Source organism: Pseudomonas sp. St290 (genome assembly GCF_018325805.1).
GTDB classification, from domain to species: domain Bacteria; phylum Pseudomonadota; class Gammaproteobacteria; order Pseudomonadales; family Pseudomonadaceae; genus Aquipseudomonas; species Aquipseudomonas bijieensis.
Genome location: NZ_AP014703.1, coordinates 171,948 through 287,290 on the forward strand (window position 1 = coordinate 171,948; position 115,343 = coordinate 287,290).

Consider the following 115,343-nt stretch of genomic DNA (forward strand, 5'->3'; position numbering starts at 1 on the left):
GGCCTTGGTGTTCCGCCACACTTATAAAGTCACCTACCCGGACGGCAAGAAAACCATCTCGCCCGCCGTCGAATACCCTTATGGCGAGACGCCGATCACGTTGAACGAACAGGGCGCGGCCCTGGAACATGTCAGCCTCAACGCCACCGATTCGACCCTGCTGCTGGCCGGTTCCAGCGGTGCCCAACTGCACGTGCTGTCGCTCACCAGCGAAGAGAACATGATGACCGGTGAGGTCACCAGCGAGCAGACGCGCATCGACCTGCCGCAGATGACCGAGCCGGTGAAAAACATCTTCGTCGACCCACGCCAGCAATGGTTGTATGTGGTCAACGGGCGTGCCCAGGCCGATGTGTTCAGCCTGCGGGACAAGAGCCTCAACGGCCGCTACAAACTGCTGGAGAACGCCGACGCCCAAGTCACCGCCGTCACTCAGTTGGTGGGCGGGATCTCGCTGATCATCGGCGACTCCAAGGGTGGCCTGGCCCAGTGGTTCATGGCGCGCGATCCGGATGGCGAGTTGCGCTTCAAACAGATTCGTACCTTCCAGATGGGTAGCGCGCCGATCGTCGAGATCAGCGCCGAAGAACGCCGCAAAGGTTTCGTTGCCCTCGACGCCGCCGGCAAGCTCGGCGTGTTCCACAGCACCGCCCACCGCACCCTGCTGGTGGACCAGGTGGTCGACGGCCAGGGGCTGTTCGGCATGTCGCCCCGGGCGAACCGCCTGATCGTGGAACAAGGCGGCAAGCTGCAACCGCTGACGCTGGACAACCCGCATCCGGAAGTTTCGTGGAGCGCGTTGTGGAGCAAGGTCTGGTACGAAAACTACGACGAACCCAAGTACGTCTGGCAATCAACCGCCGCCAACACCGACTTCGAACCCAAGCTGAGCCTCTCGCCACTGACCTTCGGTACCTTGAAAGCGGCGTTCTACGCGATGCTGCTGGCCGCGCCGCTGGCGGTTGCCGCGGCGATCTACACCGCTTATTTCATGGCCCCGGGCATGCGCCGCAAGGTCAAGCCGGTGATCGAGCTGATGGAAGCGATGCCGACAGTGATCCTCGGTTTCTTCGCCGGCCTGTTCCTGGCGCCGTACGTCGAAGGGCACTTGCCGGGCATCTTCAGCCTGCTGATGTTGCTGCCAATCGGCATCCTGGTCGCCGGTTTCGCCTTCAGCCGCCTGCCGGAATCCATTCGCCTGAGGGTTCCGGACGGCTGGGAAAGCGCCCTGCTGATCCCGGTAATCCTGTTCGTGGGCTGGCTCTCTCTGTACATGAGCCCCTACATGGAAGCCTGGTTCTTCGGCGGCGACATGCGCATGTGGATCTCCCATGACCTGGGCATCACCTACGACCAGCGCAACGCCTTGGTGGTCGGCCTGGCGATGGGCTTTGCGGTGATCCCGAACATTTATTCCATCGCCGAAGACGCGGTGTTCAGCGTGCCCCGCGGCCTGACCCTGGGCTCCCTGGCCCTCGGTGCCACGCCGTGGCAGACCATGACCCGCGTGGTGATCCTCACCGCCAGCCCCGGCATCTTCTCGGCGCTGATGATCGGCATGGGCCGTGCGGTGGGCGAGACCATGATCGTGCTGATGGCCACCGGTAACACGCCGGTCATGGAAATGAACCTGTTCGAAGGCCTGCGCACCCTGGCGGCCAACGTGGCGGTGGAAATGCCTGAGTCGGAAGTCGGCGGCAGCCATTACCGCGTGCTGTTCCTGTCGGCACTGGTGCTGCTGTTGTTCACCTTCGTCATGAACACCCTCGCCGAGCTGATCCGTCAGCGTCTGCGCAAGAAATATTCGGCGCTTTAAGGAAGGTAGAAGTCTGTGAAACAGAACTCCCTGAAAGGATGGTTCAAGAGCGGCGCCCCCGGCGTCTGGATCAGCGGTGGCGCGGTGTCCATCGCGGTCATCATGACCATTGGCCTGCTGGCGGTGATCGCTGTGCGCGGCCTGGGCCACTTCTGGCCGGCGGACCTGATCCACGCCAACTACAACGTGCCGGGCATGCCTGCGCACCTGGTGGTCGGCGAAGTCGTGCAGAAAGAAGAAGTGCCTCGCGAGCGCCTGAAAAGCGCCGGCTTGCCGGTGCCGGACGAAGGCCCCGAGTTCATGACCCGCGAACTGATCAAGGTCGGCAACCGGGACCTGAACGGCACCGACTTCACCTGGATCGTCGGCGACTGGCTGACTAACCAGACCACGCCGCCGGAGTTGATGGCCATCGAGCGTCGTGAGTGGGGCAACTTCTACGGCTACCTGGTCAACGTCAAGGAAGACGGCAAGGTCATCGCTGAAGGCGAGGCCGCCTGGCCGCAACTGCAGGCTCGCGTACAGCGAGTCAACCAGTTGGCCGCCGAGCTCAAGACCCTGGAAAAAGTCGACATCGGTGCAATCAACGCCGGCCTTGAGCGCATCCGCCTGCACGGTCGCAAACTGGAGCTGGACGGCAAGCTCGATGCCGCCGCCCAAGCGGATCTGGAAAGCGAGCGCGCCGAACTCAATGCCCGCTACAAGGATATCGAAGCGCGCCTGTCTGACTTGCACGCCCAATTCAACCGCGACAGCCTGACTGCCCGCGATGCCAACGGCAAGGAAGTGGAGATCGGCATCGGCAAGGTGGTGCACGCCTACCAGCCGAACGGCATGGGTACGTTCACCAAGGTCGGTTTCTATTTCAGCAAAGTCTGGGAATTCCTCAGCGACGACCCCCGTGAAGCCAACACCGAAGGCGGCATCTTCCCGGCTATTTTCGGCACGGTGATGATGACCCTGATCATGGCGATGATCGTGACGCCGTTCGGCGTGCTGGCGGCTGTTTATCTGCGTGAATACGCCCGCCAAGGGCCGATGACCCGCCTGATCCGCATCGCGGTGAACAACCTGGCCGGCGTTCCGGCGATCGTCTACGGTGTGTTTGGCTTGGGCTTCTTCGTCTATGTGCTGGGTGGTTCGGTCGACCGGCTGTTCTTCCCTGAAGCCTTGCCGGCGCCGACCTTCGGTACCCCGGGCCTGCTCTGGGCGTCCCTGACCCTGGCACTGCTGGCGGTGCCGGTGGTGATCGTCGCCACCGAGGAAGGCCTGGCGCGGATCCCGCGGACCGTGCGCGAAGGCTCCCTGGCCCTCGGCGCGACCAAGGCCGAGACCCTGTGGAAAATCGTCCTGCCGATGGCGAGCCCGGCGATGATGACCGGGATGATCCTCGCCGTGGCCCGTGCCGCCGGTGAAGTGGCGCCGCTGATGCTGGTGGGCGTGGTGAAACTGGCCCCGTCGCTGCCACTGGACGGCAACTACCCGTACCTGCACTTGGACCAGAAGATCATGCACCTGGGCTTCCATATCTATGACGTGGGCTTCCAGAGCCCGAACGTCGAAGCGGCACGGCCGCTGGTGTACGCCACGGCGCTGCTGCTGGTGCTGGTGATCGCGATACTGAACCTGTCGGCGGTATGGATCCGTAATCACCTGCGCGAGAAGTACAAGGCACTGGATAGCTGATTACACATTGATTTTCTGTGGGAGCGAGCCTGCTCGCGATGGCATCACCTCGGTTCAACGCCAACCGAGTCGTCTGAATCGCGAGCAGGCGCACTCCCACAAATACACAGATTGGCATGGCCACTCAGTGGTCAACCGAACCGAATTTGTTAGCACAGGGAGCCTCCCATGCAACACGAAGCACATACACACGGCATCAACATGTCGGCCCTGGGCCGCGACAAGCAGAGCCTGGACCTGGCCCAGGAAACCGTGGCCATCGAAGTGCCCGGCCTGAATCTGTTTTACGGCGAGAAGCAGGCGCTGTATGACGTCAGCCTGAACATCCCGAAACAGCGCGTCACCGCGTTCATCGGCCCGTCGGGCTGCGGCAAGTCCACCTTGCTGCGTACCTTCAACCGCATGAACGACCTGGTTGACGGTTGCCGCGTTGAAGGCGAAATCAACCTCTATGGCAACAACATCTACCGCAAGGGCGAAGACGTGGCCGAGCTGCGTCGCCGCGTAGGCATGGTGTTCCAGAAGCCCAACCCCTTTCCGAAAACCATCTACGAGAACGTGGTCTACGGCTTGCGCATCCAGGGCATCAACAAGAAGCGCATCCTCGACGAAGCCGTGGAATGGGCCCTCAAGGGCGCTGCACTGTGGGATGAGGTCAAGGATCGCCTGCATGAATCGGCCCTCGGTCTGTCCGGCGGCCAGCAGCAACGCCTGGTGATCGCCCGCACCATCGCCGTAGAACCGGAAGTGCTGCTGCTCGACGAGCCCTGCTCGGCCCTGGACCCGATCTCGACGCTGAAAGTCGAAGAGCTGATCTACGAGCTCAAGTCCAAGTTCACCATCGTCATCGTGACCCACAACATGCAACAGGCTGCGCGGGTTTCCGACTACACCGCGTTCATGTACATGGGCAAACTGGTGGAATTCGGCGATACCGATACGCTGTTCACCAATCCGGCCAAGAAACAGACCGAGGACTACATCACCGGTCGTTACGGCTAGTCGAGGCGGCTGCATAGCCGCGCTGTGCTATCAGGATCAACATTTAACTGCTTGAAGCTTGCAGCTTGAAGCTTGCAACTTTCGCGGAGCGAACAAGATGATTTCGAAGGAAGGCCTTACTCACCACATTTCCGCACAGTTCAACGCCGAGCTGGAGGAAGTACGCAGTCACTTGCTGGCCATGGGCGGGCTGGTGGAAAAGCAGGTCAACGACGCGGTGACCGCGCTGATCGAGGCCGATTCGGGCCTGGCCCAGCAGGTGCGCGAAATCGATGACCAGATCAACCAGATGGAGCGCAACATCGACGAGGAGTGCCTGCGTATCCTGGCCCGTCGTCAGCCAGCTGCTTCTGACCTGCGCCTGATCATCAGCATCTCCAAGTCGGTGATCGATCTTGAGCGGATCGGCGACGAAGCCACCAAGATCGCCCGTCGTGCCATCCAATTGTGCGAAGAGGGCGAGGCGCCGCGCGGTTACGTCGAGGTTCGCCACATTGGCGACCAGGTGCGCAACATGGTCCGCGATGCACTGGACGCCTTCGCCCGCTTCGACGCCGACCTGGCGCTGTCGGTGGCCCAGTACGACAAGATCATCGACCGCGAATACAAGACGGCCCTGCGCGAGCTGGCGACCTACATGATGGAAGACCCGCGTTCCATCTCGCGGGTGTTGAGCATTATCTGGGTGCTGCGTTCTCTGGAGCGTATCGGCGATCATGCGCGCAACATCTCGGAACTTGTCATTTATCTGGTGCGCGGTACCGATGTGCGGCATCTGGGGCTCAAGCGCATGAAGGAAGAAGTTGAGGGCACCCCGTCCGAAAACGCTAATGTTCCGGGCGAAACTGACGATAAGTAAGATTGCCAAGAAAAGCGCCCGGCCTTCTGGTCGGGCTTTTTTTGGGTTTTTTTTAATCGACAGCAGCACCCCGCGAACGAAAAGTCCCGGCGTGACTGAAGGTTTTTTGGCAATGTGCCATCAGTAAAAGCGGTATGCTTGCCGGGATTTTTTAGAGGTGTATCTGGATGAGTAAGGTCAGTGTGTTGGTCGTGGACGATGCTTCGTTCATTCGTGACCTGGTGAAGAAGTGCCTGCGCAACTACTTCCCGGGCGTGCGCATCGAAGACGCGGTGAACGGCAAGAAAGCCCAGGCCCTGCTGGCTCGCGAGGCGTTCGACCTGGTGCTGTGCGATTGGGAAATGCCGGAAATGTCCGGCCTGGAACTGCTGACCTGGTGCCGCCAGCAGGACACCCTCAAGGGCATGCCGTTCGTGATGGTCACCAGCCGCGGCGACAAGGAAAACGTCGTCCAGGCGATCCAGGCCGGCGTTTCCGGCTATGTCAGCAAGCCATTCACCAACGAACAGTTGCTGACCAAGGTCAAGCAGGCCCTGCATAAGGTCGGCAAGCTCGACACGCTGATGAACAGTGCCCCGACCAAGATGAACTCGGCGTTCGGCAATGATTCCTTGAGCGCCCTGACGGGCGGTAAGGCTCCAGTTGCGGCGGTTGCTTCGGCGCCTGCCGCCCCTGCGCCGGCCCCAGCCGCTGCGGCTCGTGGCTTGCTCAACAGCCCGCCGGTCAAGGCACCGGCCGCCGCCGCTTCGACGACCAACCGTGGCCAAGGCCAGTTGCGCCTGTCCAGCGGCACCCAGCAATGCGTGATCAAGGCCTTGAGCCTCAAGGAAGCGCTGCTGGTGGTCAAGCGCTCCGACACCCTGCCGCAAGTACTCGAAGGCGCGGTGCTGGACATGGAGCAGGGCGACAACGCCGAAACCGCTCGTCTCAATGGCTACCTGCACGCCATCGTCGCCCATGAACAGACGCCCGACAGCGAATGGCTGCAACTGACGTTCCGCTTCGTCGACAAAGACCCGCAGAAACTCGACTACATCTCCCGCCTGATCGCCCGCGGTACGGCGCAGAAGCACTTCGTGCCTGGCGCCTGATCCCCGGCGGCGCCTGTCAGGCCGCCATCGCGAGCAGGCTCGCTCCCACATTGGATCTGCGCTGAATGCAGATCCAATGCTCACTGAGACAACTGTGGGAGCGAGCCTGCTCGCGATGGGGCCATCGGTCTCCCACCAACCCATTTTGAAACATCCGTCGACTACGCTGGTCCATCCCAGCTGCTAGGCTGCTGTGCAGGCCTTCATTTTTCGACAGAACCTTTGCCCATGCTCGCGCCCCTGCTGTTCGCCTGCGGTCTGGTCCTGGCCTCCACTTCGGCCATGGCCATGACGATCTACAAATCCACCGACGCCAATGGCGTGGTGTCCTACAGTGACCGTCCCAGCAAGGGCGCTCAGGTGTTCGTGTTCCGCGACCGCATGGTCGAGCGCCTGGAGCGACAGGTCTTTCTTGATATCAAGAAGCAGAAGGGCGGGGATGCGGTGTTCGTGCGCAACGATTTGTATGCGCCGGTGGAGATCGAGTTGAGTTTCACTGGGGTGCGCAATGTCATCGGTGCGCCGAGCCGGCCGATTCGGCGGGTGCTGCCGGCGCGCAGCAACCTGCGCCTGGCGCTGCTCACGGCCACGCAGCCTGGCAGGCCCCTGGTGTACACCCCACGGTTCGAATATTCCTTGGGCGACCCTGCCGGCACGGCGCAGGCCTATCAGTACCCGCTGCCGTGGCGTGGCGGGCCGTTCCGGCTCAGCCAGGGGGCCAACGGCCAATACAGCCATTACGGCCCGAAGAACCGCTACGCCATGGACATCGCCATGCCCGAAGGCACGCCGATCATCGCGGCGCGCGGAGGCGTGGTGATCAAGACTGAAAATCAGCAGACCGGCCGCGGGGACGACCCTTCGGGCAACTTCGTGCGAGTACTGCACGATGACGGGACGATGGGCGTCTACCTGCACCTGCAGAAAGGCTCGGTGAGCGTACGGGAAGGGCAGCGGGTCGGAGTGGGCACGCCGTTGGCGTTGTCGGGCAATACCGGCAACAGTTCGGGCCCGCACCTGCATTTCGTGGTGCAGCGCAATACCGGATTGGGGCTGGTATCGATTCCCTACCAGTTCAATCAACCGGTGGGAGAGTTGCCCAACTTTGCGTTGGGCAAGCAGTAACTCTGGAGATTCGAGGGGCTTTTTGTGGCGAGGGAGCTTGCTCCCGCTGGGTCGCGAAGCGGTCCCAAAAACGACGACTGCTTCGCAGCCGAGCGGGAGCAAGCTCCCTCGCCACAGGGGTTTATGCCCTCTTGCGGGCCGGTTGATGCTCAATCGAGCATCAAAACCTTCGCCAGGATGATCTTCGGTCCTTTCATCTTCTTGATGATGATCCGCAGGCCTTCGACTTCCAGCACTTCTTCCTCTTCCGGCACGCGCTTGAGGGTTTCATAGACCAACCCGGCCAGCGTTTCGGCTTCGATGTGGTCCAGATCGATCCCCAGCAAGCGCTCGACCTTGAACAGCGGCGTATCGCCACGTACCAACAGCTTGCCCGGCTGGTAGGCCAGGATGCCGCGTTCGGCCTTGCGGTGTTCGTCCTGGATGTCGCCCACCAGTACTTCCAGCACGTCTTCCATGGTCAGGTAGCCGATGATGTTGCCGTCGGCTTCCTCGACCAGGGCGAAGTGCGAGCCGCCCTTGCGGAACTGCTCAAGCAACTGCGACAGCGGCATGTGTCGCGATACGCGCTCCAGCGGCCTGGTCAGTTCGGCCAGGTTGAACGACTCGGGGATGTGATCCAGGGCCGCCAGTTCCAGCAGCAGGTCCTTGATGTGCAGCAGGCCGACGAACTCCTGGCGCTCACTGTCGTACACCGGATAACGGCTGAATTTGTGGCGACGGAACATCGCCAGGATTTCCTTGAGTGGCGCGTTGAACTCCAGCGTCACCAGGTCTTCCCGGGAGTTGGCCCAGTCCACCACTTCCAGCTCGCCCATCTCCACGGCCGAGGCCAGCACGCGCATGCCCTGGTCGCTGGGGTCCTGGCCACGGCTGGAGTGCAGGATCAACTTCAGTTCTTCGCGGCTGTAGTGGTGTTCGTGATGGGGGCCGGGCTCGCCTTGGCCGGCGATGCGCAGGATGGCGTTGGCGCTGGCGTTGAGCAGGTAGATCGCCGGGTACATGGCCCAGTAGAACAGGTACAGCGGCACGGCGGTCCACAGCGACAGCAGCTCGGGTTTGCGAATCGCCCAGGATTTGGGTGCCAGCTCACCGACCACGATGTGCAGGTACGAAATGATGAAGAACGCGGTGAAGAACGACACGCCCTTGATCACTTCCGGCGACTGTACGCCGACCGCGCCCAGCAACGGTTCGAGGATATGGGCGAACGCCGGCTCACCGACCCAGCCCAGGCCCAGGGAGGCCAGGGTGATGCCCAGCTGACAGGCCGACAGGTAAGCGTCGAGCTGGCTGTGGACGGTGCGCAGGATATGCCCGCGCCAGCCATTCTGCTCGGCAATGGCCTCGACCCGGGTCGAGCGTAGCTTGACCATGGCGAATTCCGCCGCAACGAAAAAGCCGTTGAGCAAAACCAGGATCAGAGCAAAAAGAATCATGCCGAATTCGGCGAAGAGTGTAACGAGGGACAAGCCAGGGGAAGGGTCCATGATGGAGTTTTGCGGGTTCCGTATAGTCGTAGAAGTTGGAAATGAGCGCCTGAAAAGGCAGGCACAAGTCAGTCAATGTAGCGGCTGGCTCGGCGATTGCCTAGGGGGCGCTCTCAATCAGCGGGGCGGGCGAGGCGTGCGCGAACCACCTGGGCCGGGGCGAAATGGCAGGTAAAGGTGCTGCCATGGCCGGGTACGCTGCTGATTTCCATGCGGGCGCGATGGCGCAGCAGGACGTGTTTGACGATGGCCAGGCCCAACCCTGTGCCCCCGGTATTGGAGTTGCGGCTGGAGTCGACGCGGTAGAAACGTTCGGTCAGGCGCGGCAGGTGCTTGCTGTCGATGCCGATGCCCGAATCGCGCACACTCAGGTGCGCGCCTTGCTCATCGCCCCACCAGCGCACATGGATCCGACCTTGCTCCGGCGTGTACTTGACCGCGTTGAACACCAGGTTGGAGAACGCACTGCGCAGTTCCGCCTCGCTGCCTTTGAGCTGCACGGCCGGATCGGCTTCCAGGGTAATGGTCTGCTGCTTGGGGCCGGACAGTTCCTGTGCATCTTCGACAATGGTTTGCAGCAGATCGTCGATGGGCACCGGCTGGTTGTCCGACGGGTAATCGGTGGCCTCCAGTTTCGCCAGCAGCAACAAGTCGTTGAGCAGGGTCTGCATGCGCCCGCTTTGCTGGTGCATCTGCTGCAAGGCCCGGGTCCAACGCGGGTTCACCTCCTCGACATTATCGAGCAGGGTTTCCAGATAACCGCAGATCACCGTCAATGGCGTGCGCAGTTCGTGGGAAACGTTGGCGATGAAGTCTTTGCGCATCTGTTCCAACTGATGGATACGCGTGACGTCGCGCACCAGCATCAGGTGCTCGTTGTTGCCGTAGCGCGTGATGTACAGCTGGATACGCAGCCGATCATTGGTCGGCGAAGGAATCTCCAGCGGCTCGGCGTAATTACCCTGCTCGAAATACTCCTTGAAGCGCGGGTGACGCACCAGGTTGGTCACCGGTTGGCCGCTGTCCTGTGGGGTCTTGAGGCCCAGCAGGGTCTCGGCGGCGCGGTTCCACCACTCCAGGTTGCCGTCGCTGTCGAGCATGATCACCGCGTCTTTCAGCGCGGCGGTGGACTCCTGGACCCGGTCGATCACCGCCTGCAGGCGCCCGCGAACGCGTTGGTCGCGCCGTTGCAGATGGTAGATGCTGTCGAACACCTCACCCCACAGGCCATAGCCGTCGGGCGGGGCTTCGTCGGGTTGGTGCAGGCGCAGCCATTCATGCAGGCGCAGCAATTGCTTGAGGGTCCAGGCCAGGTAAAGCCCCAGGCCTGCGGCCAGGCTCCAGCCGTAATAACCGCTGATCAGGCCGATCAGCAAACAGCCGGTCACCAGCAGCAACATGTGGCGAATCAGGGTGCCATGCCAGTTTTGATTCAATTGAGCGCGCGTCCTTGTCAGCTTGTCGGGCGGTAAGGGCTCGGATCAGGCCTTGGTAGAAAAACGATAACCGGTGCCGCGCACGGTTTGTACAAGATTTTCATAGGCATCGCCGAGGGCCTTGCGCAGGCGGCGGATATGCACGTCCACGGTGCGCTCCTCGACATAGACGTTGCCGCCCCAGACCTGGTCCAGCAGTTGTCCGCGGGTGTAGGCACGTTCCTGGTGAGTCATGAAAAATTGCAGCAGGCGGTATTCGGTCGGGCCCATCTCGGCGGGTTTGCCGTCGATGGTCACGCGGTGGCTGATGGGGTCGAGCAGCAGGCCGCCGACTTCGATGGGCGCTTCGCCGTCGGTCGGTCCGGCACGACGCAGCACGGCCTTCAGGCGTGCCACCAGCTCCCGTGGGGAGAACGGCTTGGTGATGTAGTCGTCGGCGCCCACTTCCAGGCCCTGGATCTTGTTGTCCTCTTCGCCCTTGGCGGTGAGCATGATGATCGGAATATCACCGGTCAGCTCATCGCGCTTGAGGCGTCGCGCCAGTTCGATGCCTGACGTGCCGGGCAGCATCCAGTCCAGCAGGATCAGGTCGGGCTTGCGGTCGACGATGATGGCATGGGCCTGTTGAGAGTTTTCTGCTTCCATGCAGTCATAGCCGGCCATCTCCAACGCAACGGCGATCATCTCGCGGATGGGCGCCTCGTCGTCGACGATCAGAATGCTCCTGCCAACCATGGGGTAATCCTCTTGTCATTTAACTGTCTTGCGCCGCATTAGATAACGGAATTATTGCAGTCGTGTGACAGTTATTTCCTCGAGCGGCAGTGAAGGGGATCCTGGACTAAGCTTTTCAGTCCGAATCCTGACAACCACAAAAGAAGGTTTCCATGAATTACTTCACCCAATCCATCCAGGCGCTGGCGGTAGCGGCTGCCCTGGCGTTGCCGGCATTGGCGTTCGCGGCTGAACCGGCGATGAAAGAAGGCGGCATGTGGACCGATCACCACGGCATGACTTTGTATACGTTTGACAAGGACAAAGGCACCGAGTCAGCGTGCTATGACCAATGCGCGAAGAACTGGCCACCGCTCAAGGTTGAAGGCGCAGCCAAGCCTACGGGCGACTGGACCGTGATCGAACGTAAAGACGATGCGAAGCAGCAGTGGGCCTACAAGGGCAAACCGCTGTATACCTACATTGAAGACAAGAAGGCGGGCGATAAGAATGGTGACGGCAAAGGAGGCGTCTGGCACGTCGCCAAGTAGAATTGACAGACTTCACCAAGGTGAACGCAGATCATTTGTGGCGAGGGGATTGATGTGGGAGCAAGGCTTGCCCGCGATGAAGGCGCTGCGGTCTTTCAGAAATCGAGGCGCCTGGTTCGCGAGCAAGCTTTGCTCCCACAGCAAGCGGGGATAAATCCCCTCGCCACAAGTTAACGGCTTGGAGACCGATGGGCCTCAGCGCAACGCGTAATCCAGCACAATTCCCACGAAAATCGCCAAGCCGGCCCAGTGGTTATGCAAAAACGCCTGGAAGCAGCGCATCCGGTCCCGGCCACGGGTGTACCAGAACTCCCAGGCGAAGCACGTGGCAGCGGCCACCAGCCCCAGGTGGAACCAGCCACCCAGCTGGAATTTCGACCCGGCCAACAGCAGGCAGCCCAAGGCCAGGCCTTGCAACGTCAGGATGATCACCCGGTCGGCGTCGCCAAACAGGATCGCCGTGGATTTCACGCCGATGCGCAGGTCATCGTCCCGGTCGGTCATCGCGTAATAGGTGTCGTAGCCCACCGTCCACAGCAGGTTGGCGATGTACAGCAACCAGGCGGCGGCCGGCAGATGACCGGTTTCGGCGGTGAACGCCATCGGCATGCCCCAGGAGAACGCCGCGCCCAGCACCACTTGTGGGTAGTAGGTATAGCGCTTCATGAACGGGTAGCTGAACGCCAGCGCCAGGCCACCGAGCGATAGCAGGATGGTCGGGGCGTTGGTGCACAGCACCAGCAGGAAGCTCACGCTCATCAACACGGCGAAGAACACCAGCGCCTCTTTCGAACTGATCTTGCCGCTCACCAGCGGGCGCTGCTCGGTGCGTTTGACGTGGCCGTCCACCTTGCGGTCGGCCCAGTCATTGATCACGCAGCCACCGGCGCGAGTCAGCACCACGCCGAGGACGAAAATCACCACGTTGGCGATGGACGGCGAACCTTCCCCGGCAATCCACAACGCCCACAACGTCGGCCACAGCAGCAGGTAAATGCCGATGGGCTTGTCCATGCGGGTCAATTGCACGAAGTCCCACGCCCGTGGATTCAGGCGATTCAAGGATTTGAGCAGTTGCACGTACATCAGAAATTCTCCGAATAGGCGCGGGCGACAGTCCACAAGCGGGGCAGGAAGATTTCCGCCACCAGCACGCTCAACGCACCGCGATCGAAACGCGAACGGCGCCCCCACAACCCGCTGGCGCGGACGTCTTCCGGCAACCCGGCCTCGGGATAATGGCAAACCTCGATGGCCCGGCGCTGGAACGCCTGGTCGCAGAACAGCAATTCCCCCAGGGAGCGGCTGCCCAGTTCGTCCATCTGCAAGCCGTCGCCCTGCAAGGCGCTGCGCGCCGCCACACTGCGGGCGAACACCCAAGGCTGGTCGCGACCGCGCAGATACACCTCGCGTACCCAGCCCTCGCTGCCCTCGGCCAGGTCCAGCGCGGCACATTCGTCGGCGCGCAATGGCTGCCAGCCTTCGAACAGCGGCGTCACGCTGAAATGGCCGTCCGACAGGCGCGTGAGGCGTCGGGTCAGGGAGCCTTCGTCGAACAGCCAGTCGAGCACGCGCGCATCGGGGCGCGGCGACAGCAGGTGCTGGGGCAGCCATTGGAGTGTAGGAAATATCGAATTTGTATGCGGCACAGAGGTCTTGAATGGCAGCAAAGGAGGGCGCGAGCTTACCATGTCGGTCGCTGGTTTTGACTGGCCCGGCCTGTAGCCTTCCGATCGTGCTTGCATCTGTCGCAAGCGATCAGTACAAAACGGCCCTGAGCCGGAAAATATCGGCCATGGCCTGACATCTTGAGGAAGTATTGGAATGAAGAAGTGGCAATGTATCGTCTGCGGCCTGATCTACAACGAAGCTGACGGCTGGCCTGACGATGGCATCGCGCCCGGCACCCGCTGGGAGGACGTACCGGCAGACTGGCTGTGCCCGGACTGCGGCGTCGGCAAGATGGATTTCGAAATGATCGAAATCAACTGATCGTTTCATCAAATGGAGAGCAACATGAGCGCACCTGTCGTCATCGTCGGTACGGGCCTGGCCGGTTATAACCTGGCCCGAGAGTTTCGCAAGCTCGACAGCGAAACCCCGTTGCTGCTGATCACCGCGGACGACGGTCGCTCGTATTCCAAGCCGATGCTCTCCACAGGCTTTGGTAAAAACAAGGATGCCGACGGCTTGAGCATGGCCGAGCCGGGGGCCATGGCCGAGCAACTCAAGGCCGAAATACGCACCCATACCCGTATCAGCGGCATCGATCCGGGCCACAAACGGCTGTGGATTGGCGAAGAGGCGGTGAACTATCGTGACCTGATCCTGGCCTGGGGTGCCGAAACCGTGCGGGTGCCGGTGCAGGGCGATGCCGCCGAGCTGATTTTCCCGATCAACGACCTGGAAGACTACGCACGCTTCAGGGCCGCGGCTGCTGGCAAGCGCCGGGTGTTGTTGCTCGGCGCCGGCCTGATTGGCTGCGAGTTCGCCAACGACCTGAGCCTGGGCGGCTACGAAGTACAACTGGTGGCGCCGTGCGAGCAAGTCATGCCGACGCTGCTGCACCCGACCGCTGCCGCAGCGGTCCAGGCCGGGCTGGAAAGCCTCGGTGCGCGCTTCCACCTGGGCCCAGTGCTCAACCGCTTGCAGAAGGTCGCCGACGGGCTGGAGGCGCACCTGTCCGACGGCCAGGTGATTGCCTGCGACCTGGTGGTCTCGGCCATCGGCCTGCGCCCGCGCATCGACCTGGCGGCGGCCGCCGGCCTGGTGGTCAACCGCGGCGTCGTGGTCGACCGCCACCTGAAAACCTCCCACGCCAACATCTACGCCCTGGGTGATTGCGCAGAGGTTGATGGCTTGAACCTGCTCTACGTCATGCCGCTGATGAGCTGCGCCCGGGCTCTGGCCCAGACCCTGGCTGGCAATCCGACCGCCGTCAGCTACGGCGCCATGCCGATTACCGTGAAAACCCCGGTGTGCCCACTGGTAGTGTCGCCACCACCGCGAGGCAGCGAGGGCGTGTGGAGCGTCGAAGGGCAAGGCTCGGACATTAAGGCGCTGTGTCGCGACGCTCAAGGCAATCTGCTGGGGTACGCCCTGACAGGCACGGCGGTGATGGAGAAACTGGCGCTGAACAAGGAACTTCCACCCCTGCTGGCGTAAATACTGGTCGTTCTGTCGCAAAAACCCTACTTTTGGTCCCACAAAGGTCGCCCGGACACTGGCGCCGTTTTCGGCACCGTGCCATCCTCACTCCCGTCTGCCGCAGAGTAGAGCCTGCGGCGCCTTAGGGGCTGTTCCAAAGAGAACAGCACGGACATAACAACAAAAAAACCGTCAAAGGGGCTTCATTCATGCGTAAACCAGAACTCGCCGCCGCCATCGCGGAAAAAGCAGACCTCACCAAAGAACAAGCCAACCGCGTCCTCAACGCCGTCCTCGAAGAAATCACCGGCGCCTTGCACCGCAAGGACAGCGTCACGCTGGTGGGCTTCGGCACTTTCCTGCAACGCCACCGCGGCGCCCGCACTGGCAAAAACCCACAGACCGGTGAGCCTGTGAAAATCAAGGCCAGTAACACCGTTGCCTTTAAGCCAGGCAAGTCCTTGAAAGAAAGCGTCAACCCATAATCGCTGCGAGTACCTCGGTCAGGGGGAGAAAACGGCAATCAAAAAGGGCATACCGATTCATCGGGATGCCCTTTTTATTGCGGGGTTGCTGGCTGTGGCCAGGCTTGGTGAGACAGCGATGGCTTAGATGGCCATTATCCGTGGCGAGGGAGCTTGCTCCCGCTGGGGCGCGAAGCGGCCCTGAAAAGCGACGACTGCTGCGCAGCCTAGCGGGAGCAAGCTCCCTCGCCACAGGATTGGAGATGCCCAATGTGGGAGCAAGCTTGCTCGCGATGACGTCCGCCTAGTCAATGGAAGTATTCGGTTCCGCCAACGCCTTCAAGGCCGCCCTGCGCTCGTCGATCGGTAATTTCCCCAGCTTTTCCACCGCCGCATAAAACGCAACCCAATCACCGCCCTCCCGCCTGAACAATGCCGCAAAGGCCGGCACCCACTGGTCATACAAACCAAACGGCAATAACCGTGCATTGTTAAGTGGCGCATAGACCCAGGCGTCATAGCGTTTGTCGCCTGCCCACTGGCTGTCGCGCAGTTGCTGATAGTCGGCGCGCAGGCGCTCGAACTCTTCTGCTTTGCGTTGACGCATCTGTTCGGCCGGCAAGGGCTGGGTATAGAGCTTTTCCAGGCGCTGACGGGTATCGAGGATCAGTTGGATGAATTGGTCGCGCTGGCGCCCCCGCTTGCCGTTATCCGGCGCCAGCCCGCGACTGGCGCGCCATTGCCGGCTGCCTTCCTGTTCGACGAAGGTGGCGAAGGACTCATTGAATTCCGTGTCGTCCTTTACATAAAACCGCTGGTGCGCCAGTTCATGAAAGATCAGTGTCGCCAGGCGTTCGTCGCCCCAATGCATCATCGAGCTCAGGATCGGATCGTTGAACCAGCCCAGCGTCGAGTAGGCCTCTACGCCACCGATCGACACGTCCATGCCCTGCAGCCGCTGCAACGCGGCCTCGCCACGGGCGGCGTCCTGGCTGTAGTAGCCGCGATAGGCCACGCAACCGGCAATCGGGAAACAGTGGTTTTGCGGTGCCAGGGAAAATTCGGGCGTGGAGAAGACATTCCAGACTACGAACGGGCGGCCAATATCGGCGTACAGGCGATAGCTTTTATTGTCCGGCAAGTGCAAGTGAGCAGTGGCGAATGCCCGCGCCTCGCGCGCTTGGGCCAGGTGCGCTTTCAGTTGGGTATCGCGAGCAGGGTCGGCGATGATCTGGTCGATAGGCTCTCGGGCCTGCAATAACCGAAGTTGCCCGCCGACGAGCTGGCTGTAGTAACTGGCGCTTGTGCAACCGTTGAGTAACAAAAGCAGGAGGCCTGGAAACAAAATCCGGAAAACACGGTCGAGTAACCGATGGTTTGAATGCGGCCTGATCAATTGGAATCACCCTGGGAAAGTCTGCCCACAAGACTATCTCGCCTGCCTGGAGCTTCGCTATGCGCGTGTTGATGCTGACGAGTGGCCTGTTGCTGCTGACCGGTTGTGCCGGTTTGCCTGACCCTGACCCATCCCAAGCGTGGATCGACCTGGGAAACCATCAGGACACCGCGCTGCAAGCGCTGAAGGTCGATGACAAGATGTCTGTGGACCGACGTTATTTCGAGGTGCAACCCGGCAGCCATGAGCTGACGGTGCGTTATCAATTTGCCGTCGAGCCCGGCAACATTGGCCCGGATGCCGAGCCGCTGTGGCGCGATTGCCGGTTGAATGTGAAGTTCAAGGACTTCAACGCCGGCCAGCGCTACCAGTTGCAGGCTGGCAACATCGGTTTCCGGCCCTGGGCCAAGCTGTATGACCAACAACGCAAGGTGGTGGGGCAAGGGACACCGGCAGGCTGCCAGCAAAGTTGATCGGCGCTATGCTCAAGACCTGATTTTTCAGGAAGCTCACCATGCGTCTTCACATGCTGTTACTGGCCTTCGTTGTCATGAGCGGTTGCACGGCGACCCCGTTGCCAGCGGTCGATTCGAACATGGCCTGGATCGATTTCGCGACGCCTACGCCTGGCGGCAAGGTACTGATGGCTGAAAAGCTGGATGGTCAGCGACTGCGAGACGGGCGTTTCTTCCAGGTTTCGCCGGGCAGTCATGAATTGGAAGTGCGCTTCGATTTCGAGGTGTTTGGTGGCGGTGGGCTGGGTTTGATGAGCGAGCCGCAAGAACGGCTGTGCTACCTGACCGTGCGATACGACCATTTCGAAGCCGGCCAGCGCTATCGTCTGGAGGCGCGTAACCTGGCGTTCACCCCAAGCGCCCGGCTTTATGACGCCAAGCGAGAAATCGTTGCCGAAGATCGACAAGCCCGTTGCATGCCATAGGGCGTCTTAGCGGTCGTTCTTCTGGTAGATGATTTTCTTCGTGCCGTTTTCGCAAGTGCCAACGACCATGTTCTGGTCATGGACTTCGTCATTGGTGACGATTTCCAGCGTATAGGACGTGACGCCCTGCGCCTGGATCTTGGTTTCGATTTCGGCCTTGAGTTCTTCGCAGGGTTTGGGGGCCGCAAGGGCCGACGAGGCCAATGCGCAACCGATGACTGCCAGGGCAAATCGTTTCATGCTCGAATTCCTCATTGCAGCGCGCACTGCCTGTGCGCTGAGACTGCGGGCATGCATTCGACCACAATTGTATCAAGGTAAACAGATCACCCGTCCCCAGAAAGGTCGCAGCCTCCACAATGCCTGCGAAAGCTGCGACCGCCTTCAGCGGGTCAGCTCACCAGTGTTGCGTCCAATGTGATCTCGGCATTCAGCACCTTGGAAACCGGGCACCCTTCCTTGGCCTTCTTGCTCAGTTCGTCGAACTGCGCCTGGCTGGCGCCGGGGATTTTCGCCTTGAGAATCAGCTTCACGGCGGTAATCGCAAATCCGCCATCGACCTGATCCAGGGTGACTTCGGCGTTCGTGTCGATACTCTCGGCCTTTAGCCCGGCGTCGCCAAGGATCATCGAAAAGGCCATGGAAAAGCAGCCGGCGTGGGCCGCGCCGATCAATTCCTCTGGGTTGGTGCCCTTGCCGCCCTCGAATCGAGCCTTGAAACCATAGGGTGCTTCGCGTAACACGCCAGTTTCCGTGGAGATGGAGCCGATACCGGTTTTCAGGTCGCCTTCCCAATGAGCCGATGCTTTCTTGATGATAGCCATGTCTGCCTCCTCAATATCCGGCGCGGGGTTCGCGCCTGGGTGTTTTCCGTTGTCAGGGTTGTGAGGATAGACCGCCCGATAAAGTTCATCCTGTCGATTAGCCGACCGATTTAGTAGGAAAATTCGTCGCAGCTATTGAAACTCGGGTATATGCCCACATTGCATGGAACACACCTTTAGAAACGGCAGGCTTTTGCCCGTAGGAAAAAGCCCGGAACGCCGTTGGAGATCCCGGCCCATGAAACAGCTGTCCGAAGTGAAATTCTCAACCCTCGACCTGGTGCCTGTTCGCGCCGACGGCAACGCCGCCCAGTCCTTGCGCAACTCGCTGGACCTGGCGCAGCACGTGGAGAAATACGGCTATACCCGTTTCTGGGTAGCCGAGCACCACAACATGGATGGCATCGCCAGCTCCGCGACCGCCGTGCTGCTGGGCTATCTGGCCGGGGGCACTTCGACCATCCGTGTCGGCTCCGGCGGGGTGATGCTGCCCAACCATGCGCCGTTGATCATTGCCGAGCAGTTCGGCACGCTGGAAAGCCTCTACCCAGGTCGAATCGACCTCGGGCTGGGGCGTGCGCCAGGTTCCGACCAGATGACCGCCCGGGCGCTGCGTCGCGAGCGCTCTGGCAGCGCTGACGATTTCCCTGAAGACGTGGCCGAACTGATGCGCTATCTCGGCCCGCGTACTCCGGATCAACGCATCATCGCCGTGCCAGGCACCGGCACCAACGTGCCGGTGTGGCTGCTGGGTTCGAGTCTGTTCAGTGCGCAATTGGCCGGTGAACGGGGCTTGCCCTATGCATTCGCCTCCCACTTTGCGCCGCGCTATATGCACGAGGCGATACGCATTTACCGCAACCATTTCAAGCCGTCGGCGGTGCTCGACAAGCCATATGTAATGCTCGGCGTGCCACTGGTGGCGGCCGATACGGACGAACAGGCCGATTACCTGGCGACCTCGGTGTATCAGCGGATCCTGGCGTTGATGCGCGGCCAAAGCCTGGTGCAACGTCCGCCAGTGGAAACCATGAACGGTCTCTGGCTGCCCCATGAGAAAGAAGCGGTTGGCGATTTCCTGGGCCTGGCCATGGTTGGCGGTCCGCAGAAGATTCGCGCCAAGCTGGAGGTGCTGATTGAGCAAACCCAGGCCGATGAGCTGATTTTTACCAGTGATCTATATGAGCACGCTGATCGCTTGCACTCCTACGAGTTGCTGGCGCAGGTCATGAAAGGCTGAATGACGCCCATGAAAAAGCCGACGCATTGCGTCGGCTTTGACGTACGCGCGGGATCAGCCGCGCTTGTAGACGATTTCTTTCGTACCGGCCTCACAGGTGCCGACGACTTTTTGTCCTTCAGCCGCTGCGCCTTTATCGACGACTTCCAGCGAATAACCTGACACACCCTTGGCGTCCAGCTTCGCTGCGATTTCGGTTTTCAGCTCTTCGCAGGACTTGCCGGCTGCAAACGCACCGCCGGCAAGGCTCAGCAAACCCAGGGCTACCATCAACTTTTTCATCGCTCGCACTCCTTGGTCGGATCGAATAGGGCAGGTATGGAAAAACATGATGCGCATACCATAGCGCATCGCCATTCCCTATGGCACTCCGCCAGCGTGCAAGTTCACCGCCCCTCAGCTGTTGGCAATCCGGAACCCGACCTTGATGGTCACCTGGAAGTGCGCGGCACGACCGTTTTCGATGTGTCCGCGGGTTTCCGTGACTTCGAACCACTCCAAGTGCTTGAGGCTTTTGCTGGCCTCGGCCAGGGCGTTATTGATGGCGTCTTCAATGCTGGTGGGAGACGAGCCGACCAGTTCGACTTTTTTGTACGTGTGATGATCACTCATGACGTTCTCCTTGGTTGGTCTTTAACAGCCTAGCAGCGAATTTTCGCCTTACGTGTGGCGCCGTTTGCGCTTTGAAGTTCAGATTTACTGCACTTTCAGAAACGACCGCAGTCCCAATTCACACACGCCACTCAACCACTGCAGGAGAGAGCCACCATGGCCAGCAATTCGTTACGTAAAGCCTCGTTGCAAAGCATGGAAGCGGAGATCGAGAGTCTGCTCAAGTCGTTGGAAAGCCTGAAGGACGATGCTTCGGACGAGTCGCGTAAGACCCTCAAATCGCTCAAGGCAAATGCTGAAAACGCGCTGAAACATTCTCGCCATCTGCTGAGCGATGCGTATGAAGAGGTCAAGGTGAAAACCCGTGAAACCGGAATCGCCACACGCGACTACGCGCAGGAACACCCCTGGACCACGGCTGGTGTCGCGGTCGGTGCGCTGGGTTTGCTGGCCGCTTACTTGCTGTGCAAACGCGGTGACTGACTCGGTTGGCTCAGCTCATGCCTGAGCCACTGGGCCAATTGCCCTGCGCGCCCGTCTGCGGCGCGCTTGGGCAGCCACAACGCCAGTCGCGCCGCCGTTTCATCGAAGCCCCACGGCGCGACCAGACGACCGGCGCGCACGTCCTCGGCCACCAGTGGCTCGGGCGCGATCGCCACGCCTAATCCCGCTACGGCGGCCTCCAGCAAATAGTACAGATGCTCGAATCCTTGCCCGAACTTCAGTGCCTGGGGTTCAAGGTGTTTTTGCCGTGCCCAGGTCGGCCAGGCCTGTGGGCGTGACGTGGTATGCAGCAATGGCTCGTCCAATAGCGCACTGGCCGGTGCGGCCTGCAAGCGGGCGAACCCGGCGTAGTGCGGGCTCATCACGGGGCCGATCCGCTCGCTCACCAGTTCGTACACCTGCATGTCCGCCGGCCAGGGCGGCTCGGCGAATACCAGCAAGGCGTCCAGCCCCGGGCGCCGGGGGTCCAGGTCGCCTTCGCCGGCGGACAAATGCAGGCGCAAATCCGGCAGGTCGGCGTTGAGCCTGCCCAGTCGGGGAATAAACCAGCGCGCCAGCAAGCTTCCCGAACAGCCCAGAACAAACGGGGCATCTGCCGTACTTTGCGTCAGTTCCGCGCAAACACCGCGCAATCGTTCGAACGCCTCGGCGCTGACATCCCGCAGGCGCAAGCCGGCATCTGTGAGTTTCAGGCCGCGCCCATCCTTGCTGAACAGGCTGACGCCCAGATGCTCTTCCAACACCTTCAATTGTCGGCTGACCGCACCGTGAGTGACGTGCAGCTGTTCAGCCGCCTGGCTTACGCTGTTCAGGCGGGCGGTGGCCTCGAAGGCGCGCAAAGCGTTGAGCGGGGGAAGGTCATGGCTCATGGGATATGTGAGTTTTCCTGACAGGTTGTGGCGATCTTATCGGTTTTCAGCGCGGCATGTCAGGGGTAGAGTGACCTCATTGTCTTTCTACGTATTCGTTTGGAGCGCCCGATGACCCAGTCTACGACCCCCTTCAACCTGCGCAGTGGCCCCGACGCCAACGGCCTGTTTGGTGCATTCGGTGGCCGCTATGTGGCCGAAACCCTTATGCCGTTGATCCTCGACCTGGCCCGCGAATACGAAGTGGCGAAGGAAGATCCGGCGTTCCTCGAAGAATTGGCCTACTTCCAGCGTGACTATGTCGGACGTCCGAGCCCGCTCTACTTCGCCGAGCGCCTGACCGAATACTGCGGCGGCGCCAAGATCTATCTCAAGCGTGAAGAGCTGAACCACACCGGCGCGCACAAGATCAACAACTGCATCGGCCAGATCCTGTTGGCGCGGCGCATGGGCAAGAAACGCATCATCGCCGAGACCGGTGCCGGCATGCACGGTGTGGCGACCGCCACTGTGGCTGCACGTTTCGGCCTGGATTGCGTGATCTACATGGGCACCACCGACATCGAGCGGCAGCAGGCCAACGTATTCCGCATGAAGCTGCTGGGCGCTGAAGTGATCCCGGTGGTCGCCGGTACCGGCACGCTGAAGGACGCAATGAACGAGGCCCTGCGTGACTGGGTCACCAACGTCGACAGCACGTTCTACCTGATCGGCACCGTGGCGGGCCCGCATCCGTACCCGGCCATGGTGCGCGACTTCCAGGCCGTGATCGGCAAGGAAACCCGCGAGCAGTTGCAAGCCCAGGAAGGTCGCCTGCCGGATAGCCTGGTGGCGTGCATCGGCGGCGGCTCCAACGCCATGGGCTTGTTCCACCCGTTCCTGGACGACAAGAGCGTCGAGATCATCGGCGTCGAGGCCGCGGGCTATGGCATCGAGACCGGTAAGCATGCGGCGAGTTTGAACGGCGGCGTGCCGGGTGTACTGCACGGCAACCGCACCTTCCTGTTGCAGGACGACGACGGTCAGATCATCGACGCCCATTCGATTTCCGCGGGTCTCGACTACCCCGGTATCGGCCCGGAACATGCCTGGTTGCATGACATTGGTCGCGTCCAATACACCTCGGTCACTGACGCCGAAGCCTTGGAAGCCTTTCACAAATGCTGTCGCCTGGAAGGGATCATTCCTGCACTGGAAAGTGCCCATGCCCTGGCGGAAGTGTTCAAACGCGCACCCAACCTGCCGAAAGATCACCTGATGGTGGTCAATCTGTCCGGCCGTGGCGACAAAGACATGCAAACCGTGATGCACCACATGGAACAGTCCCAGCAGGAGAAACACTGATGAGCCGCCTGCAAACCCGTTTTGCCGAACTCAAGGAACAGAACCGCGCCGCCCTGGTGACTTTCGTCACGGCTGGCGATCCGGACTACGATACCTCGTTGGCGATTCTCAAAGGCCTGCCGGCTGCCGGTGCCGACGTGATCGAGTTGGGCATGCCGTTCACCGACCCGATGGCCGACGGCCCGGCGATCCAGTTGGCGAACATCCGCGCCCTGGGGGCCCAGCAGAACCTGGCGAAAACCCTGCAAATGGTTCGTGAGTTCCGTAAGGACAATACCGATACACCACTGGTGCTGATGGGTTACTTCAACCCGATCCACCGCTATGGCGTGCAGCGTTTCATTGGTGAGGCGCTGGACTCTGGTGTGGATGGCCTGATCGTTGTGGACATGCCGCCCGAGCACAACAGTGAACTGTGCGAACCGGCCCAGGCTGCCGGCCTGGACTTCATCCGCCTGACCACTCCCACCACCGACGACGTGCGTTTGCCGACTGTGCTCAACGGCAGTTCGGGTTTCGTGTATTACGTCTCGGTGGCGGGCGTGACCGGTGCCGGCGCCGCGACGCTGGAGCATGTGGAAGAAGCTGTTGCGCGCTTGCGTCGCCATACCGATCTGCCGATCAGCATTGGTTTCGGTATTCGTACGCCGGAGCAGGCTGCGTCCATCGCGCGATTGGCTGATGGGGTGGTGGTGGGCTCGGCGCTGATCGACCATATCGCCAAGGCCGAAACGTCGGAACAGGCGATTGATGGCGTGTTGAGTTTGTGTGCTGCCCTGGCTGATGGGGTGCGCAAGGCGCGTGTCAGCTGATTGTCGATTCGACTCGCAGCCACGAAAAAAAAGGGGGGCGGAACTTGGTTCCGAACCCCTTTTTGTTGCTCATGAAATGCTCGAAGAACGGCTCCAGGAGCTATGGCCGCATAGGTCAGGGGACCATCAAGGCAACTCCAATCCTCCGCCGGCCTTGTGCAGCTTGCGCAAATGCTCGCCGATCTCTTTCACATTAGCCTCGCTCGCGGCAATTTCAGCAGCGCGGCTCGGCTCAAGCAAAGCCCTGACTTCCTTGTCCAGATCGCCTGTCAGTGTTTGCAGCTGTTTCTGACGCAGGCTGCTTTCCGACTCCAGTCGTTGCCACTCGCTGGGTTGTGGCAACCCATAGCCGCTGCTACCCAACAACTCGGCGGGACGGCTCAGGAAGCCGCTGTTGGCAAGGATCTGCTGTAGCGTCGCGTTAGCCCTTTCCATACCGCCATTCTGCAATTCACGGGCTCCAAGGTAACGCTGCTTGACTTCGTCCTGTGCCAACAACAGTTGCCGCCGATAACTGGCCTGTTCCAGCAGCAACAACGCCGCGCTGGTGCGCAGGTCGGCCTGTTCGAACCAGACGCGGCGTTCAGCGGCGTCCAGGGCCAGCCAGTCTTCCACCGTTTGCTGCTTGATTGGCAGATACTTCTTCAGCACCTCGAACATCGCCTGGTACCGCTCGCGGAAGGAGTCGAAGCGGTAGCCCAGGCGCAAGGCTTCCTTGGGATCATCCAGCACGCTGGTGTCCGCCAGGCCCCGGCCCTTGAGCACTTCCAGCAGGCCGTTGGGCATGATGCTGTCCAGGCCCTTGAGCTGCTCGTTATTGCTGCCGCTGCGCAGCAGTTTCAAGCTTTCCACGGCGCAGTTGTTGGACAGGAAGTAATAGTTGCCGTCGTAGCTCCAATGCATTTCGGCAGCGTGTTCGACCGTTTCTTCGATCTCGGTGCGCGACAGGTTCAGCGGCACCGATGCCAGGCTGCGCAGTTCGGTCTTGGTGTATTCATCGATCACCTGGGCCAACGGCAATACGAACAGGCGCGATGGGTATTTGCCGACCAGTCCATCCCAACTCGACAACTGCACATCGCCCACGAAAGCGCGGTATGACAGCACCAGGTGTTGGTCCAGATCCAGTCGACAGTCCGGACCCCGTGGGCGCCCCGGTGCGCAGATCACCAGCCGGAGCATGCTGTGGCCCCAGCGGCTCACCCAGTTCTGATTGGCTTCGGCCAGCAGGTAATCAATGGCATAGACTCGCTCTGGATCGACCTTGCCCAGTGGTGTCTTGGCGAAGTCGTTTCCGGCGTTGAGGAAGGCAAATGATTTGGCGCAGGTATCCTTGGCGGCGGGTGCCCAACCGAAGTGCTCCTGATAATAGCGATACAGGGCGGGGCGGCGGCAAGCATAGCTGGGGTCAAGGAGAAAGTACTCCATGTTGACCGCGACGAATTCCTTGGGGCTGCTCGTTTCGTAGAGGTCCGGGCTGCGGGCGACCTGGCGGTTGTGTTGTTCCCGTTCACCACGACGGCCAACGTATTGCGGCCAGCCGGCGAGGTCCAGCAAGCGCGGATCATCGCTGAGGGTGAAACGGCGGTCGTTCTGGCCCCGGCACTCATCCGGCAGGCCGATGAGCCCGGCACTGCTGTTACGCCGCGTACAGCGCTGGATCAGCGCGCGCTCGGCGTCTGGCCATAGGCGCGAGCGGTCATAAATGTGAGTCAGTTCGTGCAGGACCGTGGCGAGCATTTCCCGTCGCACGGTGCCGTGGGGGCGATGGGTTTTCTGCGTCGCGGCGCTGCCGTCGACAAGGCCGTCGAGCAGGTTGCTATTGAGGTCCAGCTGCGACACCAACGAGGCCTGACCGTAAGCGTTGGTGGGCATCTGGTCAGTCCAGCCGACATCGATGCGTCGGTCCAGGCGCTCGATGAAGCGCGGCGGCAACGCCTGCATGGCTTCATCGAGCAGCGCCTGGCTGGCCTGCTGTTGAGCCGGGCTCAGTCCGTTGGCGTTGAGGTGCAGTTGCAAGCCGGCCTGGGCCATGCTGCCCGTGAGCAGCAAGACCCCGGCCGCCAGCCAGGCGGCGAACCGCCTCACAATGCGAGGATGGCTTCGGCGAGAACCTGGTCACTGGCGTCGCGGGCTTCCGGCACGCGGGTGCGCAAGGTGTCGAAGGCGGCCTCGAGATGAGCACCACGAATTTCACCATTGCTGGCGACAAAACTGGCCGCATCGTCATGGGCTTCGCGGACGATTTTCGAATCACGGATGGAAGTGGTGGTATCGGAAGTGAAATCAATCGTGCGCTGGGAAGCGCGGACGATGATGTTACTGGTGGCTACCAGGGTATGTGCCTGGGCCACATCGGCCAATACCAGCAGGCCTAGGGCGGCAGCAATCAGCGGGCTACGCATGGAACGACTCCGGAAAAATAAGGATAACTATTGGACGAGAATTGCCTGTGCCAGTTCAAGGTCGCTGACGTGAAGTTTTGGCTGGGTCCGGCGCAGGTAATCCAGGGCCGATTCCAGCTGTGCACCTCGCAACTGCCCGTCGCTGGCGATGAACGCCGCAGCGTCATCGTGTGCGGCAACGATCAGTTTATGGTCGAAGGGCGCGGAGGTCACCATGCTGGTGGCATAGCCGCTGACCACCACTTGCTGGGTGGACACATCGAAAGCATGGGCCGGAACAGACCAGCAGAACACTGCGAAGAAAGACGCGATGAACAGATCTGAGTAAAAACGCATGGGACTCGACGGTTGATGGCGAGCTTGAAGGCTAGCGCAAACCTGCGGGCCAGAGCCAGCGCTGAAACATCGGAACACCATTTGGTGCCCGATGTTTCATGTTGCATCAGATCACCAGGATGGCTTGGGCCAGCTGCGCATCGGTGGCGTTGAGCTGTGGTGCCTGCTGGCGGATGTAATCCAGGGCGCTTTCCAGTTTCACGCCACGGATGGCACCTTCGCTGGCCACGAAGCTGGCGGCGTCATCGCGGGCGGCTTGAACGATCTTGTTGTCCCGCAGTGACGAAGTTGCATCGGAAGTCACATCAGACGTGGCCTTGAGTGCGCCAACGATGGAGTCAGTGGTGACGATAAAGCTGCTGGCGTTGGAGTGGGTGGCTACGGCCAACAGGGCAACTGCGCTGAGCAGGCGAAGACGAATCATGATGAAACTCCTTGGATAATGAGGTAATGCCGGTGCGTGTAGCTGGAAGAGCAGACGCATGCTCGACTCGCTTCGCCACGTTCGCATCGATATTAGGACAGAACGCAGTGGCTGACAGCCCTTTGCGACCGTCACTGGCAGCATGATGCTCGCATTAGGCGCTATGGCTCAAGAAAACTGTACTGGTATTGAGTTAGACGTTTTAAAACTGTTATGCCTCTCCAGTTTTCCCGAAAAATCGGCCTCGGAAACGACAAGACCCGTCGCGGTTTCCCGCGACGGGTCTTGTTTGTTCAATTCGGTGCTGGCGGTGGACCCGGTGGGTCAGGGCCAGCGACGCTGAGTTAGCGCCAGAACGGCTTGCTCAGCTCTTCGTAGCGTTGTGCTTCGCTGATACCGGCGTCAGCCAGCAGGCGCGAATCCAGACGAGCCAGTTGGTGACGGCTGGCAATGCGGCGCTGCCACAACATCAGGTTGGCAATAACGCGAAGAGGCAAGGAAGCCTGGTTTTTTTCAGCTTTGTCTTCGAAAAACAGCTCGGAACTGAGTGTACGTTCCATGGTTGACATCCTTCCGCTTGTGGCGGGATTAGGTAGTGGTTTACTGGTGCCCATGATCCTCTCGTTTGGCCAGTCTCTCTAGATACAGTTCACCTGTATTGTGAGGGACCAGTTAACTGTTAAAGAGCGGTGTACTGGTCGATATTGAGGCAACTGTACCTATCTGCTCAATATTGGTGCGTTTTTCATCGTTTCCGGAGGTTTTGTGGGAAAAGACTGTAAGGAAACACCGGTACAGCAGTACAGTTTTTGTAAGATTGGGCTCGGATGATGAGCTTCAGTCAAAACTGTATTTGCGATAGCGGTGTTCCAGCTGTATCAGACTGCCAACATCCGCCCGGTTTCTTCGAGGTTCAGGTGCCAACTTAGTGCATCGCGCAGGATATGCGGGGTATGCCCACCCAAGGCGCATGCAGCTTGGAAGTATTCATTCAGCGCTTGGCGGTAGGATGGATGCACGCAGTTGTCGATGATTACTCGCGCCCGCTCCCTTGGCGCCAGGCCACGCAGGTCGGCCAGGCCGATTTCGGTCACGAGGATGTCGACATCATGCTCGGTATGGTCCACATGGCTCACCATCGGCACGACACTGGAAATGGCACCGCCCTTGGCAATCGACTTGGTAACGAAAATCGCCAAGTGGGCATTGCGGGCGAAATCCCCCGAGCCGCCAATGCCATTCATCATCCGAGTGCCACAGATATGCGTGGAATTGACGTTGCCGTATATGTCGAACTCCAGCGCGGTGTTGATACCGATGATGCCGAGGCGGCGTACGACCTCGGGATGGTTGGAGATTTCCTGCGGGCGCAGGACCAATTTGTCCTTGTACCTTTCCAGGTTGCCGAACACATCGGCGTTGCGTCGACTCGACAGCGTGATAGAGCTGCCGGAGGCGAAGCTCAGCTTGCCGGCGTCGATCAAGTCAAATGTCGAGTCCTGCAGGACCTCGGAATACATGGTCAGGTCTTCGAACGGGGAATCGATCAGCCCGCACATCACGGCGTTGGCGATGTTGCCAATCCCCGCCTGCAACGGCCCGAGCTTATTGGTCATGCGTCCGGCTGAAACTTCCTGCTTGAAGAAATCGATCAGGTGATCGGCGATGGCCTGGGTGTCGCTGTCCGGTGGCGCGACGGTCGAAGGCGAGTCTCCTTGGTGGGTGATGACAATGGCAGCAATTTTTTCCGGCGGGATCGGGATAGCGGGGCTGCCAATACGATCGTCGACTTTCACCAGCGGGATCGGAGTGCGGGTTGGGCGATAGGTCGGAATATAAATGTCGTGCAGCCCTTCCAGATTCGGGTTGTGGGCCAGGTTGATCTCGATGATCACTTGCCGGGCGAAAATGGCGAAGCTGGCCGAGTTACCCACCGATGTGGTCGGTACAATATGCCCTTGCTCGGTAATGGCCACCGCTTCGATCACGGCAATATCGGGCAGCTTGAGCTGGCCATTGCGCAGTTGTTCGACGGTTTCCGAGAGGTGCTGGTCGATGAACATCACCTCGCCTGCGTTGATCGCCTTGCGCAACGTGCTGTCGACCTGAAACGGCATGCGTCGTGCCAGCACACCGGCTTCGGTGAGCTCCTTGTCGAGGTCGTTGCCCAGGCTTGCTCCGGTCATCAGGCTGATTTTCAGCGGGGTGAGCTTGGCGCGTTCAGCCAGGGCGTGGGGTACGGCTTTCGCTTCTCCGGCGCGGGTAAAGCCGCTCATGCCGACGGTCATGCCGTCCTGAATCAACAAGGCTGCTTCGGCAGCGCTCATCACTTTATTCAACAAAGAGGGCAAGCGAATGCGGTCACGGTACATGGAGGATTATCTCGGGCTGGAAGCAAGATGCGCAGTCTAGTGAATTCGCGCTGTGCCCGACCCGCTACAAAGGTCGCATTTAAGGCCTCTATTACGGGCGTTTCAGGCAAAACATTATTACCGGATCGGTAACGTTCGGCCTTGATACAAATCAAAACGCCCCGACAAGTCGGGGCGTTAGTAGTGAAGCAGCGAGCGTTATTCCACCGCTTTGACCATGTCCTCGATGACCTTCTTGGCGTCACCGAACACCATCATGGTTTTGTCCAGATAGAACAGCTCGTTGTCCAGGCCGGCATAACCACTGGCCATCGAGCGCTTGTTGACGATGATGGTCTTGGCCTTGAACGCTTCGAGGATCGGCATGCCGGCAATCGGCGACTTCGGATCGTTCTTCGCCGCCGGGTTGACCACGTCGTTGGCGCCGAGCACCAGCACCACGTCGGCCTGGCCGAACTCGGAGTTGATGTCTTCCATCTCGAACACCTGGTCGTAAGGCACTTCAGCCTCGGCCAACAGGACGTTCATATGCCCAGGCATACGACCGGCCACTGGGTGGATCGCGTATTTGACGGTCACGCCGTGGTGGGTCAGCTTCTCGGTCAGCTCTTTCAGCGCGTGCTGCGCCCGCGCTACCGCCAGGCCGTAGCCCGGCACGATAATCACTGTGTCGGCGTTGGTCAGCAGGAAGGTCGCGTCGTCAGCCGAACCGGATTTCACCGGGCGGGCTTCTTTGGAGCCTGCTGGGCCAGCCGCATCCGCCGTGTTGCCGAAACCGCCGAGCAGCACGTTGAAGAACGAACGGTTCATCGCCTTGCACATGATGTACGAGAGGATCGCACCGCTCGAACCCACCAGCGAACCGGCAATGATCAGCATCGAGTTGTTCAGCGAGAAGCCGATACCCGCTGCGGCCCAACCGGAATAACTGTTGAGCATCGAGACCACTACCGGCATGTCCGCACCGCCGATCGGGATGATGATCAGCACGCCCAATACAAAGGCCAGGGCCAGCATCAGGGCGAATGCGCCGAGATTGCCGGTGAGCATGAAGGTCAGGCCCAGGCCTAGCGTTGCCAGGCCCAGGATCAGGTTGAGCTTGTGCTGGCCGCCAAACTGTACCGGTGCGCCCTGGAACAGGCGGAACTTGTACTTGCCCGAGAGTTTGCCGAAAGCGATCACCGAACCGGAGAAGGTAATTGCACCGATGGCTGCACCGAGGAACAGCTCCAGGCGGTTACCGGCCGGAATCGAATCGCCCAATTGCTTGACGATGCCCAGCGATTGCGGCTCGACGACCGCCGCGATGGCAATGAACACCGCCGCCAGGCCGATCATGCTGTGCATGAACGCCACCAGCTCCGGCATCTTGGTCATCTCGACGCGCTTGGCCATGATCGAACCGGCGGTGCCGCCAATCAGCAGACCGACGATGACATAGCCAATGCCGGCAGTGGCCAGCTCAGCTCCCAGCTTATAAATGAGGCCCACGGTGGTAAGCACCGCCAACGCCATGCCGAGCATGCCGAACAGGTTGCCACGTCGCGAGGTGGTGGGATGCGACAGGCCTTTGAGGGCCTGGATGAAACAGATCGACGCGATCAGGTAGAGCGTCGTTACCAGGTTCATGCTCATTACTTGGGCGCCTCTTCTTTTACGGCTTTCGGGGCTTTTTTCTTGAACATCTCAAGCATGCGGCGTGTTACCAGGAAGCCACCGAATACGTTCACCGCAGCCAGGGCTACGGCGAGAGTGCCCATGGTCTTGCCCAGCGGCGTCACGGTCAGCGCGGCGGCAAGCATGGCGCCGACGATCACGATCGCCGAAATGGCATTGGTTACCGCCATCAACGGTGTGTGCAGCGCAGGCGTTACGTTCCAGACCACGTGGTAACCGACATAAATCGCCAGCACGAAGATGATCAGGTTGTAGATACCGGGGGAGATAAGCTCTTCCATTGTCTGAATCCCTGCTTAGGCGTTTTTGCGGATGACTTGGCCGTCGCGGCACATCAGGCACGCGGCGACGATGTCGTCTTCCAGGTTCACGTCGAACTGACCTTCCTTGGTGAAGACCAGCTTCAGGAAGTCCAGCAGGTTACGGGCGTACAGCGCCGAAGCATCGGCCGCGACTTCACCGGCCAGGTTGGTCGGGCCGACGATGGTGACGCCGTTCTCGACAACCACCTGATCGGCCACGGTCAACGGGCAGTTGCCGCCCTGGGCTGCCGCGAGGTCGATGACCACCGAGCCAGGTTTCATCTGCGCGACGGTTTCGGCGCTCAGCAAGGTCGGTGCCTTGCGGCCCGGAATCAAGGCGGTGGTGATGACGATGTCAGCCTGCTTGGCGCGCTCGTGCACGGCTTGGGCCTGGCGCTGCATCCAGCTGGCAGGCATGGGCCGGGCGTAACCGCCGACGCCGACGGCGCATTCACGCTCTTCGTCGGTTTCGTAAGGTACGTCGACGAACTTGGCGCCGAGGGATTCGATTTGTTCCTTGACCGCCGGACGCACATCCGAAGCCTCGATCACAGCGCCCAGGCGCTTGGCCGTGGCAATCGCCTGCAGCCCGGCCACACCGGCCCCGAGAATCAGCACGCGCGCCGCTTTCACGGTACCTGCGGCGGTCATCAGCATCGGCATGAAGCGCGGGTAGTAGTGGGCGGCCAGCAGCACGGCCTTGTAGCCGGCAATGTTCGCTTGAGACGACAGCACATCCAGGCTCTGGGCACGGGAGGTCCGTGGCGCGGCCTCGAGGGCGAAAGCGGTAATGCCGCGTTCGGCCAGCTTGGAGATGGTTTCGTTGTTGAACGGATTGAGCATGCCCACCAGAACGGTGCCGCTCTTTATCAGCGTCAGTTCGCTGTCGCTGGGGGCGACCACCTTGAGGATCAGTTCGGCCCCGAATGCATCACTGGCACTGCCAATGGTTGCGCCCGCTGCCTCATAGGCACTGTCGATAACGCTGGCCTTGATGCCGGCGCCGCTTTGAACAGTGACCTTATGGCCTTGGCCGATGAGCTTCTTGATGGTTTCCGGGGTAGCAGCAACCCGTGTTTCACCCGTTTGGGTTTCGAGGGGAACACCAATGTGCACGTCAAATCTCCTGCGTGATCTTATTGAGTAAACCCAGGCACTTCGGATGGTGCGGCTGGGGCGGCCGATCAGCACGATCCCGCCAAACCAGGCGGGGCGCGGCATTTTGCAGGCGAAAATTCAGCCCTTCAAGGGATTATGACGGGTGACGGAAAATTAACTACAAGTCACCCTGTGACCGAATGTCGCAATTATCGATCGGCATCCCTTGTAGGCCGTGCTTTCCAAGGATTCAGGTTCAAATTGACAATTTTTCCCATCGGCCAGATGAATAAGGCCTGATGCGTTGCGTGATATGGCTCAAAGCCATGTATTTAAACGCTTTGGAGACTACTTCAGGGGCTGCGTAACAGATTGACTGGATGCGACATAAACTTATATCTGTAGCGACTTATGTTAGTTGACTACCTAATCATGTTTTACTTTTTTCTTTATTAATCAATGTGATAGTTGCTTGCCTGTTTCACGAGCCAATCACGAAAAGCACGAAGAGAGGCAGATTCGGCCTTTCGTTCCGGAATCATCAGGTAGTAAGCCTTGATGCTCGACAGCGCGTTGGGGTTGGCAACGACCAATCGTTTCTCTGCCAACTCGCGCTGAATCAAAAAGGGCGGAATCAGCGCAATGCCCATGTCGTGCATGGCCGCTTGGGCAAGCATGGAGAATAGTTCATAACGCGGGCCTGTCAGGTCTCGCGCAATATTCAGGTTCTGGGCGTTGAACCACTGGCGCCACGCATACGGGCGAGTGGTCTGCTGGAGCAAGGGCAGCTCGGCGATGGCCTGCGGCGTCAGGCTCTTCTGGTCACCCAGTAGGGTGGGGCTGCATACCGGCATCGGATTTTCGCCCATCAGCTTGTGGGATTCGGTGCCGGACCAGTCCGCATCACCAAAATAGATGGCGGCATCAAACTCTGTGTCCGCAAAGAGAAAAGGACGTGTGCGGTTGGTCAGGTTGACGGTGACTTCCGGATGCTGATGCTGGAAATCCTTGAGACGGGGCAGTAGCCATTGAGTGCCGAAGGTCGGAACCACGGCCAGCTCGATCACGTTCGCACCGGTGTGCCCCATCACTGAAAGAGCATCGCGCTCGACGGCATCCAGTTGGGTGGCAACTCGACGACTGTAGGAAATGCCTGCTTCAGTCAGCTTGACGCCTCGGCGTGAGCGTCGGAAAAGCTCCACGCTGAGGAAGTCCTCCAGGCTGGCGATCTGTCGGCAGATTGCGCCCTGCGTAAGAGAAAGCTCTTGCGCCGCCTTGGTGAAGCTTTCATGGCGCGCAGCGGCCTCGAAACTGACCAGGGCGGTGGTGCTGGGAATTTTACGGCGCATGTACGCAAGCCTCACTCAATATCGGCATAAACGGGGTTTATGGCGTTTACGAAGTGAGAAATTAGCACAACATAGTGCGTAATCCTCGTTTGCCCTTGTAGGAAAGCGCGCCTAGGATCAATCCACGATTTTCATTTAATTGGCGAGGACTCTTTCATGGCCGGTAAAGCGAGCTTCAACTGGATCGATCCATTGTTGCTGGATCAGCAGCTCACCGAAGAAGAACGCATGATCCGCGACACTGCCGAGCAATTCGCTCAGCAGAAGCTTGCGCCGCGGGTGCTGGAAGCGTTCCGTCATGAGAAAACCGACCCGGCGATTTTTCGCGAGATGGGTGAAGTAGGCCTGCTGGGGGCAACCATTCCTGAGCAGTACGGCGGCAGTGGACTGAACTACGTCAGCTATGGCCTGATCGCTCGCGAGGTAGAGCGCGTCGATTCCGGTTATCGCTCGATGATGAGTGTGCAGTCCTCGCTGGTGATGGTGCCGATCAATGAATTCGGTACCGAGGCGCAAAAACAGAAGTATCTGCCGAAACTGGCGTCGGGTGAGTGGATCGGCTGCTTTGGTCTGACCGAGCCGAACCATGGTTCCGACCCGGGCGCGATGATTACTCGTGCGCGCAAGGTGGAAGGTGGCTACAGCCTGACGGGTAGCAAAATGTGGATCACCAACAGTCCGATCGCAGACGTCTTTGTTGTCTGGGGCAAGGACGACGCCGGCGATATCCGCGGCTTCGTTCTCGAAAAGGGCTGGAAGGGCCTGAGTGCGCCGGCTATTCATGGCAAGGTTGGGCTGCGCGCTTCGATCACTGGTGAAATCGTCATGGATAACGTATTCGTGCCGGAAGAGAACATTTTCCCCGATGTCCGTGGCCTGAAAGGTCCGTTTACTTGTCTGAATTCGGCGCGCTACGGCATCTCCTGGGGCGCCTTGGGGGCGGCTGAATTCTGCTGGCATACCGCTCGCCAGTACACGCTGGACCGCCAGCAGTTTGGTCGCCCGTTGGCTGCGAATCAGTTGATCCAGAAGAAGCTGGCCGACATGCAGACCGAAATCACGCTGGCCCTGCAGGGATGCCTGCGTCTGGGGCGTATGAAAGATGAAGGCACTGCGGCGGTCGAGATCACTTCGATCATGAAGCGCAACTCCTGCGGCAAGTCCTTGGATATTGCTCGTATGGCGCGGGACATGTTGGGCGGCAACGGTATCTCCGATGAGTTCGGCATCGCTCGTCATCTCGTGAACCTGGAGGTCGTAAACACCTACGAAGGCACGCACGACGTTCATGCGTTGATCCTGGGGCGTGCGCAAACCGGTATCCAGGCGTTCTATTAATAGGAGAACGCTCATGGGCGCGCTTTCGCATCTGCGGGTATTGGATTTATCGAGGGTCTTGGCTGGGCCGTGGGCCGGACAGATCCTGGCGGACCTGGGGGCGGATGTCATCAAGGTCGAGCGTCCCGGCAATGGCGACGACACACGTGCCTGGGGGCCGCCCTTCCTGAAGGATTCCCGAGGCGAGAACACGACCGAGGCTGCTTATTATCTGTCGGCCAATCGCAACAAGCAGTCGGTGACCATCGACTTCACGCGCCCGGAGGGGCAGCGGCTGGTGCGAGAGCTGGCGGCCAAGTCCGATATCCTGATCGAAAACTTCAAGGTGGGCGGGCTGGCGGCTTATGGTCTGGACTATGAGTCGCTGAAGGCGATCAATCCGCAATTGATCTATTGCTCGATAACCGGGTTTGGCCAGACCGGCCCTTACGCCAAGCGCGCCGGGTATGACTTCATGATTCAGGGGCTGGGGGGCTTGATGAGCCTGACTGGCCGCCCTGAGGGTGATGAGGGTGCGGGGCCGGTGAAGGTAGGGGTTGCGCTGACGGATATCCTCACGGGGCTGTATTCGACTGCTGCTATTTTGGCGGCGCTGGCTCATCGTGATCATGCCGGCGGCGGGCAGCACATCGATATGGCCTTGCTGGATGTTCAAGTGGCTTGCCTGGCCAATCAGGCGATGAATTACCTGACTACGGGCAACGCGCCGAAGCGACTGGGCAATGCTCATCCGAACATCGTGCCTTATCAGGATTTTCCTACGGCCGATGGCGATTTTATCCTTACGGTAGGTAATGACGGCCAGTTCCGAAAATTCGCTGAGGTGGCTGGTCAGCCGCAGTGGGCTGATGATCCGCGTTTTGTCACAAACAAGCTGCGGGTGGCGAATCGGGCGGTGTTGATTCCGTTGATTCGCCAGGCGACGGTGTTCAAGACCACTGCCGAATGGGTGGCTCAGTTGGAACAGGCGGGTGTGCCGTGCGGGCCAATCAACGACCTTGCCCAGGTATTTGCCGATCCTCAGGTGCAGGCGCGTGGATTGGCAATGGAGTTGCCTCACCTTCTAGCTGGTCGCGTGCCGCAGGTGGCTAGTCCGATTCGACTGTCCGAGACACCGGTGGAATATCGCAATGCGCCCCCTTTATTAGGGGAGCATACGCTGGAGGTACTGCAGCGAGTCTTGGGGCTGGACGAAGCGGCGGTGGCGGCGTTCAAAGAGGCGGGAGTGCTTTGAGTCTTCTCTTCTATATAGGAGGAGGTTTTAAAGGAAGAAAGCAGCGGGTTGGCCGGTGCTGCGCAACTTATTGATAGAAAAGCGAAATTAATGGTTGACGGCAAATTCTGGACGTCTATAATTCGCCCCACTTCCGGCGCAGTCGAAACGGAAAACTCCTTAAGATTCAATGAGTTAAGTAGATTTCGAAGGGGTCGGGCTTCAGTTCATCGAAGCCAGGAAGTGGCTGATAAGGCAGTGTGGGTTTGGTCTTTTCAGCGGTTCGATCTTCTCGGTCGAAAGCGGTGAAAAAGAGGTGTTGACAGCAGCGAGTAACGCTGTAGAATTCGCCTCCCGCTAACGAGAGATCGGAAGCGCAAGTGGTTGAAGTTGAAAAGGAAACTTTGAAAACTTCTGAAAATAACCGCTTGACAGATACATCGGGCGCTGTAGAATGCGCGCCTCGGTTGAGACGAAAGCTCTTAACCAACCGCTCTTTAACAACTGAATCAAGCAATTCGTGTGGGTGCTTGTGGAGTCAGACTGCTAGTCAACAGATTATCAGCATCACAAGTTACTCCGCGAGAAATCAAAGATGTAACCAACGATTGCTGAGCCAAGTTTAGGGTTTTCTCAAAACCCAAAGATGTTTGAACTGAAGAGTTTGATCATGGCTCAGATTGAACGCTGGCGGCAGGCCTAACACATGCAAGTCGAGCGGTAGAGAGGTGCTTGCACCTCTTGAGAGCGGCGGACGGGTGAGTAATGCCTAGGAATCTGCCTGGTAGTGGGGGATAACGCTCGGAAACGGACGCTAATACCGCATACGTCCTACGGGAGAAAGCAGGGGACCTTCGGGCCTTGCGCTATCAGATGAGCCTAGGTCGGATTAGCTAGTTGGTGAGGTAATGGCTCACCAAGGCGACGATCCGTAACTGGTCTGAGAGGATGATCAGTCACACTGGAACTGAGACACGGTCCAGACTCCTACGGGAGGCAGCAGTGGGGAATATTGGACAATGGGCGAAAGCCTGATCCAGCCATGCCGCGTGTGTGAAGAAGGTCTTCGGATTGTAAAGCACTTTAAGTTGGGAGGAAGGGCATTAACCTAATACGTTAGTGTTTTGACGTTACCGACAGAATAAGCACCGGCTAACTCTGTGCCAGCAGCCGCGGTAATACAGAGGGTGCAAGCGTTAATCGGAATTACTGGGCGTAAAGCGCGCGTAGGTGGTTCGTTAAGTTGGATGTGAAAGCCCCGGGCTCAACCTGGGAACTGCATTCAAAACTGTCGAGCTAGAGTATGGTAGAGGGTGGTGGAATTTCCTGTGTAGCGGTGAAATGCGTAGATATAGGAAGGAACACCAGTGGCGAAGGCGACCACCTGGACTGATACTGACACTGAGGTGCGAAAGCGTGGGGAGCAAACAGGATTAGATACCCTGGTAGTCCACGCCGTAAACGATGTCAACTAGCCGTTGGGAGCCTTGAGCTCTTAGTGGCGCAGCTAACGCATTAAGTTGACCGCCTGGGGAGTACGGCCGCAAGGTTAAAACTCAAATGAATTGACGGGGGCCCGCACAAGCGGTGGAGCATGTGGTTTAATTCGAAGCAACGCGAAGAACCTTACCAGGCCTTGACATCCAATGAACTTTCCAGAGATGGATTGGTGCCTTCGGGAACATTGAGACAGGTGCTGCATGGCTGTCGTCAGCTCGTGTCGTGAGATGTTGGGTTAAGTCCCGTAACGAGCGCAACCCTTGTCCTTAGTTACCAGCACGTTATGGTGGGCACTCTAAGGAGACTGCCGGTGACAAACCGGAGGAAGGTGGGGATGACGTCAAGTCATCATGGCCCTTACGGCCTGGGCTACACACGTGCTACAATGGTCGGTACAGAGGGTTGCCAAGCCGCGAGGTGGAGCTAATCCCACAAAACCGATCGTAGTCCGGATCGCAGTCTGCAACTCGACTGCGTGAAGTCGGAATCGCTAGTAATCGCGAATCAGAATGTCGCGGTGAATACGTTCCCGGGCCTTGTACACACCGCCCGTCACACCATGGGAGTGGGTTGCACCAGAAGTAGCTAGTCTAACCTTCGGGGGGACGGTTACCACGGTGTGATTCATGACTGGGGTGAAGTCGTAACAAGGTAGCCGTAGGGGAACCTGCGGCTGGATCACCTCCTTAATCGACGACCGCAGCTGCTCCATGAGCTCCCACACGAATTGCTTGATTCATTGAAGAAGACGAAAGAAGCAGCCCGAAATTGGGTCTGTAGCTCAGTTGGTTAGAGCGCACCCCTGATAAGGGTGAGGTCGGCAGTTCGAATCTGCCCAGACCCACCAATTTTGTGTGGGAAACGCCTGTAGAAATACGGGGCCATAGCTCAGCTGGGAGAGCGCCTGCCTTGCACGCAGGAGGTCAGCGGTTCGATCCCGCTTGGCTCCACCACTACTGCTTCGATTGTATAAAGCTTAGAAATGAGCATTCCATCGGTTCGATGGTGAATGTTGATTTCTAGTCTTTGACTAGTTCGTTCTTTAAAAATTTGGGTATGTGATAGAAAGATAGACTGAACGTTACTTTCACTGGTAACGGCTCAGGCTAAGGTAAAATTTGTGAGTTGCTCTCATGAGCAAGATCGAATTTTCGGCGAATGTCGTCTTCACAGTATAACCAGATTGCTTGGGGTTATATGGTCAAGTGAAGAAGCGCATACGGTGGATGCCTTGGCAGTCAGAGGCGATGAAAGACGTGGTAGCCTGCGAAAAGCTTCGGGGAGTCGGCAAACAGACTTTGATCCGGAGATGTCTGAATGGGGGAACCCAGCCATCATAAGATGGTTATCTTGTACTGAATACATAGGTGCAAGAAGCGAACCAGGGGAACTGAAACATCTAAGTACCCTGAGGAAAAGAAATCAACCGAGATTCCCTTAGTAGTGGCGAGCGAACGGGGACTAGCCCTTAAGCTTCTTTGATTTTAGCGGAACGCTCTGGAAAGTGCGGCCATAGTGGGTGATAGCCCTGTACGCGAAAGGATCTTAGAAGTGAAATCGAGTAGGACGGAGCACGAGAAACTTTGTCTGAATATGGGGGGACCATCCTCCAAGGCTAAATACTACTGACTGACCGATAGTGAACTAGTACCGTGAGGGAAAGGCGAAAAGAACCCCGGAGAGGGGAGTGAAATAGATCCTGAAACCGTATGCGTACAAGCAGTGGGAGCCCACTTTGTTGGGTGACTGCGTACCTTTTGTATAATGGGTCAGCGACTTATTTTCAGTGGCGAGCTTAACCGAATAGGGGAGGCGTAGCGAAAGCGAGTCTTAATAGGGCGTCTAGTCGCTGGGAATAGACCCGAAACCGGGCGATCTATCCATGGGCAGGTTGAAGGTTAGGTAACACTGACTGGAGGACCGAACCGACTACCGTTGAAAAGTTAGCGGATGACCTGTGGATCGGAGTGAAAGGCTAATCAAGCTCGGAGATAGCTGGTTCTCCTCGAAAGCTATTTAGGTAGCGCCTCATGTATCACTGTAGGGGGTAGAGCACTGTTTCGGCTAGGGGGTCATCCCGACTTACCAAACCGATGCAAACTCCGAATACCTACAAGTGCCGAGCATGGGAGACACACGGCGGGTGCTAACGTCCGTCGTGAAAAGGGAAACAACCCAGACCGTCAGCTAAGGTCCCAAAGTTATGGTTAAGTGGGAAACGATGTGGGAAGGCTTAGACAGCTAGGAGGTTGGCTTAGAAGCAGCCACCCTTTAAAGAAAGCGTAATAGCTCACTAGTCGAGTCGGCCTGCGCGGAAGATGTAACGGGGCTCAAACCATACACCGAAGCTACGGGTATCACGTAAGTGATGCGGTAGAGGAGCGTTCTGTAAGCCTGTGAAGGTGAGTTGAGAAGCTTGCTGGAGGTATCAGAAGTGCGAATGCTGACATGAGTAACGACAATGGGTGTGAAAAACACCCACGCCGAAAGACCAAGGTTTCCTGCGCAACGTTAATCGACGCAGGGTTAGTCGGTCCCTAAGGCGAGGCTGAAAAGCGTAGTCGATGGAAAACAGGTTAATATTCCTGTACTTCTGGTTATTGCGATGGAGGGACGGAGAAGGCTAGGCCAGCTTGGCGTTGGTTGTCCAAGTTTAAGGTGGTAGGCTGGAATCTTAGGTAAATCCGGGATTCTAAGGCCGAGAGCTGATGACGAGTTACCCTTTGGGTGACGAAGTGGTTGATGCCATGCTTCCAAGAAAAGCTTCTAAGCTTCAGGTAACCAGGAACCGTACCCCAAACCGACACAGGTGGTTGGGTAGAGAATACCAAGGCGCTTGAGAGAACTCGGGTGAAGGAACTAGGCAAAATGGCACCGTAACTTCGGGAGAAGGTGCGCCGGTGAGGGTGAAGCACTTGCTGCGTAAGCCCACGCCGGTCGAAGATACCAGGCCGCTGCGACTGTTTATTAAAAACACAGCACTCTGCAAACACGAAAGTGGACGTATAGGGTGTGACGCCTGCCCGGTGCCGGAAGGTTAATTGATGGGGTTAGCTAACGCGAAGCTCTTGATCGAAGCCCCGGTAAACGGCGGCCGTAACTATAACGGTCCTAAGGTAGCGAAATTCCTTGTCGGGTAAGTTCCGACCTGCACGAATGGCGTAACGATGGCGGCGCTGTCTCCACCCGAGACTCAGTGAAATTGAAATCGCTGTGAAGATGCAGTGTATCCGCGGCTAGACGGAAAGACCCCGTGAACCTTTACTATAGCTTTGCACTGGACTTTGAATTTGCTTGTGTAGGATAGGTGGGAGGCTTTGAAGCGTGGACGCCAGTTCGCGTGGAGCCATCCTTGAAATACCACCCTGGCAACTTTGAGGTTCTAACTCAGGTCCGTTATCCGGATCGAGGACAGTGTATGGTGGGTAGTTTGACTGGGGCGGTCTCCTCCTAAAGAGTAACGGAGGAGTACGAAGGTGCGCTCAGACCGGTCGGAAATCGGTCGTAGAGTATAAAGGCAAAAGCGCGCTTGACTGCGAGACAGACACGTCGAGCAGGTACGAAAGTAGGTCTTAGTGATCCGGTGGTTCTGTATGGAAGGGCCATCGCTCAACGGATAAAAGGTACTCCGGGGATAACAGGCTGATACCGCCCAAGAGTTCATATCGACGGCGGTGTTTGGCACCTCGATGTCGGCTCATCACATCCTGGGGCTGAAGCCGGTCCCAAGGGTATGGCTGTTCGCCATTTAAAGTGGTACGCGAGCTGGGTTTAGAACGTCGTGAGACAGTTCGGTCCCTATCTGCCGTGGACGTTTGAGATTTGAGAGGGGCTGCTCCTAGTACGAGAGGACCGGAGTGGACGAACCTCTGGTGTTCCGGTTGTCACGCCAGTGGCATTGCCGGGTAGCTATGTTCGGAAAAGATAACCGCTGAAAGCATCTAAGCGGGAAACTTGCCTCAAGATGAGATCTCACTGGGACCTTGAGTCCCCTGAAGGGCCGTCGAAGACTACGACGTTGATAGGCAGGGTGTGTAAGCGCTGTGAGGCGTTGAGCTAACCTGTACTAATTGCCCGTGAGGCTTGACCATATAACACCCAAGCAATTTGTATCCTCCAAGCCAAAGGCCAAGAGACCAGATTGCGGTGTGTGAAGACGAAACGAACCGAAAGTTCGCATCGCTCACGAACGCAGCACACAAATCTATCGCATACCCATTCGCTGGCACGTGACCGCAAGGCACGCACCGGCTCCCGAATTTCTTGACGACCATAGAGCATTGGAACCACCTGATCCCATCCCGAACTCAGCAGTGAAACGATGCATCGCCGATGGTAGTGTGGGGTTTCCCCATGTGAGAGTAGGTCATCGTCAAGATTAAATTCCGAAACCCCTATCTGCTGATGCAGGTAGGGGTTTTGTTTTTAGTAGAAGTCATCGATTTTACCGACACGTTGCTGTTGAACGGGTTGGTCACAGAATTTCTTGACGACCATAGAGCATTGGAACCACCTGATCCCATCCCGAACTCAGCAGTGAAACGATGCATCGCCGATGGTAGTGTGGGGTTTCCCCATGTGAGAGTAGGTCATCGTCAAGATTGAATTCCCCCAAACCCCTGTCTGCCTCAGCAGACAGGGGTTTTGTCGTTTAGGGCCGGTAATCGGATCGAGCCTCCGATTAATGGCGACGCCCCGGCAAACCCCCAGCGCCGTTGCTATGCTGTGATAGTCGGGCACTGGCGACCAAAGGGGCCCGCGACGTCACTGGTCATGGGGATTCCAATAATGAAAAACCCTTATGCTCCCGGCTTTTGGTGTGCCCTTGCGGCTTTGCTGCTGCTTTCGGCCACTTACTTCTATGGCGTCATGCTCACCCACCAAATCGACAAAGCGCTGTTGTTCCTCGATAGCGCGGCGGCCTTGATCGGCGTGATATCCATTGCAATCGTGGCCTGGGCATCGCTTCAGGGGCAACGCATCAAGAAGAAACACCTTGAGCAAGGCAAAACCCTGGTGCTGATTTGGGACACCAAGGTCGCGCTGCGACGTGTCGAAACGGTGTTCGACCGTTATTTCTGGGGTAGCTATTGGCAGCCTGGCCGCACATTCCAGGAAGTCATGGGAGAGCTCACCGGTACCCCGCTGGAAAAAAGCCTGGAAGCCCTGAAAACCCAATGCGCTGCCCTCGACAAACAAGTCACCCAGGATGGTTGGCATTGGCTCAACAACGCCCGAGAGCTGTGTGACGTGGCTAACGCCATGGCCCGTGAACGCTACCAACTGGATTTCTGCGATACACGCGCAGACTCATCGGGGGCCGCGGTGATCAATCGCGATTTCGAAGTGCTGGTGTACACCTGGACGGCCCGGCTCAAGACTTTCGACCATCAGCTCGATGAGATCGAAGTCCAATATTCGTAGACCACCTCTCAAGAAAACGTTTTTACCCCTTTAAACATTGGGCCCGCAGGTGTGCCTGATGGTAATCTCCCCTTCCTCTTTACGGCGTCGAGCCACACCCTTTGCGGGTCAGGGAAGACGACGGCTTTCTTCAACCATGGATATCGATCGGGTCACTCATGAATAAATCAGCAAGCGTACTTCTGGGAATCGTTGTAGCTGTTGGTGCTATCAGCGCGGGCGGCGCTTGGTACACCGGAACCAAACTCGAAGGCGTGTTGACGAACGCTATTGCCGATAGCAACAAACAAATGCAGACAGCCTTGGCCGGGTCCAACAGCACCGCCACCCTGGAGCTGGTTTCCATGGACCGTGGAACGTTCAGCAGCACTGCCCACTACCGCCTCAAGGGTGAAGGCGAGATATTCGGTGGTGAGCCGATCGAGCTGCTCTTCGTTGACCGGATCGAACACGGCCCACTGCCGTTCTCGCGCTTGATAACGCTCAAGTGGCTGCCGGTCATGGCCACCAGTCATACCGCCCTCGAGCGCAATCCATTGACTGACAAGTGGTTCGCCGCCACCAAGGATCAATCGCCGCTCCAAGGTGTGGTCAACCTGGGTTACGACCAATCCATCAATGGCACCTACGAGCTGCTGCCGTTGGACACCAAGCTGGACGAGCAATCCCAGCTCACCTTCTCTGGCCTGAAAATCGATCTGGCCGCCAGCGCCCAGGCACAGAAGGTCAAGGCCGACGGCTACATGGACAGCTTCAAGTTGACCTCCGTTGCCGAAGACCAGACTCCGGTGCAGGTCGAGCTGAACGGCCTGACATTGGCCAGCAACCTGAGCAAAAGCTCCTACGGTTACTACATGGGTGACAACACCCTGTTGTTGAGCAGCACCAAGGCCACCTTCGGTGAGCCGAAGTCGGTGCTGGGCCTGAAGAACTTCGAGATGAAGAACAGCAGCACCGAGAGCGGCACCAGCGCTTCGGGGCGTGCCGATTACAAGCTCGGTGAGCTGTCGTTCAACGACAAGACCATCGGTTCGGCGCAAATGGCGGTCAGCCTGAAGAACCTGGACATCCCGGCTACCATGTTGCTGATGCAGATTTACCAGACCAAGCTGCAACCCTACGAAAAAGCCGCTGCCGAGGCCGCTGCTGCCGGTGAGCCGGCGCCAGAGCTGAGCCTGACCGAAGCTGAAGAGGCGCAGGTCAAGGCTGATCTGGAGAAGCTCCTGGCCGGTGCCCCGCAAGTGGCGTTGGAAAACCTGTCGTTCAGCACCGCCAATGGTGAAAGCCGCGCCAACCTGATCGTTGATCTGGCCAAGCCACAGTCCATGGACCTGCCACCGGATGAACTGGGACGTCAATTGCTCGCCCTGTTGGATTTCAACCTCAAGGTCTCCAAGCCGATGCTGGTGGACCTGATGACGGTACAAGCGCAGATGGAAGGCCAGACCGATGCCAAGCTGATCGCTGATCAGGCCACTGCCACCAGCGATATGTTCAGCGCCATGGCCGTTGGTACGGAGTTGGCGAAACTTGAAGGCAACGATGTGGTTACCAAGCTGCACTACGCCAACAATCAGGTCGATTTCAACGGCCAGAAGATGACCGTTGAACAATTCACCGCCTTCGTCATGAGCAAGCTGGGCGGCGGCGTCGCCGTTCAGTAACTCCCTCGAGCAACACCCAAACCCGGCCCGTGCATTGCGCACGGGCCGGGTTTTTTTATGTTCAACGATCCCCCGCGCCGAAATCTGCATCGATTCTGAAGAATTGTGGCGTTCTGAAAAATCACCTGCCCGAGAGTGCAAGACTAGGCCCATTAGAGCTTGGCTGGATTCCTTTGATCCGGCTTCCTGTTTGATGGGCAAGGGGGCACTGCGACCCGGCTGGCCATGTAAGGATGCTGACGAATGCCGCGTACTGTGGGTCCTTTTGTGCAACGTGGTTTGCGCCCGTTGTTTCGCGTCGCACTGTGCAGTCAATTGTGCTGGCCGATGCTGGCGTTTGCCGATACGGCCTATGACCAGATGGTGCTCGACGCCCGTGCCGGCCATTACACGCCCGCGCTGACCGCGTTGCGCCAGGTGCCGGCTGCCCAGGCCAGCACCGCGCAGATCAGTGATCACCTGCAGATTGCCAGTTGGGCCGGCCTCGACGCTGAGGTGGTGGCGGTCTATGAGGCCCAGGGCCGCAATCGAGCGCTGCCCGTCCAGGCGTTGACCGCTACGGCTCGCGCCTACCGTAACCTCAAGCGTTGGGATTCGGCGGCCGAGCTGTACCGCCAGGCTTTGGTGATCGATCCCCAGAACCCCGACCTGCAACTCGGCCTGGCCTTGACCCAGGCCGACGCAGGCCAGCCCGACGAAGCCGTCACTCGCGCCAAGGCCATGGTCGCCGCCAAACCGGCAGATCCAATGCGTCGACTGGCACTGGGTTATGCCCTGACCCGCGCCAACGACCCCCACGAAGCGCTGTTCGAATACGACCAGGCCTTCAGCCGCGCCGGCAGCAGCCCGGAGGTTGCGCGCGAATATATTTATGCCCTGCAACGCGCGCGGCTGCCTGAGCCGGCGCTGCGCCTGGCGCGCTTGCAGCCGGGGTTGATCGAGCGTGGCGTGCAGCGGCGCCTGGAGGGTGACGTGGCGGCCGAGCGGGTGCGCCTGGCGGACATGGCCAGCCGCAGCGAACAGGAGCGCTTCGTCATTGCCGACCGCGCCCTGGCCGACTACGACAAGTTGCTCGCCACCTGGACCCCGGTGGCAGAGGCCCATGACGACGTACTCCGTTGGCGCATCGACCGCATGGGCGCCCTCAATGCCCGCGCCCGCCGGGCTGAAGTGATTGCCGAGTACCAGAAGTTGATCGCCGAGGGCGTAAGCATTCCTACCTATGCCCTGCGCTGGGTGGCCTCTTCCTATCTGGAGCAGCGTGAACCGGAGATCGCCGTCGATCTGTACCGCCGGGTCCTGAGCGCGCCGGATGCCGATCCTGCGGAGCGTTTTGAAGACAGCACCGCGCTCTACTACGCGTTGCTGGAAAGTGAAAAATCCGAAGAGGCCCGTGCACTCGCCGAAGACATGGCGAAGGCCCAGCGCCCGCGCATCGAACTCAAGGGCCTGCCGATCGGCAATCCCAACGATGAATGGATGGACGCCCAGCAACTCGCCGCCCAGGCCGGCACTTACGGCGCCGACCTGCCTTCTGCCGAGACGCGCCTGGAAACCCTGGTCAACCAAGGCCCCGGCAACACCGGCATGCGTCTGGCCCAGGCCGATCTGTACCAGGCCCGTGACTGGCCACGCCGTTCGGAAAACCTGCTCAAGGAAGTCGAGGCGACGATTCCGCGCAACCGTGACCTGGAAATCGCCCAGGCCCGCGCCGCCATGGATCTGCAGGAATGGCGGCAGATGGATGCACTGACCGACGACGTGGTCGCCCGCTACCCGGAAAACGCCCATGTCAAACGCCTGCAACGCCAGCGCGAGGTACACGACATGGCCGAGCTACGCATCGAAGCCTACACCGGCAAGAGCTATGGCGGTGGCAACGGTGACGCCGGTGCAGTCACGGGCAGCCGGGATTTTGGTATCGAAACCCTGCTCTACAGCCCGCCCATCGATGAGGATTGGCGGCTGTTCGGCGGTGCTGGCTATGCCACCGGTGATTTCGAGGAAGGCACCGGCCACCATCGTTGGCAGCGTCTGGGTTTGGAGCGTCGCACCCGCGACATGACGCTGGAGGCGGAAGTCTCCAACCATTCCTATGGTTCCGGCGACAAGCAGGGCGCGCGCGTGGCCGTGGCGCGGGATATCGACGACCACTGGCAGTACGGCGGCAGCCTGGACTATCTCTCGGCCAATACCCCGCTGCGGGCGCTCAACAGCGGCGTCCGCGCCAATGGCGGCAGTGGTTTCGTCCGTTGGCGCGCCAATGAAAGCCGCGAGTGGCGACTGGCTGTCAGCCCGTCCCATTTCAGCGATGGCAATAACCGCCTCGAAACCCTGCTGACCGGCCGCGAGGGCATCTACAGCGCTCCGCGCCTGCAAGTGGAGTTGGGTCTGGAAGTGGGCGCCAGCCGCAACAGTGGTTCCAACGAAGTGCCTTATTTCAATCCGAAAGCGGATTTCAGCGTCATGCCGACCGTGAGCGCCAACCACGTGTTGTATCGCCGCTACGAGACCACGTGGAGCCAGCAGTTCCAGGTCGGTGCCGGTACCTACAGCCAGCGCGACTACAACACCGCGGCCATGGGATTGCTCAGCTACGGCCAGCGTTTCATCTGGAACGACGTGCTAGAGGCAGGTGCCGCGCTGAGCTGGCTCAACCGCCCCTACGACGGCGATCGCGAAAGCGATGTGCGCCTGCTTGTCGACCTCACCTATCGCTTCTAGAAGAGTTTGAAGATGCCTGTCATTTCGCGATTCATCCTTCTGCTGGGGGTCTTGCTGATCAGTGCTTGTGCCCAGCAAGCCCCGGCGTTCACGCCTCCCGCGCAGCGCCCGGTGGCGGCCAATGATGCCCCGTGGCCGAAGAACCATGTGCTAGGCATCGCCTATCACGATGTCAACGACCGAGACCCCGACCAGGCGCTGGTGGCCGTGCGTACCGAACGCTTGATCGAACAACTGGCGTGGCTGCGGGAGAACAACTACCAGCCGGTCACGGTGGACCAGATCATCACGGCCCGCAATGGCGGCCCGGAACTGCCACCCCGTGCGGTGCTGCTGAGTTTCGATGACGGCTACTCAAGCTTCTACACCCGTGTCATGCCTATCCTGCGCGCCTATAACTGGCCGGCGATCCTCGCCCCGGTCGGCAGTTGGGTGGATACGCCGCTGAACCAGACGGTGGATTTCGCCGGGGTGCCGCGCAAGCGTTCCGAGTTCCTGACCTGGGAGCAGATTCGCGAGGTGTCGAAATCGGGCCTGGTGGAAATCGCCGCCCACACCGACGCCAACCACAAAGGCATCCTCGCCAATCCGCAAGGCAACCAGCAACCCGCCGCGACCACCCGGCGCTACGATCCGGTTACCGGTCGCTATGAGACCGAGGCCGATTTCCAGGCGCGTCTGCGCAAGGACGTGACGGCCATTTCCGAGAAGATTCGCAAGGTCACCGGCTACAGCCCGCGTGTCTGGGTCTGGCCTTACGGGGAAGCCGACGGCACGGCGTTGCAGGTGATTGGTAGCGAGGGCTATCAGATGGCCCTGACCCTGGAGGATGGGCTCGACAGCCTGGATAACCTGATGAGCGGCCCACGCTTTTTGGTGGCGTCCGATCCGGATGGTGCCCATTTCGCCGAAAGCATCGTGTCGGTGCAGACGATTGACCCGATGCGCGTGGTGCATGTCGACCTGGATTACGTCTACGACCCGGACCCGGTGCAGCAGGAAGCCAATGTCGGCAAGTTGGTCCAGCGCATTTCCGACCTGGGCGCCAATACGGTATTCCTGCAAGCCTTCGCCGACCCGAAAGGCGATGGTCTCGTACACTCGTTGTACTTCCCCAACCGTCACTTGCCGGTACGCGCTGACCTGTTCGACCGGGTTGCGTGGCAGTTGCGTACCCGGGCCAATGCCAAGGTCTATGCCTGGATGCCGGTGCTCAGTTTCGCCCTGGACGCGAAGCTGCCCCGGGTCCAGCGCTGGGATCCGCAAACTGGCAAGACCGGCGTCGCCCCGGACCAGTACGTGCGCCTGTCGCCATTCGACCCGAAGGTGCGCAAGGTCATCGGCGAGATCTATGAGGACCTGGCGCGGATGAGCTCGTTGGATGGCGTCTTGTACCATGATGACGCGGTGTTTTCCGACTTCGAGGATGCCAGCCCCGCGGCCCTGAAAGTCTATGCCGCCAACGGTCTGTCGACGTCCATTGCCGCTCTGCGCGACGATCCTGTGGCGATGCAACGCTGGACCCGCTTCAAGAGCCGCTACCTGATCGACTTCACCCACGAGCTCTCCGCCAAGGTGCGGGCAATTCGTGGCCCGCAGATCCTGACGGCGCGCAACATCTTTGCCGAACCGATGCTCAACCCGGAAAGCGAAGCCTGGTTCGCCCAGAACCTCGACGACTTCCTCGGCGCCTATGACTGGACGGCTCCGATGGCCATGCCGCTGATGGAAAAGCAGACCCGCGCTCAATCCGGCCCTTGGCTCGAGCGCCTGGTGGATACCGTCAAGGCTCGCCCCGGCGCGCTCAAGCGCACGGTGTTCGAACTGCAGGCGCGCGACTGGCACAGCAAACCGGTCAGCGACATCGACGGCGAACAACTGGCCGACTGGATGGGGCGCCTCAAGCGCCAAGGCGTGACCAGTTTCGGCTACTACCCGGACAACTTCATCGAAGACCAGCCTGCCGTGAAAGCCGTACGGCCGGCGCTCTCCAACAAGTGGAATCCTTGACATGCTCGACAGACTGCTCGCCCTGCTGGTGCTGGCGATCGTCCTTGGGGTGCCCCTGGGCCTGATTTTCCTGGTCACCGGGCAATTCCTGATGGACTTCGTGTTCTTTTACCCGCTGTTCATGTCTGGGCTGTGGATCGCCGGCGGCCTGTATTTCTGGCTGCACTGGGAGCGCCACTGGCCGTGGAAGGACGACACTCTGCCACCGCCCCTGGCGGGCGAGCCGTTGATCAGCATCCTGATCCCGTGCTTCAACGAAGGCGATAACGTCGCCGATACCATTCACGCGGCGCTGGGTCAGCATTATCCGAACATCGAAGTCATCGCCATCAACGATGGCTCCAAAGACAACACCGCCCAGATGCTCGACCAATTGGCGGCTGAAGACCCGCGCCTGCGCGTGCTGCACCTGGCGGAAAACCAGGGCAAGGCCGTGGCCCTGCGCATGGGTGCCATCGCGGCGCGCAGTGAATACCTGGTGTGCATCGATGGTGACGCGCTGCTGGCGCCGAATACCTGTGCTTACCTGGTGGCGCCGATGCTGGACAACGCCCGCCTCGGCGCAGTGACCGGCAACCCGCGCATCCGCACCCGTTCGACCCTGGTGGGCCGGGTCCAGGTCGGCGAGTTCTCCTCGATCATTGGCCTGATCAAGCGTACCCAGCGGGTTTTCGGGCGGATCTTCACCGTGTCCGGCGTGATCGTCGCGTTCCGTCGCACGGCCCTGCATCGGGTTGGCTACTGGAGCCCGGACATGATCACCGAAGACATCGATATCAGCTGGAAGCTGCAACTGGATCACTGGAGCATCTTCTACGAACCCCGCGCGCTGTGCTGGATCCTCATGCCCGAAACCCTGCGTGGCCTGTGGCGCCAACGCCTGCGCTGGGCCCAGGGTGGCGCCGAGGTACTGTTCAAGAACATCCGTGGCATCTGGCAATACCGTCACCGCTACCTGTGGCCGCTGTTGTTCGAGTATTGCCTGTCCACCGGTTGGGCGTTCACGTTCCTGCTGTCGGTGATTTTCTGGGGCGCCGGCAAATTCGTCGAAATGCCGGCGGCTATCGCCGTGGATCACCTGATGCCGCCGGCCTTCACCGGGCTGTTGCTGGCGGTGGTGTGCCTGCTGCAGTTCGCGGTGAGCATCCTCATCGATCGGCGCTACGAAAAAGGCCTGTGGCACATCATGTTCTGGGTGGTCTGGTACCCGCTGGTGTTCTGGCTGATCAGCCTTTTCACCACCCTGGTGAGTTTTCCAAAAGTGCTGTTCGGGCAGCATCAGAAGCGTGCGCGCTGGATCAGTCCGGATCGCGGTATCAAACCGTTCGATGATCAGGAAGAGGAAGTGATCCGATGAAAATTATCAGGACCCGGCAACGGCCTTTTCTGGTGGTCATCGATGCGTTTTTTACCGTGCTGGCGTGGGTGGGGTTGTTGTACTTGCTGGTCACTGGACTATGGCCATTGTTCGACAGCCAGGCTGGCCCGCGTCTGGGCGGGGCGTTGTTCGACACCCTGGGAACCCTGCAGATCTATGGTTGGATCGCGTTGGTCAACGCGGTGCTGTTGATTACCTGGGCGCGTTATCAGCAGCGCAAAAGCCGCAGCTTTGCCCAGCGTCGGCTGCCGGCTCCGGTGGTGGATGACCAGGGCTTGAGCGCCAGTTTCAAGTTGAGCGGCGAGCGCCTGGATACCTTGCGCCAGCCCGGCTCGAAGATTATTCACAACAACCAGGACGGCGACATCAGCCACGTCGTGGCGCATTTCCACCTGCTCAGCCCCGACTTGCAACCACCGCCCCTGGCGCCACTGGAGCGGCCCCGTGTGATTCACCTGCCGGCCGATCAGTCCGTGCATTGATGCAAGCTGAGCGCACGCCATCGCGAGCAGGCTCGCTCCCACAGGATATTTGGGGTGACGTCCAGATCTACGTGGAAAAATCCCTGATCAGCCGCCATGCCTCATCCACTGGCAACGGTTGTTTCATTCGCTGTGCCAACGCCGCCATGGCCCGGCCTTCATCGCAGGCCACTGCGGCGGCAACGAGGCCGTCCTTGCCCAGCAGGGCAATAAACGGCGGATGCTCGGGCGTGCCCTTGAATTCCACCTCGTCCCAATGTTCGGCGTGGCCGAGATAGTCGTAGCGTTTGCCGAAGTGATAGGTCCAGAAAAATGGCACGTCCAGATAGCGTTCGTCACCGCCGAGCATGTTCGCGGCGGCGATGCGGGCCTGTTGCTGGGCCAGGCGCCAGTGCTCGATGCGCTGGGGCTGGCCGTTCAGGGGGAAGGTCGCGATATCACCAGCGGCCCATAAGCCATCAGCCACGCGCATGCCCGCGTCAACGGACAGTGACTGGTCCTGTTCCCTTGGCAATTGGGCAAACGGCTCGGTGGCCGGGCGTACGCCGACGCCGATGATCACCAGGTCCGCGGCAAGGCGCTGGCCGTTGTCCAGCACCACGGCTTCGACCTTGCCCGCCCCCTCGATCCGCGCCGCTTCGCTATCGCACCTGTACACCACGCCGTTGGCCCGATGCCGGGCCAGGATGGCTTGGCCGACGCTCTCGCCCAATTGCGCGGCGAACGGCACCGGATGCCGGGCAACGACGGTGACGTTCAGCTCGCGCTTGCGCAGGGATGAGGCCACTTCCATGGCGATGAAACTGTCGCCAATGATCACCGCCCGTTGTCCTGGCCGGACAGTGTCGAGAATCTGCCGGGCGTGGGCGATCGAACGCAGCACGAAGACTTGCGGCAAATCGATGCCGGACAGCGCCGGCGTCTTCGGCACCCCGCCTGTGGCAATGAGTGCGGCGTCGTAGCCCAGGTGCCGGCCATCGGCGAGCTGGATTTGCCGGGCATCGGGGTCCAGATGGGTGACCTCGCCATGAAGCCTTTCGATGCGTTGCTGGGTGAAATATGTTTCATCGCGTAGCGACGAAGTCTCATCGACTGTCATGTCGCCCGCCAACACATACTTGCTCAACACCGTACGGTCATAGCCGGCCTCGGCTTCACGGTCGATCAACTGGATTCGTCCGCCAAAACCCTTCTCGCGCAACGCCGCCGCGCAAGCGGTGCCGGCCGCACCGGCGCCGATGATGACGAACGTGCGGGAGTCATCGGCTGGCGGAACCTTGTCGGTCGGCAGCGGTTGATCGTCGACCCAGACGTCACCGTCCCGGATCTCGACGTGATAGCGCGCCAGGCTATCGAGGGCCGGCGGTTCACACAGGGCGCCATCTTCAGTTCGGAACGCCGCTTTGTGCCACGGGCAAATCAGCCTTCCGTGGCACACTGCACCCTTGGCCAGTGGTGCGCCGGCATGCGGGCATTTGCCCTGGAAGGCGCGCACCTGATCGCCTGAGCGCAGCAGCAGGATGGACGTGTCATTGATTTTGACTTCGAGGCCGCGGTCTTCGCGAACATCGGCGAAATGGGCGACTTGATGCAGAGACATGGTCGTTCTCCGGCAGGCGTTTCCCTTTGGAGTCGCAAGGCCGGGACGAGTTTCAGCATAATTGTCACTGCAACCTTGGCGAAGCTGCGGCTATAGTTCGCAAGCCGTCCATGGCCTGACACGCACAAGGTGCCCCGGTATGACCCGATTGAACTCTCTCACCCCCTGGCTGGCGGCCGTCGCCCTGGTGCTGTGCGCACAAGGGGCTGCCCAGGCTGAGGAGCGTTTTACCCTCAGCATCCCCGGCGTGTCGGACGACCGCCTCTTCACGGCAGCTGCAGCCAGTGATGCCAACACCTGTGGTGGCAAGAACATTTCCCCGGCCCTGAGCTGGAACGCCGGTCCTCCCGGCACCCTCAGCTACGCCATCGTCATGTTGGACCCGGACGGTCAAAGGGGCCAAGGGGTTGACCACTGGATCCACTACGGCATCAAGGCCAGCACACGGCAGATTCCGGCGGGCGCCGGCACCAAATCCTCGTTGGAAGGCATGAGCGGCATCAACAGCAAGAACACTCACGGCTACATAGGCCCTTGCCCGCCTATCGGCGACAGCGCTCACCACTACCTGATCCAGCTTTTCGCCCTGGACCTGCCACCGGAAGCCCTGCCTGCCGATCTCACCCGTGCCCAACTGATGGAAAAAATCAAAGGCCACGTACTGCGCAACAGCAGTGTCGTGCGCCGTTACCACCGCTGACCCAGGACAACACAACCCCCCCTGTTTAAACCAGGGGATAGGGTTCAGAGGGGGCTTGTTCCCGCTGGGCTGCGAAGCGGCCCCCCACCATAAAATTGGCATCATGGGCCAAAAGCGAGCACTATCGAGCCCCTGTTCACTCATGCCGGAGGATGGCGATGACGCAGAAACCCGACGGCATCGCCCGCCTCCTGAACTGCCCTACCAAGGGCGATGAAATACGCCGGGCCATTGCCCAGAGCCGCAAGGATTTCCTGCCTGCCGACGAGGCCGAAGACGCCGAGCCAGGCCAGCCACCGGTGCAACCAGTGGACAATGATCGCGACGACTGAGCCGTCGCCTCTCTCAAACTTATTGTTCAAACCTGCCTATGACTGCCACCACTGTTTTACCCGGTGACCGATTCAGCCGATCCGATTACAAGACCCTGGGCCTGGCCGCCCTGGGTGGCGCGCTGGAGATCTACGATTTCATCATCTTCGTCTTCTTCGCCCTGACCCTTAGCCAATTGTTCTTCCCGCCGGAAATGCCCGATTGGCTGCGCTTGCTGCAAAGCTTCGGGATTTTCGCCACCGGCTACCTGGCCCGGCCCTTGGGCGGCATTCTCATGGCGCATTTCGCCGATCGCCTGGGCCGCAAGCGGGTATTCAGCCTGAGCATCCTGATGATGGCCTTGCCGTGCCTGCTTATCGGAGTGATGCCGACCTACGCGCAAATCGGTTATTTCGCCCCGTTGCTATTGCTGGCGCTGCGTATCCTGCAGGGCGCGGCGGTGGGCGGCGAGGTGCCAAGCGCCTGGGTGTTCGTGGCCGAACATGCACCGCTGCATCATCGCGGCTATGCCCTGGGCTTCCTCCAGGCCGGCCTGACCTTCGGCTACTTGCTGGGCGCCCTGACCGCCACAGCGCTGGCGCGGATCTATACGCCGGCGGAGATCCTCGATTACGCCTGGCGCCTGCCGTTCCTGCTCGGCGGGGTCTTCGGCGTGATCGGCGTCTGGTTGCGTCGCTGGCTGAGCGAAACGCCGATCTTCATGGCCCTGCAAGCCAATCGCGAAGGCGCTGCGGAACTGCCGTTGCGCACAGTCCTGCGCGATCACCGCCAGGCCTTGCTGCCGGCCGCGATCCTGACCTGTGTGCTGACCTCGGCCGTGGTGGTGTTCGTGGTCATCACCCCCACCGTGATGCAGAAAAGCTTCGGCATGACCCCCAGCCACACCTTCGCCCTGAGCAGCCTGGGCATCGTGTTCCTGAACATCGGCTGCGTCCTGGCCGGCCTCATCGTCGACCGCATCGGCGCCTGGCGCACTGTCATGCTCTACAGCCTGCTGTTGCCCATGGGCATCGCCGTGCTCTACGCCAGCCTGATCAGCGGCAGCACCTGGCTGGGCCTGGCCTACGCCGTGGCCGGCCTGGGTTGCGGCGTGGTCGGCGCGGTGCCTTCGGTGATGGTCAGCCTGTTCCCGCCGAAGATCCGCGTGTCCGGCATCTCGCTCACCTACAACATCGCCTATGCGTTGTGGGCGAGCATGACGCCGTTGATGCTGATCGCCCTGGTGCCGTGGAGCCCATGGGTGTGCGTAGGGTATTGCGTTGTGATGGGCGCGGTGGGTGTGGCTGCGGCGGCGTATTTCCCGGGGCGGCATGGGAAGGTTGAGCCGGTATCTTTGGCTTGCGAGTCGTAAAGATCCTGCTCAAGAGTCGCTTGTTCAAAACGTAACCACTAAGTACTCCTTAGTGGTTCGCCAGGAACGTCATGTTAGCGACCTCTGCCCTCGTCGTAGTTACAGCAACCGCCGCTGCACTGCCTCTTCCAACGTGCTACGTGTCAGCGCCTGCACCACGTCGCGAGTGTCCTGCTGGAACGGAATGCCAAAAATCAGCACCAGATGCATCCAGGTCCGCACCGACTCACTCTTCTGCACGCGCCCCAGTTCCTTGCCGTCCTTGTCCTTGAACACCGTTTCGAGGGTGAAGGTGTTTTCGGCCGTGGAGGGAATCACGAAGAAGGTCGCGCCGGTGATGATGGCCGAGGCCATGCTGAACTGTTCGTTGTTGCTCAAGGTGGCTTCGGCGTAGATGTCCGACTCGACCTTGTCGGTGCTGACCCGCGCGAAGCGCCCGGAATCGCGGAACGTCTCGGCCACGGAGGTTTCCCAAGCGCTGGCCTGGGCACCCGAAGCAGCCACGGCCGGGCCACTGTTGACCTGGTTCTGCGCTGTGGTGCGCAGGAAAGCGCTGGGTTTGGCGGCTGGCGTGGCGGCGGCTGGTGGCCAGGTCTTCACGTCAGGCAATTCGTGTTGCGAGTAGGACACGCAACCGGTCAGTAGGACGGCGGCCAGCACCAGGCTGTGTTTGATGAAACCCATCATGTGTTGCTCCTTATTGTTTGGCCAGGCGCGCGGTAGCGGTGTCCAGCAGTTGTGCGACCAACTGGTTCATTTGCTGGGCGCCCATGGTTGGCGCCCAGTATTCGCGGCCATACAGGCCAACGTTGCGCTCGAGCTTGACCTCTTCCTTGGCCGCAGCCAGTTCCTTGCCGTCGCGGTCGACGATCACCAGGTTGCCGGCAACGTCGAAACTGTCGACGTAGATAGGACCGTTAACCCAGATCCAGACCGTCAGCGTCAGCAACGCGCCGGGGAAGTAGCCCGGGTGCGGGGCGCGATGGCCTTTGAGGGAAGTCATGTTGAATTTGAGCAGCACGTCGTTCTCGCCCAGGCGCGTCGGGTATTCGGTGACTTGCTTGAAGTAGCCGCCAGTTTGCACGTATTGGTTGAGCTGGGCCGTGAGCGAGCGGCTGATGGCCGTGCGCGTGGCATCGTTGACATCGGGGGCAGTCACGGCGACATCGGCGATTTGTGCGATACGTGGGCTGCTGATGGGAGCCGGGTGCTGCGGAGCGCCCACTGGGCCGGTGACGGTATAGGACACGCAGCCGGTCATCGACAGGGTGGCGATGAGGGCGGTGGCCTTGAGAAGTGTTTTGAACACGGAATGTCCTTATAGGATTGATGGCACTTCAATGTCTCGACTTGGGGGGCGGTAACTTGAGGGAAAACCACAAAGGTATCAAGGGGCTGGAGAGGAAAATGGCGAGGCTTGTCAGCCGCCGGAAAATATTTTCGACCGGTTAACCCGAACCGTAAGTGCCTTGCGTCTGAGCTTGTGTACGAATCATTCATTCACGAGGTTCAGTCCATGTCCCGTCCACTCCCCTTTATGCGTCCTGCTGCCCAGGGCTTCGCCGTGACTTTGCTGGTGGCGTTGACCGGTTGTGGGTTGTCTTCCCGAGAGGCTGCCAGGCCGTCCGAGCCGGTGCCTGTGGCGCCCAGCGTGGTACCGCAAGGCGAGATCGCCGAAGTGCGCCAGTCGACGGTCAAGCGCATGCTCATGAAGCCGGCAGCGATGCCCGCCCCAAGCGTGGCGAACGATGCCATCGCCGCGGGTTACCGCGCCGAATCGCGTGAGCAGTACGAAAAACTGCCGGACAACCCGATCCACAGCGTGGCCGAAACGCCGGTCTCGACCTTCAGCGTGGATGTCGATACCGGCAGTTACGCCAATGTGCGCCGTTTGCTCAATCAAGGCAGTCTTCCGCCCGAAGGGGCCGTGCGACTGGAGGAAATGGTCAACTACTTCCCTTACAACTACGCCCTGCCCATCGACGGTTCGCCCTTTGGCGTGACCACCGAAGTGGCCCCGTCGCCGTGGAACCCCCACACCCGCTTGCTACGCATCGGCATCAAGGCCAGCGACCGCGCCGTGGCGGATCTGGCGCCGGCCAACCTGGTCTTCCTGGTGGACGTTTCCGGTTCCATGGACCGTCGCGAAGGCCTGCCGTTGGTCAAGAGCACGTTGAAATTGCTGGTGGATCAATTACGCGACCAGGACCGGGTGTCCCTGGTGGTCTATGCCGGTGAGTCCCGGGTGGTGCTCAAGCCCACCTCGGGGCGCGACAAGGTGACAATCCGCAACGCCATCGATCAACTCGACGCCGGTGGTTCCACCGCAGGCGCCTCGGGTATCGAATTGGCCTATCAAATGGCTCGGGAGAGCTTTATCGACAAGGGCATCAATCGCATCCTGCTGGCCACCGATGGTGATTTCAACGTCGGTATCAGTGATTTCGACAGCCTCAAGCAAATGGCGGTGGACCAGCGTAAAAGCGGCGTCTCCCTGACGACGCTGGGCTTCGGTGTGGATAACTACAATGAACACCTGATGGAGCAACTGGCTGACGCCGGTGACGGCAACTACGCCTACATCGATAACCTGCTCGAAGCGCGCAAGGTGTTGGTGGACCAGCTCAGCTCAACCCTGGCGGTGGTGGCGCGGGATGTGAAGTTGCAGGTGGAGTTCAACCCCGCCCAGGTCAGTGAGTATCGCCTGTTGGGGTATGAGAACCGCGCACTCAAGCGTGAGGACTTCAACAACGACAAGGTCGATGCGGGTGAGATCGGCGCCGGACATACGGTGACGGCGTTGTATGAAATTGTCCCGAAAGGCGAGCAGGGCTGGTTGGAGCCGTTGCGTTATGCCAACACGCCCAAGCTGGACGGCAAGTCAGCAGAGCTGGCGATGTTGCGCGTACGCTACAAGCCCGCCGAGGGTGGCAGTAGCCGGTTGATCGAGCATCCTATCGACAGCGCGCCAAACGATGCCAAGACCAGCGATGACTTGCGCTTCTCGGCCGCTGTGGCTGCGTTTGCCCAGCAGCTCAAGGGCGATGGACGCTACACTGGGACGATGACCTTGAAGGACACCGCGCAATTAGCGCGCTCGGCCCGCGGCGATGATCCGTTTGGGCTGCGTGCCGAGTTTGTGCAGTTGGTGGAACTGGCCCAGAGTCTCGAGCCTGCGGTCAAGCGCTGATCTCGAGCACAACGGATCAAATGTGGGAGCAAGCCTGCTCGCGATTGCGGTGGGCCAGTCACCATCATTGTTGACTGACCTGACGCCATCGCGAGCAGGCTCGCTCCCACAGAATCCTCTGCAATTTGCAAGATTGTTCCACATCGAAAGGAGTTCGCCACCCACATGCCCGCTGCGCTTGATCCTCCCAGCGACGAATCGCTGCTGACCCGCTACCGCAACGGCGACAAGGCTTCTTTTGAAGTCCTCTACGCCCGTCATAGGTTAGGGCTTTACCGTTTCCTCGTGTCCTTGAGCAACAAGGCCGAACTGGCCGAGGAAGTCTTCCAGGAGACCTGGCTCAGCCTGATCCGCAGCACCACCCAGCCACAAGGCCGGGCGAGTTTTCGTACCTGGCTATTCCAGATTGCCCGCAACCGCTTGATCGATCACTGGCGCAAACACGGGGTCCACAACCCGTTGCACGACAGTTACGACGAGCAGCTTCACGTCCAGCCCGACGACACCAATAGTCCTGAGCAACAGCTGAGCCTGAGTCGCGACCAGGCCCGTCTCGATGCGGCGTTGCAGGCCTTGCCCGAAGATCAGCGGGAAGTCTTCCTGCTGCGCCTGCACGGCGACCTGGAGCTGCCACAGATCGCCGCCTTGACCGGCGCCCCGCTGGAAACGGTCAAAAGCCGCTTGCGTTACGCCCAGCAGAAATTGCATCGACTGCTGGCCGAGGAGGTACCCGCATGATTGATTCCAAACATATCCCGGATCCCGACGACGAAAGGCTGATCGAGCATTTCCGTCAACACGCCAGCGGCGAGCCTCCGGCCTCCCTGGACGCCTTCATTCTGGCCACCGCCCGCCGCGAAGCCCCGACACCAAGCCTATGGCAACGCTGGCTGCAAGCCTGCCAACGGCCGCGCTGGCAAATGGCATTCGCCACAGTCGCCGGCGTGGCGTTGATGATTGGCCTGGTGCTGCGTTCGCCCGTGCCTCATGACGAGCTGTCCTCACCCGCCTCGATGGAGCTTTCCGCCGATCGGCAAGCGCCCGCCGTTGCCGCTGCACCGCCGCCGGCCATGCCCGCTCCTGCACCGATCACCCGCATGGCGCCCCAAGGCGAACTGGCCCGGGCCCCGGCAAGCCCGATGCAATCATTGGTGGAAAAACCAGCGGCGAAGATGAGCAAATCCGCGCCGGCTGCGCAGCCATCGCTGGAGCAAGGCTTGCTGGAAATCCTGCGCTTGCGCGAGGCGGGTGAGAGTAAGGCTGCTGATGAGAAGCTGCTGGCGCTGCACAAGCGTTTTCCCAAGGAAGACCTGCCGGCGCGGTTGGAGGCACTGCAAAAGCGTTGAGTAAACCTGCGTCGCTAAAAGCGTCCAGGTCCTGGCGACCTGGGCGCTTTTTTTTGCAAGGGGGTAACCTGGTTTAACGAGGGGCAGGCGTCCACTCACTCGACGATGACGTCAACTGCCCAACTGAAATAACCCGCCACTTCACACTGGCTGTTCACCAACATAAACCTCAACTCACTGCTCTCCTTGCCTTGACTGAGCGGTCGGCAACGCCAGAAGTGATCATCAGTCTGTTGGGGGATGGGTTGGGTGAGGTTTTCGACGTCGATGGCCGGTACGGTCTGATCGGCGTTTACCACCAACTCCGGCGCTGGCAGAACTTCTCCAGTCTCGACCGCAAATTCATAGAGCACCACGCTGTGCTCGGCTCGAAGGGCGATGGTGCGACTGCGTAGATGGGTGATGCGACCGAGACTTATGGGCAGCCCCCTGCTGTCGATTTTTGTATTGGACAGAAGGGCGCCTCCAAGAAGGAAAATGAAATGCTCATCAATGGGCGTTGGCGTATTCGGATCCTGGCTGGCCTGTGGATAACGCGAGAGCAGTGTCTCGGCGTCAACGATAAGCGAAACATGCGCAGTGCCTGTTTCGCTGGAAATAGCGCTGGGTTCGGTAGACATCACGGCTTCCTTTCATGATGTTGGCGGTAGTCGCGGCCGCTTTGGTAGAGCGAAACATCCTGTTTGGTCGCAGCGGCCGCGAGTTTGGTTGGCCCCTTGTCGCCAAGGGGCCGGCTACATCAGTTGTGAATGGAAATGAACGGGTCCCACGAGCAGCAGGCGACGATGCTGCAGTTGCGGTCGACGATCAGGAAGTTGAAGTGATAGGTCACTCGGCCACAAGCCAGGGTTTCCGAAGACCAGTAGTGGTTATCGACCTTTTGGCAACTGGGGACTGACGGGTTGCTGGTGTTGGGTACCGCGACGCAAGCGGTAGCCTTGCGCGGCGAGGGTGGGGAGATCAATTCGTTGCCCGCGTTGCCGATGAACTTGTAGAAGATCACCGCCGTTTCGAAACTCTGCGACAGGCTGGTTTCACGCCAGCGGATCAGATCGCCGACCTGGGCCTTCAAGTCGAGTTCGCCACCAGCCTGGCCGCTCACCACGTTGTCCTGGTTCGTCACCATGTATACGTGCTTGAAGTCGATCAGCGTTGGCGAGTTGGGGTTTTTACTAATGTTCGGGTAGTTTTTCAGGATGGTTTCAGTATCGATTGAAACCAGCACATCCGTGACTCGAGACATTATGAAGCTCCTTGATAGTAGGTCTTTGGCCTCGTGCCAAAAGACAATTACGTTTCACCGCGTCGCGGCCTGCGTGTGCACTATCGGAAGGAATTTTTTTGTCACGGATACGAGCTGGCCTGGCTCCATGCCGACTGGCTGACGATTCAGGTTCCTTCCTGCAGGTCGCGATGGTGACTATAGGTCGGATCAGGAAGCTGTCAAAAAACAAAATCATATTAACGAGGGCGCGCTCGGTGCTTCTGGATTTGCGCATCTGATGTGCTGGCTCGTGGACAACCCAAAAACAAAAAACCCGCACAGGGCGGGCTTCTTGGGGTGTTTCGTAGACTGTCCGGGACAGGTCTAGAATGGGATATGGTGCACCAGGCGGGATTCGAACCCACGACCCCTGCCTTCGGAGGGCAGTACTCTATCCAGCTGAGCTACTGGTGCGACGCGGGCGCCATGATACTCATATGCATGGCGGGCGTCCATGCTGCTGATTTGCCGGTGTTTTCATGAGTCTGGGCTGGTGTCGGCTACGCTGATCAGAAAAAGCGGGCAAATTCGTATTTTTCGTTCTTTTTTTCGAACAGCCTATTGTCCTTCACCCCCATCGGCCCTAGGATTCGTTTGAGATTTCAAACGCTCTTGTCTGGGTGCTGAACCGCACGTCTGTGCTTATGTGCGTTATTTCTGTGCTTCAGCCCGGTGAATGATTTCCCTGACGGCAGCCCCCGAGGCGCCTTTCTACAAATCTAATTCGCTCCGCGCGTGCGCGGTGCTGTTAAGGAAAGCCGACATGCAGCTTAAAGACACCCAGTTGTTCCGCCAGCAAGCCTTTATCGATGGCGCTTGGGTCGATGCGGACAATGGTCAGACGATCAATGTCACCAACCCGGCGACGGGCGAAGTCCTGGGCACCGTGCCGAAGATGGGCGCTGCCGAAACCCGTCGTGCGATTGAAGCCGCCGACAAGGCACTGCCGGCCTGGCGTGCGCTGACGGCCAAGGAGCGCGCCAACAAGCTGCGCCGCTGGTACGAGTTGCTGATCGAAAACCAGGACGACCTCGGTCGCCTGATGACCCTGGAACAAGGCAAGCCGCTGGCCGAAGCCAAGGGCGAAATCGTCTACGCCGCCTCGTTCATCGAATGGTTCGCCGAGGAAGCCAAGCGCATCTACGGCGACGTGATTCCTGGCCACCAGCCCGACAAGCGCCTGATCGTGATCAAGCAGCCGATCGGCGTGACCGCGGCCATTACCCCGTGGAACTTCCCCGCCGCGATGATCACCCGCAAGGCCGGTCCGGCCCTGGCTGCCGGTTGCACCATGGTCATCAAGCCGGCTTCGCAAACCCCGTTCTCGGCCCTGGCACTGGTGGAGCTGGCACACCGTGCCGGCATTCCACAAGGCGTGCTGAGCGTGGTCACCGGCAGTGCCGGCGACATCGGCGGTGAGCTGACCAGCAACCCGATCGTGCGCAAGCTGTCGTTCACCGGCTCGACCGAGATCGGTCGCCAATTGATGGCCGAATGCGCCAAGGACATCAAGAAGGTCTCCCTGGAGCTGGGCGGCAACGCGCCGTTCATCGTGTTCGACGACGCGGACCTGGATAAGGCCGTGGAAGGCGCGATCATTTCCAAATACCGCAACAACGGTCAGACCTGCGTCTGCGCCAACCGCCTGTACATCCAGGATTCGGTGTACGACGCCTTCGCCGAAAAACTCAAGGCGGCGGTTGCCAAGCTCAAGATCGGCAATGGTCTGGACGATGGCACCACCACCGGTCCGTTGATCGACGGCAAGGCGGTCGCCAAGGTGCAGGAACACATCGCCGATGCAGTCAGCAAAGGCGCGACCGTGCTGTCGGGTGGCAAGGCGATGGAAGGCAACTTCTTCGAGCCGACCATCCTGACCAACGTACCGAAAAACGCCGCCGTAGCGAAGGAAGAGACCTTCGGCCCGCTGGCGCCGCTGTTCCGCTTCAAAGACGAAGCTGAAGTGATCGCGATGTCCAACGACACCGAGTTCGGCCTGGCCTCGTACTTCTATGCCCGTGACCTGGGCCGTGTGTTCCGTGTGGCCGAAGCCCTGGAGTACGGCATGGTCGGCGTCAACACCGGGTTGATTTCCAACGAAGTCGCGCCGTTCGGCGGTATCAAGGCTTCGGGCCTGGGCCGTGAAGGCTCCAAGTACGGCATCGAGGACTATCTGGAAATCAAATACCTCTGCCTGGGTATCTGATCCGCTTCAAGCGCAAAGGGCACGAGAGCGCTGTCCCTTTGCGTGTTTTACCTGTTCTGTTTCTTGTGGCCGGAACCCTGTGGCAGTCGATCATCGCATGCTGTCGCAGTTGCCTCCCCGCCATGTATTCCTTGAACTACGCCGACCGATGAGCGGCGAATGAGGACTGTAATGAGCAAGACTAACGCTGACTTGATGGCCCGCCGTACCGCCGCTGTTCCCCGTGGTGTCGGCCAGATTCACCCGATCTTCGCCGAATCGGCGAAGAACGCCACGGTAACCGACGTCGAAGGCCGTGAATTCATCGACTTCGCCGGCGGCATCGCCGTGCTGAACACCGGCCACGTGCACCCGAAAATCATCGCCGCCGTGACCGAGCAACTGAACAAACTGACCCATACCTGCTTCCAGGTCCTGGCCTACGAGCCATACGTGGAACTGTGCGAAAAAATCAACGCCAAGGTCCCAGGTGATTTCGCCAAGAAAACCCTGCTGGTCACCACCGGTTCGGAAGCGGTGGAAAACGCCGTGAAAATCGCCCGCGCCGCCACTGGTCGTGCCGGTGTCATCGCCTTCACCGGTGCTTACCACGGTCGCACCATGATGACCCTGGGCTTGACCGGCAAAGTCGTGCCGTATTCGGCGGGCATGGGCCTGATGCCCGGCGGTATCTTCCGCGCGCTGTACCCGAACGAACTGCATGGCGTGAGCATCGATGATTCCATCGCCAGCATCGAGCGTATCTTCAAGAACGACGCCGAACCGCGTGACATCGCGGCAATCATCATCGAGCCAGTGCAGGGCGAGGGTGGTTTCTATGTGGCGCCGAAGGAGTTCATGAAGCGTCTGCGCGCCCTGTGCGACCAGCACGGTATCCTGCTGATCGCTGACGAAGTGCAGACTGGCGCCGGCCGTACCGGCACCTTCTTTGCCATGGAGCAGATGGGCGTTGCCGCCGACCTGACCACCTTCGCCAAATCCATCGCTGGCGGTTTCCCGTTGGCTGGTGTGTGCGGCAAGGCCGAGTACATGGATGCCATCGCACCGGGTGGCCTGGGCGGCACCTATGCCGGTAGCCCGATCGCCTGTGCGGCGGCGCTGGCGGTGATGGAAGTGTTCGAAGAAGAACACCTGCTTGATCGCTGCAAGGCCGTGGGCGAGCGTCTGGTGACTGGCCTCAAGGCTATCCAGAAGAAGTACCCGGTCATCGGTGAGGTGCGTGCACTGGGCGCGATGATTGCCGTGGAGCTGTTCGAAAACGGCGACTCCCACAAGCCGAATGCCGCCGCGGTCGCTCAGGTCGTGGCCAAGGCGCGCGACAAGGGTCTGATCCTGCTGTCCTGCGGCACCTACGGCAACGTTCTGCGGGTGCTGGTGCCGCTGACCGCGCCGGATGAGCAACTGGACAAGGGCCTGGCAATCATCGAAGAGTGCTTCTCCGAGCTCTGAGCCCGGGTTGTGCACTGATCCACAGAAACCCGCCTTTTGGCGGGTTTTTTTCATATCCGCGAACCTGCCAGTGGATTTTGGGCTGTCTGGAACGGCCACCAGCGTCTAAGGTGCAAGTATGGCAAGGGAGCATGCTGCATGACTGCTGTGGACTTACCCGCTGTACCACGAGTGTTGATCGCCGAGGCCGATCCGGCGTCCCGTGAGCTGCTCGAACAGGTGTTGTCGAGTGTGCGCTGCGATGCTCGGGTGGACACCTGTGGCGAGGGCAAACAGGCTTTGGAATTGTTGGCGAGCCATCCCTACGATCTGGTGATCGCCGATTGGGAGCTGCCGGGGGTTGATGGCCTGGCGATCCTGCGTGGCCTTCGCCAGCAGCACCGTACCCCACCGCTGCCGTTCATCCTGATGAGCCGTCGAAACGACAGCGCCAGCGTGCGCGAGGTCTTGCCGCTGGCGCCGACCGCGTATTTGACCAAGCCCTTGAACCGGGAAAACCTGACCCAGCGTTTGCAGGGGTTGTTGTTGGGCGGCGGTGAGGAAACGTCCAACGACGCGCCGATCCCGGGAGCGGGGTTGACTCTGCCTACTTTTCTGGAACGTCGGCGTGATCTGTCCGAGGGCGCGCCTTTGATGACCGATGTGCAAGTGGCGGTCAAGCGCAGCCTCAACCCCGGCGGCCTGGACCTGAAACTGCTCGAAGAAGAAATCCGCACCGACCCGCAAATCACTGCGGTGCTGATCGCCGCCGCCAATAGCGCTGCCCAGCATCAGGGTGGTGGCCCGGTGCAGACCGTGGCCCAGGCGCTGCACCAGCTCGGCACCGGGCAAAGCATGAACCTGATCCTCGGCCTTACCCTCAAGCGCTGTGCCAGGCTTAGTGTCCCGTGCCTGGCGGATTATGCCGAGCGTTACTGGGAGCTATCGCTGCACACGGCCGAATACGCCCGGACGATGGCGCGGTTGCTGGACCTGGAGCAGGAGCGCTGTTATTGCGCCGGATTATTGCATCGCCTGGGCGACCTGGCGTTGCTGCGCTGTCTGGAGGAGTGGAAACAGGCCGGTGGCGAGTTGGACGAGCCGGAGGAAGTAGGCGACTCGCTGGTCAAGTTCGGCGCCAGTTTTGGCTCGGCGTTACGGGCCCGCTGGCGTCTGCCGTTGGAGCTGCGAGAGTTGATCGCGGCGGTCTACAGCCTTGGGGGCGGGGTTTATTCCCGTGAAGCCTTGGTGATGAACATGGCGGCGCAGATGGCGCATCTGCCTGCCCATGAAGGTCTTGAAGAACTGGCCCGTGGCCGTACGGCGCGGTTGCTGAAGATTGGCTTGCCGGAGTTGATGCGGTTGCGCCGTAAATAAAGCCATCCAACCTCCGGGGGATGGCTGGATTCAATTGCACTGCGATTGCGTCAAGCGGCAATGATGCGGTTCTTGCCCTTGCGCTTGGCTTCGTACATGGCTGCGTCGGCGCGCGCGAACAGGTTGTCGAGGCTCTGGTCGTCGGCGGTGATGCTGGTCAGACCCTGACTGACGGTAATGCCAAAGGCCTGCTCGCCGCAGCGAAACATCAGGCGCTGGATTTCCCGTTGCAACCGCTCGGCGACCTGCAATGCCATGTCTGGGGCGCAGCCGGGGAACACCGCGGCGAACTCTTCACCACCGATCCGCCCGAACAGATCACCGCGCCTGAGCACGGACCGTCCGCTTTCGGCGATTTTCTGCAACACGTTGTCGCCTTCCTGATGACCGTAGGTGTCGTTGATTACCTTGAAGTCATCGATGTCCAGCAACAGGAACGCCATTGGCATCCCTTGTAGCCTGGCCTGCTCGAACTCACGGTTGGCGCATTCGAAAAAATGCCGGCGATTGCTGCTCTGGGTCAGCACATCGGTGGTCGCCAGGCGCTGCAATTCACTTTCCAGCAGCTTCTTTTCGGTGATGTCCTCGGCGATACCGACCACGATCACCGGTTGCCCGGGCTCGGCCTTGCGGTTGATGAAGCACTTGTCGCTCAGCCAGCGGACCTGGCCATCACCAGCGATGATGCGGTATTCACGGTCCTCGACGGCGCCCTTGACCAATACTTCGGCCAGGCTGCGTTCGGCGTATTCCAGGTCGTCGGGGTAGATTGCGTCGCGCCATTCATTGTAGTCAGCCAGGACCAGGCCTGCGGGGCGGCCGAAGATCCGCTCGTAGGCCGGGCTGACATACAGCACTTGCCGGGTTTCCCAGTTGAACGCCCAGAGCACGGCATTGACGCTGACCAGCAGCGAGCTGAACAACTGCTCACGCTCGCTCAGACGCGCCACTTCGCCTTGGGCATGCATCAGCGCCATGAGCGTCTGGGCCGCCTCGGGCCATTGAGGTAGGGAATAATCCTGTAGGTTCTTGTCGACCATCGGCACAAATCTCAAAGAGCGTGCACTGCTGTTGGTTCGCACGCACTTTTCTCCAAAGCCCGCCTGGATGGCGAAGTGCTCTTTGAGATAGGGGATTCTGGGCGAAGTTCCTTTTCAGGCGACGAAGGGCGGGGGATTTAGCGAGTCAAATTATGGGGTTGAACCTGTGGCGAGGGGATTTATCCCCGCTGGGCTGCGAAGCAGCCCTGAAACCTGATGGCGCGGTGTGTCTGGATCACTCGAATCGACTGTCTTGGGGCTGCTGCGCAGCCCAGCGGGGATAAATCCCCTCGCCACAGGAGCCCTTCACCACAGTGGTCTTGTCAGGCCGTGGCAGGCCTTAGCGAGTAGGTCTTGAGTTGGTCGGCAAACTCGCGCAGGGACTGGATGCCACTGGCCTCCGCCTCGTGGACCCATTCCTTGATGGCGGCGAGCATGTCGTGGCCGTTGCTGCTGGTCTTGACCCAGATCTGCTGCAAGGCCAGACGTTTCTCGTAGATCACCTTCAGCGCCTGGCTGTGTTCGAGCATGTTCTGGATGCGCACGTGGTGACGGTCGTCCAGCAGGCTGGTTTCCCGCGACAGCAGGCGTTTGGCCCGGTGGAATTGGTGCCGCACCGAGTGATCGACTTTCTCCAGTTCCTGCTTGACCAGCGGCGCGATGACCAGCCGGCGGTACTGCGCCATGATCTGGAAACGGTTGTTGAGAATCGCCATGGCCGTGTCCATGTCCAGGTGGCCCTTGCCTTCGACCCGGTGGGCGATCGGTGCAACCCGCTGGACCTTGGCCAAGCGCAGGAAACTGAACACCCGGATCCAGGCCCAGCCCAGGTCGAATTCCCATTTGCGTACCGACAGCTTGGCCGAGTTGGGATAGGTGTGGTGGTTGTTGTGCAGTTCTTCGCCGCCGATCAGGATGCCCCAGGGCACCAGGTTGGTTGCCGCGTCGCGGCATTCGAAATTGCGGTAGCCCACGGCATGGCCCAGGCCATTGACCACGCCGGCGGCCCAGACGGGAATCCACATCATCTGGATGGCCCAGATAGTGATGCCGATGGTGCCGAACAGCAGCAGATCGATGCCCGCCATGATCGCCACGCCCAGCAGAGGGAAGCGGCTATAAAGGTTGCGCTCGATCCAGTCTTCGGGGCAGTTCTTGCCGTAGATGCGCAGGGTTTCCGGGTTTTCCGCCTCGGCGCGATACAGCTCGGCGCCTTTGCGCAGCACGGTGGACAAGCCTTTGATGACCGGGCTGTGTGGGTCGTCGACGGTCTCGCATTTGGCGTGGTGCTTGCGGTGGATGGCGGTCCACTCGCGGGTGTTCTGTGCCGTGGTCAGCCACAGCCAGAAGCGGAAGAAATGTTTGAGGCCGGCATTGAGCTCCAGGGAGCGATGCGCTGAATAACGGTGCAGGTAGACCGTGACGGCAATGATCGTGACGTGGGTCATCAGCAGGGTGACTGCCACCAGTGACCAGGCCGACAGGCCAAGAAAACCTTCGTACCACATAGGCTGTAGGGCCCTCGAAAAAGATAGAAACTGCCGTTGCATTATCACCGGCCCTACAGATAAAACCAGTCGGCCTTTCAGATAAGAGTGGCTGGATGTTTCTTCCTCTATAATCCCCACCTCTTCGTAGGGACATGGAAGGCCGAATGACTGCCTATCAACGCAGTGCCATGCGCGTAGCGCTGCTTTATCTCGTGCTGTCAGTCGTCTGGCTGCAACTGATTGGTTATTTATTGAGTAGTTTCTTCGATCAATTGGCCGACAGACAGCGTTGGTTACTGATCAACGGTTATGCCTGGATCCTGCTCAGCGCTGGGTTGGTCTTCCTGGCGCGGGCACGGATCTCGCGGTTCTTTGGGAAAAGCGAGCACAGCGCCGATCGAGAGCGCCTGCGCCAGGCTGCCGCCGTCTTCGATTGCACCCGCGAAGGGGTGTTGGTCACGGACCGCAACGGCCTGATCGTGCACGTGAACCGGGCTTTCATGGCGATCACCGGTTATGTGCGCGAGGAAGTGCTGGGCCAGCGTCCCAATCTGTTCAAGTCCGGTCGCCATGGTCCGGATTTCTATCGCGACATGTTTGCCACCCTGGCCAGCCAGGGCGAGTGGAGCGGGGAAATCTGGAATCGGCGCAAAAGTGGTGAGATTTACCCGCAATGGCAGACGATCCGCGTCGTTCGCGATGATAACGACCAGATCAGCCATTATGTCGCGGTGTTTTCGGATATCAGCGCCATCAAGGATTCCGAGCACGAATTGGCTTACCTGGCCCATCACGACCCGCTGACGGGCTTGCCCAACCGCTTGCTGTTTTCTGATCGCACCGAGCAGGCCCTGACGTCGGCGCAGTTGCACAAGCGTGGCTGCGCGTTGTTGCTGCTGGACCTGGATCACTTCAAGAACATCAATGACAGCCTGGGTCATAACGTGGGCGATGAGCTGCTCAAAGGCGTGGCCGAGCGGTTTCGCGGGCTTTTCGCCCCGGGCGTGACCCTGGCCCGGCTGGGGGGCGACGAGTTTGCGGTACTGGTGGAAAACTGCTCGCAGCCAGGCCAGGCAGCGGCGCTGGCCCGGCGCATCCTTGATGCATTGAAAGAGCCACTGCGCTTCGATGACCACGCCTTGTTCATCAATGCCAGCATCGGCATCAGCCTGTTTCCCGGCGATGCCCTCAGCGCCGGGCAACTGCTGCGCAACGCCGATTCGGCCTTGTTCAAGGCCAAGAGTGCCGGGCGCGATGGCTACGCCTTGTACACCGAAGAGCTCACGGCCCACGCTCAGCAACGGGTCGAGATCGCTTTCGAACTGCGTCGCGCGCTGCAGGAACAGGAGCTGCGCGTTCACTACCAGCCGGTACACGACCTGGCGACCAGTCGCCTGATCGGTGTCGAGGCCTTGGTGCGCTGGCAGCATCCCACGCGTGGGTTGGTGTCGCCGGCCGAGTTCATTCCCATCGCTGAGCGCACCGGGCTGATCGCCCAGATCGACGCGTGGGTCATGGAGCAGGCTTGTCGGCAAATGTGCCAGTGGCAGCAAGCCGGCGTGATGCTGTCATTTGTCGCGGTCAACGTCTCCAGTCGATTGTTCGCCCATCACGAGTTGTTCGAGCAAGTCGCCCGGGTACTGCACGACACGGGTCTGGACCCCGCTTGCCTGGAGTTGGAAGTGACCGAAAGCGCGGTGATGGAAGACCCGGAAGTGGCGCTGGAGCAGATGCACCGCCTGCGGGAGTTGGGCGTGCGGCTGGCGATCGACGATTTCGGCACGGGTTATTCGTCGTTGCTGCGGCTCAAGCGCTTGCCGGTGCAGAAGCTCAAGATCGATCAGGGTTTTGTCGCCGGGTTGCCGTGGGATGAGGACGACGCGGCGATCGTCAGGGTGATCGTTGCCCTGGCCCGCAGCATGGGCATGCAGGTGCACGCCGAAGGCATCGAGCAGCGCGAGCAAGCGGTATTCCTGCTCGAACATGCCTGTGAGCTGGGCCAGGGCTACTGGTTTGGGCGGCCTGTTGCGGCGGTGCAACTGGACTGGAGCCATGCACCGGCTATCGCCTGAATATGTCGTGTGACTTGTTTGGTTTTTTGGTTATATAAAAATTCTTAAATAGTCTTTTTAAGAATATCTCGCTTTATCTAGTATTGCTCCCACGCCGTAAGCAGTGCCGCCCACTGCCAGGCATTCATTCAAAGGAGCAGCAGCATGAGCGTATCTCTACGTAGCGTTGACGGCCAGGACGAAGCAACCATCTTGCGCGAGATCCAGAGCGCATTGCGCGATCTACGCTTTGGGGCAGTGGAAATCACTGTGCACAACGCCCAGGTGGTCCAGATCGAACGCAAGGAAAAGTTCCGCCTGCAACAGCCGAGTCATAAGCCGTCTTGAAAAAACCTAGAAGATCGCAGCCTTCGGCAGCTCCTACAGGGGGGCTTGGCGTAGGAGCTGCCGAAGGCTGTGATCTTTTTACCGACCACCCGATTTCCAGAAGCCATAAGAAAACCAGAATTCCAGGAGCTTTCACTATGTCGTCAATTCGTCGTTATGCCCTGGCCGCCCTGGCCAGTGCTGTTTTTGCAGGTTCGGCCGTCGCCAAGGATTATGAGCTGCTCAACGTTTCCTATGACCCGACTCGCGAGCTTTATCAGGATTACAACGCCGAATTCGTCAGTTTCTGGAAGAAAGCGCACCCGGACGACAGCGTGAAGATTCAACAATCCCACGGTGGCTCGGGCAAGCAAGGCAGGGCGGTGATCGATGGCCTGCGGGCTGACGTAGTGACCCTGGCCCTGGCCGGCGACATCGATGAAATCGCCAAGCTGGGCAAGTCCCTGCCGGCGGACTGGCAAAAGCGCCTGCCTGAGGCCAGCACACCCTACACGTCCACCATCGTGTTCCTGGTGCGCAAGGGCAACCCCAAGGGCATCAAGGACTGGGGCGATCTGATCAAGAACGATGTGTCGGTCATTACCCCGAACCCGAAGACCTCCGGCGGTGCTCGCTGGAACTTCCTCGCCGCCTGGGCCTATGGCCTGAAGGCCAACGGCGGTGACGAAGCCAAGGCCAAGGAGTACGTGCAAGCGTTGTTCAAGCACGTGCCGATCCTCGACACCGGTGCTCGTGGTTCGACCATTACCTTCGTCAACAACGGTCAGGGCGACGTGTTGCTGGCCTGGGAAAACGAAGCCTTCCTGGCGCTGAAAGAAGATGGCGGCGCGGACAAGTTCGACATCGTCGTGCCGTCGTTGTCGATCCTCGCCGAACCGCCGGTGGCGGTGGTGGACAAGAACGCCGAGAAAAAGGGCAATCTTGAGATTGCCGAAGCCTACCTCAAGCACCTGTACAGCCCGGCCGGCCAGGAAATCGCCGCGAAGAACTTCTATCGTCCACGTGACAAGGACGTGGCCGCCAAGTATTCCCGGCAGTTCCCGAAACTGGACCTGGTGACCATCGACAAGGACTTCGGTGGCTGGAAAACCGCCCAGCCGAAATTCTTCAATGATGGCGGCGTGTTCGACCAGATCTATCAGGCGCAGTAAGCTGGACAGGCCTGAATGAGCTGATTGCAGGCTAATGCCGGACACTGAATCTGTGGCAAGGGGATGTTGTTGTGGGAGCAAGGCTTGCCCGCGATGAAGGCGATGCGGTCCTTTAGAAACCGAGTCGCCCCCCGTCGCGGGCAAGCCTTGCTCCCACCCAGTTTTGCTCCCACAGTGTGTTTTCAACCAAGGACCTTTATGTCGCGTCGCATATCCCCCGTCATACCCGGCTTCGGGCTGACGCTGGGCTACACCCTGGTGTACCTCAGTCTGATTGTGCTCATACCCCTGGCGGCGATGTTCGTGCATGCCGCCCAACTCACCTGGGAACAGTTCTGGGCGATCATCTCGGCGCCGCGGGTGCTGGCTGCCTTGAAGCTCAGTTTCGGCACGGCGCTGTACGCCGCGATCATCAACGGCGTGATCGGTACGCTGCTGGCCTGGGTGCTGGTGCGCTACACCTTCCCCGGTCGCAAGATCATAGACGCGATGATCGACCTACCGTTCGCCCTGCCCACCGCCGTGGCTGGTATTGCGCTGACGGCGCTGTATGCGCCGACCGGCCTGGTCGGCCAGTTCGCCACCGACCTGGGCTTCAAGATCGCCTACACCCCGTTGGGCATTACCCTGGCGCTGACCTTCGTAACGTTGCCGTTCGTGGTGCGCACGGTGCAGCCGGTGCTGGCCGATATTCCCCGTGAAGTCGAAGAGGCCGCCGCCTGCCTCGGTGCCAAGCCATGGCAGGTGTTCCGTCACATCCTCGTGCCGGCGTTGCTGCCGGCCTGGTTGACCGGCTTCGCCCTGGCCTTTGCCCGTGGCGTGGGCGAGTACGGCTCGGTGATTTTCATCGCCGGCAACATGCCGATGAAAACCGAGATCCTGCCGCTGCTGATCATGGTCAAGCTCGACCAGTACGACTACACCGGCGCCACCTCCATCGGCGTGTTGATGCTGGTGGTTTCCTTCGTCCTGTTGCTGCTGATCAACCTGCTGCAGCGGCGCATCGAAACCCCATAAGGAGGCGCGAACATGTCCCAATCGTCTATTTCCGCGGCCTCCACCAACGCCGCTCGCCGCGGCAGTGCGACTTCGCGGCGAATCCTGATCGGCCTCGGCTGGCTGATCTTTGCGCTGTTCCTGCTGTTGCCGCTGTTCATCGTGGTGTCCCAGGGCCTGAAACTCGGCCTGGGAGCGTTCTTCACGGCGGTTTTTGAACCTGACGCGCTGTCGGCGTTGAAGCTCACGGTGATTGCGGTGCTGATCTCGGTGCCGCTGAACCTGGTGTTCGGTGTCAGCGCTGCGTGGTGCGTGAGCAAATATTCATTCCGTGGCAAGAGCATGCTGGTGACCCTGATCGACTTGCCGTTCTCGGTATCGCCGGTGATCGCCGGCCTGGTCTATGTGCTGATGTTCGGCGCCCAGGGCCTGTTCGGGCCATGGCTGTCGGATCACGACATCCAGATCGTGTTCGCGCTGCCGGGCATCGTCCTGGCGACCATCTTCGTCACCGTGCCGTTCGTGGCCCGTGAGCTGATCCCGCTGATGCAGGAGCAGGGCACCCAGGAAGAAGAAGCCGCGCGCCTGCTGGGCGCCAATGGCTGGCAGATGTTCTGGCATGTCACCGTGCCGAACATCAAGTGGGGGCTGATCTATGGCGTGGTGCTGTGTACCGCCCGGGCCATGGGCGAGTTCGGCGCGGTGTCGGTGGTGTCCGGGCACATTCGCGGGGTGACCAACACCCTGCCGCTGCACGTCGAGATCCTCTACAACGAATACAACCACGTGGCCGCGTTCGCCGTGGCGAGCCTGTTGCTGATCCTGGCGCTCTTCATCCTGCTGCTCAAGCAGTGGAGCGAAAACCGAATCAACCGCCTGCGCGCCAGCGCCGCGGAGGAATAAGTCATGTCGATCGAAGTTCGTAACGTCAGCAAGAATTTCAACGCCTTCAAGGCCCTGGACGATATCAGCCTGGACATCCAGAGCGGTGAACTGGTGGCGCTGCTGGGCCCGTCGGGCTGCGGCAAGACCACTCTGCTGCGGATCATCGCCGGCCTCGAAACCCCGGACCAGGGCAACATCGTGTTCCACGGCGAGGACGTTTCCGGCCACGACGTACGTGATCGCAACGTCGGTTTCGTGTTCCAGCACTACGCTTTGTTCCGCCACATGACGGTGTTCGATAACGTTGCCTTCGGCCTGCGCATGAAGCCCAAGAACCAGCGCCCGAACGAAAGCCAGATCGCGACCAAGGTCCACGAATTGCTGAACATGGTGCAACTGGACTGGCTCGCCGACCGCTATCCCGAGCAGTTATCCGGCGGCCAGCGCCAGCGCATTGCCCTGGCCCGCGCATTGGCGGTGGAGCCCAAGGTATTGCTGCTGGACGAACCCTTCGGCGCCCTCGACGCCAAGGTCCGCAAGGAACTGCGTCGCTGGCTGGCGCGGCTGCACGAGGACATCAACCTGACCTCGGTGTTCGTGACCCACGACCAGGAAGAAGCCATGGAAGTCGCCGACCGGATCGTGGTGATGAACAAAGGCGTGATCGAGCAGATCGGCTCACCGGGTGATGTGTATGAAAACCCGGCCAGCGACTTTGTGTATCACTTCCTCGGCGACTCGAACCGCCTGCACTTGGGTGAGGACCGGCATGTGCTGTTCCGCCCTCACGAAGTGTCCCTGTCGCGCTCGGAGCTGGAAGACCACCATGCCGCCGAAGTGCGGGATATTCGCCCGCTCGGCGCCACCACTCGGGTAACCCTGAAGGTGGAAGGCCAGAGCGAATTGATCGAAGCCGAAGTGGTTAAGGACCACGACAGCCTGGTGGGCCTGGCGAAGGGCGAGACGCTGTTCTTCAAGCCGAAGGTCTGGCAGAAAGTCTCAAACCTTTAAAAGCAAAAAGCATCGCGAGCGGGCTCGCTCCCACAGTAGAACTTCAGTGAACACAATATTTGTGTACTTATGGAGATCCATTGTGGGAGCGAGCCTGCTCGCGATGGCGCCCTCACTGACACCCCGAGTCGAATCCGAATAACACCGCCCGACCTTGCTTCGATTGGTTCTACTCCACCACCTTTTCCCATCTCAAACCCTACCTAGACTCTGACTTGCCAGGAGGCAGTGAGAGTCTAGGTAAGGACCGGTGTTATCTCCTGGCGCCCTGATGCCAAGGAGATAAAGCATGAGAATGGAAGTCAGTCGGCACGGCCCGTTTGGCTGTGCCTTGATAAGCGTTTTATTGAGCCCATCCGTCAGCGCCACCCCCTCGTTATCGCCGCAGATACCATTCGATGTCACGGTTACCGGCCAACATCCCACTCTGGTCAGCCTTCAGCGCGATTTCGACGATCTGTCATGGCAGACCTTCATTGCCCTGAACTGGCCCGCGCTGGACAACGGCAATCCCAATACCGGCACCTCTATCGGCAAGCAGGATGGCGCCACGGTGTGGGAAAGCTGGAAAGAGAGCTACCAGATCTTCCGGGCCAAGGGCCAGACACCGCTGCCCTGGAACGCCCCGGCAAGCCTCCCCGACGCGTGCAAGTCACTCAAGCCCGGCCGGTTGTTGCAGCAGATGGGCAAGGTACCCGATGTGCTGGATGAGTTTATCCAGCCCTTCGAGAGCGGCCCGCTGGTGGACCAGAACGGTGTCTACACGCGCAACGAAATCGTGGTCAACCAATCGATGTTCAACGGGATCGTCGACAATGGCCTGTACAGCATCGAAGGCCAGCAGAAGTTCTTTGCCGCCAATCCGAAGAACGCCGTGGCCTTCAGCTGCGGTTCCACCGAGAGCCAGCAGGTCGGTGCGGTGATGGTGAAAGCGTCGTGGAAAGTGCTGGGCCCCAATGACAACCGGCAGGATTTTCACACCGTCGATGCGCTGGTTTATACCCCGGGCAACAGCGACCCGAGCCATGGGCCGATTGTCGAGGAGTCGTGCGTCTCCGAGCCGGTCGGGTTGGTGGGATTGCACATGGTCCATAAGACCGCCAGCGCGGCGCAATGGGTCTGGTCAACCTTCGAGCATGTGAAGAATGTGCCGGACAAAAACACCCCCGTCGCCCAGCGGACTGGGCCATATCTGTTCTACAACGCGGCCAGCAAAAGCGATATCAACCAGCCGCCGCCACGGCCCTGGAACCCGGCGGTCAAGGCGACGCCCTCGCAAATCGTGCGCGACGTGCCGCTGACCGACGCCACCAAAAACCTCAATACGACCTATCAAGCGCTGTTGCGCACGGTGAACCCGCAGAGCGTCTGGGCGAACTATCAACTGATCAGTACCCAGTGGCCGTCGGCACCACAGCCGAACTGCCAGATATCAGCCGCCAACCCGTTGGGCAGTCCCGCGCCGTTGTTCCTGGCCAACGCCACGCTGGAAACCTACATCCAGGGCACGGTGCCCCAGGCATCTTCCAGTTGCATGGCCTGTCACGGCAATGCGGCCACCCATGTCACCGAGTCACCGCGTACCAGCTTCGCGGATTTCACCTATTTACTCGAACGCGCACAGTCCACTGGCGGACAAGGAGTCAACCATGAGCAGTGATCTGGACAATTTCGTAGGCCTGTCATCGGCCCTGACCGGCATTCCCACCGATCGGCTGGCACCGACGATCGACCAGGTAGGTTTGCCGTCGACTTTTCTCGCGTTCATCACCCCGCGTATCACCCCTGAGGTGCTCAACACGTTACTGACGCAATACGCCACGCTGGCGGCCGACCACATCCCGCCCGACCAGATCGCCAAGGCGGTGCTGATGGACGGATCGCGCCCAGCCGTCACGCAGACCGCCCAAGCCGCGCGTTCGATCATGAAGCTGTGGTTGCTGGGGGTCTGGTATCAGCCGTATGCCACTGGCAGCTACAAATCGACCGATTCGACGGTGGTGTCCGACCAGGCCTACATCCAGAGCTGGGCCTGGAAAATTGCCCAGGCCCATCCCATGGGCTACAGCGAGATGTTTTTCGGCTATTGGAACACCACGCCGCCCAGCCTTGAGGACTACACCGGCGTGCCCGCCAACGATCAGGGAGCCTCGTCATGAGTACCGAACAAGCAGAGGTGATCATCGTTGGCGCGGGGCTGGCCGGCAGTATCATCGCTTATCAGTTGGGCATGGCCGGCGTCGATGTACTGGTGCTCGAATCGGGTCCGGAGATCCCGGTCAACCGCACGCAATACCTGGAGCGCTTCTACACCGCCACGCTGAAAACCCCGGAATCCCCTTATCCGCCGGTGTCGACACTGGATACACCGCGTGACCCGGCCAAGGAAAATGCCCCTCGGGCCACCATCGCCGACCTGATCCTCGGCTGGAACGAGCCGAAAACCAGCTACCTGGTGCAGAAAGGTCCGCTGCCCTTCAACAGCACCTATGAACGGGTGGGCGGCGGCACGACCTGGCATTGGGTCGGGACGTGCCTGCGCATGGTACCGAACGATTTTCGCCTGAGGAGCAAGTACGGCGTAGGGGTGGATTGGCCCATTGGTTACGACGACCTGCAAAGCGCCTATTGCCGGGCCGAGGCGGAAATCGGGGTGTCGGCCAATGTCGCCGACCAGGCCTACCTGGGCATGACCTTTCCCGAAGGTTATTCCTTCCCGATGCACAGCATCCCGTTGTCGCTGGTCGATGGCAGTTTCGTCAGCGCCGTGACCGGGCAGACGTTCGACGGCTTGCCGCTGGTGGTCAGCCCGACGCCGGCCGGGCGCAACTCCCAGCCCTACGCCGGGCGTCGGGTGTGTGCCGGCAATACCAACTGCACGCCGATCTGCCCGATCCAGGCCAAGTACGACGCGACCGTGACCATGAACAAGGCTCTGTCCACCGGCAAGGTCCGGGTCATGTACCGGACCGTGGCCAGCAAAGTGACGGTGGGCCCGGACAAGAACATCAATGGCGTCGAATTCATTCAATACCAGCTTGGCGACGGACCGCAGACGGGAACCGGCGTGGCCATCGGGCAGCGTTACGTGATCGCGGCCCATGCCATTGAAACCCCTAAATTGTTGCTCAACTCCAAGACCCCGGCCTGGCCCAACGGCGTGGCCAACAGCAGTGGGCAAGTGGGACGCAGTTTGTCCGACCACCCGATTTACCTGGCCTGGGGGCTGATGCCGGAAGGCAAGACGGTATTTCCATACCGTGGTCCGGTGTCCACGGCGGGCATCGAGAGCCTGCGTGATGGCGACTTTCGCAGCCAGCGAGCGGCATGGCGCATCGAAATCGGCAACGAGGGCTGGAACTGGCCGGTGGGCGACCCTTACGTCACCGTGGCCGATTTTATCGACGGCAAGAACAAAAGTTGCACCAACCCGTTGCCATCGAAAGAGAACCCGCCGCCGCCCACTGAGGCGCTTTACGGCACGGCGCTGATTCAACGGCTCAACGACCTGTTCATCCGCCAGTTTCGGATCGGTTTTTTGGTGGAGCAGGTGGAGGAGCATCCCGACCAGTCCAATAGCTACATCGTGCCCTCGACGGACAAGCTCACGGACGGGCTCGGCATTCTCCGGCCGGAAATCCACTACGACCTGTCCGATTACACCAAGGAAGGTTTCAGGCAGGCGAAGATACTGGCGAGCCACATCATCAAGGACCTGCTCGGGGCCGTGGAACTGACGGCACCCATTGGCAAAGGGACCTTCAGGTACAAAGACGAGGATTACAGCTTCCAGGGCGCCGGGCACCTGATGGGGACTTATCGCATGGGCGATGACCCGGCCAAGTCGGTGGTGGACAAGTATCAACGCAGTTGGGACCACAAGAACCTGTTCCTGGTGGGCGATGGCGTGTTCCCCAGCACCGGCACCTCGAATCCGAGCCTGACGATTGCGGCGCTGTCGTTCCAGGCCGGGGACACCGTGGCCAACGACCTGAAGGCGGTGACCATGCAGGTCCAGGCCAACAATCCTTGGCAGGGCACGGGTGTGCAGGTCAACGGGTTGGTACCGCGCCTGGTTCGCTACGTCAGCGGATTATGGTGCGCGAGTCCGCAGGGTGGCAATGTCGATGGAAAGGGCGGTTCCAGGCACATCGACTACAGCAGCTATGCGTTGCCCGGTGCGGCCGAAGGCGCCTTGATCGGTCGCGTGGGCAATGGTGGCAAGCCGTTCCTGGTGGGTGATCTGGCGCAGGTTCCGGGCGACCAGCAAGGGGAGCTGCAACTGTGCATCAACGATGACCTGACCGGGCAGTACGGGTCTGGCTTGAAAGATAACACCGGCGCGCTGACGATTCGGATCGAGTTCGGTGCGCTGTAACGCTTGAGCGGTAGTGGCCACCTCCTGTGGGAGCGAGCTTGTGGGAGCAAGGCTTGCCCGCGATGCAAACACCTCGGTGTAGCTGATTAGACCGAGGCGATGCCATCGCGGGCAAGCCTTGCTCCCACAGACTCGCTCCCATAGAGGGGGGCTTCAGGCCGCCGAGCGCTGGTTGCGCAGGGTTACCGGCCCGACGCGCTCTTCAATAGCCTGCTTCAGTTCGCCACGAAGTCCCAGCAGGAAACCCGCTTCAACCACCACGAACAACGGCCCGACAATCAACCCTGTGAGGTCGTCGACGAACGCCGGCTTGCGGCCTTCGTAATAGTGACCGACAAACTGGATCACCCAACCCACTACAAACATGCCCAGGCCACTGCCCAGCCACACCGAAGTGCTTTGCGCGGCGAGCATCTGGCCCAGCCAAACCGCCAGGCCCAGCAGCACCGTCATCAACACACCCAGGCGTATTTCCAGGCGCAGGTAGAACCACGCACTGGCCACGGCCGCCAGCAACGCGGGCGACACCAGAACCGCACCCATCGGCCAGCCGGGTCGTGACAACAATACGGCGACGGCGACGAAGATCAGCGGAATGCCAATGAAATGGCTGGCGATGTTGCGCGGGTCGCGATGATAGGCGGCGTATTGACTGAGATGATCGACGAGGCTTTTCATTGTTGTTCCTCCTGAGGTGATGCCTGCATGATGCCCGGGTACCCCAAGGTGTTCTGTCAGTTAGCCGACACTTGTCCCGGAGTTTCCATGAGTTCGCATCCCTGGCACTCACACCTGATGGCCGGCCACTGGTACAGCCATCTGCCTGATGAGTTACAGAATAGTCTGCTGGACATGGCGCGGCTGCGCCGCCTGCCGCCGGGCCATCGGCTGTTCCAGCGTGGCGATCCACCCTGCGGGTTGTATGCCGTGCTGGAAGGCGCGGTGCGTGTCGGTGCGGTGAACGAACAGGGCAAGGAGGCGTTGCTGAGCGTGGTGGAGGCGCCCCACTGGTTCGGTGAAATCTGCCTGTTCGATGGCCAGCCGCGGACCCATGATGCGGTGGTCGTAGGTCAATCTGCGCTGCTGCACTTGCCCCAGGCGCCGTTGCTGGCCTTCCTGCAAGAACAACCGATCTATTGGCGGCATCTCGCATTATTGATGAGCCACAAACTGCGCTTGACCTTCATCAACCTCGAGCACCTGAGCCTGATGCCCGCACCGGCCCGCGTGGCCCACCGCCTGCTGATGATCGCCGAAGGCTACGGCGAAATCGAACCGGCGCGCCGGGTTCTGCAACTGCCTCAGGAGCAACTGGCGCTGATGCTCGCGCTGTCGCGCCAGACTACCAACCAGGTCCTCAAGGACCTGCAGGCCCAAGGCATCCTTCATCTCAGTTATGGCGAGATCGAAATCCTCGACATCGAGCGGTTGCGGGCCCTGACCACAACCTGAAGTCTGTGGGAGCGGCCATGCACAAACGGTGTGGCGAGGGAGCTTGCTCCCGCTGGCCTGCGCAGCAGGCCCCAGCATGTTTACAGGCGGAGTGCTTGGACCGGTTTTGCGGCTGCTGCGCAGCCGAGCGGGAGCAAGCTCCCTCGCCACGGGGCTTGGGTTGCCTGGGCGAAAATCATCGCGAGCAAGCAAGCCCGCTCCCACAGGGGGTTGGTGTTGTCGCAACTATCGTGGTCACACCGTCCCCATTGTGGGAGCGAGCTTGCTCGCGATAGGGCCAGCCCAGGCGCTGCAATCCCTAGCGCAACCCATCCCGAAACTGTCCCGGCGTCATTCCGGTCCAGCGTTTGAACGCGCGGCTGAAGCTGCTGGCATCGGCAAATCCCAACAGATAACTGACTTCGCTCAGCGAACATTGCGGATCGCGCAGGTGCAGCAGCGCGAGGTTTTCCCGGCATTCGTTGAGCAGTGCGTCGAAGCGGCAGCCTTCGTCGGCCAGGTGCCGTTGCAGGCTGCGCAGGCTCAGGTGCATGGCCTGGGCGATGCGTTCGGCGCTGGGTTCGCCTTCGGGCAGTTGGGCCTCGATGGCCGCGCGTACCTTGCGCTCCCAGGTCAGTGGCTTGAGCTGGGCGAGGGTGCGCTCGAGCACTGTTTCGTTGTGTTCGGCCAGTTCCGGGTTGGCGTCGTCCAGGTGGCTGTCGAAGTCGCTGAGCTCGAACTCCAGGCGATCCTGGTCGGCGCCAAAATGTACCGGCGAGCGGAATACCTTGTGCCAGGGCGCGGGATCCGCCGGCTCCGGGCGTCGCAGGTAGACCGCCAGCGGCGCGTAATCACGGCCCAGGCGGTTGCGGCAGGTGCGCACATAAATCGCCGCGAACGCATCGATGGCCTCGAAGGCTGGCGCCGGTCGGCCCGGCGGCACGTCGAGGCTGAAGCGATAACGGTCTTCGCCACGGCTCAATTGCAGGGTCAGCGCATCGCTGACCACCGGGTGATAGCGCACGATCCGCTCGAACACTTCTCGCAGGCTGCCGCTGGCGACCAAGGCATAACCCAGCGCGTGGAACGTGGTGGGGCTGACGAAGCGCGAGACCCGCAGGCCGATGGCCGGGTCGCCGCTGGCCTGCACCGCCAACGCCCACAGGCGTGTGGTGCCTGAGAGCGGGTAGCGGGCGTTCGGGTCGTCCATCAGTTGTGGATCGAGCCCGGCTTCGACGCACAGGGCATGGCTGTCCAGGCCCAACGCATCGAGCTGTTTGCGCAGGGCGCGGGTCCAGCTGGCAAGGGAGGTCGGTTCAGTCATGACGATTGGCGCTTGCGGTCAACAGGTTGGCGTTTACGGCTACCACCCGAGGGGACAACGCCCGGCAGGATGAGCACATCGATAACAGAGGATGTAAGCCATGCACGGCACTTGCGCAAGCCCCGAGCGATTGAATGCACAACAGCGATCCGCCCATATTCGCCAGGTGGTATTGGCCCGGGGCGAGCAATTGCGTCAGCGCTACCCGATTTTGCGCCACCAGGATGCATTGGGCGCGGGCATCCTGGCGTTTGCCCTGGCCGGAATGATCGGTTCGGCGCTGCTCTACATCAACGGTCATCTTGCCGGATGGGCGTGCCTGCTGCTCAACGCTTTTTTCGCCTCCCTGACCCACGAGCTGGAACACGACCTGATCCACAGCATGTACTTTCGCAAGCAACGCCTGCCCCACAACCTGATGATGGGCCTGGTGTGGCTGGCGCGGCCGAGCACCATCAACCCGTGGATCCGCCGCCACCTGCACCTCAACCATCACAAGGTATCCGGCAGCGAGGCCGACATGGAGGAACGGGCCATCACCAACGGCGAACCCTGGGGGCTGGCGCGGTTGCTGATGGTCGGCGACAACGTGATGTCGGCCTTCATCCGCCTGCTGCGAGCCAAGACCTGGGCGCACAAGGGCAGCATCCTCAAGCGCACGCTGAAGGTGTACTTCCCGCTGGCACTGCTGCACTGGGGCGCCTGGTATGTGTTCCTGGGTTTTCACGGGGCCAACGGTGTCGCCAGCCTGCTGGGCACGTCGATTGACTGGTCGACGACTACGCTGGCGACGATGCAGGTGATCGACATCGCGGCAGTGGTGATCATTGGCCCGAACGTGCTGCGGACCTTTTGCCTGCACTTCATCAGTTCGAACATGCACTACTATGGCGACGTCGAGCCGGGTAACGTCATCCAGCAAACCCAAGTGCTCAATCCGTGGTGGTTGTGGCCGTTGCAGGCGTTCTGCTTCAACTTTGGCAGCAGCCACGGGATCCATCATTTCGTGGTGAAGGAACCGTTCTATATCCGTCAAATGACGGTACCGGTGGCTCACAAGGTGATGCGCGAGATGGGCGTGCGGTTCAATGATTTCGGGACGTTTGGGCGGGCGAATAGGTTTGTGCGGGAAGAGGGTGTAGTGCGGGAGAAGGTGAACGCGGCCCAGGTTTGAGACGCACCACCTTATGCATGGAGAACACATCTTGTGGCGAGGGGATTTATCCCCGCTGGGCTGCGTAGCAGCCCAGGACCAAGCGCCGGGGTGTGTCAGGTGTGATCACAGCCAACCTTTTTGGGGCCGCTTCGCGGCCCAGCGGGGATAAATCCCCTCGCCACAGGGGAGGTGTCAGCTCTGGGAAACGGGTTAGAACTGGTAACTCACCGTCGCCGCCACATTGCGTTCTTCACCCATGTAGCAATAGCTCAGGCTGGCGCAGGAAGCGACATAGCTTTCGTTGGTCAGGTTGTTCGCATTCAGGCGAACGTCCACCCCCTTCAAGCCGACCTTGCCCAAGTCATACCCCACCGAGGCATCGAGCAACGTGTAGGACGGCACCTTCATGGTGTTCTCCGCGTCGGCCCAGCTGTAGCCCACATAGCGCACGCCGCCACCCAGGCGCAGGCCATCGAGTGCGCCGCTGTCGAACTTGTAGTCAGCCCAGAGCGAGGCCATGTGGCGCGGCGCCTGGGTCGGTGAATTGCCCTTGTTTTCGATGAGGTCGGTGGCGGTGCTCAAGGTGCTGATCATCGATTTCGAGTATTCGATATCGGTGAAGGTGTAGCTGCCCAGCACTTTGAATTGCTCGGTCAGTTGCAGATGCGCTTCCAGTTCCAGACCCTGGGAGCGCACGGCACCGATGGCGCGGTAGAAGTTCTCCTGGGGCAGTTTGGTCGCCAGGTTTTCCTGGTCGATGCGAAACAGCGAGGCGGTGTACAGGTCATCAGTGCCCGGCGGCTGATACTTCAGGCCCAGTTCCCATTGCTTGCCATCGGTGGGCGGCAGCGGGTTGCCGGCGCTGTCGGCGTAGGAGTTCGGGTTGAACGACTCGGAGTAGCTGATGTACGGCGCCAGGCCGTTGTCGAACAGGTACAGGGCCCCGACACGGCCGGTGAGCTTGGTGCGTTTGTCGTTGATTTCGGTGCCTTGCGGGCGACCGAATTCGGCAATGCGATTTTCATCCGAGGTCTCGACCCAGTCCTGGCGCAGGCCCAGGGAGAAGCGCCACTTGTCCATCTCGATCAGGTCTTGCAGGTAGACGCCGGTCTGCTCCAGGCGTCGCAGGTAACTGGTGGGGCTGAAGTAGGTGATGGCCGAGTTGCCATAGGTCGGGTCGAAGGCGTTGATCGGGGCGAGGCTGCCGCTGGTCCAGTCGACCACGGTTTTGCGTCGTTGATAGTCCGCACCCATCAACACGGTGTGCTTGGTCGCACCGGTAAAGAATTCGGCTTGCAGCATGTTGTCGACGATGAAGGAGTGGAGCTTTTCTTCGGCGCCGGTGTAATAGCGGTTCAATTCGTTGCTGGTGGGCGTGGTCCAGCCATAGGCGTAGACCTGATCGTTGGTGACCTGGGAGTCCAGGTAACGGAAGTTCTGCCGGGCGGTGAAAACATCGTTGAAACGGTGCTCGAACTGGTAGCCGAACGACTGCTGGTCGCGTTCGTAACCGTCGACGCCAGGTTCGCCTTCGAAGAAGTTTTCCGAGATCCGTCGGCCGTTGCGCTGGTGCAAGGTGCCGTCGGCCGGCATGCCGCCGTGGTAGCCACCGTCGGGGTCATGTTGCAGGTAGGCCTGGAGCGTCAGCGAGGTGTCGTCGCTGAAATCGATGTTCACCGTGGGGGCCAGGGCGAAGCGCTTCTCCTTGTTGTGGTCGAACTGGGTATCGGAGCTATCCGCCAGGCCGATCAGCCGATAGGTGATGCGTTTGTCGTCATCCACCGGGCCGCTGAAGTCGAAACCCATGCCGCGTTGGCCCTGGGTGCCGACCGTGGCCTGAATCTGGTGATAGGCCTCGTACAACGGCTTCTTGCTGGTCAGCGCCACCAGGCCGCCGGGCGAACTGCGGCCGTAGAGCACCGAGGACGGGCCTTTGAGGATATCGACCCGCTCCAGGAAGTACGGGTCGACCTGCATGGAGCTGTAGGTGCCGCTGTCGCCCATGGACTTGAGGCCGTCGAGGTAGATGTTATCCACCGAGCCGTCGTTGAAGCCGCGCATCGCCACGTAGTCGTAGCGGTGGGTGGCGCCGTAGGGGTTGGTCAGCACGCCAGGGGTGTAGCGCATGGCCTGGGAGACGGTTTGCGCGCCCTGGTCGTCCATTTGCTCGCGGGTGACCACGGACACGCTCTGGGACGTTTCGCGCAGGGCGGTGCTGGTCTTGGTGGCGACCTGGCTGTGGGTGGCGTTGTAGCCTTCCATGCTGCCCAGGGCGTTACCCAGAGCGAAGCCCTTGATGTCCGTGGTCGGCAGTTCCAGCGTGCTGCCGGCGGTCTCGGTTTGCAGCACGTAGCTGCTGCCATCCTGGCTGACGGCAACCAGTCCTGAGCCGCTGAGCAACTGGCTCAAGGCCTGTTCGCGCGAATACTCGCCCTTGAGCCCCGGGGACTGGACGCCGCCGGTTTGCGCCGGGGTGCTTGCCAGGGTGATCCGAGCCTGGCGGGCGAACTGATTCAACACATCGCTCAGCGGGCCGGGAGCAATGTTGTAGCTCTGGCGGCTGGCGGTCACGTCGCTTTGTGCGGCGACCGCAAGCATCGGTACGACGCTGCCCCCCAGCGCGGCGGAGAACAGCGCGGCATGAATAGCCTGGCGCAACAGGCCTGGTTGTGAAGATAAGCCGAAGGGATTCTTGAGATGTACGCGCTCAGTCATTGTGGGTTCCGTTGGAGTCGCTGGAGGCAGATAAGGGTTGCTTACTGTCCTAGCCGGACACCGGCTTGAAACCCGCCAAAAAAAATCAAGCCAGGCGTTCCACCGTGATCCACCAACGGGTTCGATAACGGATTTGCACAGGGAGCGTGCGTGGCAGGACGGCCAGCAATTTGTCGGTGTCCTCCAAACGGAAAACCCCCGACAGACGCAGGTCGGCAATCGACGCCGCGCAGTTCAAATAGCCTGGGCGGTAGCGTCCTACTTCGTTGAGAAAATCCGCCAGGCGCATGTTGCGCGTGACGATCAACCCGTCGGCCCAGGCACCTGCGTCCATGTCCAGGGGCGGTGCCAGGGTCGCTGTCGATGGGGTGATCAGGTAGTTTTGCCCGGCCTCGACCTGGATGGGTGTGCCATCGCTGTTGGGGTGGGAACGAATAACGACCCGGCCGCTGGTGACGCTCAAGCGCGTGCAGTCGCTGTCCTGGCGCACGACGAAGCGCCCCTCCAGCCCTTCGAACAGGCCATGTCGGCCTTGCACCCGCAGCGCACGTCCCGGGTCGCGTCCACAGGTGACCATGATTTCACCGCGGGCCAGGGTGATCAGGCGTTGCCCATCGGTGAAATCCAGGTCGGCAGCGCTGTGGGTATTGAGTTCGAGCCGTGAGCCGTCCGGCAGTTGGAAACCGCGGCGTTCACCCGTGGCGGTGGCGAAATCGGCACTCCATGGGCGCCAGCCCAGATCCTTGCCCAGCCATGTCGCGCCGCCCACCAGTGCGGCACCCGAGAGCAACTTCAGGGCCTGGCGGCGACTGAGGCGCTGGGCACTGTTTTCCAGGGTATTCAGGGCGACATGGGCACCGGGCACTGCCCGCAGGTTCGAGGTCAACTCGCTGTGCAGCGATTGCACCCGCAGCCAGGCCAGTTCGTGTTCTGGATGGGCGGCGCGCCAGGTGTCGCATTGTTGGCGCAGGGTCGGGTGAGCGGTGTGATTGCGCAGGCGCAGCAGCCAGTTGATCGCTTGCCTGACCACCTGTTGCGACGGGCCGTTACGGCGGCTCTGCAAGTGATCCGCCGGCTCAGCTTTCATAGCGCAACACGTAGCAGTGGTATAGCGCATCGGCGACGTAGCGCTCCACCGAGCGCAGCGAAATGCCCATTTGCTCGGCAATCTGTTTGTGCGTCAGGCCTTCGCACTGGGCCAACAGGAAGGCCTTGCGCACTTTCGGCTTGAGGCCTTCGAGCATCCTGGCAATGGCTTCGAGCAATTCCAGGATCAAGGTCCGGGTTTCGGCGCCGGGGGTTTCGGCTTCCGGCAGGTGGGCTATGGTCTGGAGGTAGGCACGTTCGATTTCTTCTCGACGCCAATGGTCGATCACCAGGCCTTGGGCGATGGTGCGCAAAAAAGCGCGTGGGGCTCGAAGCTCCAGGCGTTCGCTACGCTGCAACAGGCGCACGAAAGTGTCCTGGGCCAGATCCGCCGCATCGGCGGCATTGCCCAACCGGGTGCGCAGCCACGTATTGAGCCAGCCGTGATGTCGGCTGTAGAGCGCCTGTACTGCAAACTCGGGAGATGACATGGACGCGACGGCCTGGATGTTACAAATGATAATAGGTCGCATTGTCATCAGGCGTCGGCGAATTTGCAACCACCGTTCGCTCGCTGTGGCCTCCCGTCGCCTATTTCTTCGAAACTCTAATTATTTGTACAGGCTTGCCGACAGACTGGTATGCGTGCACCAAAGTGGAGCGAAGTGATAACCGCTCGCACTGTCACATGGAACGTTGCAAACCTGGAATGCACCCCCACTCCTTGCATAAGAAGCCTCCTCGATGAATCTAAAGTTCAGTCACAAAATCCTTCTGGCCGCCTCTGGCGTGGTGGTTCTGGCTTTTGCCCTGTTCACCCTCTACAACGATTATTTGCAGCGCAACACCATCGGCAGCAGCCTTGAGTCGTCCATCGAGCAATCCGGCGACCTGACCGCCAGCAGCATCCAGAACTGGATGAGTGGCCGGATACTGGTGCTGGAAAACCTGGCGCAAAACATCGCCCATCAAGGCACTGGTGCGGATCTGCCGGGGTTGGTCGATCAGCCGGCGCTGACGTCGAACTTCCAGTTCACTTATGTGGGCCAGGCCAACGGTGTCTTCACTCAACGTCCTGACGCAAAAATGCCTGACGGCTACGACCCGCGTCAGCGCCCTTGGTACAAACAAGCCGTGAGCGCCGATAAAACCATGCTGACCCCGCCTTATCTGGCGGCGGTGGGTGGCCTGGTGGTGACCATTGCCCTGCCGGTGAAGCACAACGGCGAATTGCTCGGCGTGGTGGGCGGCGACCTGAGCCTGGAAACCCTGGTGAAAATCATCAACTCCGTGGATTTCGGTGGTATCGGCCATGCGTTCCTGGTCAGCGGCGACGGTCAGGTGATCGTCAGTCCGGATAAAGACCAGGTGATGAAGAACCTCAAGGACATCTACCCCGGCACCCCCGTGCGCATTGGCAAGGGTATCCAGGAGGTCGAGCTCAACGGCCAGGACCGTATCCTTTCGTTTACCCCTGTGACCGGCCTGCCGAACGCCGAGTGGTACATCGGCCTGTCGATCGACAAGGCCAAGGCCTACGCACCGCTGAGCCAGTTCCGTACGTCTGCGTTGATTGCGATGTTTGTCGCGGTGGCGGCCATTGCCTTGCTGCTGAGCATGCTGATCCAGGTGTTGATGCGTCCATTGACCACCATGGGCCGCGCCATGCAGGACATCGCCCAGGGCGAAGGTGACCTGACCCGGCGCCTGGTCGTACAGGGCAAGGACGAATTCGCCGTGTTGGGTGGTTCGTTCAACCAGTTCGTGGAGCGGATTCACGCATCGATCTCGGAAGTGTCTTCCGCGACTCGCCAGGTGCATGACCTGTCGCAGCGGGTGATGACCTCGTCCAACGCTTCGCTCGTCGGCTCGGATGAGCAGAGCGCCCGTACCAACAGCGTGGCCGCGGCTATCAACCAGTTGGGCGCCGCGACCCAGGAAATCGCCCGCAATGCCGCCGACGCCTCGCAACATGCCAGCGGTGCCAGCGAACAGGCCGATGACGGTCGCCAGGTGGTGGAAAAAACCATCCAGGCCATGACCGAGCTGTCGCAGAAGATCAGCCTTTCCTGCACTCAGATCGAAACCCTGAACGCCAGCACCGATAACATCGGGCACATCCTGGATGTGATCAAGGGCATCTCCCAGCAAACCAACCTGCTGGCCCTGAACGCCGCCATCGAAGCGGCCCGGGCCGGTGAAGCCGGGCGTGGTTTTGCGGTGGTGGCCGATGAAGTGCGCAACCTGGCGCACCGCACCCAGGAGTCGGCGGAAGAAATCCACAAGATGATCACCTCGCTTCAAGTCGGCTCCCGTGAAGCGGTGACGACGATGAACGCCAGCCAGACCTCCAGCGAAGAAAGCGTGGAAGTGGCTAACCAGGCGGGTCTGCGACTGGTCAGCGTGACGCAGCGCATCGGTGAGATCGACGGCATGAACCAGTCGGTGGCCGCCGCGACCGAAGAACAGACTGCCGTGGTGGAAACCCTCAACATGGACGTCAGCCACATCAACCTGCTGAACCAGCAAAGCGTGGCCAACCTCAATGAAACCCTGAAGGATTGCGATGCCTTGTCGCAACAGGCCAATCGACTGAAGCAGTTGGTGGACAGCTTCAAGATCTGACATCACCGCTAACCGCGATACCGCAATCGCGAGCAGGCTCGCCCCCACAGGGATTGGCGGTGAGCCTGGATCTTCGGCCCACCCCGGAACCAGTGTGGGAGCGAGCCTGCTCGCGATGACGGCGACACAGCAAGCATCATTGCCAACTGACCCACCGCTATCGCGAGCAAGCCTGCTCCCACAAGGGATTGGCGGTGAGCCTGGATCTTTGGCCCACCCCGGAACCAGTGTGGGAGCGAGCCTGCTCGCGATGACGGCGACACAGCAAGCATCATTGCCAACTGACCCACCGCTATCGCGAGCAAGCCTGCTCCCACAAGGGATTGGCGGTGAGCCTGGATCTTTGGCCCACCCCGGAACCAGTGTGGGAGCGAGCCTGCTCGCGATGACGGCGACACAGCAAGCATCATTGCCAACTGACCCACCGCTTTCGCGAGCAAGCCCGCTCCCACAAGGGAGTGGTGCTTACTTGAACATCACTTGCACATTCCCCATCGCCTCATCGGCAAATCCTTGCAGGAAATCCCTGAACCCCGACGGTGTATGAGCATCGGTGTGGTCAGCGATGATGGTCCAGGTGGCGCGGCAGCGGTTGTCGCTCAGGGGCTCCACGCGCATCGCCGCCCAGAGGTTGTCGATGCCCAGGGTGTTGTAGATCAGCGTCCAGGTCATGTGCATGGCCTGGTCGTCCCGGCTGTTGAGCTGTTCCACCACCAGGTTCTGCCCGTCGCGGAAGAATTTCTTGCGCAGGGACCTCACGCCATCACCGGTCATTTCGATACGCTCCAGCGCCGGAATGAAACGGTTGAATCCGCCAAAATCACCCACCACCTCCCAGACGCGCGCCGCGTCGGCTGGCACCTCCACCGAGGTTTCGACGTGGCAGGCATGGGGGTTCTTGATCAGGGTGTCGGGTTGAAATGCACTCATGGTCTTGCTCCTTGCTTTGGGTTGAGGGTGTTTCAGATGAAGTCGATAGCCTTGAGGTAATCAGCGCCGCGGCGTAACAGGGCCGGGGACTTTTCCGGGTAGCGGGCGCCCATCTGCCGCACACCGGCGCGGGCGTTGTCATGGCTGATCAGCGAGATGTCGCCGATGTCTTCCTCGAAGCCGTTGAGGTAGAAACCCAGCACGCCAAATAACGCGTTGTCGGCATCGACCCGCGCCAGTTGCCGTTGCCACTCGGCGACGCTCACCAGGGAGAACTCCCGGCCGCTGTCGCGGAACGACGCCACATAAGCGTCCCAGCTCAACGGCTCGGGGTTGTGCAGGTTGAACACCGCTTGCGTCGGCTGGTAGCGGCTGGCGTGGAAGGCGATGAAGCGGGCCAGGAAGTCCACCGGCATCAGGTCGAAATTGAGAGACAGGTCTGGCACCTGGCCGAGCTGGATCGAGCCCTTGAGCATCAGCATCAAGCGATTCTTATGGGGCTGGCAGACCCCGGTCAGGCTGTTGAAACTGATGTTGCCGGGGCGGAACAGATTGACCCAAACCCCGCGATCCCGAGCGCGCTGCAGGATCCGTTCGCCCACCCATTTGGACAGGTTGTAGCCGTTCTTGATGTAGATCGGTGGGGTCTTGGCGGCGGGCTGTTCCAGCACCTGGCCGTCGGCATCCAGGGCACTGGACGCCGAAAGCGTGGAGACGAAGTTGAAGATCTTCTTGCTGCGCCCCTCACACAAGCGCAGGCATTCGAAGATCGGCTCCACGTTGTCCCGCGCCAGGGACTCGTAGTCGAGCACATGGTTGACGTGGGCCGCGTTGTGCACCAGCGCACCGAAGGTACGGTCGATGTGCGCATAGACGTCGTCCGGCAGACCCAGTTGCGGCTGGGTGATGTCGGCGGCATACACGCTGACGCGGTCCAGATCCAGGTGGGTCAGGTGATTGTCCTGAAGCGCCTGGGAGAACCGCTCGGCCGCGCTTTGTTCCGCGCTGGCACGTACCAGGCACGCGACTTCGGTGGCGCCCCAGGCCAGCAACGCTTCGACGATGTGCACCCCGAGAAAGCTGTTGGCGCCGGTCACTACCACCTTATGCACATCGCCGCATTGGCTGATGGGCAGCGGATCGAGGTTGAGCTCGGCCTCGGCATCGATGAAGGCCTGGGTGCTGAGGGTCGATGCGCTGTTTTGTTCAGGGTCGTCCAGCAACTTCGCCATGGTCATCAACGTCGGCGCTTCGATGAAGCGATTGATCGACAGGCTGCGGCCGAACGTCTGGCGGATACTCAGCAGCAGTCGTGACAGCAGGATCGAGTGCCCGCCCAGGTTGAAGAAGCTTTCGTCGGTGGCGATGTCTTCGACCGGCAGCTCCAGCAGATCGGCCCACAGTTGCCGCAGTTGCGTCTCCAGGGCGCTCTGCGGCTGGCGCCGCTGGCCGTCGGCGTGCACCTGCACCGCCATGGCGAGCAATGCCCGACGATCGACCTTGCCATTGCTGGTGTAAGGCAGGCTGGGCAGCTCGACGTAGGCCGCCGGGTGCATGTAGCTGGGCAAGCTGTTCTGCACATGCTCGCGCAGGGCCTGGAGGGCAGCGCCGGGTCGCGCTTGCTCGGGATGCACCAGGAACGCCAGGATCCGCCGTCGTTCATCGACTCCCACCGCCACCTGGCGAAACAACTGGCTGTCGCGCAGGCAATGCTCGATTTCCTCGGGTTCGACCCGAAAGCCGCGGATCTTCACCTGGTTATCCCGCCGCCCGCTCAATTCAATGCCGTTGTCGGTCCATTGCCCGATATCTCCCGTGCGATAGACCCGCAGCGTTTGCCCGGTGGGCAGCGTCAGGTCGAGGTAGCGCGTCGCGCTCAGCGCCGGATCGTTCAGATAACCCAGGCCGACACCCGGGCCGGCGATGTACAGCTCGCCGGGGACACCTTGGGGAACCGGTTGCAGTTGTTCGTCCAGGATCAGTACCCGACCGTTGGCGATGGGCACGCCAAGGTTGCGGTTGTTGTCGCCGACGCTGAATGGCCGCGTGGTCGCCAGCACCGTGGTTTCGGTCGGGCCGTAGATATTGTGGAACTGGCATTGTGGTGCGAGCTGTTCGATCACGAACGGCTCGCAGACATCGCCACCGGTGATCAAGTGCGTCAGGCCGAGCGGGGCATCGAGGGGCATGACGCTCAACAGCGCAGGCGGCAAAAAGGCGTGGCTGATGTGCTGTTGGTGAATCAACGCGACCAATTGCTGCGGATCGCGGCGTTGGTCTTCGCTGGGTACCACCAGCAGGGCGCCGTGGATGAACGTCGGCAGGATATCCAGCAGCGAGGCGTCAAAGTTGATGGTGGAAAACTGCAACACGCGGCTGTCGCGCTGCAACCCGACGTAGTCGCCGTACCAGGCGCAGAAATGGCTGAGGTTGCGGTGACTGAGCAACACGCCCTTGGGCTGGCCGGTGGTGCCGGAGGTGTAGATCGCCACGGCCGGTTCATCGCTGTCGACCCTGCGGCGGATCAGCGAAGCGGGGATGCCTGGCTTGGGCATTGGCAGTTGATGGACATTCAGCGTGGGCAACGAGAGCTCGCCCAGGTCGCTGTCGCCGTCGTGCAGCAGCAGGTCCGCCTGGGCATTTTCCAGGATAAAGCGCCGACGTTGCGCCGGGTGCTGCGGGTCCAGTGGCAGATACACCGCCCCACAGCCCAGCACTGCCAGGATCGCCGCGTACAACTGCGCGGACTTGGGCAGGCACACGCCGATCACCTTGTGGGAGGAAGGCCTGTGGGAGGAAGGCTTGCCCCCGATGAACGATGACGCGGTTTGTTTGAGAGCATCGGTGTCTTCATCGCGGGCAAGCCTTGCTCCCACAGGTTCTCCAACAGCACCTTTCTCATGTTCTGCTCGTTGCAGTATTTCCAGCATCGGCTGCTGCAACCTCAGCGCCAGGCGGCGCAAGGATTTGTAGTCGATGAGTTGTCCATCGATCCACAGGGCCGGTTGCGTCGCATCATCGAGCATGCGCTGTTCGATGCTGTGCATCACCGGCACGTCGGCGGCGGCCAGCAGCCAGGGTACCGGCGGCCGATTGAGGCCGTGCTCGAACGCCAGCGGCTCCAGCGCATCGAGCCCGAGCAGGGGGGCGGCGACAGTGTCAGCGTGTGCCGTCGGCCAGTGATCGAAGCAGGTTTGATCCCGGGATAACTGGCTGACCAGTCGTGCGCCCGTCTCGACCAGCGTCGCCAGCGTACGCAGGCGCAACGATTGACCATTGCCGTCACGTTGCGTCGCGATCACTTCCTGGCACAACAGCCGCTGCGCAGCGTCGCTGAACACCAACACCGGTTGCGGTAATACCTGCCCGGGCATGGCCTGCAACGCCACGCGTACCTGAAGGCAAGAGCGGGCCTGGGTGTTGCACTGCACGGTACCATCGTCGATCAACAGGTCGACCGCGCCGTGCCCGGACGGCGATTGCCGATCCACCACACCGTGGCCATGCAGCTCCAGTTCCCGGGCCAGTTCGGCCATGGCCTGGCTTGTGCCAGGCACTGCGATTTCGAGGCGTCTCATCGAAAGGTCCTCATGGGGTCAGGTAATCGGCAAGGGCGTCGCGTACGCAGGGGGACGCGAGCATCGAGCTGCCACGGAAAAAGCGCGTGATGTTGCCCACCAACGGGTGAAAACGATTGATGGGATACGCCAGTGCACTGGCGTCTTCACGCAGCGACTGGCGCACCGACTCGTCGACGGGCAGGTGCGCGATCAGCTCGAAGTCGAACGCTTGCTGCAGGTCGCTCGCCAGGTATTGGGCGATGAAACCGGGCATCAATCGGGCAATCGCCTCTTGGTCTTCCTCGGGGGCGGTGCGCCAATAGATCTGCACCAGTCGGGTCCAGAAACCGGAGTGCCGTCCCTCGTCGAGCAAGTGATCGGCCATCAGCCCCTTGATCGAGGCCTTGACCGAGTCGTCCCGGGCGAATGCGGCCACTTCGTTGGTCACGGTGTTCTCGGCGATGGCGATGCAGATCAGCTCCACGGCGCTGAGCAAATGCTCCGGCGCCCGGGCCAGGGTCGCCGGTATGGCGCGGCTGAGTTCGATCTGCCCAGGCAACGGGATAGGATCGATGCCGGTCATGTCGATGGTCTGTTGCATGAAGTCCATCGCCACCAGCGCGTGATAATCCTCGTCCACCACCACGGTCATCGCGTCATAACGGCAGGCGAACGGGAACTCGATGCCGAAGCGGTTCTTGGCGATGCGCCGGGCGGTGTGGTCCACCAACTCGGTCTCGAAAATCACCACGTCGTTGATGAACTTGTAGAGGCTCTGCACCAGCACAAAGTCGCGCAGTTGCGCACAGTGGCTGAGGAAGGTCTGGCTGTGCACCAGCGGCTGGCGACTCATGGGGAAGATCAGCTTGTCGTCGTCTTCGACCCGGCGCCGTGGTCGGGTGCGGATGGTGGCGCGGCTTTCCCAGGCGTCGGCGAAGGATTGGTAAGGGATGGCGTTCATGGCATCACCTGCGCAACCGGCTGGGCCATGCTCTGACGCAGGCCGTCCCACAAGGCCGCACGGCTGTGGACCGCGGCGAGTGCGGCGACCAGTACCTCGGTTTCACGTTGCGGGTCGCCGTCGATCAGCCGGGCCAAGAGTTTTTCCGCTGCCGGGCCATGGTCTTCGGAATCGACTTCGATGTGCCGTTGCAGGTAGTAGCGAAAGGTCGGTGCCTGATCCAGGCCTATGCCCCAGGCATCCAGCATGCGCTGGAACATCTGCGGGATGACGCTCTCGCGTCCATGCACGAACGCGGCGGCCACGCTGTGAGCCGGGGCGTGCAGGGCGGTGTGCAAGGTTTGGCGGACGAAGCGTGCCGCCGCCGGCTCGACATCGACACTCTCCAGCGCCGTTTCGGGGCTGACGCCTTCCTGCTGCAGAGTGATGAATTGCTCGATGGCGCGGGTATCGGCACCGACCTCGCGCATGGCATCCAGGTACAGTTCGAAATGGCTGCAATAGCCTGCTCCTGGGCGGTCATCCGATTCCTCGCCCAAGACGATTTCGTTGATCAGGCGTGCCGCGTGCGGGTCTGCCGGCGGCAGCCAGGGCAGGTGCACGCAGGTCAGCTCCCGTTGCAGCCGTTTGGTCAGTGACATGAAGTCCCACACGGCAAACACATGGCTTTCCATAAAGCGGCGTAACAGATCGATTGATGTTATTTCGGAAAAAACCGGATGTTGGCCAAGTTCGTGTTTTTTTAGAGATAGTTGTTCTTTGGTTGGCTGCATTGGAACGTCCTCATCAATGATGTCTTATCCGGAAGGCGGCTCGTTATTTAATTAGGGCGAGCGGGTGCCTGAATCGGAATCCATGAATTACCAAGTAGCTTAAATATTCGCCTTTAGTACGTGTTTCTGGCTTGCTGCGCCTGTATTTAAAGGGTTCTCGGGGAGTTGAAAGGGTCGCCAAGAGTGCGACGAACAAAAAACTAATACATGAAACAAGTAAGCGGCAAGTAATTTTTTAATTATTTTAAGTTGGCTGTTTATTGGGCGCGAAGAGGGTTTTTAAAACTTTTTATATAAGTTTTATTGGGGCGAAGAAGCTCCTTCCGATTTAGGGGTATCAGAATCGAATAGTTCGAGTGAATGCCTCACTCGGAGCACTTCAGGGATCGGGGAGTTAAGAAGTTTTATGTTATGGGCAGGACGTCGGTCGGACATCCGATCATCCCGCCGGTTGGACGACGCTCCTTGCGTATTGGCTTCGATTCGTCTGGTTTCAGCCAGGCGTTGACTTCTTCAGGTCTGTTTTGAATCGACAAGCGCAAGAGTGAGCCCAAATCGATGGCAGTGCCATTGAACTGATGGGACGACGAGTCGCGGCCACGGCCAGGCCGCGCCGCGCAGGCGACAAGTGAGTCGGAAGGATATGTAAGAAGTTTTTACGCCGGCCGGAGCGGCCGGTGTGGGATCAAGGGTTCGACGACTGTTCCAGATAGCGGCGCATGGTGACGGAGGCTTTTTCCAGGTGCAGCTCCAGCAATACGATGGCCTTATCGATGTCCTTGGCACGCGCGGCGTCGAGCAGCGCGCGATGGTCGTCCTGGCTCAACTTGCCCAGCCCCATGGATGACAGGTGAAAGCGCAGGAAGCGCTCTTCTTCATTGAGCTCGCGCTCGATCAGGTCCAGCAGTTTGCTGTTGGGGGCCTTGTGATAAAGCGACATGTGGAACAGCCGGTTGAGCTTGCCGATCTCGGCGTGATCGGTTTCCGTTTCCAGTTGTTCGATGTACTGGGCGGCCAGTGCCAGGTCGCTGTCATCGAGCAGCGGGATGGACAGGCGCAGGGCGAAAGCTTCCAGGACCGAACGCAGGGCGTAGGTTTCTACTGCATTGTTGGTAATCAATGGCGCCACTACGGCACCCTTGTGCTGGACCACATTGAGCAGTGACTGCGCCTCCAACTGGCGCAATGCCTCGCGTACGGGCATGCGGCTCACGCCGAACAGGTCGGCCAGTTCCTGCTGGCGCAGGGCGGTGCCGCAAGGCAGGCGTCCATCGAGGATGGCCTCGCGCAGAGACTCTTCGATGATCGAACGTGCCTGGTCAGCCGGGATGGGCCCGTTGACCTGGATAGTGCTAAGCGGTTTTGGCTTCTGTGTCACGACAACACCTGACTGGTAGTAACGAAATTGGATCCAAGCCAACGTTAGTTACAGATTTCCAAGCCGTCAAAATCTCGCGGCCCCAGTTCCTGAACTAAAGTTTAGTCTGCCTGCGGTGATTGCACCCTGCCATTGTCTTTTAGTGGGCCAGGCTTCACCATCCAACGAATTTCCAACGGCCCTTTTCGGACGTATTCCCTTGGCTGCACCTTTCCCTGTTCTCAGGTCCTTGCGCTGGCTGTGTTCGGCATTGCTGCTGGCCGGCCTGATGCTGGGTGGCCTACGGGCTGACTGGGACTTTGCGCAGATCAGCCGACGGGCGCAAGCGTTATATGGTCCCTTGGGCGAAGGGCAGCAACGGATCGACGCGTGGCAGCAATTGTTGGCGACGCAGAAACAGATCCCGGAACTGGAACAGCTCAAGGTGGTGAACCTGTTCTTCAACAAACAGGTGCGCTACGTGGAAGACATCGACCTGTGGCGCGAGGTCGACTACTGGGAAACCCCGATCCAGGCCCTGTGGAAGGGGGCCGGCGATTGTGAGGACTACGCCATCGCCAAGTATTTCAGCCTGCGTCATCTCGGGGTGTCCAGTGACAAGCTGCGCATCACCTACGTCAAGGCCTTGCGGCAGAACCGTGCGCACATGGTGCTCACCTATTACGCCACGCCCGAGGCGATGCCGCTGGTCCTCGACAGCCTGATCGACGGCATCCTGCCGGCCAGCCTGCGAACCGACTTGCTCCCGGTCTACTCTTTCAATGCCGAAGGGCTGTGGCTGCCGGGCGCCAAGGGCAACAAAAAAGTGGGAGACACCAAGCGCCTGTCCCGGTGGCAGGATGTGTTGAAAAAAATGCAGGCCGAAGGTTTTCCGGTCGAGACGACTAACTAGGAGCGCGCGCTCAGATGTCCTTGTTCAAACAGCTGTTGATCGCTATCTGTCTGTTCCTGGTGGTTGCCTTCAGCGGCAGCTTCATGGTCAGCCTGGAGAGCTCGCGGGCCCAGTACGTCAACCAGTTACGCTCCCACGCCCAGGACGCGGCCACGGCGCTGGCGTTGTCGTTGACACCGAACATCGACGACCCGGCGATGGTGGAGCTGATGGTCAGCTCGATCTTCGATAGCGGCTACTACGCCAGCATTCGCGTGGTCGATGTGGCCACCGACAAGACCCTTGTCGAACGTACCGGCACGCCGGACGCCGGCAGCGTGCCGCAGTGGTTCGTCAAGCTGATCGGCCTGGAACCGGCCGGCGGCGATGCAATCGTCAGCCGCGGCTGGGAACAGGCGGCGCGGGTCGAAGTGGTCAGCCACCCGATGTTTGCCCTTGCCAAGCTGTGGCAGAGCGCGCTGGGCAGCCTGGGTTGGTTGCTGCTGTGCGGCGCCGTGAGCGCGGTGCTGGGGGCCTTGCTGCTGCGTCGCCAGCTCAAGCCGCTGGACTACATGGTGCATCAGTCCCATGCCATCGCCCGACGCGAGTTCCTGAGCCTGCCGGAGCTGCCACGCACGCCTGAACTGCGGCGCGTGGTGCAGGCGATGAACCAGATGGTCGAGAAACTCAAGGCGCTGTTCCAGGAGCAGGCCGAGCGCAGCGAGAAGCTGCGGGTCGAGTCTTACCAGGACAATCTCACGGGCCTGGCCAACCGGCGTTATTTCGAGATGCAGCTCAACGCGCGAGTGAGCAACCCGGAGCAGGCCAGCTCCGGTTATCTGCTGTTGTTGCGGGTCAAGGACCTGGCCGGTTTGAACCAGCGGTTGGGCGGGCAGCGTACCGACCAGTTGCTCCAGGCGGTGGGCGAGCAATTGCTGCGCGAATGCGCGCGGTATCCGGAAACCCATAACCTGGTCACGCGTATTCGCGGTGGCGAGTTCGCGGTGCTGGCACCTGGGCTGGTGCGCGAGGAAGCGCTGCAACTGGCGCAGAACCTCGAAGCCGCGTTGGCGAGCTTGCATGCCACCGGTGCGACGGATGTGGCGTCGGTGGCCTCCATCGGGCTGGCGCCGTTCGTCCATGGCGACTCGCCGCAAGCGGTGCTCCAGCTTGGCGACCAGGCTTTGGCCCAGGCCGAAAGCCAGGGCGAACCGGGTTGGGCCTGCCTGGACCACAGCGCCTCGGCGAGCGTCGGCGATGATCACCATGCCTGGCACACGTTGCTCGACCAGGCCTTGAATCATCAGCGATTCGAGCTGTACTTCCAGCCGGTGGTGGCTGCCCAGGACACCCAGGTAGTGTTGCATTACAAGGTGCTGTCGCGTTTGTTGGACGAGCAGGGTCAGACGATTCCCGCCGGGCGGTTCTTGCCGTGGTTGGAGCGCTTTGGCTGGACCGCGCGCCTGGACCGTTTGATGCTCGAACAGGTGCTCGAGCAAATGGCCGGGCATGAGCAATCCCTGGCGTTGAACCTGTCTTCGGCGACCTTGGCCGATCCGCAGGCGCTGAACAAGGTCTTTGAAGTCCTGCGGGCGCATTCCAACCTTGGGTCGCGCTTGACCTTGGAGATTGGTGAAGAGCAATTGCCGGAGCAAGCTGTCCTGGAACAATTGACCCGGCGTTTGCGCGAGCTTGGCTTCTCTCTGAGCCTGCAGCGTTTTGGTGGGCGGTTCAGCATGATCGGTAACTTGTCGCGGTTGGGGTTGGCTTACCTGAAGATCGATGGCAGCTATATTCGTGCGATTGATCAGGAAAGTGACAAGCGACTGTTCATCGAGGCGATTCAGCGTGCGGCTCACAGTATTGACTTGCCGTTGATTGCTGAGCGGGTTGAGACGGAGGGGGAGTTGGCGGTGATTCGGGAGATGGGGTTGTTTGGGGTGCAGGGGCAGTTGGTTGGGGAGCCTCGGCGTTGGGGGTGAGGTTTGTTGACCTTCTGACCGAGTACATATCCATTGCTGCGGTAACGGCCACTGGCGGTTACGCCCTTACGGCGTGTCACTTTTGGCAAACGCCCCAAAAGTAACCAAAAGGTCTTGCCCCACCACTCGGTGCCTCGCCTAGGCTCGGCATGCCCTCACTCCGGCATTGCTCCGTGGGCCCGCCGCGAAGGACCATCCATGGTCCAGCGCGGCTATCCCGGCATCCATGCCGGGATGCCCACTCCACAATACCTGCGTTCGGCCAGCGTGGTTAACGGGGCCCCCAGATCAAAAGCCGAAGCGAGGCGGCCTGACAGCCGACCTGGCTCTCCCGGCCGTACTCCGGTCCCATTGTGGGAGCGAGCTTGCTCGCGATGCGGAGGGTCAGTTTGTGGTGATGTTGGATACCCACAGGGTTTTTGGGAGCGGCACAGTCCTGTGGCGAGGGGATTTATCCCCGCTGGGCTGCGCAGCAGCCCTAAAGCAATGAACTCAGCCTTCCTGGCACACCGAGTTGCTTGGTTTGGGGGCCGCTGCGCAGCCCAACGGGGATAAATCCCCTCGCCACAAAAGCTTCCCAGCCATCACGGCACAGATTGATCAACGGTAAACGCTATGCGAGCTTGCTCGCGATAGCGGTGGTTCAGTCATATGTCTACTGGGCTTGCTGGCCTCTTCGCGAGCAGGCTCGCTCCCACAGAGGAACGCGATCCCCATCAAGAACCAGGTCCGCTATCAGGCCGCCTCGCGGTGGACGTAGATTTTGGCGCCCCGTTAACCACGATGGCCGAACGCAGGCATTGCGCAGTGGGCATCCCGGCATGGATGCCGGGATAGCCGCGCTGGACCATGGATGGCCCTTCGCGGCGGCCCACGGAGCAATGCCGGAGCCGCCGTAAGGGCCATCCCTTTCAAGGTCTTTTCGTTTTGGCGGCCTTGATTACCCGGTCCGTTGAAACATGTGCATGCACCGCAGTGCCTTGCACCCATGTTTTGGGTTTAGGCACCTTGGGGCCCCGGGGATTTTTCGCAACTTGTTTTGGTTGGATGTTTCTGGCCAGTTCCAACAAGCGCTGGGCCAGTTTTTCCAGAGGTATGACGGGAAAACATTCCGAGGGCAGCGCAATTTGCAGGCCTTCATAACCACTCCGGACCTGAACCGCCAAGTGATAGGTTGAGGCTTCCCAGCCGTCAGGCTGGGAAGCCTGATGGGCTTGCTCGACGCTTCGTTTGAGTACGGCCAGGACGTTGTAGGCCAACACCGCAGTAGTGAACCCGAGCAATGCAGCCTTTGGGCTACCAAGGGTTTCGATTTCACTTTCCAGGATTGTTTCCAGTCGCTGGAACATGCCTTCAATGCTCCAGCGGCGGCGATAGAGTTCCGCGATCTGCTGCGCGCTGACGCCTTCAGGCAGGTTGCTCCAGAACATCAAGCTGCTGTCACCCGAGTCTGTTGGCGAATGAAGCGTCAGTTCGACACGCCGACACTGATAACCGCCTCTGACCTGAATGATCTGCTCACGCACAGTGCCTGTTTCCACAGGCACTGGCTCTTGCCACTCACCCTCTTGAATCAAGCGTGGATGCTTGGCTTGCTGACGAATGACAAAGGAGGTTTGGACCTGCTCACAAGCCTCCATAACCGGGAGCGTGCAATAGAGTCGATCAGCCAGCCACACTTGGCCTGGCTCGGCATTGGCCAATAGGGGCAGCACACAAACGCGCTCGCTTGCGTAGGCATCTTCACATGCCTGCAGGTCGATGACTTGATCCAGGTCGGGGTCGTAGACAACCACCGAAAACCCGGGCCGAGCGGCGCCGCGCTCGTGGCGTAAAGCCCCCAGTCGTTTCTCAGTGGATGCCAAGTGATTACCGTCCACCACCCGAACCTGCCAACCCGGCAACATCGTCGTGCAACCCAACTCCTTGATGGTTGGAGCCAGGCGCTGCGCACAGCCCGTGACCAGGGCGCGCAACAAAGCTGGCTCGGTACGACTGATCTTGTCGTAGAGGGCCGCCAGGCTGACAGGAAGATCTTCCAGTTGCCGCGCGGCGGCGTGAAGGGACGGCTTCAAGCCCAATGAAACAAGGGACATCAGCTTGATGATGGTCGAGAACAGTAGCTCACGAGAATACTGCCGTTGCCGATGTTCTTCGAAGACCTGATCGACCCACTCAGGGGCAATAGCGTGCTCCAGCGCCAATTTGGCCATAACGCTGGCAGGTGCTTTTTTCTCGAAACGCTCCAGAACATCGGCCCACATCGTTCGGGTATCCCTGATAGAAACTTCAGGGGATTTTACCTAAGACCTTGAAAGGGATGGCCGTAAGGGCGGAACCGTAAGTAGCCGTTACCGCAGAAACGGATATACACCCCCTCTAAAAGTAAGGTCCTAGGAGATTTCCTTCGAGTTGTGGCGAACTTGGTGAACTTGTCCGGCGTCTGCCCCGTGGCTAGTCTGGGTTTGTCACTGAAAAAACGGTGACACGGACGTGCAAGTCCGAAGAAACTGTTTAGGATGCGACGCTACATTGCTCAGGGGCTTTCTTCTGCCCACTGCTTTATGGCGGCTGCACGCAGGAGATCCTTGGATCTGCTGGGTGTCCTAAACAGGCCCGGTCTTGCACACCTGCGTACGGCCGCCACCCTTATTCGCGTGCAAGTGAACGGTGACGGTTTCCACTTAACTGTTTAGGAAGTCTCTAATGTTCAAGGTCACTCCGAATCCGCCAGAAAGCCCTGGCAACGCCTCCGACAAATCCTCGAAATCCAAAAAACTCGACGAAGCCGCCCAACGCGCCCTCGACTACTACCTCAATCCCAAACCAACCGATGACGCCTCGGGAAAAACCCAAACCGCCCAGCTCTTCATGGTCTCCCCAGACATCGACACCGAAACCCTCCTGGCCAATGCCTCCGAAGACTTGCTGTCCATCAGCGCCATCGCGGCCGACCTGGCTGATGACGTCGACGGCTCACGCCGCAGCGTAATCCTGGCGATCAGTCGAATGGCCGATGGGGTGCATTTGTTGGTGGAGCGGGCGATGGATCGGCTTGAAGTGCAAGCGTCGAGCTGACAGGCCTGCTGTGGATTGACGATTGCCATCGCGAGCAGGCTCGCTCCCACACGGGACCTGCTTCGAACCGGAATATGGAGATCAACACCGATCAACTGTGGGAGCGAGCTTGCTCGCGATGGCGTCAGCCCAGACGACCCAAAACCTGTGGCGAGGGGATTTATCCCCGCTGGGTTGCGCAGCAGCCCTAAAACCCGGCCGCCTCGGTGTGTCAGGCTGTTCACCTTCAAGCATCTGGGGCTGCTGCGCAGCCCAGCGGGGACAAATCCCCTCGCCACAGGGGTTGTGTGCTGCTCCGGCTGGTGTCAGCCCGGGCGTCAGCCTAGATCAACCCCTTCTCATCATCATCGATCAACCGGCTCAACCCACCCAATGCTTCCCGGGCCTGGGTGCGGTCCATCAGCTTGGCCTGGGCCGCCGGTGGCAGGTCAGTGACGCGGATGACGCCTTTGCTGGTCAGCACCTGGATCAAGTCGTCGAGTACCCGGATCATCTCCAGGTCGCTCTGCTTGAGCTGCTTGAGGCTGTTTTCCACCGCCTGGTTGGCGAACCAGTCCTGGATCTCGTGGTTGTCGGCCGGCAAGGTCTCGGTGGCTTCGGCGTAGGCGGTGGCTTCTACGCGCACCAGCAGGCCTTGTGCATCGCGTTGCACGTAAAACATCGGGCATCCCTCATGTATGAAGCGGCGTCATGCTGGGCAGCATAGGCCAACTGCAGAGGAGTATGAACACTTATCGTGGCGAGGGAGCTTGCTCCCGCTGGGCTGCGCAGCAGCCCTAAAAAACAGGGCCGCTTCGCCCCCCCAGCGGGAGCAAGCTCCCTCGCCACGGGTTTGTGTCAGGTTCAGCTGTTGTTGTGATCGACCTTGATGGTCGGGTCGCTGCCGGCGATCAACGTGTTCAGGTTGATGTTCGACCAGTTGTTGCCTTCGAGCTTGATCGTCACATCCGGTGTGGCCGCTGCGCCATTGGTCGCGTTGAACTGGCCGGTGGTGCTGACCTGCAGCGAGGACACGCCATCGACCGTGCTGATTTTCAGGAAGTGGTCGATGGTGCTTCCGGTTTCGCCCTGCAGCAGATCTCGCAGGTCGATCCGGTCGCCCTCGCTGGCCTTGAAGTCCTTGATCACGTCAGTGCCGGTGTCGCCGGATTTCCAGACAAAGGTATCGCCTCCCAGGCCACCGATCAGGGTGTCATTGCCCTGACCACCGATCAGTGTGTCGTTACCCGTGCCACCCAGCAGGATGTCATTGCCCTTGCCACCGTTGAGCGTGTCGCTGCCACCCTGGCCGAAAATGATGTCGTTGCCGGCGCCGCCCAGCAGGGTGTCATTGCCATCGTGGGCACCGGACACATCGAACGCGGTGTAGTGTTCGGTGATGTACTGGTGCACGTTGCTGGTGGTGACCTTGCTGACGTCCACGCCGCTCTGCTGGGCCACGAACGCCTGGATGGCCTGGTAACCCTCGCCGGCAATGCCGTTGAAGCTCACCAGGTCGCCGAACAGGATGTCGTTGCCTTCACCGCCGTTGACCGTGTCGGAACCCGGCAGGGTCGCTTCGGTGTGGCCGATGATTGAGTTGGCCAGGTTGTTCGGGTCGATGTTGGTCTGCGGTGTTGAATCCGAGTCGTAGGGCTTGAGGTCGGTCAGGGTCACGTCGTTGTTCAGGCCGATGGCTTCCACCGTGCTCAGGCCTTTCAATAGCGTGAAGCTGTCGGTCGAGCCCGCTGCCGAATCCAGGTAGTTCCAGTATTCGCCATAACCGGTGCCGCCCTGGTTCGACAATTCAAAGGTGCCATTACCCTCGGCATGTACGGTGCCGACATAGCTGTCGGTCCATTTTTTGCCGTTTTTGGTCGACAGGTACATCTCACCGTTTTCGTAGATGGTGTACTTGTGCGTGCTGTCGATCGTCTGGGTGTAGTACTTGCCGACGGTGTAATTGGAGGCACGCAGTACGTCATCGAGTTTGACGTTGTCGTACAAGGTCGGGTTGGTCTGCTCACCGGTCTGGTAGTAGGTCGGTTTACCGTCGGTAATGAAATACGTCAGGTTCTTCGCACCGGTATTGCCCATGGCTTCGGTACTTTTAAAGAAGTTCGCCGTGGTCTTGAACACGTCTTCGTAGTTGGTGCCGCCACCGGAGGCCATCGAGTCGAGCACGCCTTTGAGCTGGGTCAATGCGTCCGGATCGTTAAGGTTGACCGAGATAGACTTGTTCACCTGGCTGTCGAAGTCTGCCAGGAAGATGTTCACGGTCCCGGAGTTGCCACCCAGGCTCTGCTTGAGGGTGTTGAACACCGAGGTCAGCGAGTTTTTGGCCGCGGTGAGGGACGCGTCGCTCATGCTGCCGGAGCTGTCGACCATGAAGGCGATGTTGTAGTTGGTGCCTGGTACCACGGTCAGCCCACCGATGTCAGCGACCACCACGTCGTTGCCGTCGGTACCGGTGACGTTGTCGCTGCCAGACGTGGCGGTGACGGCGTTGTAGGTCGCCGGGTACACCGTGACCGGGATCTGCGCTGTGCTCACCGCCGAGCCGCCGAGGGCTTCGGTGGAGGTCGAGGTCACGGTCAGGTTGAAGTGGCCGTTGTAGTAGGTCGGTGGGGTCAGGGTCAGGCTGCCCAGGTTCCAGCCGGTGACCGAGGCTTCGCCGTTGCTGCCCACGGTCGCGGTATGGCCCGCGCCGTCGCTCAGCACGCTGCCTTCTGGAATACCACCGATCTTCACGCTCAGGCTTTCGGAGCCGTCGGTGTCGGTCAGGGCGGTGGTGATCTTCGACAGGTTCACGCTGGTGCCTTCGGCGCCTTCGTTGAGCTTGTAGCCGTCGTAGTAGCCTTCACCGTTGGTGCCGTGCAGGTCGGAGACGGTCACGCCAGCGTTCACCAGGTCGGTCACGCCGGTGTACAGCGGCACGCCGGCACCGTTCAGGTCGACCGGTGTGCTGCCGTTGATCGACAGGTTCACGTCATAGCTGCCCGGGCCGCTCTGGTTGTGGTGGTAGATGTCCAGGGTGTAGTAGCCGCTGGTGGTCGGCGTGAACGAACCGTTCAACTGGCCGCCAGCGCCCCAGGTCGTTGCCGCCACGGTTTTGCCGCCGATGGTGACCAGCAGGCTGTCATCGCCCGTGCCGCTGAAGGTGTAGGTCTTGCCGGCTTCGAGGAAGATCAGGCCAGAGGTTTTCGATGCCGTACCGGCGTTGACGTTGCTGTCGGACTGCACGTTGGTCACGTTGGTGCTGCTGTTCGGCGTGCCGGCGGCATCGATCACTGACTTGAGCGTGCCGGAGGCCGCGCCGCTGCCATCGGTGCCCAGGCCCGACAGGCCGGTCCAGACTTCCTTGATCAGGCCGGTGGAGGTCACGTTGTTGCCGGCCACGTTGAGGGTCGGTGCGTCGGCGACCGGCGTGATGTCGATCTTCACGGTACTGGTATTGCCCAACGCCTGACCGTCGGTTGGCTGGAAGCTGATTTGCGCGTAATCGGCCTTTTGATCGCCCACGCCAGCCGGGTTGCCGTTGGCACCAGATTCGTTGGCATCGGGGGTAAAGCGCAGCTTGCCAGCGTCGATGTCAGCCTTGGTGAAGGTCTGGTTGTTGGCCACGTCCTTCCAGGTGGCGCCGTCCAGGTACTGCAACTTGCCGTCGCTCGGCAGCCCGGTGATTTTTACACCCTGGCTGGCGGCGGCGCTGTCCACATCGCTGATGCCGAAGGTCGACCAGCCGAGGACCAGCGAAGTGTCTTCGGTACCGGTCACCGCGCCACCGGTGGCCACTGGCGCATCGTTGACCCCGACCACGTTCACAGTGGTGGTTGCGGTGTTGGAGTAGCTCGCGCCATCGGTCACCGTCACGGTGATGATGCGCGGTACGGTGCTCGGGTCTTCGCTGTTGTTGATGAAGCTGATGTTCTTGATCTGCTGCATGTAGTCGGCCAGCGTCGCATTGCCCGTCAGCGTCAGCACGACCTTGCCGTCCGTGCTGTTGGCGTTGATGCTGATGCCATTGACGCTGTTGCCCAGGTTCAGCGCATCGCCAGGCTGACGGTTGGTCAGCACGATGGTGGCGCCGGTCAGCATGGTGCTGTCCGGGTCGGTGATTTTCAGGTCCGTGTCGGCGATGGACACGCCGGGGCCAGTGGTGCCTTCGGTGAACGTCACCTGGTAATCGGCACCGGTCTTGCCGCTGGAGTTGTTGGCGTCCAGGTCGAGTACAGGCGGCGCATCGTTGTCGATGATCGAGGTGCTGACGCTGCCGTTGGTACCGCTGACCGCCAGGTGCTCGAAGTTGCCACCGGTGGCCGAGTCGATCTTGACCACGAAGTTTTCAGTGCCTTCGGAGATCTTGTCGTCCAGCGTCGCCACATTGAAGGTCGTACTGGTGGCGTTGGCCGGGATCTTCACGGTGTAGACACCGGTGAAGTCCGTGCCGTCGGCGGCGGTGCCGCTGTAGACGATCTTGAGTGTCACCTCGGTTTGTGCAGGGTTCGTCAGGCTGACGGTGTATGTGGCCGCCTGGCCTTCGGTGACCGACGTGCTGCCGGTGATGCTGACGGTGGTGTTGTCGACGGTGTCGCCCACGGCCGTCGACGCGCCGGTCTTATCGACCGCGATGGCTTCGAGGTTGCCGCCGGAGGCCGATTTGATCGTCTCGGTGATGGACGGTGCACCGGTGTAGACATCGTTGCCGACGGCCACATCCAACACGCCCGAGCTTGCGCCCGCAGCGATGGTGATGGTTTTGCCGCTTTCCAACGTCACGGTCACCGGACCGTTTTGCGCGGTGACGGGTTTGCCGTCGGCACCGGTCAGGGTCGCGGTGTAAGTGATGGTGCCGTTTTCGTTCACGGTCGGATTGGCGGTCAATGTCACCGTGGTGGTGTCGTTGACGTCGCTGACGACGGTGCTAACCGGAGCGGTGTTAGGAGCGATAGCTTCCAAGTTGCCGCCGGATGCATCTTTGATCGACTCAGTAACCGTCGTTGGACCTTGGTACACGTCGTTTCCAACGGCTACGTCCAACACGCCCGAGCTCGCACCCGCAGCGATGGTGATGGTCTTGCCGCTGTCCAGGGTAACGGTGACTGGACCATTTTGCGCAATGACGGGTTTGCCGTCGGCACCGGTCAGGGTGGCGGTGTAAGTGATGGTGCCGTTTTCATTTACGGTTGGCGTAGCGGTCAGCGTTACCGTGGTGGTGTCGTTGACATCGCTAACGATGGTGCTGACTGGCGCAGTATTTGGAGCAATGGCTTCCAAGTTGCCGCCGGATGCATCTTTGATCGACTCAGTAACCGTCGTTGGGCCTTGGTAAACATCGTTACCCACAGCGACATCGAGCACGCCCGAACTTGCACCGGCGGCGATGGTGATGGTCTTGCCGCTTTCCAGGGTGACGGTGACTGGACCATTTTGCGCAATGACGGGTTTGCCGTCGGCACCGGTCAGGGTGGCGGTGTAAGTAATGGTGCCGTTTTCGTTCACGGTCGGATTGGCGGTCAATGTCACCGTGGTGGTGTCGTTGACATCGCTGACGACGGTGCTGACTGGCGCCGTGTTTGGTGCGATGGCTTCGAGGTTGCCGCCACTGGCGGTACTGATGCTTTCAGTGACGGTAGTCGGACCTTGGTAAACGTCGTTGCCAACGGCCACGTCCAACACGCCGGAACTTGCACCGGCGGCGATGGTGATGGTCTTGCCGCTTTCCAACGTCACGGTCACCGGACCATTTTGCGCAATGACGGGTTTGCCGTCGGCACCGGTCAGGGTGGCGGTGTAAGTGATGGTGCCGTTTTCGTTCACGGTCGGATTGGCGGTCAATGTCACCGTGGTGGTGTCGTTGACATCGCTAACGACGGTGCTGACCGGAGCGGTGTTAGGAGCAATAGCTTCCAGGTTGCCGCCCGATGCCGAGGCAATCGACTCGGTCACGGTGGTTGGACCTTGGTAAACGTCGTTGCCGACGGCTACATCCAACACACCCGAACTTGCACCGGCGGCGATGGTGATGGTTTTGCCGCTTTCCAACGTCACGGTCACTGGACCGTTTTGCGCAATGACGGGTTTGCCGTCGGCACCGGTCAGGGTGGCGGTGTAAGTGATGGTGCCGTTTTCGTTCACGGTCGGATTGGCGGTCAGCGTCACGGTGGTGGTGTCGTTGACGTCGCTGACGATGGTGCTGACCGGAGCGGTGTTAGGAGCAATAGCTTCCAGGTTGCCGCCGGATGCATCTTTGATCGACTCAGTAACCGTCGTTGGACCTTGGTACACATCGTTGCCGACGGCTACATCCAACACACCCGAACTTGCACCGGCGGCGATGGTGATGGTTTTGCCGCTTTCCAACGTCACGGTCACTGGACCGTTTTGCGCAATGACGGGTTTGCCGTCGGCACCGGTCAGGGTGGCGGTGTAAGTGATGGTGCCGTTTTCGTTCACGGTCGGATTGGCGGTCAAGGTCACGGTGGTGGTGTCATTGACATCGCTGACGACGGTGCTGACTGGCGCAGTGTTAGGAGCGATAGCTTCGAGGTTGCCGCCAGTGGCGGTACTGATGCTTTCGGTGACGGTAGTCGGACCTTGGTAAACGTCGTTGCCAACGGCCACGTCCAACACGCCGGAACTTGCACCGGCGGCGATGGTGATGGTCTTGCCGCTTTCCAACGTCACGGTCACCGGACCATTTTGCGCAATGACGGGTTTGCCGTCGGCACCGGTCAGGGTGGCGGTGTAAGTGATGGTGCCGTTTTCGTTCACGGTCGGATTGGCGGTCAATGTCACCGTGGTGGTGTCGTTGACATCGCTAACGACGGTGCTGACCGGAGCGGTGTTAGGAGCAATAGCTTCCAGGTTGCCGCCCGATGCCGAGGCAATCGACTCGGTCACGGTGGTTGGACCTTGGTAAACGTCGTTGCCGACGGCTACATCCAACACACCCGAACTTGCACCGGCGGCGATGGTGATGGTTTTGCCGCTTTCCAACGTCACGGTCACTGGACCGTTTTGCGCAATGACGGGTTTGCCGTCGGCACCGGTCAGGGTGGCGGTGTAAGTGATGGTGCCGTTTTCGTTCACGGTCGGATTGGCGGTCAATGTCACCGTGGTGGTGTCGTTGACATCGCTGACGACGGTGCTGACTGGCGCCGTGTTTGGTGCGATGGCTTCGAGGTTGCCGCCACTGGCGGTACTGATGCTTTCGGTGACGGTAGTCGGACCTTGGTAAACGTCGTTGCCAACGGCCACGTCCAACACGCCGGAACTTGCGCCAGCGGCGATGGTGATCGTCTTGCCGCTGTCCAAGGTCACGGTCACCGGACCGTTCTGCGCCGTGACCGGTTTGCCGTCGGCACCGGTCAGGGTCGCGGTGTAAGTGATGGTGCCGTTTTCGTTCACGGTCGGATTGGCGGTCAATGTCACCGTGGTGGTGTCGTTGACGTCGCTAACGATGGTGCTGACTGGCGCAGTATTTGGAGCAATAGCTTCCAAGTTGCCGCCGGATGCATCTTTGATCGACTCAGTAACCGTCGTTGGACCTTGGTACACGTCGTTGCCAACGGCTACGTCCAACACGCCCGAGCTCGCACCCGCAGCGATGGTGATGGTTTTGCCGCTGTCCAGGGTAACGGTGACTGGGCCATTTTGCGCAATGACCGGTTTGCCGTCGGCACCGGTCAGGGTGGCGGTGTAAGTGATGGTGCCGTTTTCATTTACGGTTGGCGTGGCGGTCAAGGTCACGGTGGTGGTGTCGTTGACGTCGCTGACGACGGTGCTGACTGGCGCAGTGTTTGGAGCGATAGCTTCCAGGTTACCGCCCGATGCCGAGGCAATCGACTCGGTCACGGTGGTTGGACCTTGGTACACATCGTTGCCGACCGCGACATCCAACACACCCGAGCTCGCACCTGCTGCGATGGTGATGGTTTTGCCGCTGTCCAGGGTAACGGTCACTGGACCATTTTGCGCAATGACGGGTTTGCCGTCGGCACCGGTCAGGGTCGCGGTGTAAGTGATGGTGCCGTTTTCATTCACGGTCGGATTGGCGGTCAATGTCACCGTGGTGGTGTCGTTGACATCGCTGACGACGGTGCTGACTGGCGCAGTGTTTGGAGCGATAGCTTCCAGGTTACCGCCCGATGCCGAGGCAATCGACTCGGTCACGGTGGTTGGACCTTGGTACACATCGTTGCCGACGGCTACATCCAACACACCCGAACTTGCACCGGCGGCGATGGTGATCGTCTTGCCGCTGTCCAACGTCACAGTCACCGGACCGTTTTGCGCCGTGACCGGTTTGCCGTCGGCACCGGTCAGGGTGGCGGTGTAGGTGATGGTGCCGTTTTCATTCACGGTCGGCGTAGCGGTCAACGTCACGGTGGTGGTGTCGTTGACGTCGCTGACGACGGTGCTAACCGGAGCGGTGTTAGGAGCGATAGCTTCCAGGTTACCGCCCGATGCCGAGGCAATCGACTCGGTCACGGTGGTTGGACCTTGGTAAACGTCGTTGCCGACCGCGACATCGAGCACGCCCGAGCTTGCACCCGCAGCGATGGTGATGGTTTTGCCGCTGTCCAGGGTAACGGTGACTGGACCATTTTGCGCAATGACCGGTTTGCCGTCGGCACCGGTCAGGGTCGCGGTGTAAGTGATGGTGCCGTTTTCGTTCACGGTCGGATTGGCGGTCAATGTCACCGTGGTGGTGTCGTTGACGTCGCTGACGACGGTGCTAACCGGAGCGGTGTTAGGAGCGATAGCTTCCAAGTTGCCGCCGGATGCATCTTTGATCGACTCAGTAACCGTCGTTGGACCTTGGTACACATCGTTGCCGACGGCTACATCCAACACGCCCGAGCTTGCACCCGCAGCGATGGTGATGGTTTTGCCGCTGTCCAGGGTAACGGTGACTGGACCATTTTGCGCAATGACCGGTTTGCCGTCGGCACCGGTCAGGGTCGCGGTGTAAGTGATGGTGCCGTTTTCGTTCACGGTCGGATTGGCGGTCAATGTCACCGTGGTGGTGTCGTTGACGTCGCTAACGATGGTGCTGACCGGAGCGGTGTTAGGAGCGATAGCTTCGAGGTTGCCGCCAGTGGCGGTACTGATGCTTTCGGTGACGGTAGTCGGACCTTGGTACACGTCGTTGCCGACCGCGACATCCAACACGCCCGAACTTGCACCGGCGGCGATGGTGATGGTTTTGCCGCTGTCCAGGGTAACGGTGACTGGACCATTTTGCGCAATGACGGGTTTGCCGTCGGCACCGGTCAGGGTCGCGGTGTAAGTGATGGTGCCGTTTTCATTCACGGTCGGCGTAGCGGTCAACGTCACCGTGGTGGTGTCGTTGACATCGCTGACGACGGTGCTGACTGGCGCAGTGTTTGGAGCGATAGCTTCCAGGTTACCGCCCGATGCCGAGGCAATCGACTCGGTCACGGTGGTTGGACCTTGGTACACGTCGTTGCCAACGGCCACGTCCAGCACGCCCGAGCTCGCACCTGCTGCGATGGTGATGGTCTTGCCGCTGTCCAGGGTAACGGTGACTGGACCATTTTGCGCGGTGACGGGTTTGCCGTCGGCACCGGTCAGGGTGGCGGTGTAAGTAATGGTGCCGTTTTCGTTCACGGTCGGATTGGCGGTCAATGTCACCGTGGTGGTGTCGTTGACATCGCTAACGATGGTGCTGACTGGCGCAGTATTTGGAGCAATGGCTTCCAAATTGCCACCGGATGCATCTTTGATCGACTCGGTAACTGTCGTTGGACCTTGGTACACATCGTTGCCGACGGCTACATCCAACACACCCGAACTTGCACCGGCGGCGATGGTGATGGTTTTGCCGCTGTCCAGGGTGACGGTGACTGGACCATTTTGCGCAATGACGGGTTTGCCGTCAGCACCGGTCAGGGTGGCGGTGTAGGTGATGGTGCCGTTTTCATTCACGGTCGGCGTAGCGGTCAACGTCACGGTGGTGGTGTCGTTGACATCGCTGACGACGGTGCTGACTGGCGCAGTATTTGGAGCAATAGCTTCCAAGTTGCCGCCGGATGCATCTTTGATCGACTCAGTAACCGTCGTTGGACCTTGGTACACATCGTTGCCGACGGCTACATCCAACACACCCGAACTTGCACCGGCGGCGATGGTGATCGTCTTGCCGCTGTCCAAGGTCACGGTCACCGGACCGTTCTGCGCCGTGACCGGTTTGCCGTCGGCATCGGTCAGGGTCGCGGTGTAAGTGATGGTGCCGTTTTCGTTCACGGTCGGTGTAGCAGACAGCGTCACAGTGGTGGTGTCGTTGACATCGCTGACCACGGTGCTGACCGGGGCGGTGTTGGGAGCGATGGCTTCCAGGTTGCCGCCAGTGGCGGTACTGATGCTTTCGGTGACGGTAGTCGGACCTTGGTACACGTCGTTGCCGACGGCTACATCCAACACGCCCGAACTTGCACCGGCGGCGATGGTGATGGTCTTGCCGCTTTCCAGGGTGACGGTCACCGGACCGTTTTGCGCCGTAACCGGGTTGCCGTTGGCATCGGTCAAGGTCGCGGTGTAGGTGATGGTGCCGTTTTCGTTCACGGTCGGATTGGCAGTCAATGTCACCGTGGTGGTGTCATTGACATCGCTGACCACGGTGCTGACCGGGGCGGTGTTGGGAGCGATGGCTTCCAGGTTGCCGCCAGTGGCGGTACTGATGCTTTCGGTGACGGTAGTTGGACCTTGGTACACATCGTTGCCGACGGCTACATCCAACACACCCGAACTTGCACCGGCGGCGATGGTGATGGTCTTGCCGCTTTCCAGGGTGACGGTCACCGGACCGTTTTGCGCGGTGACCGGATTGCCATTGGCATCGGTCAGTGTCGCGGTGTAGGTAATCGTGCCGTTTTCATTTACGGTCGGATCGGCGGTCAATGTCACCGTGGTGGTGTCATTGACATCGCTGACCACGGTGCTGACCGGGGCGGTGTTGGGAGCGATGGCTTCCAGGTTGCCGCCAGTGGCGGTACTGATGCTTTCGGTGACGGTAGTTGGACCTTGGTACACATCGTTGCCGACGGCTACATCCAACACACCCGAACTTGCACCGGCGGCGATGGTGATGGTCTTGCCGCTTTCCAGGGTGACGGTCACCGGACCGTTTTGCGCGGTGACCGGATTGCCATTGGCATCGGTCAGCGTCGCGGTGTAGGTAATCGTGCCGTTTTCATTTACGGTCGGATCGGCGGTCAATGTCACCGTGGTGGTGTCATTGACATCGCTAACGACGGTGCTGACTGGTGCAGTGTTTGGAGCAATGGCTTCCAGGTTACCGCCCGATGCCGAGGCAATCGACTCGGTCACGGTGGTTGGACCTTGGTAAACGTCGTTGCCGACGGCTACATCCAACACACCCGAACTTGCACCGGCGGCGATGGTGATGGTCTTGCCGCTTTCCAGGGTGACGGTCACCGGACCGTTTTGCGCGGTGACCGGTTTGCCGTCGGCACCGGTCAGGGTGGCGGTGTAGGTGATGGTGCCGTTTTCGTTCACGGTCGGATTGGCGGTCAATGTCACCGTGGTGGTGTCGTTGACGTCGCTGACGACGGTGCTAACCGGAGCGGTGTTAGGAGCGATAGCTTCCAAGTTGCCGCCGGATGCATCTTTGATCGACTCAGTAACCGTCGTTGGACCTTGGTAAACGTCGTTGCCGACGGCTACATCCAACACACCAGTGCTT

At 60.3% G+C, this 115,343-nt stretch carries 89 protein-coding genes, 3 tRNA genes and 4 rRNA genes (2 of these 96 cut by a window edge); 54 read left to right on the top strand and 42 right to left on the bottom strand.

The window, feature by feature from the left end:
* The 6 genes from PBDP_RS00725 to PBDP_RS00750 form a co-directional block, all read left to right on the top strand.
* Window positions 1-1,816 carry the 3' portion of an ABC transporter permease subunit gene (locus tag PBDP_RS00725; protein WP_176689601.1) on the top strand. 218 nt of this gene lie to the left of the window's left edge, so only the last 1,816 of its 2,034 coding nucleotides appear in the window; its start codon lies off the left edge, out of view; its stop codon occupies window positions 1,814-1,816.
* A 15-nt stretch (window positions 1,817-1,831) separates the two neighbouring features.
* Entirely contained in the window at window positions 1,832-3,502 is a 1,671-nt protein-coding gene (gene pstA / locus PBDP_RS00730) for a phosphate ABC transporter permease PstA (RefSeq protein WP_212801694.1), read from the top strand.
* Between the two features lie 168 nt (window positions 3,503-3,670).
* Window positions 3,671-4,504, top strand: a complete 834-nt coding sequence (gene pstB, locus PBDP_RS00735) for a phosphate ABC transporter ATP-binding protein PstB (RefSeq protein ID WP_072411200.1) — start codon at window positions 3,671-3,673, stop codon at window positions 4,502-4,504.
* 97 nt (window positions 4,505-4,601) lie between these two features.
* Entirely contained in the window at window positions 4,602-5,363 is a 762-nt protein-coding gene (phoU, locus tag PBDP_RS00740; protein WP_109756528.1) for a phosphate signaling complex protein PhoU, read from the top strand.
* Between the two features lie 167 nt (window positions 5,364-5,530).
* Entirely contained in the window at window positions 5,531-6,454 is a 924-nt protein-coding gene (locus PBDP_RS00745; RefSeq protein ID WP_163855886.1) for a response regulator, read from the top strand.
* A gap of 228 nt (window positions 6,455-6,682) precedes the next feature.
* A complete protein-coding gene (locus tag PBDP_RS00750) occupies window positions 6,683-7,579 on the top strand; it encodes a peptidoglycan DD-metalloendopeptidase family protein (protein WP_109756530.1) in 897 nt (298 codons plus the stop codon).
* A 149-nt stretch (window positions 7,580-7,728) separates the two neighbouring features.
* Here the strand turns inward: PBDP_RS00750 and PBDP_RS00755 are convergent, their stop codons facing one another.
* The 3 genes from PBDP_RS00755 to phoB form a co-directional block, all read right to left on the bottom strand.
* On the bottom strand, window positions 7,729-9,069 hold the full coding sequence (locus tag PBDP_RS00755) for a hemolysin family protein (protein WP_014335895.1): 1,341 nt from the start codon (window positions 9,067-9,069) through the stop codon (window positions 7,729-7,731).
* Window positions 9,070-9,182: 113 nt separating this feature from the next.
* Window positions 9,183-10,469, bottom strand: coding sequence for a phosphate regulon sensor histidine kinase PhoR (gene phoR / locus PBDP_RS00760; protein ID WP_232201707.1), 1,287 nt, complete (start codon window positions 10,467-10,469; stop codon window positions 9,183-9,185).
* A gap of 81 nt (window positions 10,470-10,550) precedes the next feature.
* Window positions 10,551-11,240 (bottom strand): phosphate regulon transcriptional regulator PhoB, encoded by a 690-nt coding sequence (phoB, locus tag PBDP_RS00765; protein WP_003177195.1) that lies wholly within the window; start codon window positions 11,238-11,240, stop codon window positions 10,551-10,553.
* A gap of 152 nt (window positions 11,241-11,392) precedes the next feature.
* Here phoB and PBDP_RS00770 point away from each other — a divergent pair, with 152 nt between their 5' ends.
* Complete coding sequence (locus tag PBDP_RS00770; protein WP_212801695.1) at window positions 11,393-11,770, top strand: COG4315 family predicted lipoprotein; 378 nt, start codon at window positions 11,393-11,395, stop codon at window positions 11,768-11,770.
* Window positions 11,771-11,965: 195 nt separating this feature from the next.
* Here the strand turns inward: PBDP_RS00770 and ubiA are convergent, their stop codons facing one another.
* Window positions 11,966-12,856 carry a 4-hydroxybenzoate octaprenyltransferase gene (gene ubiA, locus PBDP_RS00775; RefSeq protein WP_109756533.1) on the bottom strand — a complete coding sequence of 297 codons (891 nt, stop codon included), beginning with the start codon at window positions 12,854-12,856 and terminating at the stop codon, window positions 11,966-11,968.
* Window positions 12,856-13,419: a chorismate--pyruvate lyase family protein gene (locus PBDP_RS00780; protein ID WP_116834299.1), complete on the bottom strand. Its 564-nt coding sequence runs from the start codon at window positions 13,417-13,419 to the stop codon at window positions 12,856-12,858. Before PBDP_RS00780 ends, ubiA begins: the two co-directional genes overlap by 1 nt.
* Before the next feature lie 175 nt (window positions 13,420-13,594).
* Here PBDP_RS00780 and PBDP_RS00785 point away from each other — a divergent pair, with 175 nt between their 5' ends.
* The 3 genes from PBDP_RS00785 to PBDP_RS00795 all read left to right on the top strand — a co-directional run bounded on the left by PBDP_RS00785 (window position 13,595) and on the right by PBDP_RS00795 (window position 15,402).
* The gene (locus PBDP_RS00785) at window positions 13,595-13,762 is read left to right on the top strand and encodes a rubredoxin (protein WP_003177199.1); all 168 of its coding nucleotides are present in this window, start codon (window positions 13,595-13,597) and stop codon (window positions 13,760-13,762) included.
* A 24-nt stretch (window positions 13,763-13,786) separates the two neighbouring features.
* Complete coding sequence (locus tag PBDP_RS00790) at window positions 13,787-14,935, top strand: NAD(P)/FAD-dependent oxidoreductase (RefSeq protein WP_163855884.1); 1,149 nt, start codon at window positions 13,787-13,789, stop codon at window positions 14,933-14,935.
* A gap of 191 nt (window positions 14,936-15,126) precedes the next feature.
* Entirely contained in the window at window positions 15,127-15,402 is a 276-nt protein-coding gene (locus PBDP_RS00795; protein ID WP_060739802.1) for an HU family DNA-binding protein, read from the top strand.
* A 283-nt stretch (window positions 15,403-15,685) separates the two neighbouring features.
* Here the strand turns inward: PBDP_RS00795 and PBDP_RS00800 are convergent, their stop codons facing one another.
* On the bottom strand, window positions 15,686-16,777 hold the full coding sequence (locus tag PBDP_RS00800; RefSeq protein ID WP_212801696.1) for an aminopeptidase: 1,092 nt from the start codon (window positions 16,775-16,777) through the stop codon (window positions 15,686-15,688).
* Between the two features lie 59 nt (window positions 16,778-16,836).
* On the opposite strand from PBDP_RS00800, the gene PBDP_RS00805 reads away from it, so the two are divergent.
* Both PBDP_RS00805 and PBDP_RS00810 read left to right on the top strand, forming a co-directional pair.
* On the top strand, window positions 16,837-17,250 hold the full coding sequence (locus PBDP_RS00805; RefSeq protein ID WP_109756536.1) for a PA0061/PA0062 family lipoprotein: 414 nt from the start codon (window positions 16,837-16,839) through the stop codon (window positions 17,248-17,250).
* A 41-nt stretch (window positions 17,251-17,291) separates the two neighbouring features.
* Window positions 17,292-17,717: a PA0061/PA0062 family lipoprotein gene (locus tag PBDP_RS00810; protein ID WP_109756537.1), complete on the top strand. Its 426-nt coding sequence runs from the start codon at window positions 17,292-17,294 to the stop codon at window positions 17,715-17,717.
* Between the two features lie 6 nt (window positions 17,718-17,723).
* Here PBDP_RS00810 and PBDP_RS00815 read toward each other — a convergent pair whose 3' ends face one another.
* Both PBDP_RS00815 and PBDP_RS00820 read right to left on the bottom strand, forming a co-directional pair.
* Entirely contained in the window at window positions 17,724-17,957 is a 234-nt protein-coding gene (locus PBDP_RS00815) for a DUF1161 domain-containing protein (protein WP_109756538.1), read from the bottom strand.
* A gap of 152 nt (window positions 17,958-18,109) precedes the next feature.
* Window positions 18,110-18,541: an OsmC family protein gene (locus tag PBDP_RS00820; RefSeq protein ID WP_109756539.1), complete on the bottom strand. Its 432-nt coding sequence runs from the start codon at window positions 18,539-18,541 to the stop codon at window positions 18,110-18,112.
* Window positions 18,542-18,779: 238 nt separating this feature from the next.
* On the opposite strand from PBDP_RS00820, the gene PBDP_RS00825 reads away from it, so the two are divergent.
* On the top strand, window positions 18,780-19,781 hold the full coding sequence (locus PBDP_RS00825; protein ID WP_212801697.1) for an LLM class flavin-dependent oxidoreductase: 1,002 nt from the start codon (window positions 18,780-18,782) through the stop codon (window positions 19,779-19,781).
* 54 nt (window positions 19,782-19,835) lie between these two features.
* Here the strand turns inward: PBDP_RS00825 and PBDP_RS00830 are convergent, their stop codons facing one another.
* Both PBDP_RS00830 and PBDP_RS00835 read right to left on the bottom strand, forming a co-directional pair.
* On the bottom strand, window positions 19,836-20,063 hold the full coding sequence (locus PBDP_RS00830; protein ID WP_109756540.1) for a DUF1161 domain-containing protein: 228 nt from the start codon (window positions 20,061-20,063) through the stop codon (window positions 19,836-19,838).
* Window positions 20,064-20,177: 114 nt separating this feature from the next.
* On the bottom strand, window positions 20,178-20,393 hold the full coding sequence (locus PBDP_RS00835) for a dodecin (RefSeq protein WP_003177209.1): 216 nt from the start codon (window positions 20,391-20,393) through the stop codon (window positions 20,178-20,180).
* Between the two features lie 156 nt (window positions 20,394-20,549).
* On the opposite strand from PBDP_RS00835, the gene PBDP_RS00840 reads away from it, so the two are divergent.
* Window positions 20,550-20,876: an ElaB/YgaM/YqjD family protein gene (locus tag PBDP_RS00840; RefSeq protein WP_003196426.1), complete on the top strand. Its 327-nt coding sequence runs from the start codon at window positions 20,550-20,552 to the stop codon at window positions 20,874-20,876.
* On the opposite strand, the gene PBDP_RS00845 is transcribed toward PBDP_RS00840, so the two are convergent.
* Window positions 20,849-21,766, bottom strand: coding sequence for a LysR family transcriptional regulator (locus PBDP_RS00845; RefSeq protein ID WP_163855877.1), 918 nt, complete (start codon window positions 21,764-21,766; stop codon window positions 20,849-20,851). The genes PBDP_RS00840 and PBDP_RS00845 overlap by 28 nt on opposite strands.
* Before the next feature lie 111 nt (window positions 21,767-21,877).
* Here PBDP_RS00845 and trpB point away from each other — a divergent pair, with 111 nt between their 5' ends.
* Together trpB and trpA are read left to right on the top strand one after the other, a co-directional pair.
* Window positions 21,878-23,110: a tryptophan synthase subunit beta gene (trpB, locus tag PBDP_RS00850; protein ID WP_014335911.1), complete on the top strand. Its 1,233-nt coding sequence runs from the start codon at window positions 21,878-21,880 to the stop codon at window positions 23,108-23,110.
* Window positions 23,110-23,922, top strand: a complete 813-nt coding sequence (trpA, locus tag PBDP_RS00855) for a tryptophan synthase subunit alpha (RefSeq protein ID WP_109756542.1) — start codon at window positions 23,110-23,112, stop codon at window positions 23,920-23,922. The genes trpB and trpA overlap by 1 nt, the downstream gene beginning before the upstream one ends.
* Window positions 23,923-24,048: 126 nt before the next feature.
* Here the strand turns inward: trpA and PBDP_RS00860 are convergent, their stop codons facing one another.
* From PBDP_RS00860 to PBDP_RS00905, 10 genes are all read right to left on the bottom strand, one after another.
* Window positions 24,049-26,010: a DUF7844 domain-containing protein gene (locus tag PBDP_RS00860; protein ID WP_109756543.1), complete on the bottom strand. Its 1,962-nt coding sequence runs from the start codon at window positions 26,008-26,010 to the stop codon at window positions 24,049-24,051.
* Window positions 26,007-26,327, bottom strand: coding sequence for a DUF2388 domain-containing protein (locus PBDP_RS00865; protein ID WP_003187020.1), 321 nt, complete (start codon window positions 26,325-26,327; stop codon window positions 26,007-26,009). Before PBDP_RS00865 ends, PBDP_RS00860 begins: the two co-directional genes overlap by 4 nt.
* 27 nt (window positions 26,328-26,354) lie before the next feature.
* Window positions 26,355-26,663 carry a DUF2388 domain-containing protein gene (locus PBDP_RS00870; RefSeq protein WP_109756544.1) on the bottom strand — a complete coding sequence of 103 codons (309 nt, stop codon included), beginning with the start codon at window positions 26,661-26,663 and terminating at the stop codon, window positions 26,355-26,357.
* 106 nt (window positions 26,664-26,769) lie between these two features.
* A complete protein-coding gene (locus PBDP_RS00875) occupies window positions 26,770-27,087 on the bottom strand; it encodes a DUF2388 domain-containing protein (RefSeq protein ID WP_109756545.1) in 318 nt (105 codons plus the stop codon).
* A gap of 344 nt (window positions 27,088-27,431) precedes the next feature.
* Window positions 27,432-27,647, bottom strand: a complete 216-nt coding sequence (locus PBDP_RS00880; RefSeq protein ID WP_003187014.1) for a DUF1127 domain-containing protein — start codon at window positions 27,645-27,647, stop codon at window positions 27,432-27,434.
* Window positions 27,648-27,965: 318 nt separating this feature from the next.
* On the bottom strand, window positions 27,966-29,459 hold the full coding sequence (scpC, locus tag PBDP_RS00885; protein WP_116833878.1) for a succinyl-CoA:acetate CoA-transferase ScpC: 1,494 nt from the start codon (window positions 29,457-29,459) through the stop codon (window positions 27,966-27,968).
* A gap of 198 nt (window positions 29,460-29,657) precedes the next feature.
* Window positions 29,658-31,094: an NAD(P)(+) transhydrogenase (Re/Si-specific) subunit beta gene (locus PBDP_RS00890; RefSeq protein WP_212801698.1), complete on the bottom strand. Its 1,437-nt coding sequence runs from the start codon at window positions 31,092-31,094 to the stop codon at window positions 29,658-29,660.
* Window positions 31,094-31,417, bottom strand: coding sequence for an NAD(P) transhydrogenase subunit alpha part 2 (locus PBDP_RS00895; RefSeq protein WP_003187010.1), 324 nt, complete (start codon window positions 31,415-31,417; stop codon window positions 31,094-31,096). Before PBDP_RS00895 ends, PBDP_RS00890 begins: the two co-directional genes overlap by 1 nt.
* 15 nt (window positions 31,418-31,432) lie before the next feature.
* Complete coding sequence (locus PBDP_RS00900) at window positions 31,433-32,554, bottom strand: Re/Si-specific NAD(P)(+) transhydrogenase subunit alpha (protein ID WP_116833879.1); 1,122 nt, start codon at window positions 32,552-32,554, stop codon at window positions 31,433-31,435.
* A gap of 434 nt (window positions 32,555-32,988) precedes the next feature.
* Window positions 32,989-33,885, bottom strand: a complete 897-nt coding sequence (locus tag PBDP_RS00905; protein WP_116833880.1) for a LysR family transcriptional regulator — start codon at window positions 33,883-33,885, stop codon at window positions 32,989-32,991.
* Window positions 33,886-34,041: 156 nt separating this feature from the next.
* Here PBDP_RS00905 and PBDP_RS00910 point away from each other — a divergent pair, with 156 nt between their 5' ends.
* The 14 genes from PBDP_RS00910 (at window position 34,042) to pgaD (ending at window position 51,618) form a co-directional block, all read left to right on the top strand.
* Window positions 34,042-35,223, top strand: coding sequence for an acyl-CoA dehydrogenase (locus tag PBDP_RS00910; protein ID WP_014335919.1), 1,182 nt, complete (start codon window positions 34,042-34,044; stop codon window positions 35,221-35,223).
* Between the two features lie 13 nt (window positions 35,224-35,236).
* Entirely contained in the window at window positions 35,237-36,457 is a 1,221-nt protein-coding gene (locus PBDP_RS00915) for a CaiB/BaiF CoA transferase family protein (protein ID WP_109756550.1), read from the top strand.
* A gap of 631 nt (window positions 36,458-37,088) precedes the next feature.
* Window positions 37,089-38,625: ribosomal RNA gene (locus PBDP_RS00920) — 16S ribosomal RNA — on the top strand.
* 81 nt (window positions 38,626-38,706) lie between these two features.
* Window positions 38,707-38,783: transfer RNA gene (locus tag PBDP_RS00925), tRNA-Ile, on the top strand.
* Between the two features lie 30 nt (window positions 38,784-38,813).
* Window positions 38,814-38,889: transfer RNA gene (locus PBDP_RS00930), tRNA-Ala, on the top strand.
* A gap of 246 nt (window positions 38,890-39,135) precedes the next feature.
* Window positions 39,136-42,027 (top strand): 23S ribosomal RNA (locus tag PBDP_RS00935).
* Window positions 42,028-42,198: 171 nt separating this feature from the next.
* A 5S ribosomal RNA gene (rrf, locus tag PBDP_RS00940) occupies window positions 42,199-42,314 on the top strand.
* 107 nt (window positions 42,315-42,421) lie between these two features.
* A 5S ribosomal RNA gene (gene rrf / locus PBDP_RS00945) occupies window positions 42,422-42,537 on the top strand.
* The 16S, 23S and 5S rRNA genes sit together here with 2 tRNA genes alongside, the layout of an rRNA operon.
* Before the next feature lie 187 nt (window positions 42,538-42,724).
* Entirely contained in the window at window positions 42,725-43,360 is a 636-nt protein-coding gene (locus PBDP_RS00950; RefSeq protein ID WP_025569814.1) for a hypothetical protein, read from the top strand.
* A gap of 158 nt (window positions 43,361-43,518) precedes the next feature.
* Window positions 43,519-45,024, top strand: a complete 1,506-nt coding sequence (locus tag PBDP_RS00955) for a YdgA family protein (protein ID WP_212801699.1) — start codon at window positions 43,519-43,521, stop codon at window positions 45,022-45,024.
* Window positions 45,025-45,267: 243 nt separating this feature from the next.
* Complete coding sequence (pgaA, locus tag PBDP_RS00960; RefSeq protein ID WP_212801700.1) at window positions 45,268-47,748, top strand: poly-beta-1,6 N-acetyl-D-glucosamine export porin PgaA; 2,481 nt, start codon at window positions 45,268-45,270, stop codon at window positions 47,746-47,748.
* Between the two features lie 12 nt (window positions 47,749-47,760).
* A complete protein-coding gene (pgaB, locus tag PBDP_RS00965) occupies window positions 47,761-49,758 on the top strand; it encodes a poly-beta-1,6-N-acetyl-D-glucosamine N-deacetylase PgaB (RefSeq protein ID WP_109756579.1) in 1,998 nt (665 codons plus the stop codon).
* Window position 49,759: 1 nt separating this feature from the next.
* Window positions 49,760-51,115: a poly-beta-1,6-N-acetyl-D-glucosamine synthase gene (gene pgaC, locus PBDP_RS00970; protein WP_046065579.1), complete on the top strand. Its 1,356-nt coding sequence runs from the start codon at window positions 49,760-49,762 to the stop codon at window positions 51,113-51,115.
* A complete protein-coding gene (gene pgaD, locus PBDP_RS00975) occupies window positions 51,112-51,618 on the top strand; it encodes a poly-beta-1,6-N-acetyl-D-glucosamine biosynthesis protein PgaD (protein WP_109756578.1) in 507 nt (168 codons plus the stop codon). Before pgaC ends, pgaD begins: the two co-directional genes overlap by 4 nt.
* 67 nt (window positions 51,619-51,685) lie before the next feature.
* Here the strand turns inward: pgaD and PBDP_RS00980 are convergent, their stop codons facing one another.
* Entirely contained in the window at window positions 51,686-53,218 is a 1,533-nt protein-coding gene (locus PBDP_RS00980; protein WP_212801701.1) for an FAD-dependent oxidoreductase, read from the bottom strand.
* 139 nt (window positions 53,219-53,357) lie between these two features.
* Here PBDP_RS00980 and PBDP_RS00985 point away from each other — a divergent pair, with 139 nt between their 5' ends.
* From PBDP_RS00985 to PBDP_RS00995, 3 genes are all read left to right on the top strand, one after another.
* The gene (locus tag PBDP_RS00985; protein WP_116833887.1) at window positions 53,358-53,918 is read left to right on the top strand and encodes a YbhB/YbcL family Raf kinase inhibitor-like protein; all 561 of its coding nucleotides are present in this window, start codon (window positions 53,358-53,360) and stop codon (window positions 53,916-53,918) included.
* 158 nt (window positions 53,919-54,076) lie between these two features.
* Window positions 54,077-54,250: a hypothetical protein gene (locus tag PBDP_RS00990; protein WP_162893884.1), complete on the top strand. Its 174-nt coding sequence runs from the start codon at window positions 54,077-54,079 to the stop codon at window positions 54,248-54,250.
* Between the two features lie 38 nt (window positions 54,251-54,288).
* Entirely contained in the window at window positions 54,289-55,602 is a 1,314-nt protein-coding gene (locus PBDP_RS00995) for an MFS transporter (protein ID WP_116833888.1), read from the top strand.
* 99 nt (window positions 55,603-55,701) lie between these two features.
* Here PBDP_RS00995 and PBDP_RS01000 read toward each other — a convergent pair whose 3' ends face one another.
* Both PBDP_RS01000 and PBDP_RS01005 read right to left on the bottom strand, forming a co-directional pair.
* Window positions 55,702-56,289 (bottom strand): hypothetical protein, encoded by a 588-nt coding sequence (locus PBDP_RS01000; RefSeq protein WP_109756574.1) that lies wholly within the window; start codon window positions 56,287-56,289, stop codon window positions 55,702-55,704.
* A 10-nt stretch (window positions 56,290-56,299) separates the two neighbouring features.
* A complete protein-coding gene (locus PBDP_RS01005; RefSeq protein WP_212801702.1) occupies window positions 56,300-56,911 on the bottom strand; it encodes a hypothetical protein in 612 nt (203 codons plus the stop codon).
* Between the two features lie 207 nt (window positions 56,912-57,118).
* On the opposite strand from PBDP_RS01005, the gene PBDP_RS01010 reads away from it, so the two are divergent.
* From PBDP_RS01010 to PBDP_RS01020, 3 genes are all read left to right on the top strand, one after another.
* Window positions 57,119-58,792 (top strand): vWA domain-containing protein, encoded by a 1,674-nt coding sequence (locus tag PBDP_RS01010; protein ID WP_212801703.1) that lies wholly within the window; start codon window positions 57,119-57,121, stop codon window positions 58,790-58,792.
* A 165-nt stretch (window positions 58,793-58,957) separates the two neighbouring features.
* Window positions 58,958-59,530: an RNA polymerase sigma factor gene (locus tag PBDP_RS01015; RefSeq protein ID WP_109756570.1), complete on the top strand. Its 573-nt coding sequence runs from the start codon at window positions 58,958-58,960 to the stop codon at window positions 59,528-59,530.
* On the top strand, window positions 59,527-60,138 hold the full coding sequence (locus PBDP_RS01020) for a hypothetical protein (protein WP_212801704.1): 612 nt from the start codon (window positions 59,527-59,529) through the stop codon (window positions 60,136-60,138). Before PBDP_RS01015 ends, PBDP_RS01020 begins: the two co-directional genes overlap by 4 nt.
* Window positions 60,139-60,233: 95 nt before the next feature.
* Here the strand turns inward: PBDP_RS01020 and PBDP_RS01025 are convergent, their stop codons facing one another.
* The 3 genes from PBDP_RS01025 to PBDP_RS01035 all read right to left on the bottom strand — a co-directional run bounded on the left by PBDP_RS01025 (window position 60,234) and on the right by PBDP_RS01035 (window position 61,816).
* Window positions 60,234-60,758 carry an AidA/PixA family protein gene (locus PBDP_RS01025; RefSeq protein ID WP_109756568.1) on the bottom strand — a complete coding sequence of 175 codons (525 nt, stop codon included), beginning with the start codon at window positions 60,756-60,758 and terminating at the stop codon, window positions 60,234-60,236.
* A gap of 119 nt (window positions 60,759-60,877) precedes the next feature.
* The gene (locus PBDP_RS01030) at window positions 60,878-61,381 is read right to left on the bottom strand and encodes an inclusion body family protein (protein WP_018606623.1); all 504 of its coding nucleotides are present in this window, start codon (window positions 61,379-61,381) and stop codon (window positions 60,878-60,880) included.
* Window positions 61,382-61,739: 358 nt separating this feature from the next.
* Window positions 61,740-61,816: transfer RNA gene (locus PBDP_RS01035), tRNA-Arg, on the bottom strand.
* A 349-nt stretch (window positions 61,817-62,165) separates the two neighbouring features.
* On the opposite strand from PBDP_RS01035, the gene gabD reads away from it, so the two are divergent.
* The 3 genes from gabD (at window position 62,166) to PBDP_RS01050 (ending at window position 66,413) form a co-directional block, all read left to right on the top strand.
* On the top strand, window positions 62,166-63,608 hold the full coding sequence (gene gabD, locus PBDP_RS01040; RefSeq protein WP_109756567.1) for an NADP-dependent succinate-semialdehyde dehydrogenase: 1,443 nt from the start codon (window positions 62,166-62,168) through the stop codon (window positions 63,606-63,608).
* 171 nt (window positions 63,609-63,779) lie between these two features.
* A complete protein-coding gene (gene gabT, locus PBDP_RS01045; RefSeq protein WP_109756566.1) occupies window positions 63,780-65,057 on the top strand; it encodes a 4-aminobutyrate--2-oxoglutarate transaminase in 1,278 nt (425 codons plus the stop codon).
* Window positions 65,058-65,195: 138 nt separating this feature from the next.
* Complete coding sequence (locus PBDP_RS01050) at window positions 65,196-66,413, top strand: HDOD domain-containing protein (RefSeq protein ID WP_176688819.1); 1,218 nt, start codon at window positions 65,196-65,198, stop codon at window positions 66,411-66,413.
* Between the two features lie 50 nt (window positions 66,414-66,463).
* On the opposite strand, the gene PBDP_RS01055 is transcribed toward PBDP_RS01050, so the two are convergent.
* Together PBDP_RS01055 and desA are read right to left on the bottom strand one after the other, a co-directional pair.
* Window positions 66,464-67,453 (bottom strand): GGDEF domain-containing protein, encoded by a 990-nt coding sequence (locus tag PBDP_RS01055; protein ID WP_109756564.1) that lies wholly within the window; start codon window positions 67,451-67,453, stop codon window positions 66,464-66,466.
* 323 nt (window positions 67,454-67,776) lie between these two features.
* Window positions 67,777-68,961 (bottom strand): delta-9 fatty acid desaturase DesA, encoded by a 1,185-nt coding sequence (desA, locus tag PBDP_RS01060; RefSeq protein ID WP_109756563.1) that lies wholly within the window; start codon window positions 68,959-68,961, stop codon window positions 67,777-67,779.
* Window positions 68,962-69,107: 146 nt separating this feature from the next.
* Between desA and dibA the strand changes: the two genes are divergently transcribed.
* The 9 genes from dibA (at window position 69,108) to PBDP_RS01105 (ending at window position 79,763) form a co-directional block, all read left to right on the top strand.
* Complete coding sequence (dibA, locus tag PBDP_RS01065) at window positions 69,108-71,015, top strand: phosphodiesterase DibA (RefSeq protein ID WP_109756562.1); 1,908 nt, start codon at window positions 69,108-69,110, stop codon at window positions 71,013-71,015.
* Window positions 71,016-71,159: 144 nt separating this feature from the next.
* On the top strand, window positions 71,160-71,342 hold the full coding sequence (oscA, locus tag PBDP_RS01070; RefSeq protein WP_109756561.1) for a sulfur starvation response protein OscA: 183 nt from the start codon (window positions 71,160-71,162) through the stop codon (window positions 71,340-71,342).
* A gap of 137 nt (window positions 71,343-71,479) precedes the next feature.
* Window positions 71,480-72,493 (top strand): sulfate ABC transporter substrate-binding protein, encoded by a 1,014-nt coding sequence (locus PBDP_RS01075; protein WP_116833893.1) that lies wholly within the window; start codon window positions 71,480-71,482, stop codon window positions 72,491-72,493.
* Window positions 72,494-72,691: 198 nt separating this feature from the next.
* Window positions 72,692-73,510, top strand: a complete 819-nt coding sequence (gene cysT, locus PBDP_RS01080) for a sulfate ABC transporter permease subunit CysT (protein WP_013692011.1) — start codon at window positions 72,692-72,694, stop codon at window positions 73,508-73,510.
* 12 nt (window positions 73,511-73,522) lie between these two features.
* Window positions 73,523-74,392 carry a sulfate ABC transporter permease subunit CysW gene (gene cysW, locus PBDP_RS01085; protein WP_212801705.1) on the top strand — a complete coding sequence of 290 codons (870 nt, stop codon included), beginning with the start codon at window positions 73,523-73,525 and terminating at the stop codon, window positions 74,390-74,392.
* 3 nt (window positions 74,393-74,395) lie between these two features.
* Entirely contained in the window at window positions 74,396-75,385 is a 990-nt protein-coding gene (locus PBDP_RS01090) for a sulfate/molybdate ABC transporter ATP-binding protein (RefSeq protein WP_109756559.1), read from the top strand.
* Between the two features lie 289 nt (window positions 75,386-75,674).
* Window positions 75,675-77,045, top strand: coding sequence for a cytochrome C (locus PBDP_RS01095; RefSeq protein ID WP_109756558.1), 1,371 nt, complete (start codon window positions 75,675-75,677; stop codon window positions 77,043-77,045).
* A complete protein-coding gene (locus tag PBDP_RS01100; RefSeq protein ID WP_109756557.1) occupies window positions 77,035-77,544 on the top strand; it encodes a sorbitol dehydrogenase in 510 nt (169 codons plus the stop codon). The genes PBDP_RS01095 and PBDP_RS01100 overlap by 11 nt, the downstream gene beginning before the upstream one ends.
* Window positions 77,541-79,763, top strand: a complete 2,223-nt coding sequence (locus PBDP_RS01105) for a GMC oxidoreductase (protein WP_176688818.1) — start codon at window positions 77,541-77,543, stop codon at window positions 79,761-79,763. The genes PBDP_RS01100 and PBDP_RS01105 overlap by 4 nt, the downstream gene beginning before the upstream one ends.
* A 153-nt stretch (window positions 79,764-79,916) precedes the next feature.
* Here PBDP_RS01105 and PBDP_RS01110 read toward each other — a convergent pair whose 3' ends face one another.
* Window positions 79,917-80,441, bottom strand: a complete 525-nt coding sequence (locus PBDP_RS01110) for an Mpo1 family 2-hydroxy fatty acid dioxygenase (RefSeq protein WP_109756554.1) — start codon at window positions 80,439-80,441, stop codon at window positions 79,917-79,919.
* Window positions 80,442-80,528: 87 nt separating this feature from the next.
* Between PBDP_RS01110 and PBDP_RS01115 the strand changes: the two genes are divergently transcribed.
* Window positions 80,529-81,215, top strand: coding sequence for a Crp/Fnr family transcriptional regulator (locus PBDP_RS01115; protein ID WP_212801706.1), 687 nt, complete (start codon window positions 80,529-80,531; stop codon window positions 81,213-81,215).
* A 298-nt stretch (window positions 81,216-81,513) separates the two neighbouring features.
* Here the strand turns inward: PBDP_RS01115 and PBDP_RS01120 are convergent, their stop codons facing one another.
* On the bottom strand, window positions 81,514-82,518 hold the full coding sequence (locus PBDP_RS01120) for an AraC family transcriptional regulator (RefSeq protein WP_109756652.1): 1,005 nt from the start codon (window positions 82,516-82,518) through the stop codon (window positions 81,514-81,516).
* 100 nt (window positions 82,519-82,618) lie between these two features.
* On the opposite strand from PBDP_RS01120, the gene PBDP_RS01125 reads away from it, so the two are divergent.
* Window positions 82,619-83,692: a fatty acid desaturase gene (locus PBDP_RS01125; protein WP_212801707.1), complete on the top strand. Its 1,074-nt coding sequence runs from the start codon at window positions 82,619-82,621 to the stop codon at window positions 83,690-83,692.
* A 192-nt stretch (window positions 83,693-83,884) separates the two neighbouring features.
* Here PBDP_RS01125 and PBDP_RS01130 read toward each other — a convergent pair whose 3' ends face one another.
* The 3 genes from PBDP_RS01130 to PBDP_RS01140 form a co-directional block, all read right to left on the bottom strand.
* Window positions 83,885-86,389 (bottom strand): TonB-dependent siderophore receptor, encoded by a 2,505-nt coding sequence (locus tag PBDP_RS01130; protein WP_212801708.1) that lies wholly within the window; start codon window positions 86,387-86,389, stop codon window positions 83,885-83,887.
* 85 nt (window positions 86,390-86,474) lie between these two features.
* On the bottom strand, window positions 86,475-87,476 hold the full coding sequence (locus tag PBDP_RS01135) for a FecR domain-containing protein (protein ID WP_212801709.1): 1,002 nt from the start codon (window positions 87,474-87,476) through the stop codon (window positions 86,475-86,477).
* On the bottom strand, window positions 87,466-87,966 hold the full coding sequence (locus PBDP_RS01140; protein ID WP_109756648.1) for a sigma-70 family RNA polymerase sigma factor: 501 nt from the start codon (window positions 87,964-87,966) through the stop codon (window positions 87,466-87,468). The genes PBDP_RS01135 and PBDP_RS01140 overlap by 11 nt, the downstream gene beginning before the upstream one ends.
* Before the next feature lie 253 nt (window positions 87,967-88,219).
* On the opposite strand from PBDP_RS01140, the gene PBDP_RS01145 reads away from it, so the two are divergent.
* Window positions 88,220-90,100 (top strand): methyl-accepting chemotaxis protein, encoded by a 1,881-nt coding sequence (locus PBDP_RS01145; protein ID WP_109756647.1) that lies wholly within the window; start codon window positions 88,220-88,222, stop codon window positions 90,098-90,100.
* A 465-nt stretch (window positions 90,101-90,565) separates the two neighbouring features.
* Here PBDP_RS01145 and PBDP_RS01150 read toward each other — a convergent pair whose 3' ends face one another.
* The 5 genes from PBDP_RS01150 to PBDP_RS01170 all read right to left on the bottom strand — a co-directional run bounded on the left by PBDP_RS01150 (window position 90,566) and on the right by PBDP_RS01170 (window position 97,702).
* Complete coding sequence (locus tag PBDP_RS01150; RefSeq protein ID WP_212801710.1) at window positions 90,566-91,030, bottom strand: SRPBCC family protein; 465 nt, start codon at window positions 91,028-91,030, stop codon at window positions 90,566-90,568.
* A 32-nt stretch (window positions 91,031-91,062) separates the two neighbouring features.
* The gene (locus PBDP_RS01155; protein WP_212801711.1) at window positions 91,063-94,608 is read right to left on the bottom strand and encodes a non-ribosomal peptide synthetase; all 3,546 of its coding nucleotides are present in this window, start codon (window positions 94,606-94,608) and stop codon (window positions 91,063-91,065) included.
* Between the two features lie 10 nt (window positions 94,609-94,618).
* On the bottom strand, window positions 94,619-95,551 hold the full coding sequence (locus PBDP_RS01160; protein ID WP_163855824.1) for a diiron oxygenase: 933 nt from the start codon (window positions 95,549-95,551) through the stop codon (window positions 94,619-94,621).
* On the bottom strand, window positions 95,548-96,324 hold the full coding sequence (locus PBDP_RS01165; protein WP_109756642.1) for a DUF3050 domain-containing protein: 777 nt from the start codon (window positions 96,322-96,324) through the stop codon (window positions 95,548-95,550). The genes PBDP_RS01160 and PBDP_RS01165 overlap by 4 nt, the downstream gene beginning before the upstream one ends.
* 685 nt (window positions 96,325-97,009) lie before the next feature.
* The gene (locus PBDP_RS01170) at window positions 97,010-97,702 is read right to left on the bottom strand and encodes a GntR family transcriptional regulator (protein WP_109756641.1); all 693 of its coding nucleotides are present in this window, start codon (window positions 97,700-97,702) and stop codon (window positions 97,010-97,012) included.
* 268 nt (window positions 97,703-97,970) lie between these two features.
* Here PBDP_RS01170 and lapG point away from each other — a divergent pair, with 268 nt between their 5' ends.
* Together lapG and lapD are read left to right on the top strand one after the other, a co-directional pair.
* Complete coding sequence (gene lapG, locus PBDP_RS01175; RefSeq protein ID WP_502936866.1) at window positions 97,971-98,594, top strand: cysteine protease LapG; 624 nt, start codon at window positions 97,971-97,973, stop codon at window positions 98,592-98,594.
* 14 nt (window positions 98,595-98,608) lie between these two features.
* The gene (gene lapD / locus PBDP_RS01180) at window positions 98,609-100,555 is read left to right on the top strand and encodes a cyclic di-GMP receptor LapD (RefSeq protein ID WP_116833903.1); all 1,947 of its coding nucleotides are present in this window, start codon (window positions 98,609-98,611) and stop codon (window positions 100,553-100,555) included.
* 911 nt (window positions 100,556-101,466) lie between these two features.
* Here the strand turns inward: lapD and PBDP_RS01185 are convergent.
* Complete coding sequence (locus tag PBDP_RS01185; RefSeq protein WP_212802470.1) at window positions 101,467-102,768, bottom strand: IS4 family transposase; 1,302 nt, start codon at window positions 102,766-102,768, stop codon at window positions 101,467-101,469.
* Between the two features lie 493 nt (window positions 102,769-103,261).
* Here PBDP_RS01185 and PBDP_RS01190 point away from each other — a divergent pair, with 493 nt between their 5' ends.
* Complete coding sequence (locus PBDP_RS01190) at window positions 103,262-103,633, top strand: DUF6124 family protein (RefSeq protein WP_109756638.1); 372 nt, start codon at window positions 103,262-103,264, stop codon at window positions 103,631-103,633.
* Between the two features lie 322 nt (window positions 103,634-103,955).
* Here PBDP_RS01190 and PBDP_RS01195 read toward each other — a convergent pair whose 3' ends face one another.
* The gene (locus PBDP_RS01195; RefSeq protein ID WP_003196545.1) at window positions 103,956-104,294 is read right to left on the bottom strand and encodes a hypothetical protein; all 339 of its coding nucleotides are present in this window, start codon (window positions 104,292-104,294) and stop codon (window positions 103,956-103,958) included.
* A 182-nt stretch (window positions 104,295-104,476) separates the two neighbouring features.
* On the bottom strand, window positions 104,477-115,343 hold the 3' portion of the coding sequence (locus PBDP_RS01200) for an immunoglobulin-like domain-containing protein (protein ID WP_212801713.1). It continues 2,819 nt past the right edge of the window; 10,867 of the gene's 13,686 nt are visible here — the last part of the coding sequence; its start codon lies off the right edge, out of view; its stop codon occupies window positions 104,477-104,479.

What these genes read in the sequence shown, in the direction of transcription:
- pstB (WP_072411200.1), top strand. Translation starts at nt 3,671, where the DNA reads ATGCAACACGAAGCACATACACACGGCATCAACATGTCGGCCCTGGGC.
- phoU (WP_109756528.1), top strand. Translation starts at nt 4,602, where the DNA reads ATGATTTCGAAGGAAGGCCTTACTCACCACATTTCCGCACAGTTCAAC.
- PBDP_RS00745 (WP_163855886.1), top strand. Translation starts at nt 5,531, where the DNA reads ATGAGTAAGGTCAGTGTGTTGGTCGTGGACGATGCTTCGTTCATTCGT.
- PBDP_RS00750 (WP_109756530.1), top strand. Translation starts at nt 6,683, where the DNA reads ATGCTCGCGCCCCTGCTGTTCGCCTGCGGTCTGGTCCTGGCCTCCACT.
- PBDP_RS00755 (WP_014335895.1), bottom strand. Translation starts at nt 9,069, where the DNA reads ATGGACCCTTCCCCTGGCTTGTCCCTCGTTACACTCTTCGCCGAATTC.
- phoR (WP_232201707.1), bottom strand. Translation starts at nt 10,469, where the DNA reads ATGTTGCTGCTGGTGACCGGCTGTTTGCTGATCGGCCTGATCAGCGGT.
- phoB (WP_003177195.1), bottom strand. Translation starts at nt 11,240, where the DNA reads ATGGTTGGCAGGAGCATTCTGATCGTCGACGACGAGGCGCCCATCCGC.
- PBDP_RS00770 (WP_212801695.1), top strand. Translation starts at nt 11,393, where the DNA reads ATGAATTACTTCACCCAATCCATCCAGGCGCTGGCGGTAGCGGCTGCC.
- ubiA (WP_109756533.1), bottom strand. Translation starts at nt 12,856, where the DNA reads ATGTACGTGCAACTGCTCAAATCCTTGAATCGCCTGAATCCACGGGCG.
- PBDP_RS00785 (WP_003177199.1), top strand. Translation starts at nt 13,595, where the DNA reads ATGAAGAAGTGGCAATGTATCGTCTGCGGCCTGATCTACAACGAAGCT.
- PBDP_RS00790 (WP_163855884.1), top strand. Translation starts at nt 13,787, where the DNA reads ATGAGCGCACCTGTCGTCATCGTCGGTACGGGCCTGGCCGGTTATAAC.
- PBDP_RS00795 (WP_060739802.1), top strand. Translation starts at nt 15,127, where the DNA reads ATGCGTAAACCAGAACTCGCCGCCGCCATCGCGGAAAAAGCAGACCTC.
- PBDP_RS00805 (WP_109756536.1), top strand. Translation starts at nt 16,837, where the DNA reads ATGCGCGTGTTGATGCTGACGAGTGGCCTGTTGCTGCTGACCGGTTGT.
- PBDP_RS00810 (WP_109756537.1), top strand. Translation starts at nt 17,292, where the DNA reads ATGCGTCTTCACATGCTGTTACTGGCCTTCGTTGTCATGAGCGGTTGC.
- PBDP_RS00815 (WP_109756538.1), bottom strand. Translation starts at nt 17,957, where the DNA reads ATGAAACGATTTGCCCTGGCAGTCATCGGTTGCGCATTGGCCTCGTCG.
- PBDP_RS00820 (WP_109756539.1), bottom strand. Translation starts at nt 18,541, where the DNA reads ATGGCTATCATCAAGAAAGCATCGGCTCATTGGGAAGGCGACCTGAAA.
- PBDP_RS00825 (WP_212801697.1), top strand. Translation starts at nt 18,780, where the DNA reads ATGAAACAGCTGTCCGAAGTGAAATTCTCAACCCTCGACCTGGTGCCT.
- PBDP_RS00830 (WP_109756540.1), bottom strand. Translation starts at nt 20,063, where the DNA reads ATGAAAAAGTTGATGGTAGCCCTGGGTTTGCTGAGCCTTGCCGGCGGT.
- PBDP_RS00835 (WP_003177209.1), bottom strand. Translation starts at nt 20,393, where the DNA reads ATGAGTGATCATCACACGTACAAAAAAGTCGAACTGGTCGGCTCGTCT.
- PBDP_RS00840 (WP_003196426.1), top strand. Translation starts at nt 20,550, where the DNA reads ATGGCCAGCAATTCGTTACGTAAAGCCTCGTTGCAAAGCATGGAAGCG.
- PBDP_RS00845 (WP_163855877.1), bottom strand. Translation starts at nt 21,766, where the DNA reads ATGAGCCATGACCTTCCCCCGCTCAACGCTTTGCGCGCCTTCGAGGCC.
- trpB (WP_014335911.1), top strand. Translation starts at nt 21,878, where the DNA reads ATGACCCAGTCTACGACCCCCTTCAACCTGCGCAGTGGCCCCGACGCC.
- trpA (WP_109756542.1), top strand. Translation starts at nt 23,110, where the DNA reads ATGAGCCGCCTGCAAACCCGTTTTGCCGAACTCAAGGAACAGAACCGC.
- PBDP_RS00865 (WP_003187020.1), bottom strand. Translation starts at nt 26,327, where the DNA reads ATGCGTAGCCCGCTGATTGCTGCCGCCCTAGGCCTGCTGGTATTGGCC.
- PBDP_RS00870 (WP_109756544.1), bottom strand. Translation starts at nt 26,663, where the DNA reads ATGCGTTTTTACTCAGATCTGTTCATCGCGTCTTTCTTCGCAGTGTTC.
- PBDP_RS00875 (WP_109756545.1), bottom strand. Translation starts at nt 27,087, where the DNA reads ATGATTCGTCTTCGCCTGCTCAGCGCAGTTGCCCTGTTGGCCGTAGCC.
- PBDP_RS00880 (WP_003187014.1), bottom strand. Translation starts at nt 27,647, where the DNA reads ATGGAACGTACACTCAGTTCCGAGCTGTTTTTCGAAGACAAAGCTGAA.
- scpC (WP_116833878.1), bottom strand. Translation starts at nt 29,459, where the DNA reads ATGTACCGTGACCGCATTCGCTTGCCCTCTTTGTTGAATAAAGTGATG.
- PBDP_RS00890 (WP_212801698.1), bottom strand. Translation starts at nt 31,094, where the DNA reads ATGAGCATGAACCTGGTAACGACGCTCTACCTGATCGCGTCGATCTGT.
- PBDP_RS00895 (WP_003187010.1), bottom strand. Translation starts at nt 31,417, where the DNA reads ATGGAAGAGCTTATCTCCCCCGGTATCTACAACCTGATCATCTTCGTG.
- PBDP_RS00905 (WP_116833880.1), bottom strand. Translation starts at nt 33,885, where the DNA reads ATGCGCCGTAAAATTCCCAGCACCACCGCCCTGGTCAGTTTCGAGGCC.
- PBDP_RS00910 (WP_014335919.1), top strand. Translation starts at nt 34,042, where the DNA reads ATGGCCGGTAAAGCGAGCTTCAACTGGATCGATCCATTGTTGCTGGAT.
- PBDP_RS00915 (WP_109756550.1), top strand. Translation starts at nt 35,237, where the DNA reads ATGGGCGCGCTTTCGCATCTGCGGGTATTGGATTTATCGAGGGTCTTG.
- PBDP_RS00950 (WP_025569814.1), top strand. Translation starts at nt 42,725, where the DNA reads ATGAAAAACCCTTATGCTCCCGGCTTTTGGTGTGCCCTTGCGGCTTTG.
- PBDP_RS00955 (WP_212801699.1), top strand. Translation starts at nt 43,519, where the DNA reads ATGAATAAATCAGCAAGCGTACTTCTGGGAATCGTTGTAGCTGTTGGT.
- pgaA (WP_212801700.1), top strand. Translation starts at nt 45,268, where the DNA reads ATGCCGCGTACTGTGGGTCCTTTTGTGCAACGTGGTTTGCGCCCGTTG.
- pgaB (WP_109756579.1), top strand. Translation starts at nt 47,761, where the DNA reads ATGCCTGTCATTTCGCGATTCATCCTTCTGCTGGGGGTCTTGCTGATC.
- pgaC (WP_046065579.1), top strand. Translation starts at nt 49,760, where the DNA reads ATGCTCGACAGACTGCTCGCCCTGCTGGTGCTGGCGATCGTCCTTGGG.
- pgaD (WP_109756578.1), top strand. Translation starts at nt 51,112, where the DNA reads ATGAAAATTATCAGGACCCGGCAACGGCCTTTTCTGGTGGTCATCGAT.
- PBDP_RS00980 (WP_212801701.1), bottom strand. Translation starts at nt 53,218, where the DNA reads ATGTCTCTGCATCAAGTCGCCCATTTCGCCGATGTTCGCGAAGACCGC.
- PBDP_RS00985 (WP_116833887.1), top strand. Translation starts at nt 53,358, where the DNA reads ATGACCCGATTGAACTCTCTCACCCCCTGGCTGGCGGCCGTCGCCCTG.
- PBDP_RS00990 (WP_162893884.1), top strand. Translation starts at nt 54,077, where the DNA reads ATGACGCAGAAACCCGACGGCATCGCCCGCCTCCTGAACTGCCCTACC.
- PBDP_RS00995 (WP_116833888.1), top strand. Translation starts at nt 54,289, where the DNA reads ATGACTGCCACCACTGTTTTACCCGGTGACCGATTCAGCCGATCCGAT.
- PBDP_RS01000 (WP_109756574.1), bottom strand. Translation starts at nt 56,289, where the DNA reads ATGATGGGTTTCATCAAACACAGCCTGGTGCTGGCCGCCGTCCTACTG.
- PBDP_RS01010 (WP_212801703.1), top strand. Translation starts at nt 57,119, where the DNA reads ATGTCCCGTCCACTCCCCTTTATGCGTCCTGCTGCCCAGGGCTTCGCC.
- PBDP_RS01015 (WP_109756570.1), top strand. Translation starts at nt 58,958, where the DNA reads ATGCCCGCTGCGCTTGATCCTCCCAGCGACGAATCGCTGCTGACCCGC.
- PBDP_RS01020 (WP_212801704.1), top strand. Translation starts at nt 59,527, where the DNA reads ATGATTGATTCCAAACATATCCCGGATCCCGACGACGAAAGGCTGATC.
- PBDP_RS01025 (WP_109756568.1), bottom strand. Translation starts at nt 60,758, where the DNA reads ATGTCTACCGAACCCAGCGCTATTTCCAGCGAAACAGGCACTGCGCAT.
- PBDP_RS01030 (WP_018606623.1), bottom strand. Translation starts at nt 61,381, where the DNA reads ATGTCTCGAGTCACGGATGTGCTGGTTTCAATCGATACTGAAACCATC.
- gabD (WP_109756567.1), top strand. Translation starts at nt 62,166, where the DNA reads ATGCAGCTTAAAGACACCCAGTTGTTCCGCCAGCAAGCCTTTATCGAT.
- gabT (WP_109756566.1), top strand. Translation starts at nt 63,780, where the DNA reads ATGAGCAAGACTAACGCTGACTTGATGGCCCGCCGTACCGCCGCTGTT.
- PBDP_RS01050 (WP_176688819.1), top strand. Translation starts at nt 65,196, where the DNA reads ATGACTGCTGTGGACTTACCCGCTGTACCACGAGTGTTGATCGCCGAG.
- PBDP_RS01055 (WP_109756564.1), bottom strand. Translation starts at nt 67,453, where the DNA reads ATGGTCGACAAGAACCTACAGGATTATTCCCTACCTCAATGGCCCGAG.
- desA (WP_109756563.1), bottom strand. Translation starts at nt 68,961, where the DNA reads ATGTGGTACGAAGGTTTTCTTGGCCTGTCGGCCTGGTCACTGGTGGCA.
- dibA (WP_109756562.1), top strand. Translation starts at nt 69,108, where the DNA reads ATGACTGCCTATCAACGCAGTGCCATGCGCGTAGCGCTGCTTTATCTC.
- oscA (WP_109756561.1), top strand. Translation starts at nt 71,160, where the DNA reads ATGAGCGTATCTCTACGTAGCGTTGACGGCCAGGACGAAGCAACCATC.
- PBDP_RS01075 (WP_116833893.1), top strand. Translation starts at nt 71,480, where the DNA reads ATGTCGTCAATTCGTCGTTATGCCCTGGCCGCCCTGGCCAGTGCTGTT.
- cysT (WP_013692011.1), top strand. Translation starts at nt 72,692, where the DNA reads ATGTCGCGTCGCATATCCCCCGTCATACCCGGCTTCGGGCTGACGCTG.
- cysW (WP_212801705.1), top strand. Translation starts at nt 73,523, where the DNA reads ATGTCCCAATCGTCTATTTCCGCGGCCTCCACCAACGCCGCTCGCCGC.
- PBDP_RS01090 (WP_109756559.1), top strand. Translation starts at nt 74,396, where the DNA reads ATGTCGATCGAAGTTCGTAACGTCAGCAAGAATTTCAACGCCTTCAAG.
- PBDP_RS01095 (WP_109756558.1), top strand. Translation starts at nt 75,675, where the DNA reads ATGAGAATGGAAGTCAGTCGGCACGGCCCGTTTGGCTGTGCCTTGATA.
- PBDP_RS01100 (WP_109756557.1), top strand. Translation starts at nt 77,035, where the DNA reads ATGAGCAGTGATCTGGACAATTTCGTAGGCCTGTCATCGGCCCTGACC.
- PBDP_RS01105 (WP_176688818.1), top strand. Translation starts at nt 77,541, where the DNA reads ATGAGTACCGAACAAGCAGAGGTGATCATCGTTGGCGCGGGGCTGGCC.
- PBDP_RS01110 (WP_109756554.1), bottom strand. Translation starts at nt 80,441, where the DNA reads ATGAAAAGCCTCGTCGATCATCTCAGTCAATACGCCGCCTATCATCGC.
- PBDP_RS01115 (WP_212801706.1), top strand. Translation starts at nt 80,529, where the DNA reads ATGAGTTCGCATCCCTGGCACTCACACCTGATGGCCGGCCACTGGTAC.
- PBDP_RS01120 (WP_109756652.1), bottom strand. Translation starts at nt 82,518, where the DNA reads ATGACTGAACCGACCTCCCTTGCCAGCTGGACCCGCGCCCTGCGCAAA.
- PBDP_RS01125 (WP_212801707.1), top strand. Translation starts at nt 82,619, where the DNA reads ATGCACGGCACTTGCGCAAGCCCCGAGCGATTGAATGCACAACAGCGA.
- PBDP_RS01130 (WP_212801708.1), bottom strand. Translation starts at nt 86,389, where the DNA reads ATGACTGAGCGCGTACATCTCAAGAATCCCTTCGGCTTATCTTCACAA.
- PBDP_RS01135 (WP_212801709.1), bottom strand. Translation starts at nt 87,476, where the DNA reads ATGAAAGCTGAGCCGGCGGATCACTTGCAGAGCCGCCGTAACGGCCCG.
- PBDP_RS01140 (WP_109756648.1), bottom strand. Translation starts at nt 87,966, where the DNA reads ATGTCATCTCCCGAGTTTGCAGTACAGGCGCTCTACAGCCGACATCAC.
- PBDP_RS01145 (WP_109756647.1), top strand. Translation starts at nt 88,220, where the DNA reads ATGAATCTAAAGTTCAGTCACAAAATCCTTCTGGCCGCCTCTGGCGTG.
- PBDP_RS01150 (WP_212801710.1), bottom strand. Translation starts at nt 91,030, where the DNA reads ATGAGTGCATTTCAACCCGACACCCTGATCAAGAACCCCCATGCCTGC.
- PBDP_RS01155 (WP_212801711.1), bottom strand. Translation starts at nt 94,608, where the DNA reads ATGAGACGCCTCGAAATCGCAGTGCCTGGCACAAGCCAGGCCATGGCC.
- PBDP_RS01160 (WP_163855824.1), bottom strand. Translation starts at nt 95,551, where the DNA reads ATGAACGCCATCCCTTACCAATCCTTCGCCGACGCCTGGGAAAGCCGC.
- PBDP_RS01165 (WP_109756642.1), bottom strand. Translation starts at nt 96,324, where the DNA reads ATGCAGCCAACCAAAGAACAACTATCTCTAAAAAAACACGAACTTGGC.
- lapG (WP_502936866.1), top strand. Translation starts at nt 97,971, where the DNA reads ATGCTGGGTGGCCTACGGGCTGACTGGGACTTTGCGCAGATCAGCCGA.
- lapD (WP_116833903.1), top strand. Translation starts at nt 98,609, where the DNA reads ATGTCCTTGTTCAAACAGCTGTTGATCGCTATCTGTCTGTTCCTGGTG.
- PBDP_RS01185 (WP_212802470.1), bottom strand. Translation starts at nt 102,768, where the DNA reads ATGGCCAAATTGGCGCTGGAGCACGCTATTGCCCCTGAGTGGGTCGAT.
- PBDP_RS01190 (WP_109756638.1), top strand. Translation starts at nt 103,262, where the DNA reads ATGTTCAAGGTCACTCCGAATCCGCCAGAAAGCCCTGGCAACGCCTCC.
- PBDP_RS01195 (WP_003196545.1), bottom strand. Translation starts at nt 104,294, where the DNA reads ATGTTTTACGTGCAACGCGATGCACAAGGCCTGCTGGTGCGCGTAGAA.